Consider the following 112,529-nt stretch of genomic DNA (forward strand, 5'->3'; position numbering starts at 1 on the left):
CAGTAGCGCTTTGCAACTCTACCGATCGTTCAGATTGTTCATGAACACCGCGGGCAGGTAAATTGAGAATAAGCCCCTGATATCCACGGCAGCAAACGCCATCATAGACAACTTGACTTCATATTTTGGAAAACGTCCTGACCAATGCCACCTTGCCCAGCATTTCGATGGGCCGGCACAGCTGCTCGCTGAAATGGAAGGTGGCTCCCCAGGACGCCTATCTGCGTACATGGGAGCCTGCACGGGCGGCCTGGGCGGCAGGCTCAAAGGTCGTTCGGCTCATCGGTTACGACATCTCGCCTGCCGATAGCCGCCGTCATGCTCATGCCTCAACCATCGAGAACGCGCTGTTCGAATGCCGCTACCCTCTGCGAGAATGGGGCTGGACCCGTTCCGACTGTGCGGATCGCATCAAGGCTGCGGGCCTCCCCGTGCCCCCTAAGTCCTCCTGTTGGTCTGCGGCGCGATGAAGCCCGAAGAGGTCCGTGCGCTTCCTGCCTGGTGTCTGCGCCTGATCGTGCTGGTCGAGGCGCGGGCGGCGCCGCGACTGAAAACCGTCGAAGGGCTCTGGCGCCGCGCCACAAAAACCCGCCCGGGACGAATGACTGATTTTATCCGGCGGGAGGGGCTGCTGCCACCGGACGAGGTCGATGCGATCATCCTCGATGCGCCGCGCTCGCTCATTCTCTTCCAGGAAGCCGCCGCCATGGTTCCGCTTGAAGACCGGCCCGCCTTCGCCTCGTGGCTCGAGCGCTTTCGGGCGCGGGACGTGGGCACGGGCGTGCCGATGAGGCCCGCAACATGATCGAGATCATCCTTGGCCTGCCCCATCTGTCGGCGGGCGCGATTCTGGATCGAGCGCGGCTGCTCCAGCAACCGGTGCTGATCTCGGCCAATGCCTTATCGCGCTGGACGCGCAAAGCGGGGTGGGCCCAGTGGCGTGGCTGGAAGACAGCCCAGCTGGACAACGCATCGGGTCTGCCGAGCGTGGACCTCGACAGCGGGGGCTTCGTCTGCGCGGCCCGCTATGGCGGGATCCCCTGGAGCGTGGACCAGTATATGGCCCTGGCGGCCGCATACCCGTTCCGGCGCTTCGCAAGTCTCGACTATTGCGTCGAACCTGAGATTGCGAGGGATCGCGAGGAAATCCTCGACCGCATATCCAGAACCATTCGGGCAAACCGTGATTGCCGGGCGCGTGCCATGGACCTTGGGATCATCGATCGGTTCATGCCCGTCATTCAGGGGCGCACGCCTGAGGATTATGAACGCTGTGTCGATGCGCTTGCCTGGTCGCTTGTCCCCGGGACGATCATCGGCGTCGGCAGTATGTGTCGGCGCGACATCCATGGACCAGAGGGGCTCATGGCCGTCATCGAGCATCTGGATACCATTCTTCCGGCGGGAATTCGTCTCCATGCCTTCGGCGTCAAAGGGGCAGCGCTCCCTTTCCTCACCGCCTTCTCCGCCCGTGTCGCATCGATCGACTCCCAGGCCTATGGCATAGCCGCGCGGCGGGATGCGTACCGGCGTGGCGTCCCCAAATCCGACATCATGGTCGCCGACCATCTTGAACGCTGGCTTCGCGCGCAACAGGCGCGGCTGACCGAAAAGGGGCGAACGACCTTCGCTCCGCGGCGGCCCATCCTGCAGGCAACGCCAACAAATCCCTGGGACGCAGCGATCGCCCAGGCCCGGCGAGAGATCAGGTCGCTGATAGAGACCGGTGATCTTGAGCACGATGCGCTCACCCAAGCCTGGATTGAGCCCTGGGCTGCGGACCTGATGACGCAGGCGCTTTCCCATAGGTCGCACAGCGCAGGTGCCTTGCGATGACAAACGCGCCATCCTTCATTGTCACGCAGGCGGCCACATGGATCGCGCGGGGGCGGGCCCCCGCCGAGGCCGAGGCGCTGGCAGCCGCCTGGAGAGATTTCCCGGATCTTCCGGCGAACGCCCCGCTGGAAGAGCGAATGGCGCGCACGCGCGAGCGCGTCGCGGCCATGCGACCGATTACTGAGGCCGCGAGAGCCCGCACCGAGGCCGAACGGCAGCGCACCAATTTCTCGTTCGTCAGGCGACGGGTCGAGCATGGCGAGGCCAGCTTGTAGGAGCAGGCCATTTTGCGGGGCGCCGATCTCCATGGTCTCGACTGGGACAGCGCGGTGAACTTTGCACAAGGCTGGTATGCTGCCCATGCCGGTTGGCCTCACAGGGCCCCTCTGCCCAATAGAGCCGACAAACCGGCCCCGTCACTCGTCGAGGCCTATGACCGCGGTTTTGCGGACGGTGGCGGCGATCCTTCGGATCTGTTCGACGCCGCGCGGCGTGCCAATAGAGTGGCCGAACCGGCAACAGGGACAGCCGCTGGCGTTGCCCATCGTCAGTCAGGCCGCCTTCCAATAAGCCAGTGGGCTGCCCCGAGCGATCAGGCACCGCCAGTATCATGGCCGCGCCGCCTCCTGGTTCTGAGCACGCCCGACATGCACAGGACTCCACTGACAGAAAGGTCCAAACGTTCTGCGCCAAGCGCGTTCGAACTCGCCCGTGCCGGCGGACGTGAAGACCTCACAATTCTCCTCCTTTCGGCGCGGGCCGGCTTCACCCTGGCCGGCGTCGAGGCCGAGGCCGATAGTGCGTGCCTGACGCCTGCGCGTGCTGATGAGCTGATCTCGGACCCGTCACAGTGCGACGCGATCACCGCCCTGCTCGCGGGGCGGCAGTTCGACGACATTCTGGTGAGCGCACACGGCGACTATCTGCGTGTGATCGATGCCTTCTCCGTCATGTTCCCGCTATGCCGCACCATGGCGCGGACGCGCAACTCGCCGCTCCAGCAACGCGCCCATCTGCGCACCTGGCTCGACCGGGGTCGCGCGCCCGGAACCAACATCGGCGCCGGCCATATTCGCTGGTCAAAGGTCGCCCAAGGCCTTTCGGCCAAGCTGGGTGAGTTTGTCGTACGCTATGCAGGCCCGGCGTCGCAGCGAGGGCATTTGATCCATATGATGCTGACCGACGGATCCCTGGCGACGGGCTATGTAACGGCTGCGCGCGAACCGCTTGCCCCGGACATTTGGATCTCCAGTAAGGCGCGCCTTCGGGAAGAAATGACCCTCGCTCTGCGTAGGTTCGGCGGCGCAACGCGCTTGGCGGGCAATGCTGACCTCTTCAGCGGGACATAACAGGCAGTTTCTTCACCTGTTGTTCGGGCGGCAGGCAGCTTGGACTAGGGCTATTTCGGCCGATGTAGTATGACACGGCAAAGCTATACCGGAGGTGCGTGTGACTCGGATCGAGATCGACCATCCGGCGATGATCGCGGCGCTTAAGCGCCTTCTCGATCTCGCGCGCAGCGACACCGGGCAGTCTGCCCGCGTCGCGCGTTTCCTCATGGCATGGTGGAATGGCCCAGACCTTGGCGATTTCCCAATTGCCGATCTGTTTGGCCTCGACCGCAATGTGGCGGGCGACATCACCACGGTCATCGGCTTTCTGGGGCAGCATGATGGCGCCATCTACATCGACAGCCTGGGATACCGCGCTGAGATGGTCGTCATTGTTGAGCGCTGGGCGACGCTTTCGCGCACCAGCGCCGAGGCCGCGTAACGACGGTTCACGCCGATATAGGGAGACCGAGCCTTGCCTGAGCCTGAACTCGACCCTCACACATTGCGTGTCGCGGCGCAGCTGGTCCGCTCACGCCTCGCGCTCCTGGCGCGCAATCCCCATCTGGACGGTCTCGAACGCCTGGGCGCGAGCAAAATCCTCAAGCAGCTTGCCATAGACCTCGACGTTTCCGCCGATCATCTCGGGCCCAGACGGCGGCGATCGAGCAGGGCGTAGCCTTTTACGGCCCTACAGATATTTTGAAATGTTCCGGAACGCCTCAACCGCGGTGACAATGCCGTCGGGCTCGTCGCTATGCGTCAGGCAGTGAGAGATATGATCGTTGATCAACGTCTTCTTGGCGCTCGCGATCGCCTTTTCGACCGCATGTAACTGCTGCGCGATCTCGGCGCATGGGCGCTCGTTTTCAATCATCTCGACAATGCTGCGCAGATGCCCGCCGGCGCGGTTCAGACGCTTGACGATCGCAGGATGTGTTTCGTGACGATGCTCGGACATGGAACCTGCTGGCTTGCTGACCAGGTTTACATATCCTCCCCAGGAGGATAGCTCAACCGCCAATTATATCCCCCCGGGGGGATGATTCTTTCAAGGAAAGCTCGATGTTCTCGGTCCTCGCGAACCGTACCTATCGCCATCTCCTCCTGGCTCAGGTCATTGCCCTGCTAGGTACGGGCCTTGCGACCGTCGCGCTGGGTCTGCTCGCCTATGATATTGCCGGGGGTGAGGCCGGAGCGGTGCTTGGAACGGCCCTCGCGATCAAGATGATCGCCTATATCGGCGTTGCCCCGGTCGTCGGGGCCTATGCCAATCGGCTACCCCGGCGAAGCTTCCTCGTTGCGATGGACCTCTTGCGGGCGGGCGTTGCCCTGAGCCTGCCGTTCGTGACCGAGGTCTGGCAGATCTATATCCTCATCTTCGTTCTGCAATCGACGTCGGCTGCATTTACCCCAACCTTCCAGGCGACCATTCCCGATGTCCTGCCGGACGAACGCGATTATACGAAGGCCTTGTCGCTATCGCGACTGGCCTATGACATGGAAAGCCTGATCAGCCCGATCCTCGCTGCGGGGCTGCTGACCTTAATCAACTTCCATTGGCTCTTCTCCGGGACGATGATCGGCTTCATCGCCTCGGCGCTCCTCGTTGTGACGACGGTTCTCCCGCGCGCTCCCAAGCAGCAAACTGCAGGGCAGGGGGTCTATTCCAAGACGACCCGGGGGGTCAGGTTCTACCTGCGCACGCCCCGCCTGCGCGGTCTGCTTGCCCTGACGCTTGCTTCGGCAGCGGCCAGCTCGATGGTCATCGTCAACACCGTCGTTATCGTGCGGGACAAGCTTGGTCTAGGACAACAGGAGGTCGCCCTGACGCTCGCTGCGTTCGGCGCGGGCTCGATTCTGGCGGCCTTCACCTTGCCGCGAATCCTCGACCGGGTCTCGGACCGAGTGATCATGCTTATGTCCGGCGCCATGCTTGCCTGGCTTTTGGCGATCATGGCCGTGGTAACCTATTGGATCGGCGGGCACTCCAGCTATTGGTATGCCCTGCTCGCCGGATGGTTTGCCATGGGCATTGCTTATTCAATGAGCGTCACCCCCTCGGGCCGACTCCTCAAACGCTCGGCCAAGGCGGAAGATCGACCGGCACTGTTTGCCGCGCAGTTTGCCCTCAGCCATGGATGCTGGCTCATCTGCTACCCACTCGCCGGGCAACTCGGAGCCGGCGGCGATCAGATACTGGCTTTCGTCGTGTTATCAGTTCTGGCGCATGCGGGTGTCATCGGCGCTCGCTTCCTGTGGCCTGCCGAAGATCCCGACATTTTGGCGCATAGTCACCCTGATCTCCCACCCGAGCACCCGCATATGCGCGAAGATCATCGGACGTCCGACGGCCACGTTTTTGTCGTCGACGATCTTCACCCCAGGTGGCCGCAATAATATGGAGTTACTGACTGCGACTTGCATAACCCCCAGGGGGGATATAGAGTAGCGTTCATGGGGAGAGTGGCCTCATCCTTTCTGCTTGAGAACAGGCGTCATCGGCAGGATTGCCTTTGCGCGCTTCTGGGCGTGCTGGCCATGTTCAGCGTTACGCTGCTCACAACCTGGCACATCTCATTGCCGCATGGTTCGGTTGCCGCGCAGACAATGCTGACCGAGCAGGATCACCACGATCATGCGCCCGAGGACAGACAGGACCGTACCGATCCTGTCCACGTCGCGGCACACGCGGTCCATCAAGGTGCTGCGCTGCCTACGGGCGCGGGACTGCCGGCGGCATTCTTCGCTGCTTCGGCTAGCTGGTCGGTTCTATCCGACATTGCTTTTGCTTCGATCTCGCCCTCTTCCTTACTGAGGCCTCCGAAAGCGTGATCCCGCCTGCGCGATAGCGCGCAGCCCAATCGGATCATGATCTTTCGAGGATATCAAAATGACAGCCTTTCCTGGCTGGCTACCGCCTCGTGCCGTAGCCGCCATGGCCGCCGCCTGCCTGTTGGCTGGCGTTCCGGCTGCGCGCGCGCAGGTCGCGCCTCCCTTTGCCGAACTCTATCGGCAGACCAGCAACGCTCCGCGCCAGGTCGAACTGGACGCAGAGGTCGAACGAGCAGAGGGCCTCGCGCGCCAGGCGCGCGCTCGGCCCAACCCCACCGTCAGCGTAATGACCGAGAATGTGTTCGGACAAAGCCCCTATGATGGGTTCGGACGATCCGAAAACACGTTCCAGATCAATCAGCCTGTCGAACTGGGCGGCAAGCGTTCAGCCCGGATCGCGGCGGGCCTTGCCGGCGTCGAAGCGGCACAGCTGCGCACCCGCGAGGGCCGGCTTGCTTATGCCTATGAGCTGGCGCGCGCTTATGCCGCAGCGGAGATCGCGGATCGTAGGATACAGCTTGCGCAAGCTGCCGTCAGCGAGGCAGAGGCGGACCTCAAGGTCGCGGTCGCGCTCGTCGATGCGGGCAAGGAAGCGCGTCTACGAAGCCTTCAGGCCGAGACCGAAGCCAACGCCTTGCGGGCCCTTGTCGATACCGCAAAAGCGGAGAAAACCGGCGCTTATGCCCGATTATCCGCTTTCGCGGGCCAAGGCCAGGCCTATACCAGCCTTGCTGATCCCTTGCTCAGCCGACTTTGGTCACGGGTCGAGGCCGGGCCGATCGATGCTTCCTCGGCGCCGCCCTATCTGACGGCCAAAGCAGAAGCCGAGGCTGCCTCGCAGCGTGTGACCCTTGCGCGGCGCCAGGCTGTGCCGGATGTCACAATATCACTGGGTGTGCGGCGACTGGAAATCGACAAGGCCAATGCTCTGGTCGCTGGACTAACCGTGCCCTTTCCCCTGTTCGATCGCAATCGCGGTAATATCGATGCCGCGCAGGCTGAGCTGCGAGGCGCTCAGGCAAGGGAAGCGGCGCTACGGCTCGAGATCGATGCCGCGATCCGCGGAGCACTGGCGATGAACGAGGCGGCGAATGCGCGCTCGGCCGCCGCCGACCGAACCCTTGCTACCGCGCAGGAAGGCTACCGCCTCGCGCGCATCGCTTATGAGGCGGGCAAGTCCCCTCTCATCGAACTGATCGCTTCTCGCCGGGCTCTCGCTGTCGCGCGCGGGGTCGTGCTCGACGCTCGCGCCTCGCAGTTCGACGCCCGTGCCAATCTCGCTCGCCTTCAGGGCCAAACCATTACCGGGGACATCATCCAATGATCTCTTCAAAAAACCTCTACATTGGGGCCGCACTCGGTCTGGTCCTCGCCGCCGGAACCGGCTTCGGCATTGCGCGCCTGACAGCGCCGACCGCCGAGGCACCTGTCACTAACGCGCAGGTGGCAGCCGGTCCGGTCGACACGGTCGCAATTACGGCCGATGGCATCGCCGAGTCCAAGATCGCTGTTGCGCCCGCTTCTGCGACGAGCCTCTCAGAGATCGTCCTCGCCAGTGCAACCGTCGGATCCACACCTGACAGTGAAGCGGTCCTGACCGCTCGTGCAGCGGGCACGATTACCCGTATCTTCAAAAGGATCGGCGACGCAGTGCGCGCTGGCGAAACCGTAGCGCTGGTCGAAAGCCGCGATGCGTCATCGATCTCCGCCGACCGCCGTGTCGCAGCTGCACGGACGACGCTTGCCGCGCGTCAGCTGGCCCGCGAGAAGTCGCTTCTTGCACAAGGGGTCTCCCCCCGGGCCGATTATGAAACCGCCGAGGCGTCGCTCGCGGTTGCGCGAGCCGAGCTGCAACAGGCCGACGCGGCGGCGCGCGCGGCACGCGTTTCCGGGGACGGGCGCTCCGTCGCCGTCGTGAGTTCGGTCTCCGGGCGCATTACCAGCGCGACCGCCAGCCTTGGATCCTACGTTCAGGCTGAAACCGAGCTCTTCCGCGCCGCAGACCCTCGCGGCATGCAAATCGAAGCCAGCGTCCCTGCGTCCGACGCCCAGCGGATCAGGCCTGGTGACCGCGTGGAACTCATCACCTCCGAGGGGAAGACCATAGCCGGCCGCGTTCGCTCGAGCACAGGGACGGTGGACGGCACCACCCGGCAGGCAACGATCATCATCGCGCCTGCGGGAGCGAGTGAAGCGATCGCGCCAGGCCAGATGATTGAGGCCCGCATTTTTGCAAGCGGCCGAGGTGGCAGTGCCGGCGTCACGATCCCGCAGGAAGCGGTCCAGACGCTGGGGGGCCGGACAGTCGTCTTCGTGCGCACCTCAAAAGGCTTTGTCGCGCGCGATGTCCAGGTCTCGGGGCGCAGTGGCGGGATGGTCGCGATCGGCGCCGGCCTTGAGGCCAAAACGATGATCGCGACAACCAACGCCTTCCTTCTCAAGGCGGAACTCGAGAAGGAGACGGCGGAATGATCGCGCGGATCCTCAGCCTTTCCGTCAAAATGCGATGGCTCATCGCCTTTCTGACGCTGCTGATCATTGCCTTCGGCGCCTGGCAGATCACCAAGCTGCCCATCGACGCCGTTCCTGATGTCACCAATCGACAGGTCCAGATCAGCACATTTGCGCCGACGCTCGGACCCGTGGACATCGAGAAGCAGGTCACTTTCCCCGTCGAGACAGCGCTTGCGGGCATTCCAGGCCTGCAGATGACGCGGTCTTTCTCGCGCAACGGCTTCAGCCAGGTCACCGCGGTTTTCACGGATTCCACCGATATCTACTTCGCCCGGCAACAGGTGACGGAACGGCTTGCCCAGGCCAAAGACAGCCTGCCGGTCGGGATCCAGCCCAATCTGGCGCCGCTCAGCACCGGCCTCGGCGAAATCTTCTTCTATTCCGTCGCCTTCCGTCACCCCGACGGCAAAGGCATCAAGACCGCCGATGGAAGGCCGGGCTGGCAATCTGACGGAAGCTATCTGACCCCCGAGGGCGAGCGCCTCACGACCGAACTCGCCAAGGCCGCCTATCTGCGTACCGTACAGGACTGGATCATCCGCCCCCAGATGCGCACCGTGCAAGGCGTTGCGGGGGTCGATTCCAACGGCGGCTATGTGAAACAATATCTGGTCGAGCCGAACCTCAATGCGCTTGCCAGCTATGGTCTCTCCATCATGGAGCTCGCTGACGCGCTCGAGCGCGCCAACCTTTCCGCAGGCTCCAACTATGTGCGCAGAGCTGGCGAAAGCTTCCTGGTGCGAGCCGATGCCCGCCTGAAATCGATCGACGACATCCAGGAAGCCGTGGTCGCCACGCGCGCAGGGGTGCCAGTGCGTGTGCGCGACGTCGGCGAAGTTGTCATCGGGGGCGCGGTGCGCACCGGATCGGGCAGTCGCATGGGCTCCGAGGCCGTGATCTCGACGATCCTCATGCTCGTCGGCGAAAACAGTCGCGTGGTAGCGACCCGGGTTGCCGACAAGCTTACCGACATCAACCGAGCTCTTCCGCCCGACGTCTTTGCCGAGCCGGTCTATAATCGCTCCAAGCTCGTTAATGCGACGATCTGGACGGTGGAGAAGAACCTTACCGAGGGCGCGTTGCTCGTCATCGTTGTGCTGTTCCTCCTTCTGGGGAACATCCGTGCCGCGCTTATCACCGCGGCCGTCATACCCATCACGATGCTGATGACGGCTTCAGGCATGAATGCGCTCGGCGTTTCGGGCAATCTGATGAGCCTTGGCGCCCTCGATTTTGGGCTCATCGTCGATGGCGCCGTCATCATTGTCGAAAACGCATTGCGGCGCCTGGCCGAGCGACAGGAGCACCAAGGGCGGTTGTTGACCCTTACAGAACGCATGGAGGAAACGCGCGAGGCCGCGCAGGAGATGGTCAGGCCCACCGTGTTCGGGCAGCTGATCATCTTCCTAGTCTTCGTGCCGCTCCTCACCTTCGAAGGCGTGGAGGGCAAGACGTTTTCGCCGATGGCGACGACGCTGATGCTTGCTCTCGCTTCGGCGTTCGTGCTCTCGATCACCTTCATACCGGCCATGATCGCGATCGTCGTAAAGGGCAGGGTGAGCGAAACCGAAGTGAAGCCGATCCGCTGGTTCAAGCGGAAGTACGCACCAATGCTCGACAACGCGGTCGCAAGGCCGATCCCGTTCGTGGCGAGCGGGATCGCCATTTTCGCCGCGTCGATCTTCTGCTTCGGGCTCCTGGGCGAGGAGTTTATGCCGCAGCTCGACGAAAAGGACATCACCGTCACCAACTTCCGAGTGCCGTCGGCATCGATCGATCAATCGACGCAGATGCAGCTGCAGATTGAGAACGCGCTCAAAACCCTGCCCGAGGTCGAACTCGTCTTCTCGAAGAACGGCAATGCAGACCTTGGTACGGACCCGATGCCGCCCAATGCCTCGGACACCTATGTCATCCCCAAGCCGCAGAGCCAGTGGCCTGCCGACGTTAAATCCAAAGAAGATATCCTCAGGCGCATCGAGGCGCGCATGAAGCCGCTGATCGGTAATCGCACCGAAATCCAGCAGCCCATACAAATGCGCTTTAACGAGCTCATCGCGGGCGTGCGCGCGGACGTCGCGGTCAAGCTCTATGGCGATGATCTCGATACCATGAGTGATCAGGCCCGCAAGATCGCGGCCGTTCTGCGCACCATACCGGGCGCCGGAGACGTCAGCGCCGAACAGACCGATGGGGCGCCGACCTTTGACGTGAAAATCGACAGGCAAGCCGCAGCGCGTCATGGTCTTTCGGTTGAAGAAGTCGCCAATACCGTTGCGGCCGCGCTTGGTGGTCGCGAGGCCGGTCTGCTGTTCGAGGGGGATCGCCGGTTCTCGGTCGTCGTTCGCCTGCCTGACGCCAAGCGCGACGATCTGGAAACCCTTGGCTCCATACCGGTCATGCTGCCCCGCGAGGGCAGCGCGATCGCGCGCTCCATCCCGTTGCGGGAAGTTGCGCGGTTCAGCTATACGCAGGGTCTCAACCAGATCAGCCGCGAAGACGGCAAACGCATGGTGGTCGTGCAGGTCAATGTCCGGGGCCGCGACCTGGGCGGTTTCGTCACCGAGGCCCAACAGAAGATCGGTCAGATTGACCTTCCGCCAGGCATGTACACCGCCTGGGGCGGCACCTTCGAAAGTCTTCAGTCGGCACGGCTGCGGCTTCTGATCGTGATACCCATCTGCTTCGTTGCGATCTACGCTCTCCTCTATATGGCGCTTGGCGGTTTCGTTCCGGCCGCGATCGTTTTCAGCGCGGTGCCGATGGCGCTCGCTGGCGGGGTTTTCGCGCTGCTTGTGCGTGGCATTCCCTTTTCGATCACTGCGGCCGTTGGGTTCATAGCCCTTTCCGGCGTCGCTGTGCTCAATGGATTGGTGATGATGAGCGCCATTCGAAAGCATGGCGAGGAGGGCGTCGCGCCGATCGATGCTATAGTCATCGGCGCCATGGAACGGGTCCGTCCGGTGTTGATGACCGCTCTGGTCGCCAGCCTCGGCTTCGTGCCCATGGCCCTTGCTACCGGCACGGGCGCCGAGGTGCAGCGACCGCTAGCGACCGTCGTCATCGGCGGCCTCATCACCTCGACCGCGCTGACCCTTCTGGTCCTGCCGGCGATCGCTGCCCTGGCAGCGCGTTGGAGGCCGAGGCCGAAGCCCGTCGAGGTGGTCGCAGCGGTTCAACCGAGCTGATCGAGGCTGGGCGGGCCCACTGTCAGCGGCCCGCTGCTCCCGGCGCCGCTCGCCCCACCCTTCCAACACACCCGACGCAACCGGCTGGCAGCAGCCGGATGCGGCCGGGCGAAAGGTTACCGACCATGCGTTTGGTTAGACTTCTGACGTACTTCATCGCAGCAAGCCTGCTCGCGTCGCATGGCTCGCCAACATTTTCGGCTGATCACCGTCATAGTCAGCGCGCGGTCGGCTGCCACCACGTCCACTTAGCCACTCGCCATCAGGACGCAGCCTCAGATCAGCAGGAAGACCCCGGCATAGCCCATGTCCATCAGGTTGCGGATCAGGTGGGTAGCCTATGCTTTGACGAGGTGCGGCTGCAATCGACGGTCTGCGTCGAGCGTGCTGATCAAATCGCTCCAGCCTCCATGAGGCTGCCGCCGCTGCTTCAGCCCCCGAGAAATGCCTGATCAAGGCATTTCGCGACCCGCATCCCACAAAGACGGCGGAAACACGACATCGAGCGCTCCTGGCGGGCGCCAAAATGGACTTCATTATCATGAAACTGAAACTGGCCAGACCAGCGGCGCCCGTCGCTGCAGTCCTGCTGGCCCTTTCCTTCTGCCTCACCAGCGCAGCCATCGCGCACGGCGTTGCAGAAGGCGACAAGGGCTATATCGAGCAGACCACCGGTCCGCAGATCGGCGCATTCCTCTATCTGGGCGCCAAGCACATGGTCACGGGATATGACCATCTGCTCTTCCTCTTCGGCGTAATCTTCTTCCTCTATCGTCTCAAGGAGGTCGCCTCTTACGTCACGCTGTTCGCGATCGGGCATAGTACGACGCTGATCGCCGGGGTCGTACTTGGAACCCATGTCAGCGCCTATCTCGTCGACGCCGTTATCGGTCTGTCCGTCGTCTACAAAGCGATGGACAATATGGGCGCGTTCCAGCGATGGTTCGGCCTTCAGCCGAACACGAAAATCGCCGTTCTGGTGTTCGGGTTTTTCCACGGATTTGGTCTTGCGACAAAGCTCCAGGACTTCTCGCTCTCGTCCGACGGGCTGATCGCAAACCTTCTTGCCTTCAACGTGGGCGTGGAGATGGGACAGATCCTGGCACTCTCCGCCATCCTGATCCTCATGGGATACTGGCGGCGCACCGCCAGCTTCAACCGCAACGCCTTTGCCGCCAACACTGTCCTCATGACGGCCGGCTTCCTTCTCACCGGCTACCAGCTCGCCGGCTACTTCATCGGAGATCCCGCATGACCCGTCCCCACACCCCGCAACCCGGTGAACTGCCAAGCCTTGGCCAGCTCAATCGAGCGACACTGATCGCCCTTGGCGCTGCGGCCGCTCTTCTGGTGACCATCGTTCTTCCCGCCGAGTATGGCTACGATCCAACCGGCGTAGGCGGAATGCTTGGCCTTACCGAGATGGGAAAGGTGAAGCAGGCGGAGCACCGGGATGAAGCACCTGCGACAAAACCCGCGCTGCCTGTGCCGGCGACTCCGGAGCAGGCCCAGGCGTCGCGCCCTGTCGGCCAACCGGTCACCGTGTCGCTGACGCTCAAACCCAATGAGGGCCGCGAGGTCAAAGCCACGATGAAGGCAGGAGAAGCCCTCGTCTATCGTTGGCACACCGATGGCGCGGAGGTTCGCTTCGAGCTGCATGGCGAGGAGTTTGGTGCGCCTGCGGACCAGTATTCCAGCTATGAGAAGGGGACCGCCGCCAAGGCCGACGGCTCATTCCGCGCGCCTTTCGACGGCACGCATGGCTGGTACTGGCGCAACCGCACCGACAAGCCCGTCACCATCACGGTGACCGCTACCGGCGAATTCTCCAGCTTTGCTGCCAAGCCCTGAACGGTTGAAAGGAACAGAGATGTATAAGCTCCTCATCGCCTTTGCCGCGACCCTTATGTCGGCGACCGGCGCACTTGCGCACGGCGATCATGACGACCAGGCAGAGCGCTCCGTTGAACAGGTCGCCAGAGACAATGTCGTCAAGTTGGTGACGAAAGGGCAACTTGCCCCAAGTTGGTCAAAGGCCAAGGTACTCAGTGTTACGTCGCGCATGCGGGGTGGCGCCCGGCAGGACGTGGTGACCTTGCGCAACAACGCCGAAGTTCAGGCATCGCGCAAGACGCTCTTCATCGTCCTGGCCGCAGACCGCAGCCTGATTTCATCGAGCCATAAGCTTCAGTGATGAGTCTGGGCGCGGTTCGTCAGAATCGCGCCCAGCTTCAGGTTCTGACATGCATGGGGTTTGCATGAATTGCCGGAACCACTGCGTGGGGGAGCCGACCAGACGCTTCTGACCTGCCTATTGCGAAGAGCGGCCAAGGAGAGGGGCCGATATGCTCACACAACTCTGGCGTTCAGCTGATGTCTGTGGTTTCTATTCGCCAGCATCAAACCTTATTGGCAGTCTACCCGCGATGAAAGATAGTCCGAGCAAGCGTATAGCTGAAAGCAGCTCATACCCCGATTGCGTAAGATATCATCCCGAGAACAACTCGACGATCTTTGCAGTGACGAACGATGATGGCGACGTCGTCGCCGTTCATGAAGTCTTCTTGTCCTCCGATGCTCGGGAAATTGGTCGACGTACGACCGGCCTGCCAGAGGAGGGTTTCGTGCGCTTTCGCGGGGTTGGCCCAGCCACAATCGTAAAGGACGAGCCGGAAGAAGGCATGCGCTTATGGGCTGACACAGGCGGGGAAGTCTGGGTCGACGTGACCGGAATTCCGGACAGTGCGAGCGCCGCGAATTGAACATGGTCAATTCGTGTGTGATGGATGCTTGCCGATCAGGCAATTTGTAGCGCCATCAGTGAGATCACTCTGATTACGCCCAGTTGGCAATTGGCCATACTGAGCAGGCAGCAGCTAGTGTCCATGTCGGTACAGCTCACCTCGGCATCGCCGTACTCTCGGCTCTGATGGTTTCGCCGGCGATCACAGCAGGCATTCTGCATGTCGGCCCTATCGACTTCCAGCCTCACCCGTTCTTCAGCTGAGGCACAAGAAACGCCCCGGGATCAGGGCTGCAGACGCGATGCCGGACCTGATCATCTCATAACAGCGATAGGTCACGCGCGCCGCTATTCCATAGCGGCCTGCCCTGAAGGCTCTGTTCCACGACCGGGTCACCCATCGCCGCGGAAGGCGCGGCGATGATGGGGCGCGTGCGCGCCCGCCCGGCGAAATGCCGGGGAGAGGAGGGGGAAAGGATGAAGTGTCTCGGACAAGGGGTTCGAGAGCAACAAGTCCTGGAGAAGTCCCATGAACATCGGTTCGATCAAGCAGAACGAAGCTGGCATCTTCATTGGCCGCGTGTCGACCCTCACGGTCTCGGTCACGGTGGCCCTGCGCGAAGTGCGCAGCAACAATCCCCGCGCGCCCCGCTACGAAATCCACGCCCTCAACACGGTGTCGCGCGCCTGGGTGCAGGTCGGTGCGCTGTTCGAACTCACCGCCCGCGAGACCGGCGAGGCCTTCCTCAACGGCAAGATCGACGATCCCAGCCTGGCGCAACCGCTCTACATTTCGGCCTTCCGCCAGGAAGACGGCTCCTACAACATCGTCTGGCAACGCCCGCAGCGCCGCCGCGACGTGACGGCCGCAATGGCGCCGAAGGACAATGAGGAGGGACTGCCGCCACTGCCGGGCATGGAAGACGCCGGAACCGCGCAGGACGCGCCGTCGGGTGGTGCTCCGGCAGGTGACGGCCTGGGCGAATCCACCGCCGAAGAGTTCGGCGGCGCTCCGGCCGGGGCAGCGCGCGGGCGCGGTCGGCGCGGCGCTGCAAGCGAAGAGGTCCGCGAGCCCGACATGGCTCAGTAACGCCCAGCTTCAGGTCCGGGACGACAGGGTCCGCTTCGCATCTCCCGCGAAGCGGGCCCTGTTCGTCTTCAGCTGTCTCGCGTCGTCTGGTCGTCGTTCGGTCCCGGTGCCCAGCCGGTGCTGGAGAGCGTCTCCAGATCTGCGCGCAGTGCGGCGCGGGCTTCGCGCTCAAGATGGCGGAAGGCCCAGCCCATATCGAGCATTTCGCGCAGGATCCGCGCAATGAGCTGGCCAATCGCGGGCACGCCGCTCACCTCGAGCGACCATCCCATTGGTTCGAAATGGACGAACTGGTTGCGGACCTCATCGTGGATGCGTCGAAGCCAGGCGAGTTCGGCATCACTCAGGGTCACCCCGGTCTCATTCGAGCGATCACCCGCAGAATGGGGTTTGCGTATCGCCTTCAGCAAGTCCGGTAGCGCCATCAGATAGGTCTTGGGCTGTTTGACCGTTGGATCGTCCCGCAAGGCCGCGAAATAATCGATCCATTCACCCGCATTGCGCTCGGTCACGGCTCCGATCGGCGCGGCCGTTGTCGTGAGGTGACACACACAAGCGCCCTGAAGCGCCGAATGCAGCGCGAGCAGCACCCATTTCCAGGCTTGCGGATCCTCCTGCGCGAAAATGGCGGCCCGCAACGCATGGCGGATCGAGCCTGCCACGTCCTCGGCCTCGTCGACCGAGACCCATTGCCCCTCGTTTTCCGGCATCAGGCGAACTGCGCCGCAAAATCGCGCAGCTGCGCATTGATCGCGTCGCGATCCGGCGAGAAATGCGCCTCCCGGTGGCAGTTCGGGCAGAGCGCGACGCACGTCCACACCCGGTCGCTGACGTCGATCCCGAGAATGTGGTGGACATCGAGAAAGCCCGGATAGTCGCGCGCCTCGGTGCAACTTGCCCGTTCGCACCGCCCACCAGCGCGCCGGGCGACAGCCTCGCGAACCCGCGCGTCGCGTGGATAGCCCGATCGTATCACCTGCAATCGCGGTTCGCCGCCATCCCGGCCGAGGTCGGCCGGAGAGACCGGCAGATCGTCCAGCGTATCGGTCTCTCGCTGATCCGGTCCGACAAGCGCCAGCGCCATCACATTGATCACCCCCGGCCAGTCCCAGATCACGCGGGCGACCGCCGGCGTGTCGGGATAGCGATCATCCTGTAGCCAGAGCGATGGGCTCGAACCATTAGCGGCATGGTTGGCGCTCAGATTACCGGCGAGGCCGCGCTCGAGCAGATCCGCGCTGACCGCGCGCTGACGCTCCCAGATCATCGGTATGTCGTCGCAAGGCACCAGCACCGCGAAGACGAACCCTGCCTCGCTGTCCTGGACCATCAGACTGTGGGTATGGCCCTCGCGGCGATGGCGGGCTGCGACGCCGGCGAGCGTCTGCTCCCAGCCGTCCTTGTCGCGGCGGGCCTTGAGCTGGGCTGCCGAATAGAGCGCTTCGCGCGCATTGCGCCCATCGCGGCGCCAGCATAGCCGAACATGCATGCGCATCGGCGGGCCGTCGCCGATATGGCCCTCGATCACCTGGATGATCGCGCTGCCGCGCTTGTCCTGTCGGTGCCCTGTCACCGTGATGCCGTGGCGCTCGAGCAGCGCCTGCACCCGGCCGCGCGTGGCTTCCTCGGCGAAGATACTCCTGTCGGTTCTGAACACCCGCGTCGCCAAGAAAATTCCCCAATTACATCGGTAGGGCGGACCGGCGGGAATCGCGCGTCCATTCCGACGCAGACCATAAGCGACAGTGCGGGGGATGCCTGTGCGATTTTTTGTGTGTCCGCCCTTGAACGTCCTCGCGGTCAATCCCATCCTTGGAGTGCGGGCCGGGCCCCTCTGGCGAGACATGCTGTTGCGTGTGTCGTGATGTCGGACCGCATCGGGTATTCCGATGCATGGGTCTGGCTGTTCTCGCTTTTCTCCCATTCCATCTGTGGCTGCCCGATTGGCACATGATCGCCTCATGGAGTGGCTTATGACTGACCGTAGCTTTCGCCTCCTGTCCCGCCAGCAGCGCCTGGATGAGCAGTTGCAGCGCGAAAGGGCGCGCGCCGCGCCCGACCGTATTCGACTGTTTCGCCTTCAGCGCCTCAAACTCATCATCAAGGATCAGCTCAACCGGCTGATCCCGCAGGCGCTCACGCCCATGGCGGCGCGCTAGGGCGCGCCCGCCCCGGACCATCTGCCACGCCCCCGCAGATGGTCTGCACGTCCGGCGGACGGCGTCCCCCCGCCGTTCCGTCGGACACCTGCCTGCGCCCATCACCGACGCAGCGCCATGACCTGATCAAGAACGGAAAACCGCCATGGACTGGCTGATGACGGATTGGCTGGGCACGCCCGCCTGGTTCTGGATGACTTTTATCGCCCTGGTGACAGGCCTCACGGCCTTCGACCTTGGCATCCTCAATCGCCGCGACCGGGAAATGGGGATCCGGCAAAGCCTGATGCTCTCGCTCTTCTACATCGCCATCGCCCTCGCATTCGGCGCGTGGGTCTGGATCGAGAAGGGCGCTGATCTCGGCCTCAAATATTATACCGGCTTCGTTCTCGAGAAGGCGCTGTCGATCGACAATGTCTTCGTCATCTCGCTCATCTTCAGCGCCTTCGCCATCCCGCGGCTCTACCAGTATCGCGCGCTCCTGTGGGGCATCGTCGCGGTCCTGTTCCTGCGCGGGCTGATGATTGGTCTTGGTGCTGCAGTGGTGGAGCAGTTCCACTGGGTTCTCTATCTCTTCGGGGCCTTCCTGATCCTGAGCGGCATCAAGATGTTCGCCTCCAACGATCAGGATCCGCCCGACGTCACCGCCAACCCGCTGGTGCGCTTCCTGTCGCGCCATCTTCGGGTCGCGCCGGCCCTTGAGGGAAACATATTCCTGACCCGCATCCCGGACGCGAAGACCGGACGGCTCGTCACGGCGATCACGCCGCTCCTGCTCGCCCTCATCGTCATCAATATCGCCGATCTGGTCTTTGCCGTCGACAGCGTTCCTGCGGTCTTCGCGGTCACCACGGACACCTTCATCGTCTACACCTCCAACATCATGGCGATCCTGGGCCTGCGGGCGCTCTATTTTGCGCTTTCCGCGATGATCCACCGCTTCCATCTGCTCAGCCACGCGCTCGCCCTGGTGCTCGTCTTCATCGGCGCGAAAATCTTCATTGCCGACTTCCTGCTGGAAGACGGCACCTTCCCGGCGTCGATCAGCCTCGCCATCACCCTTGGTCTGATCGCTGGCGGCGTGCTGCTCTCCCTGTGGCGGATGCGTGGCGCTGCGCCAGAACCCGAGGCGGGCGGGGAGGGTGAGCGGGCTCTCCTCTGAGCTTGCGGGTCACGCGACACAGGCATCTTCGGACTGGCGCGCACCCAAGTCGCGCACTAGCCTGCCTTGCCATGGACACCCGGTTTCAAGAAATGCTGGGGGAGCAGCATGCGCGGTTCGTTGACGAGATAGCTGCGCTCCCCATCAGCGATATCGTCGATCGTATCGCCACGCTCGCCGATGGGCTCGCGCGTTTCTGGAACAATGCCGGGGGCTGGGCACCGGCGGATGCCGCGCAGATGCTGAGCTCCGCACGCCTCGACCGGATCGCCTCGCTCGCGCATAGCCTGCGGCGCTGGGTTCAGGAGGACACGCTTTCCGATGGCGACCTGATCCTTGCCTGGGCCAATCTCGGCGCGCTCATGGAAGGTGCCCTCAAGCTCTTCCTTTGCGTTTATCTCGCCGATTACCGGGCCGACGAGACGACCAGGGAAACACGCGCCTGGCACATCAAGCGGCAGGTGCTGCAAGATCCTGACGAGCTGATGCTCGACACGATCCTCGCCTATGCCGAGAAGGCCGAGCTCCTCGCGCCCCAGCAGATCGCACTGGGCCGGACAGTGCAGGCGCGGCGCAATGCCATCCATGCCTTCCGGGACCGCGACCTTGGCTCGCTCACCGATCTCTTCGCAGCCATTCGAGACTTTCGCGCGCTGTTATGCTCGCTGAACGGGCGCATGGAGTATCCCGAACCGCGATACATGCCCACCGAGCGTACTCATTTCGGCTGACCACCGTCCGGCGGCTAAGGGGCGCTCTGGTGGACCTGCTCTCCCAAGACGGACGCCGGCAGGCGGCCCCTGACGCCCACCCCTCGTCACAACGCACCGCGCAGCAGCCACGATCAGCGTGGTGACAATTGCGCTTCGCGCGGGTTTCGGGGGTCTTGGCAATTCCGCCAGATCCACATTGCGGGCGCTACGTCCCAAGGGTGCCGACAGCATTTCCGCCTGCTGAGATGCCACCTGGCAGCAGCGCAGGGTGCGCCGCAACCGGGAGGAAGGGGCCCGTGTTGCCGCTACGCGGCTGCCCGCGCCAAACCCCTTCCTTCCGGTTTCCCTCCGCTCACGCTCCGGTGCGGCGCACCCCACGCTGCCCCCTTGTCAGTGGCATCCGGCGGAAAAGGCCGCCGGCACCCACAAAGGAACAGCGCCATGAACAATATGAATCTCCTCGGCCGGATCGCCAAGACCCCCGAAACCCGCACCGCCGGCAACACCGCCATCACCACGCTGATCGTCGCCACCGACCGGGTGAAGCTCAATAACGAGGGCAAGAGCTACAAGGACCCGCAGACCGGCTACACCGCCAAGGAGACCGAGTTCCACAAGGTCACCCTCTTCAACGGCCTGGGCAAGGCGGTCGCCGAGAATAAGGAGAAGGGTGACATGATCGCGATCGAGGGACGCCTCCACTACACCCGCTGGCAGGACCAGGGCGGCGTCGAACGGTTCGGCTGCGAGGTGATCGGCGAGAAGGTCCACTTCTGCTGATCCCGAAGGCGCCGCCCGCAGGGCGGCGCCTTACCGGCCGGGCCCAAATAATCGGCGTAACTTCAATAAGATGTTATGATCTGTGAACATAGTCTTGAAGGATCCGTCGTCGAACTGTCTGTTCGGACGCAGGCGGCACTGCGCCACCGCCCGCCCCAATTGGGCCGGGAGGGTCACTGACGCATGCTTCCAGCCGGCAGGTGTGCAACAACTTTCAAACAACATTCTAGCTACCTGAAAACAATCCGGGAGAAATCGTAAATATGGACAGAGCCTACGACCTGGCGCACGAGCTGCTGGGCACCGCAAAGCAACTCTCGACGCCGCGCGATGACTGGGAACCCGAGGCTATCGAAGCTGCTCACTGGCGTCCTCTGCCCGAACCGGACTGGACCTGGCAGGCGTCCACGCTGGACGGGATCGTCCACGCCCTGAACGAGGCCCTGCAGGAAGCCGAATGGTTGCCGGAACGCGAGGCTCCGCCGCTCCCCCACGGCGCCACCTATTCACTGGGCGAATGGACCCAGCGGGCACCGCTGCGCCGCATCGTGCGCGGATTTGCCGAACCCGTGCGCCATGTGCCCCTCGTCTCGCGCGTTCCGGAGCCTGTCGTCCTCTACCTCGTCCATAAGCTCCCGGGCGGCGCGGACTCGCTCAAGCGCGAGCATCACAAAGGCGTGGGCTGGCACTATCATTATCTCGACAAGCGCAAGGGTCGGTCCAATGTCGTCCTGTGCTGGGATACACGCTGGGAGCCTCCCGAGGACGAGGAAGAGCGTAAAGCCCAGGGGCCGCGCCCGATCTTCTGGGAGTATCATGGCGAGGGCAATGCCGACTTCAAGGCGCAGCCCGACCTGTGGGGCGATCCCAAGCGGCAGTCCATGCGCGAGGTCTGCGCCAGCGACCTCAAACGAAACATCAGCGAGTTTCGTCCCGCTTCCGATGATGCGGAGCCCGTGTGGCCCTTGTGGTCGATCCTCACGCCCAGAGCCGTGACACCCCCGCCGGCTGCGCCGGCGGGGCCCGCCGGTGGGAAGAAGAAGGGCCGTTAGGTCCCGAGTGAGGGCAGGCCGGGGAGCGGGGGGAACGCCTGGGGAAGAGGCAAGAGGGTCTGGCGCATCCCGGCTGCGCCGGGACCGGCGCTCTAGTCGCTGCGCTCCCGGAGCCGCGCCTTACGGCGCGTCTCCGCCCTGCCGGGTGACGATCGCCTTGCGATGGAACCTGAAGCTGAGGGGAGTGTGTAATTATTCTCTCTTATGACCTCCTAGTATGACATGCGGGGATCCGGGCCGGTCAAGGATGAGCGGTCCCCCCAATTTTCAGCTGCCACGGCCTGCGGCCGCAACACCGGAAAATCGGTTCCCCCGCTCCCCGCTGGCGCGGCGGCGGCCCATGCGGGCCACCGTCCCTGACCGCCCCGACCGCCGCATGCCCTGAGGAAAGTCTCATCACGAGGATGAGATCACTTCCAAGGAGGCTTTCATGCGCAACTTCACCAACTTCGCCGATCTCGCCCGCCACATCGCCGACGGACGCGCGACCGACGCGCAGGTCCAAAGCTATGACGGTTCGTTTCTCGACTATAGCGACATGGCCAAGCTCAGCACCACCGACGCGCCCGAGCGCCTCGAAATGCCCGATCCAGACCAGGTGCGCGCTGCCGTCGAAATGATGATGGCGACGCTTTTCGACGTCTTTCGCGACACCCGGATGGAGCCGTTCGCAACCGACCTCGCCTGGGGCTTCGTGAACAGCTTCCATGTCGTCGCCAAGCGCGTGGAAGGTCGGGAGGATGACGCTGCCAAGAAGCTCGGCGAACTGGCACGGCACTATGATCCCTCCGAGATCTACGCCACCGAAGTCGAGGACGCGCAGACGCTCTGCCAGACCTTGCAGGGGTGCCGCGAAGCCCTCGAATGCATGCGGGACCACGCCGGGGAAGTCTACCGCGTCGAGGTCGGCAAGCCCTTCTCGCCGGTGAAGGGAAGCCGCGTATCGAGCGGGCTGACGGCCTCGATGATCGATGCTCGGGACTATCTGGCCTCGCGCAGCCGTACCCGCCGCGAACAGTATGAACCCCAGGGACCGGTCGTCGCCTTCTCGGGCGGCCAGCAGTGGGAGGATGCCGATCTCCTCTTCTCCGGTCTCGACAGCATCAAGGCCCGAATTCCGGAAATGATCCTCGCCACCACCGCACAGTCCAAAGGCTGCGATGCCATCGCCCATGCCTGGGCCGCCTCGCGCGGGGTCAAGGTCATTCAGTTCCGCCTCGACCGAAGCCTTGGCAACCGCGCCGCGTTCGTGCGCAATGACCGCATCCTGGCCCTCAAGCCGGTGCACGCCGTCATCTGTGAAGGCACCGGGATCCAGGCCAATCTCGCCCAGAAGCTGCGGCAGGCAGGGGTGCCCCTCAACATCGTGCGGCTCGCCCAGCAGACGATCGCCAGACGCGCCTGACCGCGCATGGGGAGGCTCCGGTTCGCCGGGGCCTCCTCTACCTTCTTCTTGTGCTTCGATGTCGGCGCTCGGGGGCATCGAACCCCCTCGCGCCGACCCTGAAACGCCAGAATAAAGGGGAGGGGGACAGGAGATGCGAACTGCCAGAAGGAGGCTGGAGATGAGCATCGTTTTCCGTATCGCAACCGACCTTGACGACCGCATCGTCCCACCGGCCGAAATCACCGCCCGCCAACTCGCCGCTTTTCGCGCGCGGCTTGCTGCCGAGGGGGACAGGACAGGCGAGACCCTGCTGCATTGCCGGGGTGGCGATGAGGAGCTTTCGGACAATTTCGAGGCCCGTGTCTGCCCGTTTGCCCTCGCGACCCTTGCCCGTCTGTTCGACTATGCGACCGACGTCATCACCGTCCTGGAGGAAGCCCAGTTCAGGGCCCGCCGGGTGAAGGTTTGGCACACGAGCCCGAACGGACCCATCCGCATGCGGGTCGCCGAGACCTCGGACCGCGCCCTCGAGCTCGACCTCCCCGCGACCCCTGCCATGGCGCTGCTCGAAAGCCTCGGCTTGCGCGCCGACAGTGTCGGTGAAATCCCGATCGAAACGCTCCGGCAGCGGCTGGCCAATCCTGCCGTGCAACGCCGCCTGAACGACGCTGAACTCGCCCACTATCTGCCCTCGTTGACGACGCTGATCGAGAGCGCCCGGCTCGATGACAGTTCCCGGTTCGAATGGGCCTGAGCCTCCCCTGTTCGAACCGGCGGGGCGCGTCGCATTTCGGTGCGGCGCGCCCCTTTTTTTGCTGGCTGTCTCCAAGCACCGCAGCCCGCTCGCTCGCGTGTCGCGCGGCCCCTGCGGGCCGCACGGCGCTACGCATCGGCCTGCTCCCAGAACGAAACCAAACATCTCTCACTGACGTCCAAGTATGTCGGCCGGGCGAGGCCGCCTCAAGGATCGGCGGTCCCCCCAATTTTGCCGGGCGCACCGCTCCGCTTCGCTCCACGGCACACCCAACAAAATCGGCACCCCCACCGCCCGCTGCGCGGTCGCCGGCGTTGCCGGCGCTCCTTGACCCGACCTCACCCGGCCGACGCCAGCCTTGCAGTCATTCAAGACAGCAGGAGGCTCTCATGCAGATCATCTCGACCAGCACTTACAACCACGCCGCTTATCTCGCCGCGATCGCCTGCGCAGAGCGCCGCGCGCTGCACAGCTACTTCGACCAGCATGTGCTTGAGGACGAGGAAGCGGGGTTCATCGCCATCGACGAGGGCGATTATGGGGCACTCCCCGCGATGCTCATCGACAAAGTAGTCCACACGATCCCGGGCGGGCTCTGGGACGAGAACTGACAGGGAGGGGAGGGGCCAGGCGCCTCTCCCCTTTTTTGCTGTCGGATGGTGCGGGCATGAGGGGCATCGAGCCCCTCATGCCCGTCCGGTGCGTCTTTGAACTTCGGGACGATATGCCTATCCCAAAGCACGAAACGCGGGCGTGCCCGTCACGCTGCGAGGCGCTTTTCGACCTCGTCCACGCCGAGCGCCTTTATGCGCTTGCCAAGGCTTTCGATCCTGCGTGGATCGAGCTTGAGCAATCCGGCTCTATCGAGCGCCTTGATCGCCTCGTCGCGCTCCCGTTCCTCCAGTTGGCGGCGCCTGTCAGTCAGCCGCCGTTCGTCCTCAGCAAGCGCCGCGCGCTCCTGTTCTATCGTTCGTGCCATGAGCACCTCTTGGTTCACGCTGATCGGGCTGCGAACTGACAGGCAGCCTATCGCACCAGAGCCGACCGGGAAACCACCATTGCAGGCGTTTTCCGCTTGATAGGCGGCCGCCCAGGATCGGACTGTTCCGCTCGGCTGAGCGGCAGGGTGCCTGGCCGGATCCGGATTCGCGCCACGATCCGATCGTCTGTCCCACTCCCCGCAGACATAGCGAACAATCCTAAGGCAGAGATGCACACCGTATGCACCTGCGGTGCAATATTGTCTTGTAACCTCAAAGCGTTATCGTGAATGCGCTGTGTGGGACGTCCGAGTACATATTTTGCGCTCGCCATTAAGCACTGAAAACCAACGGGTTGCATGTAGTCGCCGCGACTGCCGCCAATGCTGCACCACAGTCCGCGTTGCGCGGCAGGAGGTTTTCGGCTAAGAAAACAGCCACTTTCTGAGACCCCACCAGCCTCTCTGCTAGGAGGCTGGGTTGAGCAGCAAACTTCGCCATTACAACGTGCGTCTGACGCCGACCCAATGGGCTCGGTTGAGCGCGCTTGCCGACGATCGGCAACAGACCCCTGCAAAGCTCGTCCGCGACGCGGTCGATGCCTATCTGGGCGCCAACGATCTGCTGAACGCCAGCCAGCGCCGGCTGGCCCGCATCAGCGAGTTCCAGCAGATCGCGCTCGATATCATCATACGCGAACAATATCCCGAATATCGGGACCGCATCATCGCGGAAGCCGACAAGCGCCTGGAGCAATATCATGGCGCGTAAGGACATCCGCACCGATGGCAGATCGGTCCCGCTCACCCACCATTCCTCCCGCGGCAGGGTGCAGCGCAACGCTGGCAACTTCACCCGTGGCAGCCAGCTCATCACGCATGAAATGCTCATGTGGTTCGCCGGTGCGAAACTGCCGCTGCTGCTCTGGTTCTTTGCGTTCGTGGCGGCCTGGTTCGTGATCATGTCCGTGCGGCTCGACGAGCACGGCTTCCAGCTGATCTGCATGAAGCTCTACGCTATGCTCTGGGACTGGATCGGGCTCGATCCCAACAAGCGCGTGAACGTCGCCCTGCCCAGTGGCGAGGTGATGCGCACCATCATGCCCTATGTGCCCCACATCCCGGATGTCATACGGGCCTGGTCGGTGGCCATGCGCGGCGTTCTCGGTGCCCTTCTGGTCTCGATCTTTGTGGCGATTCCACTCGCCATCTGGTTCGTCGACATGTCCCGCAAGCGTGGCCTTTCGATCCTTCAGGAACGCCATGAGCGCGGCGCCATGCTGGTCAGCAGGGACCTCCTCTACTCGGAGGTGGTTCAGCACAACCGCGCCAAGTTCGAAGAGGACGCCCGCGAGGGCTTTCCCGGCCTGTCGAGTGCCCAGGTGCTTCGCCTGCCATTCTCGGCGCGCAAGGAAGGCGGCATCCACCATCCCTACACGCTCGCGGACATCCCTTATCCCCATCGGATGGAGCAGTCCCATACGATGCTCATCGGCACGACCGGTGCGGGCAAGACAACCGCGCTGCGCAGCCTCGTTGCCCAGATGCGCGCGCGACAGGACAACGCGGTCATCTTCGATCTCACCGGGGCCTATGTCGAGGCGTTCTTCGATCGCTCGCGCGACACCATCCTCAACCCCATGGATCAGCGCTGCCCCGCCTGGTCGATCTTCAACGACTGCTCGACATACAGCAATTTCACATCGGCAGCCGTCGCGCTCATCCCCTCCGATGGCGGCTCGTCAGAGCCCTTCTGGGCGCTGGCGGCGCGGACCCTCTTCATCGAAATGTGCATGCGCCTGATCGAGCGCGGGGAAACCAGCAATCTGGCCTTGGCCGAAAATCTGATGACCGCCGATCTCAAGCGGGTTCATCGCTATCTGTCCAACACGATTGCCGATCCACTGACCGCGCCGGAAGCCGCACGCATGGCCGAGTCCATCCGGGCCGTCTTCAATACCAATGCGCAGGTGTTGCGCTTCCTTCCCGACGAGGGCGAACCCTTCTCGATCCGCCAATGGATGATGGCGGATCGCAAGCCCGGGTCCATTCTCTTCGTGACGTCCGACTATGACGATCTGGACATGAACAAGCCGCTGCTGACGCTGTGGATGAACCTGGCGATCACCAGTCTGATGAAGCTGCCGCGCACCAGTGCGCTGCGCACCTGGTTCATGTTCGATGAGGTCGGGGCACTTCACCGGGTGCCGGCGATTGAAAAGGGCCTGCAGACCGCGCGCAATTTTGGCGGGGCCATGATTCTCGGGCTGCATAGTTTCGAGAAGCTGGTTGAGGTGTACGGCGAGCAGGGAGCCCGCAATCTCGCCTCTCTCGCACGCTCGAAGCTCATTCTGGCGACCGCTGATCTCGATACCGCCGAGCAGTGCGCCCGCTACATCGGCAATCGCGAAGTCCGGCAAATGGATGAGGCCTACAGCTACGGCTATAACAACACCCGAGACGCCTCGACTCTCACGCCGCGCAAGCAGGTGGAGCCGCTCGTCATAGCCGACGATATCACCAACCTGCCGTCGCTTCACGGCTTCGTGAAGTTCCCCGACGGTTTCCCCGCCGCAAGGATCAAACTCGAATGGCAACACTACCCGCAGGTCGCTGAAGGCTTCCTCCCGCGCCCCGATCCACGGCCGGTGCGTTCCAAGCGCGCCGAAGAGGCCTTTGAAGACGCGGAAGAGGGGGAAGCTGGCGGGCGGGACGGGGCAGGGCAGATCGTCGAGGAGGTGGTGGAGCCGGGCAATCTCGCCAAGGAAATGGCAGCACGCATCCTCGAGCAGAATGCCGAAGAACCCGGCCGGAACCGCAGCGACGACGAAGGGGAAAAGAGCCGCGAACCGCAAGGGATCAACGCGCAGCCGCGCGCCACGGGCGAGGGAGATCCGTCACGCAGAGGCGAACGGACCGATGCCGCAGACAGCCGGGCAGCTACAGCGTCGATGTCCTCCGTCGAGGATCAAACGCTGGTCGAACTGCGTCACGATTTCTCCGCGGGCCTGGAGCCTGACGGTGGCATGGACATGGGGATCTAGGCCATGCTCTCGGTCGCCCCGGTCCGCTCTGCCTCAGGTGCGGCGAACTACTTCGCCAAGGACGATTACTACACAGCCGATGGCAGCGCCGAAGTAAGCGGCTGGGCCGGGGAAGGGGCCGACGAGCTCGGCCTCTCCGGCCAAGTGTCCAAAGATGCCTTCGAGGGTGTTCTCAATGGCCGCCTTCCCGACGGTACGATGGTGGGTCAGGTCGAGAACCGGCAGGCGGGAATCGACCTCACCTTTTCCATGCCGAAGTCCGCCTCGGTGATGGCCTATGTCGCAGGCGACAAGCGGGTGCTCGACGCCAATATGGCAGCGGTCAAGGCGACCATGAAATGGGTCGAGGCCAACCTCGCCGAGGGTCGCAAGGATGTCGACGGCAAGAAGGTCCCGTTCCGGACCGGCAATCTCGTCTATGCCCTCTTCCAGCACGACACGAGCCGGGCCCTCGACCCCCAGGCGCATATCCATGCCGTCATCGCCAATCTCACGCGCATGGCCGATGGCAAGTGGCAGGCGCTCCATAATGGCGAGATCTGGCGCAACAATAGCGTGATCGGCTCGATCTACCACGCGTTCCTGCGCGATGGTCTGGAGAAGCTAGGCTACCAGCTCGACATGCGTGGCAAGCATGGCACGTTCGAGATTGCGGGCGTTCCCAAGGCTGTGCTCGAAGCCTTCAGCCAGCGTCGTGAGGAGATCCTCGCCAAGGCAGGGGCACTTGGGATCACCAGTCCCCAGGGTATGCGCGAAGTCACGACGCGGACCCGGGATCCCAAGCTCCATGTCGACGACAGGGACGACCTGCGCGTCGGTTGGAAGGATAAAGCGGCATCGCTCGGCTTTGACGGAAAGGCCCTGCTGGACGCCGCGGTCGCCCGAGCCCAGCGTGCTGAGCCCGGCAGCGCCCTCGAGCGTGGCTACCGCGCGGTCAGTGACGCCATCAGCGGGGCGTGGGAGAAACTGTCCCAGATCGTCCAGCCTGGGGATCCCCTGGTCGATCGCGGACTGGCTCGCCTCACGCAGTCGCCCGCCGAGGCTCGAACCCAGCTGGCCCTGGCATCAGCCGTTCGCATTCTGGGGCAGCGTGAGGCGGCTTTCAGCCTGAGGCTGCTCACAAAGACCGCTGTCGATCTCGCGCTTAAGGGCGTCACTTCAGAAACCGTCGAGCGCCGTATCGGCGCCTTGCTCGAGAAGGGCGCGCTGGTCCCCGAAACCATAAGGCGAGACGACGGGACCTTCCGCATGGTCACGACGCCGCAGGCGCTCCAGACCGAGGCGCAGATTCTGGCGCGGGTCGAAGCTGGCAAAGGCACGGTCGAGCCCATCGTGCCAGCGAGTGAAGCACCTGGCCGCCTTCAGGCCGCCGCAGCGCTCCCGCTGAACGCAGGTCAGCTCGGTGCGGCCACCATGATTATCGCCTCGTCCGATCGCACGGTGATCGTCCAGGGCATCGCCGGCGCCGGCAAATCGACCATGCTGGCAAGCGTCGCGCGGGTTGCGGAAGCAGAAGGGAGGACCATCCTTGGTCTGGCCTTCCAGAACAAGATGGTAGCCGACATGGCGACAGGAGCGGGGATCGAAGCCCGCACCATCGCGTCGTTCGTCCTGGAAAACGAGAAACATCTCGCAAACCCCCACGGGCCACGTTTTGATGAAGCACGCTCTGCGCTCGCCGGCACCATGCTGATCGTCGATGAGAGCTCAATGGTGTCGAGCGAGGACATGCTCAGACTTCAGGACATCAGCGCGTTGATGGGTGTCGACAAGCTCGTCCTGGTCGGCGACCGACAGCAGCTGTCCTCGATCGACGCGGGAAAATCCTTCGCGCTGATCCAGGCGGGGGGCGGCTCCATCGCGCGAATGGACGAGAATATTCGCCAGCGCACCGACCAGCTGCGCACCGTCGCGGCGCTCGCCAATGTCGGGCAGGCCGGCCAGGCGCTCGGCGTCCTTGGCGAAAAGGTCATCGAGCATGGCGCGCCGGCCGAGCATGCCGCAGAGCGCTGGCTTGCACTCGCGCCGGGCGATCGTGACGTGACGGCCGTATTTGCTTCGGGCCGTGAGGCGCGGGCTACGATCAACGAGGAAATCCAGAAGGGCCTCGCAGCTGAGGGAACCTTGAGAGGCGAGGCAGTGCAACTCGCTGTCTATGAGCGGGTCAACTTAACCCGCGAGGAACTGCGCTATCCTTCTTCCTACCGGGCCGGCCAGACGATCGAGGTCGGTCGCGGCGGCGCGCCCGATCTGGGCCTTCGGGCAGGGCGATTCGATATCCTCAAGGTCCAGGCCAACGGCCGGATCGAGATCAGCGATGGCCGCCGGCGGTTTCGCATCGACCCTCAGCGCATCACCCCTGGAGAAAGGCGCGACCAGATCGCCCTTACCGAGCGTAAGGACATAGCCCTTCGCGAGGGCGACCGGATCCGCTGGACAGCGAACGACAAGGAGCGGGGCCTGCACAACGCTGCCCTGGCCCGAATTCTTGGCGTCGATGCCACTGGCGTGACAGTCGAAACCGCTGGTTGCGAAAAGCTGACGCTCGCACCCGGCGATCCGATGCTCTCGCGCCTCGACCTTGCCTATGCGCTCAATATGCATATGGCGCAGGGCATCACGACCGATCGCGCGATCACGGTCATGTCGAGCTATGAGCGAAACCTTTCCAATCAGCGCCTCTTCAACGTCGGGGTCACCCGGGTGCGCGACGATCTCACCCTCGTCGTGGACGATAAGGAGAAGCTGACCCGCCAGCTCGACATGAATCCAGGCAACAAGACGTCCGCGCTCGAAACCGTCGGCCGGATCGATATCGATCGGCCCGGCGGCGGCGGTCCCGGCGGTACGAAGGGACCGTTCGATCCTGGCCCCATCCCTGCGGGGATTCTCCCACCACTTCCTGCCGACCTGCCACCGTTGCGAGACAAAACCGGAAGACCCGCAGTAGGGGTGCTGAATGTTGGCCCTGGTCAATCGATCGAAGGAAGGACCGGACCCGACCTCTTACCGCCCCTGCCTGAGCGCAGCCTCGGCCTCGACCTTTAGGTGTAGGCGCGCCGAAAGCTCTGAGGGATGACAGCCAGCTCCCAAACCTTGTGCCAGTATCCTTTATAGGGTAGGGGGGTATTGTATGGCTCACTTACTCCGAGAGAAGGATGCGCTCAAGATGCGTGTCCGCCGGCTGATTGGTCAGTTGCAGGCAATCGAACGCGGATTGGATACCGGTCAGGACTGTTCCACTACCCTTCATCTGGCCGCCGCAGTCCGGGGCGCTGTGACTGGTCTGATCGATGAGCTGATCGAATCTCACGTGAAGGAACATGTTTCCGGGCCCAATCTGACCCAGGCACAACGCGATGAGGGGGCCGAGGCGCTCGTTACCGCGATACGCCGGTACGCCAAGTAAGCGATGGGGTGCGAAGTTGCTTATTCCGCCAGTGGGACGCGCGCCGCATCAGCATCGCGGCTGAATCCGACCCTTGAACTCAAGCGCGGCGGTTGATCGGATGCGCTCGCCCTGCATCGATCTATGTTCGTTCGACGGGAAGACCGGCTGGTGCCGGGGCTGCGGCCGAACCATTCCTGAAGTGCGTGCCTGGAAGAAGGCACAGCCGCATCAGTTACGCAAGATCACAGCTGAACTTCCGCGCCGTTTGGCGAAGCTTCAGAAGGGGAAAGTGTGACGGCAGGCTGTTTCTTCGCCAAATTGCGGGCGTCCCACCGGGGCAGCGAGTGGACCGGGTAGCCCGGCCCAACTCATTTGGATCGCGCCGCCCAATTGCTCCTGTCAGTTCTGCTCCGGCGTATGTCGCACAACAATCTCACGTAGAAGTTCGCCGAGGGGTGTTCGGAAGTTCGCTTCCTCGGCTGTCGGAACGCTCTCGCGACGTCTGATGTGGCAATGAAGATGGCCATCAGCCGCTTTTCTGAGCAGTTGATTGAAATTGGCCATTTGCTGCTTGAAAGACTTTTGGCCTGGATATTGCGCAGCAAAATCAGCAAATGTGGTGAAGTTGCCCATAGCGGGCGGAATATGGTCCATGATCGCCCGTAAGAGCATCATCGTGGCCATGTGCGCCTCGCCGGCAGCGGTCACGTTCAGCTCTCGGCAGAGCACTACCAACCGGCTGAAATCATATGTCGTCCTGGGGAGTGCCTTTAATTCCCGGATCGTGTGCTCAGATACGAAGGATACAGCCGGCATCTTGACTGGCTCTGTCGTTCTCTCGGCGGCTTGCTCTTCGGCCTGGATATCTCGAACAGCGGCATCGATCAGGTGCAGGCATTGCACGATCTCGTCATTTTCAGGCTGCCGATGTGTGCCCCTGCCAGGTGTCGTAAAGGTGGGAATATTGATAAAGTAGGCGCTGCCTTCGCCCAGTGATTTTCGGATGATCTCCCTGGCTTCTGTCAAAAGTGCGACCAGTTTCGAAACCTGAGAAACCTCCCAGGGAGGATCCCTTCTGGCGAGAAATTGCCCCCGCCAGCCTTCGATCTGACGGCGGACCTGCTGTAACTTTTCGCTTTTGGTCATGCTTTCCTTGCAATTCAGGCTTACACTCCGTCGCAATATAAGGCTGTTTTTGTTAACGACTACAGTAACTAAGGACATTTCACGGCATTTTGTTTACGGGATAAACTCGTTCGCGTCGCGGTCCGACCGCAGGCAGTTTGTCCATGATGGAGCCTTGATGATTTCTCTGCCTTTGGCAGCCCCCTTGCAGCCTCCGTCATTTGCGGTCCGGAAGCGGCAATTCGTGCGAGCCCTCTGCGACAGTACCACCGGGAATGCTCCGAGCGGCCTTGCCGCACGGTATTTCTCATTGGCGCAACAAGACGCGGCCTTCGGGACGTCCGCGATGATCGCTGACCGCTATCGGTTCGTGACGCCGGAGGAGCTGCGCTCCGCCCTTGAGCAATTCTGCACCGACATCGGTGAAAATGATCCCGCGTCGGTTGCCCAAATGACACGTTACCGGGTCTTTGCGACCAGTCTCCAGGACTTCTGGAGCAAGAGAGAGGAGTTCTTCGCGCCGAATCCGGCCCGAGATGCAACGGGCGACGCGGCCGCTGCGTTCATGGCGGCGCAGAGCTTCGCCAGCCTGTTCGAGCATAACTCGAAAGCCGGCGGAACGCCGATCGCAGTCCCGTTGGTCGATCGTGTGATGCGGCGAGGTGCGCGGGGACTTTTCGATCTGGGCCGTGTGCAATTTGCGGAATTGGCGCAGATCTGCGTGGATTTGTGCGACTGGTTGACCCGTAGCGGCAAATCGGAAGTGACGTTGGTCGAGGCGCCGCTCGGCAATACGGTTCCCATCGCTGTGCTTCGCGAGGTCGCTCAGGCGCGCGGCATTCGCGTCACGGTTGTCGAGTGGGGGTGCCCTCGGAATGACCGGGCTCTAAATGGACGCACCGTTCGTGAGTCCGCTGAAGACCTGGCGTCCATGCCCGTGATGAAGGCCGCGAAATTTATCCTGTTCATCGACGACGCCATAACCGGCAGCCGTTTCAACAAAATGGCGAGGGCTCTCCGCAACGCGGTCGGTGAGAGCCGTTTCGGTGCTGTGGCGATATGGGTGCGCTTCCATCCGAAGGCCGGCCGCGGGACCGGGCAAATTCGGGACCTTCGGCGGGTTCGAGACTGGGCAAAGCACCATGGCATGCCCTTTGGCGAAATCAAACTTTCTGATCTTCCGCTGTTCAGTATAGACGGCGGAACACCAGTGTTTTTCCAGTCGGCACTAGCCTGGGGAGATGCAGCCCATACGGCCGGTAAACGCAAGGCCAACATACTGTTCCTGTTCATCGATCGGCTGAAGGCGATCACACGAGAATTGGGAGCGCCCGGCAACAGTCCCGCGAGGACGACGCTGATACGGGAGGTCTGGCGTCTGGACGTCAACGGGAACCAATCCCTCATATCCGCTGTGATCGCTGAAACGGTCAGTGTCCGGCTCATCGAGGCGCTGCCAGCGGACTTCTTTGACCAAATTCGTGATGCTGCCAAAACCGCATTCCCTCACGACTATCTGGGGCGTGCCATTGCCGGTGAGCCAGACCTGCGGAAAAGAACCGACTGGCTCGGCCGCTGCATCTACGACGCCGCCAGCCGATACATGGCCGATCATGAGGCCGTGTGGCTCAACCGTGCGGTTAATGATCTTCATAACGCAGGCTATGCGGCTGGGGTTGATAGTCCGCACCGTGACCATGATTATGGTCTCTACACGCTACCCATGGCGAAGGGGGAGGATGCCCTTCACCTTGAACTGGTCGATCTTGTTGTAAGCGCTGCTAAACAGCTGGCCCCTCGACCCTCTCCGTGACGGGTTAGGCTGCGCGATGGTTCATCTTGCACCCGCGTCTCTGCCGGTCTTCTGTACGAACTGAGCCTTTGCACGGTCTCTTCCGGCGGGTATTGCCACTCCCGCCCCAATGGGCAGGATATTGTGGAACTATTTCATTTCGCCTGACCGGCTTCGACGCTATTTTGCTGGCCCAGACAAGATGGGGTGAAGCATCTGACGCTCGACGGTTTTCTCACGGTCCTCGCACTTCTTGCGGCGCTCTATGCGGTGCTCAGCCCCGTGCAACGGATCAGGCTCTCCATGTCCTGGCGATCGCAACTGATCCTGGCGGTCCCCGCCAGTATCGCGATACTGGCGTTCGAACTGTTCGATCTCAATCCTCCGGCTTGCCCGTCCACTCTCGGCGGCATGTGCCGCTATCTTGAACTGGGGGCCGCAGATCCGGGCGTCCCGCGCAAGTTCGCCTTTCTGATCGCTTTCGCGTGGCTGATCGGCTCGGTCTACATTCATCGTGCGGCCCGCCCGACATTGCGCAGCCTTCCAGAGCTCACGCAGCTTGCGACGAGCCTTGTCGATGAGGAACAATATGACGACGCGATCAGGCTGGTCGAGCCGCATCTTGAGCTCATCGCTGTGGCAAGCCGCCGAAGAGCGAAAATCCAGCTGGCTCATGACCGACTGAAAGACTTCGGACCCGTCGACCCGCAGTCGTTCGCAGCGTTCTCAAGGCCGCGCGGCCCGGGCCCGCACCCATATCGAGGCGAGAACCTGCCGGATTGGGCGGCGCGGCCGGTCCGCGCGCTTGCGACGTTTGTTCCGGCCCATAAGCGCGCAAAGGAAGCCGCGTCGGACATGCTTCAGCTGCTCTTCCACTCAAACAGGTTGCTCGATCACATTGTCGATCGCCGACCCCACTTCGGTGTCGCACTGGCAAGACTCGATGTTTATGGTTCGACCGAATTTGTAGAGCGCTATCTCACCCGCCTTATCGCAACACCGGCAAGCGCGCTCTATCAGGAGCTTGCCGGCAACGAAATTTCCGAAAGTCCGATCGGCTACCAGCTTCCGGAGCGCAATCGGCTGTTGCACTACCTGTTCTCCAACCCTGAGAACGCAGAGCGCCTGTCTGTCTGGAAGCCCATCGGTGACTATGTAAAGCGGCTCCTCGCCGGCGATGAACGGCAGGGCTATTGGAGCCATCTGAATGGCGATCCTGGCTGGTTCGAGCGCGAACGGACCAGCGATCCTGTTTGGAGCGCCATGTTTTTCTTCGACATCATGATAACCTCGGCCGCAAGGCACGGAATCGAGTATCATATGTGGCTCTACTATCTGCCACGCTTCGCCGGCCTGCTCGAAAATGGCTATGATTCCGATGGTAGCGGCATCGACAAGGAGGCAGAGTTCCCCACCCGTGCAGCGCGGCTGCTGTATGAGCTTTTCGGCTTCCTTACATCATGGACGACTCTCTATGATCGGCTGCCCGAAGGCTCGAAGCTACGGCTCATGCCAGACCGACATGATCGGGGCAGCGCGATCCCGCATTCTGCGGCTATCGCGCTCGGCGAAACGCTTGCGATCGTTATGGCCTCCGAGCGGATCGATGACGGTGTCATTCAGACCCTTCACGACGTTGCACTTCGCGCAATTCGGGAAATCCACGATGATGGGATGCGGGGGTATGTGACAGAGGCGATCTTGCGCGGCGGCGAAAACAAGTTCTCCGCGCCGCATCTTGACCGGTTGGCCGATCGCTTCATCCGCATCGACGCTTACGATCAGCACGAGATGGCCAGTTATGCCGATGCTCTCAATGCCCGTCTCGCCGATACCCCGCGTCCGCGAAGCCAGCGCGCCCCTTTTTAGGCTGCCACGCGAACAATTGAGTATCGGATAGTCCTGCGCACGGCATGTGTTTGCGCTACAGAGCGTGGATGGGCAGGGCCGTCACGAAAGGCTCATTTCACGTCGTGCCTGGCGGATTATCTGCCATCCTCCGGATACGCCAAGGCCTGCCAGTATTACGGCGACTCCCACGTCGGGCCAAGCAGTGCCCGTTCCAAAGACGCCCCAGGCTGCGGCGACCACCGCCACATTGCCGATTGCATCGTTCCGGGAGCAGATCCAGACCGAGCGTCGATTGGCATCGCCCGTCCGGTGCCGCCACAGGATGACTGCACATATCAGGTTGGCAAGCAGCGCAAGGACGCCGACGCCCCCCATGGTCCCGGCGGCCGGAAGCGTGCCGCGGGTTGCCATCCAAAGCGTGTTTCCAATTACCCACAAGCCAAGCAGCAGAAGCGTAGTGCCCTTGGCGAGGGCAGCACGGGATCGCCAATAAAGAGCAAGGCCAGCGACGCCAAGGCTGATCGCATAATTGGCAGTATCGCCAAGAAAATCGAGGGCATCGGCCTTAAGGGAGGCAGAGCCGGCACTTACCCCCGCAACGATCTCGATGCAGAACATTCCGCCATTGATCGCAAGGGCTACCCAAAGCACGCGGCGCCAACTCGCGTCTTCGATCTTGAAAGAGTTATCCTGCGACGCGCCGCAGCAACCACCTGCCATTTGCCATCTCCAAACCGAAGAATGGCACCCCATATAAACCCTGTAGGCACTACAGGGTCAAGACTATGGCATTCACAATCGGCGAGATCGGTAAAGCGACAAGGACGAACATCGAGACCGTTCGCTACTATGAGCGCATAGGCCTGCTGGCGAGGCCAAATCGCGGCGCGAACAATTATCGCAGTTATGGCCAGGACGCGCTTGACCGCCTTTCTTTCATTCGCCGATCCCGCGATCTGGGATTTTCGCTTGAACAGGTTCGGGCGCTTCTCGGCCTATCCGACGATCGGACCCACGATTGTGCGGAGGTTGACAGGATTTCCAAGGCGCATCTGGTTGAGGTCGAACGTAAGATTGAAGATCTCACGGTGCTAGGACGGGAACTGAGGGCGGTGATCGACTCCTGCGATGGGGGCATAGTCGCTCATTGCCGGATCATCGAAGCACTCGCCCCTCCGGAACGTTGATAGGGTTCGCTCATCTGTGGCTGCTCTGCCGACTGCTAGCGCGTTGCCCCCGGGGGCGCCGACGACCAGTCGCCTGACGATGCCCTCTTTGAGCACGATGCATTGCCACTGCTGCAGGTGTGCAGCCATCTCTGATTCTTATCCTGGACATCAGTTCTTTGCAGAACCGTTGGCTGATGTGGGGGGACTGGCGGGTTCAGGATCTCTGGATGCTACTCCGCGCAACCAGGAAGTGAACGATGAGATGGCAGCATGTGACTGCGCATTAGCCTGCGAAACGAGAAAAAATCCGCTATCCGCTGCGAGACTGGTACCGAACAATTGCAGTAGTCGGCCCGATGCAATGTCATCCTCGACGTATAAAGATCCGGCCAAAGTCAGCCCCTGACCAGCGATCGCCGCTTCGACCGCGAGCGCGGTTTGATTGAATCGTATCGCTTTCTGGTTTGGAGTGGGCTTAAGGCTTGGAATATTCTCCAGAAAGCGTGGCCACAGATTGTGGGCATCATGCAGTAGCGGGTAATGTTCAAAGTTCGCTACGACTTCAGGATGCCCGAACTTTTCAATGAGAAGCGGGCTGCCTACCGCGACTATCACGTGGGGTAGCAGCAGATCGGCTGTGACATCAGGTCCGAAGGGTGGTCTTCCGAGACGAACTGCGACATCCACTCCGTCAGCCTGAAAGTCGGAAATGCGGTCTGTGGCCACGATCCTTACATCGATATCGGGATAGGCGTCTGTAAAATCGGCAAGCCTTGGAATTAGCCACTTTGATGCGAAAGTGGGCGTAACGCTAATGGTGACGTGACGGCGACCGGGACGCAGTAGTGACGTAGCTTCCTGAATGATGTCGAAGGCCCGTCGAATGTTGGGTTGATAGCCCCGCCCGGCCTCGGTCAACGCAAGCCCGCGCGGATGACGTTCGAACAGGGAGATACCCAATTCTGCTTCCAGCCCGCGTATCTGCTGTGCGACCGCTCCTTGAGTAACGCCCAGCTCCTCGGCGGCCAGCCTGAAGTTCAAATGACGTGCCGCAGCGTCAAATGCGCGCAGCGCATTGAAAGGGGGAAGGCGTCTCATTTTCTTACTGTAGAATTTCTACACTCTGAAGGGAAGCGAACTGGTTCGTGATGCTCGTTCATACCCGATAAGGAAAAGCCCTCTCGAGCGCTGGTCGCGTTTTGGCTATGGCAGGAGGTTTGAGTGACTGTAGAAAAGGTGGCGGTTGTGACCGCCGGTGGTAGCGGCATTGGCGCAGCAGCAGCCCGGCGGTTCTCGCGGGACGGGTACAAGGTCGCCATTCTCTCGTCTTCGGGAAAGGGTGAGGCACTTGCAAATGAACTCGGAGGCTTCGGTCTCACAGGCTCGAACCAGTCGCCTGCTGACATAAAGAAGCTGATCGATGGGGCCGTCGACCGCTGGGGGCGGATCGATGCTCTCGTCAATTCGGCTGGGCATGGTCCCAGGGGGCCTGTGCTCGAACTAACCGATGAGGATTGGCATCAAGGCTTGGAAACCTACTTGCTGAACGCGCTCCGACCGACCCGCCTGGTCGTGCCGATAATGCAGCGCCAGAAGGGCGGGGCAATCATCAACATCTCGTCTGCCTGGGCCTTCGAGCCGACTCCGCAGTTCCCGACATCAAATGTCTTCCGGGCCGGGCTCGCCTCACTCGTGAAGATCATTGCTGACACCTATGCGTCCGATAACATCCGGGTAAATAATGTCCTGCCCGGCTGGATCGACAGCCTGCCTGAGACAGCCGAGCGCCGCGAGAACGTGCCGCTCGGTCGCTACGGCACACCCGAGGAAATCGCCGCCACCATCGCTTTCCTGGCGTCCGAGGGCGGCGGGTATATCACTGGCCAGAACATCCGGGTCGATGGCGGCCTGATCCATTCGGTCTGAGCCATGAACATGAAAAAACTGACGCAACTGGCGGCCATCCTTCTGGCCGCCTTCTCGGGACCGACCGCCATGGCGCAAGTCGCACACACCAAACCGCAGGTGCTGGTTCTTATCTATTCGGATACCGGCGGGACCTATGCTCTTGCGCGAGAAGTCGCTGCGGGGATCACTGGAGACGGATCGGTCGATGCGACGATCAAGCAGGTCAAGGGCTCGCCAAAATCCGATCTAAAGGATGTGCCTGTGGCAACCGTGGCGGAGCTCGCCCGCTATGACGGGATTGCCTTCGGCTCTCCGGTCTATTTCGGCAATATCAGCACGCCGATGAGCGAATTTCTTTCCCAGACCGGCGATCTGTGGTCGGCGCACGCGCTCGAGGGCAAGCCTGCTACCGTGTTCATGTCGGCCGGTAGCGGAGCGGGCAAAGAGCTGGCTTTCCAGTCGTTCTGGGGAAGCCTTGCGGTTCATGGGATGCTGTTGATGCCCAATGGTATTCGCGGGGTCGAAGGGCTCGACAAGACTGTACCGCAGGGCAATTCGGTGCTGGGTGCATCCACCCTCGCGTCGCTCAAGAATGTGGAGCGACCAACTCTGGGTGAGCGTCAGATAGCGCGCGACCAGGGCCGGGCCTTCGCACGCGTTGTATCGGCCTTGAGAGGCGCCCTTCCGGCATCCTCCTCGGAGGTGGCGGCTGTGACTGAGGTTCCAAAGGCTGCCATCACAATCCGCGAGGCGCTCGCTCGAATGGGTCTGGCTTTGCCGCCGCTGCCCAAACCTGCTGGTAACTATTCCCCGTTCGTGCGCACCGGAAACCTGGTCTTCATCAACCAATATGCCCTCAAGGACGGCAAAATCCTCCATCCGGGAAAGATCGGCGTGGATGTGACCGACGCGCAGGCAAAGGAGTCCGTGCAGGCGACGATGCTGAACGTTTTATCCGTGCTCAACGAGGCGGTCGGCGGGGACCTCGGTCGCGTGAAGCAAGCGGTGCAATTGACAGGGGTGTTCAACACGATCGACACCTATGCCGATCACGCCCGCTTGATGAACACCGCTTCTGATCTCGCGGCCGATCTCCTTGGTGAACGTGGGCACCATGCTCGGATGACGCTGGGCGCAAATTCAGTACCCGGTCAATCCCCGGTCGAAATCCAGGCGATCTTCGAGGTCGAGTAAGTCAGCGGTGCGCCGCGATCAACTCCGCGGACCGCGGCGGGCGGGATGAAAGTGAGAAAGCATGAACGCGCGTAAGGCCATCGACGGCAAAGCCTTGATCTACATGATTGGCCTGTGCGCTATCTGGGGCATGCAGCAAACGGCAGTAAAACTGGCAGCGCCCGCTATGCCTGAAATCCTTCAGGTCGCTTTGCGCTCCGGAGTGGCGTTGGTGGTCATTGCCGGAATCGCTGCCGTAAGGCGTGAGACCGGCTGGTTCTTCAAGGGAACCTGGAAAGCTGGCTTGGTCATAGGTCTGCTCTTTGGCCTGGAATATTTCCTCGTCACGCAGGGACTGCGTTTTACGACCGCCTCACATATCTCAATCTTCTTATACACATCGCCCATATTTGCGGCGCTCGGTCTCCACATGCGGCTACCCGAAGAGAGGCTTGATGCTGCTCAATGGGTCGGAATTGCCGTAGCCTTCCTGGGGATCGTCTTCGCATTTGCCGGTCGTGCGGGCGGCGTCAGGATAGATACCGGGTTGATCGGTGACGCTCTGGGGATAGCCGCAGGTGCAGCATGGGGACTGACCACCATAGCTCTGCGGCTCTCAGCATTATCCAACGCCCCTACGACCATCACAGTCAGCTATCAGCTGGCGGGAGCTTTTTTCTTGTTGACGATACTCTCATTCGTGCTGGGGCAGGTCAGTTTGACAGCTACACCAATATTGATAGCCAGTATGGCGTTTCAGATAATCATGGTCGGCCTTTTGAGCTTTCTACTATGGTTCTCCCTGTTGCGCAGATATCTTGCATCGCAGCTTGGGGTATTGTCGTTCATGACGCCGATCTTCGGCATTACGTTTGGGGCGCTGATCCTGAATGACCCGTTGGATGGGGGATTTATTGCTGGCGCGGTACTTGTCTTGACAGGAATTTTCTTGGTCGGCGGACGCGATCTTTTTCGGAAGACTTCTGCAGCAACACCCTGAATATCAGGAAAGCATAAGGGGCCTCGACTTAGCCGTTCTCGAGGGAAGATCCTTTTACGCGATCTTTTGGGCCCTTATCTAACGGATGGGAGGCGGCTTTTGACGCTCGCAAGCCGCCTCCTACCTTCCCAGTGTCGAAATTCATCGTCGACGCAGAATGATCATCTTCTCATGCGTCATGTCCTGCATCGTGTAACCAATTCCGCCAGTGCCATAGCCTGAAACACGGCGCCCCGCGAATGGCATCCAGTCGGTTCTGAACGTGGTCGCATCGTTCACCATCACTGCTGATGCCTCTAAGCCGTGAGCCGCTGACAAAGCGACGTCGAGGTCTTGAGCGAAGATGCTCGCCTGAAATGCCACCGGCAGCGAATTGGCACGGGCGAGGGCGTCAGAAAGATCCTTATACCGATATAGCGCCATGACCGGCCCAAATATCTCCTCGCGTGAGACACGTACGTCAGGAGCGGGATCAAGTAAGATTGTTGGTTCGAACAGTGTCTTCGAAAGCCGCGTGCCTCCGACAGCTGGGGCAACGCTGCTGGCTACGGCTTCTGCGACCCAATCGGCAACCCGGTCGACCTCGCGAGGCGTAATCAGTGGCCCGACATCCGTCTTTTCGAACGTGGGATCGCCCGTCTGGAGGGAACTGACCTTTGCTATCAGTCTGTCGGCCATCTCCTGGAAAACTGCATCATGTACATATACGCGCTGCGTGGACACACAGACTTGTCCCGCATGATAGAAGCCGCCCCGGACGAGCGGATCCAGAACAGCCTCCAGATCAGCGCTTCGATCGATGATAGCCGGCGCGGCGCCTCCATGTTCTAGTGCTGAGCGCACCCCGGGCGCGAGCTTTGAATGCAGGTACCACCCCACCCTGGCTGATCCGATGAAACTAAGAAATGCAATTCGAGGGCTTGTCGCAAGGCTCTCTGCCAGCGCGGTATCGGCTGTGATCAGAGTTTGGCACCAAGCTTCTGGTAGTCCCGCCTCATGCACAAGCTTAACAAATTCAAGGCACGACAGAGGGGTGCGATCGGCTGGCTTCACAATGACCGGGCAGCCAGTCGCAATGGCGGGAACGACCTGATGGACGATCAAGTTCAGCGGATGATTAAATGCCGAAATTGCCGCGACCACCCCGATGGGTTCCTTGGTGGTAAAGGCCCATCGATTGGTCGATGCCGGAGAGAGTCCCATCGGGATTTCCCTTCCGGCAAATGTGCGTAGCTCATCTGCTGCGTTGCGGACCCCATCCACTGCTCGGACCACTTCAGCGGCGGCATCTCGCAGCGGCTTTCCGCCTTCACGCGCGATCATCAGCGCAAAAGCGTCTTTCTGACTGTCGAGACTGTCGGCTACTTTACGCAGGATGGCGATGCGTTCATGAGGTTCTAGCCAACTCGTCCGGTCTGCAAAAGCTTCCGACGCAGTGCTGAGCTTACGGTCCAGCGACGCTTCGTCGTCAGTTTCAATCTCTGCGATCAGTTCACGATCAAATGCCTGAAAAACCTGCAGCATGCTCTTCACTCCAGGCTCAGGCAAGATCGACGCTGGGCACTTTGTTGCGCAGCTCTTCGACAAGGACACGGGTGTTCTCCGAGTAGTCGATCGGACAATCGACAAGATGCACGCCGCCTCCTTTGAAGGCCGCCTCGAGCGCCGGGATGAGACCTTCAGCAGATGCGACCCTCGATCCTTTGGCCCCATAAGCCTCCGCATACTTCAGGAAATCAGGGTTTCCAAAGGTCATGCCATAATCCGGAAACTGGTCCACAGCCTGCTTCCAACGGATCATCCCATAGGCTCCGTCGTTCAATACGAGCACGACCAGATTGAGCTTCAGGCGCACCGCCGTCTCAAGTTCCTGCGAATTCATCATGAAGCCACCGTCCCCGCAGACGGCCATAACGCGGCGGTCTGGATAGATCATCGATGCCATCATGGCCGAAGGGAGGCCGGCCCCCATGGTCGCCAGCGCATTGTCCAGAAGAAGGGTATTGGCCTCGTGGGTGCGGTAGTTTCGTGCGAACCAGATTTTGTACATGCCGTTATCGAGGCACACGATGCCGTCATGAGGCATCACCGCTCGTACGTCGTGCACCAGGCGCTGCGGCGTCACCGGGAATCGGCTCTCCTCGGCACGTTCTGCAAGGCGTTCGAGGATTTTCTGGCGGAGGTCGAGCATTTGGCGTTGCTCTGCAAGCTTTCCGGAAAGCCGGTGGGTCAATTCCGCAACTGTAGTGCCCACGTCACCGATGACCTCGGCGTCGGGATGATACACCTGCTCAACCGTCGCCGATTGGAAGCTTATATGGACGACCTTGGGGCCACCGGCTTCGCGCATAAGGAAAGGCGGCTTTTCAATTGTGTCGTGGCCGATCGCGATGATGAGATCGGCAAGTGCTATCGCGTCGTGGACATAATCACCTTCCGAGAGCGCTGCAGTTCCCATGTAGAGATTAGAACCACCGGTCACCGCTCCCTTGCCCATTTGCGTGTTGAAGAAAGGGAGCCCTGTTTCACGGATAAAATCGGAGAGCGGCGCTACCAGTTGCGGGCGATTCCCACCGGCCCCAATCATGACCAATGGCCGCTCGGCGGCGAGGATCATATCGGCTGCCCGGTCGATGGCGGTGGCAGGAGCGATGGGCTGGTCCAGGGGGTGGGGAGGTATTATCTGCACATCTCCTACATGTGCGCCGGCGACGTCTTCTGGTAACTCCAGGTGGACGGGGCCGGGCCTCTCCTCCATCGCAACTCTAAAGGCGTCTCGAACGGTTGAAGCGATGCTCGCCGCGCTGACAATTTGACGGGTCATCTTGGTAAGGGGGCGCATCGATCCCACCACATCGACGATCTGAAACCGGGCCTGCTTGGCACTCATGATAGCCTTTTGCCCGGTTATGAGGATCATCGGCATCGCTCCGAGATGGGCGTATGCCGCTCCGGTCGAGAAGTTAAGAGCTCCAGGGCCCAAGGTGGCAAGGCAGACGCCGGGTTTACCAGTGAGTCTGCCATACGTTGCCGCCATGAAGGCCGCGGCCTGTTCGTGCCGGGTCAATACAAGCTGGATCGTCGAATTTCGCAGTGACTCCAGCACGTCCAGATTTTCTTCGCCGGGAACGCCGAAAATTCGCTCGACCCCTTCATTTTCCAGCGCACGGACTAAGATGTCGGAACCCTTCATCACGCTATTCTCCTTCGCTTTGGCCAAGCAGCTTCAGGCAAGCTTGGCAGTGTATTGAGCGGCGGGGCCAGGGGACTTCTCATGCCAATACGGCGTCGATGAATCCCAAGGCAAAATTGTCTCCTCCATCACCACTGGGTCCCGTGGACCGGGGGCATCGGCGGCGGTGCTTCCCGTTCAATCGCTTCCAACAAGTCGATTTCGATCGTTCTGCACATCGTTGAAAGTGGAACATCATGCACTGTGTTGGCAAATGGGTCGGTCAAATCGTGACCGATCCGCAGCGCCGCCAGGAAGATCATGCCGATGAGGGTCGACCCGATAGGTGTGAAAAGGTCGAGGGTTTCGACGAGCGATATCGGAAGCAGGACGCAGAACAAGCGGGTGAAAAGGTTGGGCATGAATTCAAACCCATTGGGTAACGGCGTATTCTTGATCCGCTCCATGCCGCCTTGGGCATTGGCTATGTCCATCATGACGCGTTCGAACATACCCTGTTGAACTGTATCGATTTTCCCCTCACCCCGAGCGCCGGAGACGATCCGGGATATGTCTTCGAGCAAGGCATTGGGACGATTTGACCCCCGCGAAGCCGCCTCCACTGCTGCCTTGCCTCCGAGCCGTTCGATGTCCTCGAATGGATCCTGGCCTCGTAGACGGCAACGCAGAGCGTGCGCGAGTGCGATCTGCCTCAGAATGATGGCCTCGGCCTCAGGGCCGGAAGGGATCAGATTCCGGGCCATGCGAGCGATGCTTCGCGAAGCGTTTATGAGCGCCCCCCACAGTGTGCGCGCTTCCCACCAACGCGCATAGGCGGCATTGGTGCGAAACCCCAAGAAGAGAGCTATTGCAGTACCGAAGAGAGCCACGGGAAGTTGTGGTTCTTTCACCGGCATGTAGCGGTGAAAGACGGTTACGAGCACATCCCAGACGAACAGCATGGTCAACGGCTTCCAGATCTCAACGATGATCTGCTCCAGACGAGGGCGGGCGCCTACGATCATTGTTCGAAACCTTGGACGATCGGGGAAGCGGTGGGGCGACGGAGCAGGTCGAAATTCCCCTCAACGAGGAGGCCGACGCGGATCGGCCGTTTAGAACGGTTGTTCCAACTCCATTCGTACAGGCTTCCATGCCGGGGGCGCAAATTGCCCTGTTCTGTGGCCGAAATGTCCTTTTCCGTCAGGATCGAGCCCGTATGCCCATCGTCCAGTCGCAGACGGTAGTGTATCTTTGATCCGCCGATGTCGCTGACATAGCGCATCGTATCTCCACCAACGACATAGGCGGTGACGCGGCGCACCTCGCCGGGACCCAGAGTAAAGTTCAGTCTCTCCGAACTTGGTTGATTGTCATTTTTCGCCAGCGAGCCCATCAGCGAGATTGCGCCGAAAACGACAAACGCGATACTCGTCAGAGTGCTGACGCCCAGCAACGCAATTGCGGGACGATCAAGTTTCATGGCTGTTCGGCCTGGGGTGCGCGCCATAGGCCTCTTCTTCCCAAGGCCTCACGTCGGCTCTCGATCGCGGCATCGCGAACTGCGGGCAAAATGAGGGGGATATCGACGCGTAGCTTCTCGACCATTTCCATGATCCTTCTGGGTTGGGCGCTATTCGCAATTGCTTGGATAGGCCGATATTCAGGGCGGATGGCCGCGACCCGGTTGGGCGATCGCCGTCGTTCGATGGCAGACCAGAGATTTTTCCCCCATCCGGTCTAGCTTGAGTGTGTCGGTGCCGGTCAGAACCAAGGTCAGATTGTTTCCGGCATAGGCCTTGCCGGTGTCCGGTGCGGTCAATCTGGATGGTTTCCCGCCAGGAATTATCGTCAGGTCCAGGGTCAGGCCATCGAGCATAAAGTCGCCGTCAAGTTGGGTCCCGTCCTCACATGTGTACAGGTGTTCGCCAATGAGAGCGGGCAATGAGGCGCTATCGTGACGCCGATCACTGACGGTATCTTCAGCTCGACAGCCGGCGAGAGTTATCGTTGCCAGGCCTCCTGCAACGAGTAGCGATGTTGAAAGCTCGCGGGTCACACGCATGGCGGATTTCTGTCAACTGGAGGCGAACTGTCGCCATGGGCGGCAAGGGCGGCCGCCCATGGCGCGGGCCGTTCTCGCACGCGGGGAGGGGGGCAGGGGCGTGCGGCGGCCGATCGGATCATCAGTCGAACAACTCACGTAGGAAGCCTTTACGGCGGCCATGATGGCCGCTGCGCTGGCTGTGACCCTCCTCATCGGGGTGCCCATTCTCGCGGCTCGCCACCGTTGGCGGTTGTTGTGTCCTGCTTGCGCCTGCGGTGTCCGCGAAACTGCGCTCGATAATCTTGTCGAGCTCGCCTCGATCGAGCCAAACACCCCTGCATTGAGGGCAGTAGTCGATTTCGATGCCCTGCCGCTCGCTCATGAGCAGATCAACGCGGCAGACGGGGCATTGGAGACCGATTGGTGCCGTTACATTGGTCATGTCAGTATTCCTTGGGTGGAGGAGTGTCTTTGATCCCTCGGATTTCGCTGCGAGCGTCTTTCAGGATTTCAACGCCGCCCTTGATGGCGATGAAAGCCGTCGCCAGTCCGACCAGAAGATCCGGCCAATTGGCGTTCAGCCACCAAACCAGCGCGCCAGCGATCAGAATGCCGCCGTTCGATATGAAATCATTGTAGCTGAACGTGGTGGCTGCCCGCATGGCGACATCTGGCTCGTCGAGGCGCTGAAGCAGTCTGAGGCAAACATAGTTGATGACGGCCGCAACGGCCGACATCACCATCATGGTCGCTCCGATGGGGTCGCTTCCGTAGGTGTAACGGCGCGCGACGTCGAAAAGAATTCCCACTGCGAATATCAGCAGCATCGAGCCAGAGAATAAAGCGGCGCGGCCTTTCCAGATGAGCCCGCGCCCAAGGGCCAGGAGGCTCAACATATAGACCAGCGCATCGGAGAGATTATCGACACCGTTCGCGATAAGAGCACTGGAATCGCCAGTAATCCCTGCGAAGAAGAATGCTGCGGAGATGATCACATTGAGGATCAGGACGATCCAGAGTGTCCGCTGCTCCGTCTCACTCGTTTTGTTCCGGGCTTCAATCATCATTGACGCTCCGTCCTTTGGTGGCTGCGGTGGTACGGCGCTTGTGTCGATTTCCAGCAGGTCCTGCGCGAGACAGTCGCCTGACAGCTACTAGGAAGCTTGTGTCCTGAAGCTGCATTCGCCGGCGAATGCCTGCGCGCACGAATGCGGCTGCGGGGGCTCCGAACAACCCCTTGCATTCGACGCTGTGTCGAAAATGAAGGCCCGAGGCATCCTCAGTCAGTTCATATCCTTCCTCCATTGTGAAGAATGGGAAGGTGCCTAATTTCCAGCGAATGCTGCCGGACCGTTCGTGTGCCACGATCAGGGCATCGACTTGGGTGCTTCGGCCGAAGAAGCGTGCGGTGAACTCAACCTTCTTGCCCAAGCCGACAACCCCGCCGCCAAACCGATACTCCGGATGCCAACTTTCATACTGGGCCAGATTTGCCAGCATGGCCCATGCTCGAAGGCGGGAGATCGGGGGGCTAAACCTGGTTTCCTCTCTCATGTCGCTGATCCTCTCATTCGATCAGGGAAGAAACAGGAGGGCAGCAGCTGCCCTCCTGTCACATCAATGCTGAGGTTGACTGCTGGCGGCCGAGGTCTCGAGCACTTCCTCATCTGCTTCGACCATCGTTGCGCGGCCGTACCGCGCGTAGAGTGTCGGCAGGACGAACAGGGTGAGGATTGTCGCGGAAAGAAGGCCGCCGATTACGACTGTCGCCAGCGGCTTCTGGACTTCGGCTCCAGCCCCGGTGCCCAATGCCATCGGTACAAAGCCGAGGCTGGCGACCAATGCGGTCATCACCACTGGCCTGAGGCGTTGAAGGGCGCCTGCCCTGGCCGCTTCCGCCCGGTCCATTCCCGCTCGCATGAGATCCTGGATCGAGGATACCATGACAAGGCCGTTGAGGACCGCAATGCCGGACAGAGCGATGAACCCGACTGCGGCGGAGATGGAAAAGTCCATGCCCCGCAGGAAAAGGGCCAGAACGCCGCCCACCAGAGCAAGTGGAACGCCGGTGAACACGATCGCGGCGTCCCTTACCGATCCCAGAGCCCCATACAGGAGCAGAAGGATCAGCACGAAGCAGGCAGGGATTACCAACTGAAGCCGCTCGCGGGCTGAAGCCAGGTTCTCGAATTGTCCGCCCCATTCAAGGTAACTGCCCGGTGGCAAGCGGACTTCCTTTGCGATGCCATTCTGTGCATCTTCGACCACGCTGCCGACGTCCCTGCCCCGAACGTTCGCCTGCACGACGACCCGACGCTTGCCATTCTCTCGGCTGATCTGGTTAGGCCCGTCGATGACCCGGATATCGGCCACGCTCGACAGAGGAACGAATTGTCCTCCAGGCGTCGGTACTTGGACCTGGCTCAATAGCGAGATGTCGGCCCGCTGAGCTTCCGACAATCGGATGACCACTGGAAAGCGGCGATCCCCTTCGAAGATCATGCCGGACTGCTGACCGCCCAATGTGGCATTGACGATGTCTTGCACGTCCTGGGCGGTTACACCGAGGCGGGCCATGGCGTCTCGATTGACCCGGATGTCGAGCATCGGGAGACCGGTGGTCTGTTCAACCTTTACGTCGGTTGCGCCATTTGTCCTTCTAAGGACTCCCGCAATCTTCTCAGCTGTCGCATTCATCGAGTTGAAGTCATCCCCAAAGACCTTCACTGCGATGTCGCCGCGCACCCCGGCGATTAGTTCGTTGAAGCGCATCTGGATCGGTTGGGTGATCTCGTAGGCGTTGCCCGGGAACTTGGCGAGCTTCCCTTCGATCCTCGAGATGAGCGCTTCCTTGGTCAGGCTGGGATTGGGCCATTCCTTCCGATCCTTGAGAATGACGAACATGTCGGTGGCGTTGGGCGGCATCGGGTCTGACGCGAGTTCAGCCGTACCGGTCTTGGAGAAAACGAACTTCACCTCCGGCTGCTTCGACATCATTTGCTCGATCGGTACCTGCATCGCCTGGCTCTGCTGCACCGACGTCGCCGGAATTCGCAGGGCCTGAATCAGGAGATCGCCTTCATCAAGTTGTGGCAGGAACACCTGACCCAGAGAGGTAAAAGCAAGGATTGCCACAGCGAACGCGCCTATGCCGGCACCGACGGTCAGGGTCGGCCGCTTCATCGCGCGGTCGAGGCCGGGTTCATAGCGAGCCTTGAGCCAGCCCATGATCCGACCTTCCTTCTCTTCGATTCGCTTGGACAGCCATAGGGCGATCGCAGCGGGAACGAAGGTCAGGGAAAGGACGAACGCGCAGACGAGCGCGATGATGACGGTGAGGGCCATTGGCACGAAGGTCTTGCCTTCGACACCTGTCAGTGTGAGCAACGGCACATAAACGAGGATGATGATCGCCTGGCCATAGACCGACGGCTTGATCATTTCCCTTGCCGCAGCTGCGACTGTATCCAGCCGTTCCTTGACGGTAAGCAGACGTCCTTCATGGTGCTGATGCTCCGCCATGCGTCGCAAGGCGTTCTCGACGATGATGACCGCGCCATCGACGATGAGGCCGAAGTCCAGCGCACCCAGGCTCATGAGGTTGGCCGACACACCGGCGCGCAACATGCCAAAGCCCGTCAGCATCATGGTGATCGGGATGATGACCGCCGCGATCAGTGCCGCGCGGAAGTTGCCGAGAAGCAGGAACAACACCACGATGACCAGCAGGGCGCCCTCACCCAGATTCTTGGCGACCGTCTTGATGGTGGAGTTCACCAGCGCGGTGCGGTTGAGAACCGGTTGAACGATCACGTCCGGCGGCAGCGAGGCGTTGATCTCGTCCAGACGGTTGGCGACGGCCGTTGCGACCGTACGGCTGTTTTCTCCAATACGCATGATGGCGGTGCCGACGACGACCTCAGTGCCGTTCTCGGATGCCGAGCCCATGCGGATCGCCTGGCCGGTGCGGACGGATGCGACCTGGCCCAAGGTGATGGGTACGCCGTCCCTGGTGGCAACCACGATCTTCGAAAGTTCGTCCGCATTGCGGACAAGGGCGTCGGCGCGCACCGCCAACCCCTCGCCGTTGCGATTGACGAAGCCGCCGCCGACGCTGGTGTTGTTGCGCTCGAGGGCAGTGCTGAGCTGCGTCAGGGTGATCCCCATCGATGCCAGCCGCTGCACGTCGGGCACGACGAGGAACTGCTTGGCATAGCCGCCGATTGAATCGACGCCAGCCAGGCCCTTGGTGTTCTTGAGCAGCGGTGAGACGATCCAGTCTTGCGCGGTACGCAGATAGGTTGCCTTGTCCGTGTCGTTGGTCAGTCTTTCGCCCTCGGGCGTGATGTAGCTGCCGTCCGGCTGCATGCCCGGTTCGCCGGGCTGATGCTTGTCGTCCTTGCGATGCTCCAGGCGGACGGTCCACATGTAGACTTCGCCCAGACCTGTCGCGATTGGCCCCATTTCCGGGCTGACGCCGTCGGGCAGATTTTCCGAGACACCGGTCAGGCGCTCGCCGACCTGTTGGCGGGCGAAGAAAATGTCCGTGTCTTCGGAGAAGACGGCAGTAACCTGCGCAAAGCCGTTACGGCTGAGCGAGCGGCTATAGTCGAGGCCGGGAATGCCGGCGAGCGCGGTCTCGATCGGAAAGGCGACCTGCTTCTCGACCAGTTCGGGCGAAAGCGCAGGCGCGCGGACGTTGATCTGAACCTGATTGTTGGTGATATCGGGAACCGCGTCGATGGGCAGCCGTGACAGGGCGGCGGCACCGATCACGGCGGCAATGGCGGTCAGCAGCAGGACGAGCCAGCGCTTGTGAACCGCCCAGGTTACGATTGGGGCGATCATCGGCTCAGTCCTCGTGGCTCGCTTCGCTCTTGCCGAGTTCGGCCTTGAGCGTGAAGCTGTTGACGGTAGCGATGACCTCGGTGCCCTTAAGGCCCGACTTGATGATCACACTGTCGCCGGCGCTGTCGCCAAGCTGCACAGGTGTCGCCTGGAAGCCGGTCTTGGTGCGCACGAAGACCACGGACTTGCCTTCTTCGGTCTGCACGGCGGTCAGCGGTACGCGGATTGCGCCATCGCCACCGCTTCCCGTGAGGGCAACGGAAGCCGTAACAGGCTCGCCGACGCGCCAATTGCCATCGCGATTATCGAGCGTCGCGATGACGGGGACGAGCCGGGTGTTGGGATCCAGGGCAGGCGACACGAAGGTCACCTTGGCCGTCGCTTCGCGGCCGGCTGCCTTCACCGTCACCATCGCGCCCGGACGTACGCGACCGGCGTCCTGCGGCTGGAGGTTGAGCGACAGGGAAACGCTGGAGAGGTTGGCGACCCGGAAAAGCTCGGCATCTGCCGCGACCGTCTGCCCGAGCACTACGCTGCGGCCGATGACCTGCCCGGATATCGGCGCGACGATGCCGATACGATTGAGGCCGCCACCGCCCGTGCCTGCGGCCGAGACCTGCTGCTGCGCTAGGCGAAGCGCAATTCGTGCTTCGGTCGCCGCCGTGCGGGCGGCGATGAGATCCTGCTCCGGTGATACCCGCTGGGAAAAGAGGCGCTGTTCTCGCGCGAGATTGCTGTTGGCCAGGGACAGGCGCGCGCGGGCGGCCTCCGTTTCTGCATTGAGCGATGCGGCCTCTCGGCTTTCGATGACGGCAAGCGCTTGGCCACGGCCGATTGACTGGCCGAGGTTGCGGGTCAGCGACACGACTCGGCCACCGATCGCTGCGGAAACGACCTGCGTGCCTTGCGGGTCGCCATCGATAGTTGCGGGCAGTTCGATCGTGCCCGACCCGCCTATAACAGGACGCGCCGTCTGGATTCCTGCCGATGCGATCTGGTCGGCGGTCAGCGTTATCTTGCCCTCGTCAGCGTGGGCTTCGCCACCGGCCTTGCCCACAGCGGCGGGCGCTGTTTGATCCGCTTTGTTCTGCTCGCTCTCACCCCCACATGCGGCGAGGGCCAGCATGAGGGACAAAGGAAGCGCTGCGTAGATGATGGTCTTGGATTTCATGGATCAGTTCCCCTGTTCCGGTGCGGGCGCGGCCAGGCGCTCCAGCTGCGCACGGGCATTCTGGTAGGAGGCGAGAGCGTCGATGGCGGCGAGGCGGGTTTCGCTAAGCGTGCGCTCGGCATCGAGCAGGTCGAGTTGCCCGAACTTGCCTTCACGATATCCGATGCGGGCGATGCGAGCGGCCTCCTGGGCAGCCTCGAGTGCGGGACCGGTTGCCGTCTGCGCAGTCACAGCGGCATTCGAGGCCGCGGTCTGCGCGTCGGTGATGGCCTGCTCGACATCGAGCGCCGTCATGCGCTTCTGTGCTTCGGCCTGATTGCGCTGCGCCTGCGCCTGCGCCACGGATGCCTTCCCCGAGTTGAAGATCGGGATGGGCATGGTGACAGTGAAGATCAGCGCCGTATCATTGGTGCCCGATAGTCTGCGCAGGCCGGGACCAGCCTCGAGGTTTGGAACACGCTGGGAGTTTGCAAGGCGCACATTCGCGTCGGCAATGGCGAGATCGGCGCCCGCCGCCGCAAGTGCCAGTGTGCCGGCTGCGCTCGGTGGCATTTCCGGCCCATAGCCGCGCGGAAGGCTTTCGAGCCACGCCGTGTCGAGCGGGCCACCCATGGGCTGACCCACTCGCCTCTCCAGATTGGCGCGCGAAGCCTGCGCCAATCTGATGGTTCGAACCAGTTCGGCATCGGCATTGATCTTCGCGACGTTCGCGCGCTGCTCTTCGATCGGAGAGGCTCTACCGGCCTGGACCCTGACCCTTGCGGCATTGGCCGCGTCGCCTGCGATGCGAGACTGATCGCGAGCAGTTTGCACCCGACGTTCCGCAGCCACGGCCTCTACATAGAGCTGCGTGACCTGCAGCCTGATGTCCGCCTTCGTAATTGCCGATACGAGTAGGGCCCGATCAGTCTGAGCATCAGCGACTGCGATTCGAGCAGAGCGCTTTCCTCCCAGCTCGATGGGAATGGCAACGCTGACGGTCGACTCTGCGCTTCTGAAACCGCTGTAGGCACCGCTTCCCGCGATGTTCTCGACTTGCGTCTGAATGGTGGGATTAGGTCGCAGACTGGCAACCCGGCGCCCTGCTTGGGCCGCTTCAACACCAGCCTGAGCCGCTTGGACTGCCGGTGCGCTGCCGCCGGCGGCGGCTACAGCCTGCTCGAGTGTGTACGGGGCTGCAACTGCCGTAAGCGCAGGCGCCTCCTGTGCCTGCGCCACGGCGACGCAGGACACGGCAGCCAGCAAGGCTGCAATGGATCGAAACATGAAGATTTATCCTGAACACGAGTCACGGATGACCCACCGCGAGCTTCAGGCGCGAGGGTCCGCTATGGCTCGGTCAGGAAATAGGCGGGCGCAGATCAGGCCCGATGGCCCAGCGCTTGGATGCTGCCGGAGCGGGAACGAACACAGGCGCATGTCGTGCGGAGCCTAGCAGATCGTCACTCGCTGCAGCCGGGACAAATGCGGTTCCACCATGGCAGCTACCATGGTGGTGGGGCATTGCCTTGTCGGCATCACCTTGCGTCTGATCAGCGTCGCCATCGGTGTGCACATAGCCGGAACAGTCGATGGTCGGAGCGCTGGGAATTTCCTGGGCGTGCACCATCGTGGTCGTCAGCAACGAGACCGAAAGCAGGCACAGAAGGAAGATTCCTAAACGGCGCATGGATGCCCCCTAGTCGATCTGGGTGAGCGTGTCACGTCTAAAAGTAAAAGCCCAAACCTTCCTAGATTGGTAAGGTTTTGAGAAAGTCTAAATTCGAGTGTTTATGCGGATATGTTGTATCATCGATGCACTTATTTCAATTTATTGAAGAAAAATGCGGAAAGTAACAATCAAATTAGATATGAATAATGGGTTATGGTTAGGTGAAATATCAAAATAACTATGATGTCTTAAATGCCTTGCGGTCCGATGTGTCGGGCCCGTTCGGAGCAAAGCAGTTTGCAAATTCTGAAAACAGACCCGCATCATAGCGATGCCGGCGGCCAGTTTATCTGCCACTCGGCGTCACGATGGCCAATTCAAGCCGAGTGCTGCTACTCTTCTCCAAAGGCACGTTTGCGCTGGGCCACGCCCTGGCTCGCGCGCCTCTGCTCCCATGCCATGGATTGCTCAAGCTCCCGGCTGCGGCTTACAGCATAGGCTTTGACGCGGGGGCGCGGGTCGTCCTTCCATCGGTCGATCCGCTGCTTGCGCTCGGCATAGGCCTGGACGTGCCCGAACTCGCCCGTCAGGACCCCAGTCGCCCCCAACACCCGCGAAACATTTTCCAGCAGGTTGGCGCCAGGTTCCAGACGATCGACCACCTCCATACAGACAGGATAGATACCCTCATCGCCCTCATAGGTCGTAAGCGTTTTGAGGATGAACTCCAGATCGGTGTTGCTGCCCTCGCGAGCGATCTCGATCAGCTTTTCCGATACGGCCGCTGACAGTTCGGGGAAGGCGTGCCTGAACAGGCGCCCGCCGCAGTACTCGTGCCAGTCAGAGTTTTCCGCATGCCAGTCGCGGATCGCGGGGATCAACAGGTCCACATGGGGAGAAAGGACTTCGGGCAGGTCGTGGGCGTCGAACGGAACAGCGTCGAAGCGCCGTCGGTTCGTCTGCCTCCCGTGCCGAATTCGTGTGCCGAAGAAATCGATCACCTGGTCCGGAAAGTTCGGCGCGATGGCTGCCAGAAGGCGAACGTCCCGATGACCCACGCCCTCGATTGAAACGAACGAGGCGAGAAAGCGCTCTGCCTCGCCCGCGCTCAGCGCTTGAACAATCTTGGCATTTCCCGGCGTCCAGAACTGCTTGATCCAGGACGGCTTAGTCCGCGCGGTGAAGAAATCGACGGTCGGCATCAGCCCGCGCTCGATTAGAAGCTGATCGGCCTCGCGATCATACCAGACGGCGGCCGTCGTTGCCCCGGCGATGATCGACTGTTCATCTTCATCTGCGACAGCGCGCGCAACATAGGCCGCAAGCCGCTCGGGATTGGGCGCGGCCCGCAGCCGCAGATAGTCGCCAATCCCTGGTAACTGCGCGCCTGTCTCAAGCCAGGCGTCAAAGTGCCTATCGACCGCATCATTCCGACCCGCTTCGTCAAGCCCGACAAGAAGCTGGGCAAGAAAAGCCGTTCCGGTCGCCTCGATCCCATCAAGCATCAAAATGGCAACGTCCGGCTTCTCGCGTGCGAGCTTATGCATGCAGTTACGCAAGGGCGTCAGATGCCCGCCGTCCGATCCTACCGCTTCGATAAACCGGTACAGGGTCGTCATCCAATCGGCCACAGCCGGCGGGGTAATCTCCTCGACGATCACGGCATAGCGCTCGGCGCGCCATGCATCGGTCGCCTGATAGTCGAAGTGGTCGCCATCCCAGGCTGCGGGACGCACCGTGTCATGGCCGATGAGGGTCTTATACAGAAAGAACTCAGCGTCTGCGTTCAACAGATCCCGCAGCGACAGCAATGCATCCACCGCAGCCTTCTGGGCTGCGACCAAGTCTGGCATTTCGGCCAGATCTGGTCGCAGCACGTGATAGCGATAATGGGTGTGGAGCGCATCGACCTCGCACCAGCGCCGCAGCTCCAGGCCCCATGCTGCGGCTCGGGCAGTCATGATACTGCAGACCCGCGAGGTGTCGTCCAGAAGGATTTTCGCTAGACCTGCATCGAAGTTGCCGTACGCTGGCGCCGCGCAGGCTTCTCGCAACCCACAGAGAATTTTCAATCGGTCCTTATCCTGGGTGCTCTCGTCAAGCCATTTTTCAAGCCAATCGATCACGCTGGTGCGCAGGTCGCGGACATGATCACTGGCAGGCACTACGCCCTGGTGAAAAATGACGGCGTCGGATTTCCAGCTTGTGCCCCCAAGATCGGGTGAGAGGACTTCCTTGAGCATCGCAACCAGTAACGGGCGGGATGCTTGCGTTTCGTCCGCCGTCAGGGAAGCGACGCCGTCCAGAACGACCTGTTGCGCTGCCGCGCCGAACCTCTCCCAGATCGCGAGATCATGTTTTGTCAGCTTCTCGCCGAGCTCGATCCAGAGGTGGCGCTCCTCCTCGCTCCAAGCTCCCATGTACAGGCATATCAATGCCTGGAACGTCCGCTCTGCATCGCAATGGCGGTATGCGCTGATCAGGTCCTTGACCCGGCGGGCAACCTGAATGCTCGTATTCCCGGGCAGCGCACCGAACGAAGTTTCAATGGGAACTACCGGGAAATCGCGCGAGCGTTCAACCGCTGTGATCAGTGCCTCGAACATCTCTAGGAAATGCGCTGCCGGATCGTCATAATGGGGCAGGACCAGGTCGGCATAGGTCTCGAGGGCATCTTCGAGAGCGTTGTTATCTTGAGGCGCGACGATCGTTGCGGTCACAGCGTCGACGGCGCCATCCGCCTGAACCAGGCGCCGAAAATCACTGGCGATCTTGTCGAAGTCGTGGCCGGCGGGCACGAGGTGCGCTTGCATCACGCGGTTCATCCGTTCGCCAATATCGGCCATACGCGCGGCGCCGAGATGTTTGAGGTTGGGCTCCTTGTAAATTGTGTCATGCCCCATCTCCGCCCAGGCATGGTTGAGCAGCGTCTGGATCTGGATTTCAGCGCGCAGCCCCGCGAATGCGCGATATTCGGGCAGGGCCAGGCGTTCGGGCTTAAGACAGACGAGGTAATTGGTACTGTCGAAGAGCTTGGTCTCTGTATCCGTGCCCGGCACGGGATGGTGGACGTTAACGTCGAGGACCTCGAAGTTTTCGTGCAGCGCCCCTGTATGGTTGAACGCCTCGACCTGCGAATTGGTCAGGAACACGACCCGACATCCGGCCAGATCCTTGAGCCTCTCGTCAATCGCATCGGCCGGGTCGATGCCGCGGTTCTTGAGCTTCTTGGCGAGTGACCCCACCTCTTTCGCACGACCGGTAATGGTGTGAGCCATCAAGCCGTGTTGTATAAGCATGTGTTGAAGAATATTCTGGATTGCATCGACAAGCGCCAGATAGCGGGTACGACCGTCCTGCTGATATTCCTCGAAAGTCATGAAAACCCCAAATTCATTCGATCAGGCGTGCCCTGTGCGGTCCGCTCTGGACTATTAGCGATCTGTCGTTGCGCTGCCGAGTTCTAATCGCGCTTCCGCAGCAGAGCGCTGGACCTTCTCCTGTGGATATCAGACCCCCACCCGATTCAGCGCTTGCGACTCATGTTCACACTATGTTCCATGGCGCGATGGATGCCAATGACCCCGAGGAATTTTTGCCTGACGACATCATCGTCCCGGAGGGGCGCGATCGTCTTGGCCTTGCCCACCAGATGCGTGTTGATATTTCGATTGCCATCTCCCTCGCGCCTGCCTGGCTGAGGAGAGCGCTTGCCGATCGCAACCCTATCAAGGCCCGCGGCGCGCGCGTCGAGATGGTCGAGCGCATAGCGGTCGCGCTCGAACGCCGGTTCTTGCTGACGTGGTGCGGATCGGCCGATCAGGACGGGAACGCCCGGCCACCCGAAGCTGGCGGGCCGCTTTTCGGTAACCCGGATCAAGCTGATCCGCTGGTCGCAAACCTTCCAATCGCTGGAACCGAATCAATTGACTCCCGGAAAGCAGGATGAGAACATATAGCGAACAAACGAGTCCCCGTCTTTGCTATGTCGATCGCGTCCAAATCTGAAAGGCTTCAAGCCCTCATGGCTGAAATCCAGGCAATTTCGCCTGTGCTTCGGCCTGAGGCGGAGTATCTGCCTTTTGCGGTCGCAGCCTTGGACGAGCGGCTCGCCGGGGGAGGGCTCGCATCGGCAGCCTTGCACGAGTTCGCCGGTCAGACTGCCAGTATGGGAGATGATGCGGCTGCGAGCCTGTTCGCGGCCGGCATAGCCTCGCGTGCTTCTACGGCGGATATCCTCTGGATCATGGCAAGCCCCGATCTTTTTGCGCCTGGCCTTGCCAGCGCGGGAATCGCTGCCGATCGCCTCATTCAGGTCGAGGCGGGCAAGGACGAGGATGCGCTTGCGGTAATGGAAGAGGCGCTCCGGCATGGTGCGCTTGCCGCAGTGGTATGCGAGGTTACGCGGGTTGGCATGACGGCGACGCGGCGCCTCCAGCTTGCGGCGGAGGAGGGTGGCACGACCGCTCTGCTCCTGCGGCGGTGGTGCAAGGCAAGCGATGATCCCCTGTCCACGCCGTCTTCGGCCGTCACGCGCTGGCGGATCGGCTGTGCGCCTTCTTCTCCGCTCCCGGTTGCGGGTGTCGGGCGACCGCGCTGGCAGGTTTCGCTCATGCGGCAGCGTGGCGGTGATCCTTTTACCTGGTTGCTGGAGGGGTGTGATGCGCAGGGTCGCGTCGCTGTACCTGCCGAGCCTCGCCGTCGACCGGCTCCGCCGCGAAGAGGCGAGGCGCGGCAGGCAGCCTGAACGGAATTCCGGATCGCCATTGGCAGTCCCGCCGCTGGAAAGCGACGACGGGTCGTCCTGCTCCTGTCCGCGTGGGGGCGGGTGGAGGCCAGGTGCGCGTTGGGCGCAGTCGCAAGGTGCAGGCGCAGCGATGCAGATGCGCGCTCAGCAGATTGAAAGCCTCCCGGTCCATCAGCGTCCTAGCGCTCGCGAGCTTGGTCGGCGCTCAGAAGTTGCCGACAATCCGTTTCGCGCCATGTCCTCTCCTACAAAGGCCAAGCCGGTTGCCAGCGGGGTAGAGCAGATGTTCCCGCCAATGGTGACGACCATTGCTCAGAAGCAGCGGATGATCCTTGCGGCTGTGGATGATGCTGCAGCCGCTGCCGGTCTGCACCCTGGGATGGCGCTGACGCATGCCCGGGCCTTGATGCCGGATCTGGATGTTCGGGATGCAGATCCGCAAGGCGATCGAGCGCTCCTGCACCGTTTGGCTTTGTTTGCCGTCCGACGCTGGACTCCGACGGCGCAGGTCGATGAACTGGATGGCTTGCTCATGGATATCAGCGGCGTGGCGCATCTGTTCGACGGAGAGCAGAGGATGGCGCGCCATATTCTTCGCTTTTGCCACCGAGCCGGCCTGTTTGGGCGGATCGCCATCGCCGATACGGTTGGTGCTGCCCATGCCCTTGCCCGCTTTGGAAAGGAGCGGATCTCGATCTGCCGCACGCATGAGGAACTAACTGCTCTGGGTTCGATGCCGATAGCGGCCCTCAGACTCGACGAGCGTCAGCGGGATGGCGCGCAGCGGCTGGGCATCGAACGGATCGGCGATCTGGTCGCGATGCCTCGTGCGCCTCTGAGCCGGCGCTTGGGTGGTAGCTTGCTCCGCCGGCTGGACCAGGCAACCGGACGGCTTGCAGAGCCGCTCGTTCCGGTCGTCCCTTTCGAGATGCCGGACGTTGTAAGGCGCTTTGCTGAGCCAATCGGCGCAGCCGAGACGATCGCCCGTGTCATCGCCGATCTGACGCAAGACCTTGCAAGACTCCTGCTGTCGCGAGGGCTCGGTGTCAGGATTCTGCGTCTCGTCTGTGAGCGGGTCGATCGCGCGGAACAGGCAGTGGTTGTCGGAACGGCGCGAGGTACGCGTGACATTGCCCATATGCTCCGCCTTTTGACGATGAAGATCGAGACGATCGACCCGGGCTTCGGCATCGACAGCATGCGGCTCATTGCCCTGCGATCCGAGCCGCTCGATCCGATTGCGCTGACAGCCGATTTTGGTGAGAATGCGCCTGCAGACCTCGCTTCGCTGGTCGATCAGATCGTCACGCGCCTGGGGCAAGCCGCGATTTATCGACCAACGGCACGTGAGAGCGATGTTCCTGAGCGTAGCATCGGGCGGGTCTTCCCGCTGGAGGTAGCCAATTGCTGGTCCACCTTGTGGCCGAGACCTGCCAGGATGCTGCGGAGGCCTGAACGCATCGAAAATGTGCTGGCAGGGTTGCCCGATCACCCTCCCAAGCGATTCAAATGGCGCGGCGTCACCCATACGATCATCTGCGCCGATGGGCCTGAGCGTATCCGTGGGGAATGGTGGCGTCGACCCGCCGAAAGCCACGCCGTTCGAGATTATTTCCGGGTCGAGAACGAGCATGGCGAGCGGTTCTGGGTTTTCCGTCGAGGGGATGGCGAGCATGCCTGTTCGGGCGACCTTTCATGGCACATCCACGGGATCTTCGGATGAGTGCGTCGGGCTATGTCGAGCTGCAGGTCGCCACGCATTTCTCTTTCCTGCGCGGCGTGTCGTCATGCGAGGAACTGTTTGGGCAGGCAGCTGCGCTGGGCCTGTCTGCTCTTGGCATCGTGGATCGCAACTCGGTCGCCGGACTGGTGCGTGCCTGGGAAGCATCAAAGGAAACAGGTGTCAGGCTTATTCCCGGTACGCGGGTCGATCTCGCATGCGGGACCAGCCTTCTGCTCTATCCCACTGACCGTCTGGGCTGGACCCGGCTCTGCCGTCTACTGACTCTTGGGAAAGGCCGCGCTGGCAAGGGCCGCTGCGAGCTGCATTGGGATGATCTGCCACCATGGTCGGAAGGGCTGATCGCCATCCTTTTGCCTGATCTACCTGATGAGACCAATGCGGCCGCCCTGCAACGCCTTGTCTCGATCTTCGGCCAGCAAGGCTATCTGGGCCTGTCGCTAAGGCGGCGGCCGGATGATGCGCTGAGAATATACGAACTGGACGCACAGGGGCGGGAATTCGGCGTTCGGCGTGTCGCCCTTGGCGATGTCCTCTATCATAGCGTCGAGCGAGAGCTCTTGCAGGACGTCGTCACGGCGATCCGCCATCGAACGACCATCGACGCCATGGGTTTCAAGCGTGAGCGATACGCCGATCGACACCTAAAAACCGGCAGCGAAATGGAGCGGCGCTTCAGTCTTTATCCCGACGCCATTACCGCATCCCGTGATATCGCAGGCGCCTGCGCGTTCGATCTGGGCCAGCTTCAATATCAATATCCTCAGGAGGCAGTCGCAGGGGAAACCCCGCAGATGCTGCTCGAGCGGCTGACTGCGGCTGCGGCAGCCCGCATGTTCCCCCAAGGCGTGCCGAAGGCCTATTGCGATCAGCTGGCACACGAGCTCACGCTGATCGATCAGCTGAGCTATGCGCCCTACTTCCTGACGGTAAACAGCATCGTTGCCGAGGCGCGCCGGCGGAAGATCCTTTGCCAGGGACGGGGCTCGGCAGCGAACAGCTGCGTTTGCTTCGTGCTTGGGATCACCTCGATTGATCCGATCAAGCATGAGCTGCTTTTCGAGCGGTTTGTTTCGGGCGAGCGCAAGGAGCCGCCCGATATCGATGTCGATTTTGAACATGAGCGCCGTGAAGAGATCATTCAATGGATCTATGAAACCTACGGCCGGACCCGTGCCGCCCTGACGGCCGTGGTGACCCGATATCGGGCGCGCGGCGCATTGCGCGATGTCGGCAAGGCATTGGGGCTTCCCGCCGACATGACAGGGGCGCTCTCGGGTTTGATCTGGGGCTGGTCTATCGAGGGTGTAAGCGACGAACAGGCACGTGAACTTAATCTCGATACCAGCGATCCACGCCTTTCAATGACCCTCTCCCTGGCGCGCGAGCTTATTGGTGCGCCGCGGCACCTCTCACAGCATCCCGGCGGCTTCGTCCTCACCTCCGACCGGCTGGACGAACTGGTCCCCATTGAGCCGGCCGCCATGGACGACCGCCAGGTGATAGAATGGGATAAGGACGACATCGATGCGATGAAGTTCATGAAGGTCGACATTCTTGGACTGGGCATGCTGGGCTGCATGCGCCGGGCCTTTGCCTTGCTCGAGGAACATCGCGGAGTAGCGATGACAATGGCGTCGCCGACGCTCCAGCACGATGATCCGGCTGTCTTCGCGATGATCCAGCGTGCTGACACGCTGGGCGTTTTCCAGATCGAGAGCAGGGCGCAAATGTCGATGCTGCCGCGGATCAAGCCTGTGAAATTCTATGATCTGGTGATCGAAGTGGCGATTGTCCGGCCGGGACCGATCCAGGGCGATATGGTTCATCCCTATCTGCGTCGGCGCGAGGGGACGGAAAAGGCTGAGTATCCGCGTCCCGAACTTCGGGCCGTCCTGGAAAAGACGCTGGGCGTGCCCCTTTTTCAGGAGCAAGCGATGAAAGTCGCGATAGTCGGTGCGGGTTTCACACCGGCTGAGGCCGATCAACTGCGCCGGGCCATGGCTACTTTCAAATTCACCGGCGGCGTCAGCCATTTTTACGACAAGCTCGTCGAAGGCATGGTGAGGAGGGGCTATCCGCGAGATTTCGCTGAACGCACTTTCAAGCAAATTGAGGGCTTTGGATCCTATGGCTTCCCAGAGAGCCATGCGGCAAGTTTTGCGAAGATCGCCTACGCCTCCAGTTGGATGAAATGCCATCATCCCGATGTCTTTTGCGCCGCACTCCTGAATGCGCAGCCGATGGGGTTCTATGCGCCGGCGCAGATTGTCCGTGACGCGCGCGCGCATGGCGTCGAAATCCGCCCGCCCTGCGTGAACGCCAGTCGCTGGGACTGCACTCTCGAGCAGGGCAGGGGACGGTTTCTGGCGGTGCGGCTTGGATTGCGAATGGCCCGCGGTTTGTCCAACCTTCATGGTGCGATGATCGTGTCGGCCCGTGGCGAGGAGCCTTTCAAGAGCGTCGAAGCCGTATGGCGGCGGGCAGGCGTACCGCCGGTGGCGATAGAGCGGCTAGCGGAAGCAGACGCCTTTCATAGTCTCGCGCATGATCGTCGTCAGGCACTCTGGCAGGTCAAGGGTTTGGGTGATGCTCCACTCCCGTTGTTTGCGGCAGCCGACGCACGTGAGGGTGCGATCAGCCCGGAAAGCCAGGAGCCTATGGTGACGCTCGAACCGCTCAGCGAGGGGCGCGAGGTGGTCGAGGACTACCGGACCATTCAACTTTCGCTAAGGGCGCACCCTGTCCAGTTCTTGCGCGAGGAGCTGCGCCGCCGCGGCGTCAAGGCTGCCGCCGATCTCGATCAGGTCAAGGATGGCCGGCATGTGGAAGTGGCAGGCATCATCCTGGTCCGTCAGAAGCCCGGCTCGGCAAAAGGCGTGCTTTTCATTACAATCGAGGATGAGACGGGGATCGCAAACGGGATTTTATGGCCCGATCGCTTCGAAGCACAGCGCCGCACCGTCCTGTCTTCGGCAATGGTCGGCTTGCGCGGGCGTCTGCAGCGAGAAGGTATCGTCACCCATATCATCATCGACAAAATCATCGATTACACGCCCATGCTCCGTTCGATCGGGAGTGGGTCACTGCCGCATCTGGCTGCACCCGCTGATGGCGCGACGCGTGGCGGCGGACCGGATGCGCGCGATGGGCCGAAAGCGACAATGGTCAGAATAAAGTCGCGGGACTTTCATTGACGTTGTCGCTGCAATGGGCCGAATTGTCGGCTGGAGCATCGGACGGCATCGGGGGACGACATTGAACAGAGAGGAGGCATTCGATCAGGCGATCAAGCTGATCGCGGATCTTCCCTGTCAGCGTGAGGTGATTGATTTCTGGGACATGCCCGCGGTGCGCTCTGATGGCGATCGCGCAAAGTGGCGGGCCGCCGCCGACCGGCTCATAGGCATCGGCCAGAAGGTCGCACCTGATCTTGCCGAGTATTTTGAGATTTGGGCGAGCGATGCGGCCGTAGGCGCAAAAGACCTTGATCGCGGCCTGGCGCTCATGCCGCTACCGGGTCTTGGAGGCCGTGCAAGCCTGCGCGCGAGCAATATCCTCGATCTCAAGCTCAGCCTGGGCAGGCCACCGGCGGCGCGCGACATCACCGCGCTATTCGGTCCGAAGGTGACGAAATTCGGCAGGGAGAACCTGCTGAGGGTCGAACAATTTATCCAGCTCCAGCTGGATGAGCGCGCGGCACATGGCAACCCCGTCGATATTGTTCACTGGACGCAGGACGCTCACCAGCACAAGGCAGGGTATAGCCTCTTCAACGGTCATCCCAGCTACCTCGTGGTTCAGCCGCCGGGCGGCTGGCATTTTTCCTATTCAAAGCGGGCGGAGGCCGAATGCATGGCGTTGATCCGCGACGCCGAGAACACCTGGCGTGAGGAGAGCGATCTTCCACGCGTCGGCGAAGGGTGGATTTCCGAAACCAGACTTTACTACGAGCTGAAGGCAGCGTTTCCCGCGCTCGATGTGCTTCAGCATCACCGGCCAGATTGGCTAGGGCGACAGCATCTCGACATCGCCATTCCTTCGCTGCGTACCGCGATCGAGTTCCAGGGCGCTCAGCATGATCTGCCTGTCGCATTTTTTGGCGGAGAAGACGCCTTCATCCGGACGCAGGAGCGTGATCGCCGCAAGCTGGGCAAATGCAGAAAGCAAGGTTGGCGCCTCTTCTATGCGCGCGAGGGGTATGATCTCACCGATCTGATCGCCCAGATCGTAGAGCCGCGATGACCCTGTCCAATTGACAGAAGAACACCAAGATGAAATGAAGGCGTCGGTCATCGCAGTGGCCGGCCGCCTGCTCAAGCGAAGCCTTCGTGGCACTGTATGAATTTCTGATTCCCATCCCGTTTTCGCGGCATTGGGCGACGGTAGCAGGCGACGTTTTCCGAAGCCGACGGAGAATGGCGATGGCATATAGTTTCCAGAAGATTTCGGATGTTAAGCTGCGCGCGCGCAAGATCGCGCGTGAGCAGGATATCCCTCGCTACCAGGCGCTGGACACCGCCGCACGCGGCGGTGGATTTCAGAACTTCGCTCATGCACTCAAGGAGCTGCCGGAGCTGGCACCCGCATCCCCCTGGTCAAATCGGATCGAGATCAGCCAGGGCTGGTGGAGCCGGAAGGAGCGAACCGGTGGGCAGGTAGCAGCATCGATCAGCCTGAAGCACGCGTTGTGCGAGCTGGTGAAGCCCCACCAGCTGGTCGAAACACTGGGCGGCTGCCGCATCGACGGAGAGGCACGGCTCATCAGCGATGGCAGCATGCGGGACCGCGAGGCGAGCATAATCGACGTAGCGAGGGTCGCCCGCGCACTTCAATTCATGGATGCGACAGGCCTCAAACCATCGCGATCGCGGCGCTGCTATCCCAAGGGCGACTGGGACAATCGGCCGCCCATTGCGGATCATGACAGCTGTTGGTTCGATCCGGAGGCGCGGGCCTATGTGCTGGTAACCCAGCCATATCCTGGACGCGCTGCGATGCGTAGCGAGGTTCAGGCTGCCTGGGAGGCCCGGCATGGTTGGCGTACATTCCGCAGCGACTGGGGCAGCATGTACGGCTTTGGTACGGAGCTCTATCTCCTCTGTCCGCCAGCCTACGCGGACCTCCTTGGGCGGAAACTTGCCGATCTTGGTGCTGGTCCCGATGCGATTACCAACGAGGACGTCTCCGATGTCTGAGCAGAGCTCCTGCGAGAGACCACTTCTGTCACTTTACCCGAGGCGGTAAAGTGACAGAGGCGACTCTTTGCGACCGAACCGGCGATGGGGAGCAGCTGAATGGCCGTAGGCCTCTCGCCAATTCAACAACAATCAGGAGTAATTGATCATGCGTGAGACCCGCCCGCCGCTGGTTGGCAAGCTCGCCCTTGCCGCGCGCAGCCTCGTCGAAGTGCCTCGCGCGCACGCTGCGCTCGCTGTCGCCGTCGATGAGGACGACCTCGCTGCGTTTGAAGACGGGATCAGAGAGCTCGATCCGGATGCAACACTGCGCCTGCTACATTATCTCGAAGAGTGTGGCGCTGTTTTCCTTCCGGAAGGGAAGGAGGGCGGTATCGGGGTTCGGTTGCGGTTCAATGCGCGTGACGTCCGCGCTCTCAATCGCCTCGAAGGCGAGGGAGGGCCGGTCGGCAAGGACGATGTGTAAACAAATGGGGATTGCGTCAGCGCTGCGGTGAAGTGCCACGACTGTTCAAAACGGCGTTGGCTCTCTGAGAGGGATTCACATTGGGTGTGGGATGTGCTTGAAATGTTCCCATGTTCCAGCCCGATCTTTTCGCCATGGAAGCCTCGATAACGCCGGTCATTTCTGCTGATCGCGAGGTGCTGGACATGCCTGCTATTCTCGAGCGGCTGACCGAGGTGTGTCAGCGGCCACGATATAGTTTCATGGTGCTCAACCTCATCGCTCAAGCCAGCGACCGGAACGGATCTGCTGGGCCTTATATTCGGGAGGGGGATCGCCGGATTCCCGTCCGGGACTGGCTATGCGATGCCCTGATGCCGGTGGCGCAGCGTGACCCTCGTCGCCTCGCAATCGCGGATCGGGTCCGGCGTGAGCTGGCCGAGCGCAATGCGATGCCCGCTGATGCGCGCGAAGCTGAAAGTCTCGTCGAAGCCCAGGTCGCCAAACGGATCCGTCTCTCGGGGCGTACCAATGTCAGCCGTGCCGTGTCCGAGCTTGTGCGGGCGGGGCTGGTTCGGCGACACTATCAGGGCTACCGGGTCGACCATCCCAACCGCGGTGCCCAGCGACAGGCGGTCTACATCGTCAATGAGGCGGCGCGCCGGGTGCTCCGCCGGGCCTGACACGCAGCGGAACTAAAATCCGAAGCACGCCATTTACGCAGCATCACAAAGAGACTAGCTTTCGAATATGGCGAGCATTCTGACCCTTGGACAACAGCGTAAAGCCGGCACCGCCGCGCGCAAGGTCGGCGGGTATGGCGAGCTTATTCGGCTCGAGACCGAGCGCCGGAAGGCCAAGGGCCAGGGCAAGATTGTGCTCGAAGCCTCGACCGGACGCTACATCTTCCAGCCTAAGAAGACCGCTCCCGCTTCATAATCGATGGCGTTGACGCTCGGCCTGCTGGCGAGCGTGCTCGTCCTACTGCCCGGCCTCGCCGTCCTAGCCGCGTTCAATTTTCGGACCAGGCGCGGAGGCGCCAGGCGCCCCGAACTCGCCCTAACGACTATCAGCGCGCTGGTCATGGCCGCAGCCGTCTCGATTGTCGTCCATCTGGTGGCATGGGCCGCAATCGAAGGCGCGCTCGCCTTCGTGACGGCACTTCATGATGCCTATCCGGTCCTTGATCTTGGCCCGAAAATCGAGAATCCGCTGACCAGCTTCTTTGCCGCTGTGGCAGGAAACAAACCGATGGCGTTCAGCGGCGCGGTCGCGCTTGGCATGGTCCTCATTACCGAAATGGTCGCGCTCGTGAATTTCGTGCTCGGCGAAACCTTCGAACTGGCCTTCGACGAATATGACCTGAACGGCCAAGGCTGGGTCTTCGAGCACATCACGCGCCCGGCCGAGAATGGGTACACGCCCGTGGGACATGTCTTTACCGCTACGATGAGCGGGAAGTACGGCATCGCGTACAAAGGGCCGATCATCGACATCCGTCAAGGCGACAAGGGCGAAATCCTCTCGATCGCTCTCGCGCGGCCTGAGCGGTTTCTCTACGAACTGGGGACGTTCGACGACGACCCACCCAAAAAGAGCTGGATCGAGCGCCTGCTGCCCGGGGACGCGGAGGAGGCGGAGCCTCATAGCGGCGTTCGGCATCATGAAAAGGATTATGCCGGCGGCGTGGTCGCGCTGGATGCGCGTGTGATCAATAATATCGTCGTGCGCAGCATCGCGGATGAACTGCTCGAGCAGATCGACGAGGAAGTGCCGGACGAACCGGAGGTGCCGCTCGCGTGAATGCCGGATCGTCAAACTTGCTACAAGACGCAGGAGGTCTTTACGGGCTCTTGCTGACCTTGGTCTTCCTCGCATTCATATGGGTGGCGCTGCTTAGCCTCACCCGTGACCTGTGGCGGATCGTCTTTCTGTATGAGACTCGCAGGGCGCCGACGCTTGGTATTGGCAGCGCCATCGCGATTGGTGTGTACATCCTGGCTGGACTCACCTTAGGCGCTAAGCATTATGCGGCCATGATGTTCGCCGTGGTGGCGCTCGGTCCCTGGCTGCTGGTCAAGTCGGTCAGTGTCTATGCCTGGTTTCGGGATGGCCCGGAGGTGCGTCAAGCGGCTCTGGAAATTCGATCCATCGAGGCGGCCCGGATGCGCGAGACGCTCCCCAGGGCCGATCAGAAATTGCCGTGGCGCGGATATCTGTTCGACGTAGAGCGCGCGATAAGGCGTGGTCGCTACGAACCGCCCCCGATCTGATGGTTCGCCTTGCAGATCACTTGGCGCGAGAACAGTGCGTCTATCCCTCGCCGTTAATCGGGTGCCCGGTGGTTCTAGTCCTCGATCTGCCTGAAAAGAACCGCGGCGCCGGTCTGGCGCTCGGTCGCTACTATCCGATCATCATCGAGAACGAGGATGAACGTGCAGAACTGAATGCTTTTTTTGATGCGGAGCGCCCGGCCATGGTGACCCCGGATCTCCTCGACCATCAGCCGACGGCGTTTCATTCGGACAGGTTGATCGTCACGCGCTATACCCCCTCCCGACCCGGATGGCCCTGGATCAGCCTCTTCTACTGGCCCAAGGACTACCGAGCAGCAGCAGTGGGGCAGGGCCTTTCTATGGCTCGCGGTTGCTATACCACGGAGCTGTTCGACACGAGCGAAGCCCGCGACGAGCATGATTTGCTCATCGTCCAATCCTTGCGGGAACGCCACACCCTGCAAATCCAGTTGATCTCGTCCGAGATTGAGGCGGGAACCGGCCGCGCCTGAGCAGGCCGGCCAGAAAGCCCTGACAATCACGATCTCAAGATAGCGTCTGCTTCGGCAGCGTGCCTTGGCGCGCGCCGATTGCATCTCGGTCGCGCCTTGACGACTAACATATCAACACATATTCATATAACATACATGAGTATGAAGAGGTGGGCCGTATTCCGCGACGTTGAGGATCGAAATGGGTGCAAAAAAGTGCGGTTTTCCGTGCGTTCTGCGAGCCAGCTTCGTCACGACGCAGAGGCGGAAAAATCGAGTGGTCACCGCGAATCTGCGCTTGACCTTCCAATGCTTGGAACCCGCATCCCCGGGAAAACAGGTGGGAAGCCATTGTCCGGGGGTCCGGCAGAAGTGGCTGAATTAAGGAAAGAAATTATGCGAAAATCAGTCGCGACTCTGCTGTCATCGGGGGCGCTTGGAATGGCACTGCTTCTTGCAGCTTGCGGGGGCCCCTCGGGAGGCCAGCAAGGGCAGGGCGGCCCACCGACGCCTCAGGTGCCCGTCGCACAGGTCATCGTCCGGGAACTGGCACCGTCCAGCGAATTCAACGGTTCGCTTACCGCGCCCAAGTCGGTGGAACTACGGCCACGGGTGAGCGGACAGATCATCGGGGTCGATGTGCCTGAAGGTGGCATGGTCCGTCAGGGCCAGACCCTCTTCCGGATCGATCCTCGTCCCTTCCAGGTCGCTGTCGATCAGGCCGCGGGCAATCTTGCGCAGGCGGAAGCCCAGGCGGCACAGGCTCAGGCCGACTTTGCGCGGGCCGAGCGTCTGATCGCGACGGGTGCCATCTCCCGCAAGGAGTATGACGCCGCAGTTGCCCAGCGCCGCGCCGGGCTTGCGTCGACTCAGGCGGCGAGGGCTGCTGTTGCCGCAGCGCGCCTCGATCTGTCTTTCACACGGGTCACAGCGCCCATCAGCGGCCGGGTCGATCGCATTCTTGTGACGGAAGGCAATGTGGTTGCCGGCGGCGCGCAGGCGACCCCGCTGACGACCATCAAGTCCGTCAATCCGCTGTACGCTGAGTTCGACATCGACGAAGCCACCTATCTGAGCTTCGTGGAAAAGGCGCGGCGCGCGGGCACCGCGACTAAGCTGCCGGTCGAGTTCGGCCTCATGACCGACGAAGGGTTCCCGCGCACTGCGACGCTGGACTTCCTGGGCAATGGAATCGATCGCAGCGCGGGCACCATTCGCGCTCGCGCGCTCGTCCAGAATACTGACGGTGCCCTTGCGCCTGGCCTGTTCGCCAGAATCCGGCTTGTTACCGGCGAGCGCCAGCAGTCGATCCTCATCGACGACCAGGCCGTCGGTAACGATCAAGGCAAGAGCTTCGTTCTCATTCTCGCCAAGGGCAACAAGGTCGACTTCCGCCCGGTCGAGCTCGGTCCGATCGTCGATGGCCTGCGCGTGATCAAGTCCGGCCTGCAGCCCTCGGACACCGTCATCATCAAGGGTCTCGTGCGTCCCGGCATGCAGGTCGTGCCGCGCAAGGGGCCGATGCAGCAGAGCCAGGGCAACGGTAATCCGCAGGCCGCCGCCAAGCCTGCTGCGGAGGCACGCTGATGAAGTTTCCACGCTTCTTCGTCGACCGCCCGATATTCGCGGTGGTCCTCTCGGTGCTGATGCTGATTGCAGGCGGCCTTGCGCTGCTGAAGCTTCCGCTCAGCGAATATCCCTCTGTCACGCCCCCAACGGTGCAGGTCACCGCTCAATATCCAGGGGCCAACCCCGAAGTCATCGCCGAAACGGTGGCCGCTCCGATCGAGCAGGCCATCAACGGCGTCGAGAACATGCTCTACATGAGCTCCCAGGCCTCGACCGACGGTCGGATGCAGGTGACGATCTCGTTCAAGCAAGGGACGGATCCCGACCTCGCGCAGGTGCAGGTCCAGAACCGTGTCGCGCGCGTCCTGTCGCGTCTACCGGAAGAAGTGCAGCGCATCGGCGTCACCACCCAGAAAACGTCGCCAGACGTTCTCATGGTCGTCCATCTGGTCTCGCCGAACAAGCGCTATGACCCCCTCTATCTCTCCAACTATGCGACCCTCCATGTCCGCGACGAACTCGCTCGCGTTGCTGGTGTCGGCGACGTGGTGCTGGGCGGCGAGGGCGAATATGCCATGCGGGCCTGGCTCGACCCGACCAAGGTCGCAGCGCGCGGCTTGACTGCGAGCGACGTCGTCGCCGCTATTCGGGAACAGAACATCCAGGTGGCGGCCGGTTCAGTCGGCCAGCAACCCAATGCGTCGGCCGCCTATCAGGTGACCGTGAATACGCTTGGCCGTCTGACGACGGAAGAACAGTTCGGCGACATCATCCTCAAGACGGGCGAGGATGGTCAGGTCACCCGACTGCGCGATGTCGCACGCCTTCAAATGGGTGCCGACGGCTATTCGATGCGCAGCCTTCTCGATGGTGAACCTGCCCTCGCGCTGCAGATCTTCCAGAGCCCGGGCGCCAACGCCCTCGATGTGTCGAGCGCGGTGTGTTCGACGATGGAAAGGCTGAAAGGCGAATTTCCTGACGGCATCGAATACCGCATCGCCTATGACCCGACCATCTTCGTTCGCGCGTCGCTGAAGTCGGTCGTTGTCACGCTGTTCGAGGCGACCCTGCTGGTTGTCCTCGTCGTTGTCCTCTTCCTTCAAACCTGGCGGGCATCGATCATCCCGCTCGTCGCCGTCCCGGTGTCGCTGGTCGGCACATTCGCCCTGATGCACCTGTTCGGCTTCTCGTTGAACACCCTGTCACTCTTCGGACTCGTCCTATCCATCGGTATCGTGGTCGATGACGCGATCGTCGTGGTCGAGAATGTCGAGCGGCATATCGGGCTTGGCCAATCTCCAAGGGAAGCGGCACGCCGCGCCATGGATGAGGTCACCGGTCCTATTCTGGCTATCACCTCGGTGCTGGCGGCCGTTTTCATCCCGTCGGCATTCCTGTCGGGCCTTCAGGGCGAGTTCTATCGCCAGTTTGCCCTCACGATCGCCATCTCGACGATCCTGTCGGCCATCAACTCGCTCACCCTTTCCCCGGCCCTCGCTGGCGTGCTGCTGCGGCCGCATGGCGACGACACGCCGCGCGACAAGGTTACGCGGGTCATGGACAAGGTGTTTGGTCGCTTCTTTGGCGCCTTCAACCGCTTCTTCGACCGTTCGTCGGAGCGCTATGTCTGGTCGGTGCGCCGCGCTGTACGCGGAACCGGCATCGTCCTGATCCTATATGCGGGTCTTGTCGGTCTAACCTGGCTTGGTTTCAACAAGACACCTCCCGGATTCGTGCCGATGCAGGACAAGTATTTCCTTGTCGGCATTGCTCAGCTGCCTACCGGGGCATCGCTTGATCGCACGGAATCCGTCGTGAAGCAGATGTCGAAGATCGCGTTGGCCGAGCCTGGCGTGGAAAGCGTCGTCGCCTTCCCGGGGCTTTCGGTGAACGGCGCTGCGAACCTGCCGAACTCGGCGCTGATGTTCATCATGCTCGACAAGTTCGAGAACCGGAAAACACGGGACCTCTCTTCGTTTGCGATCGCCGGCAAGCTCATGGGCAAGATGGGCCAGATCCCTGACGGCTTTATCGGCGTGTTTCCCTCGCCGCCGGTTCCTGGCCTCGGCGCCATGGGCGGCTTCAAACTGCAGATCGAGGATCGGGCCGGGCTTGGCTTCAATGCACTGGCGCAGGCGCAAGGCCAGGTGATGGGCAAAGCCATGCAGACGCCGGAACTGGCGAACATGCTGTTGAGCTTCCAGACCAACGCCCCGCAGATCCAGGTCGATGTCGATCGCACCAAGGCCAAGGCTCAAGGCGTTCCGCTCACCGCAATTTTCGATACTATGCAGGTCAATCTCGGCTCGCTCTATGTGAACGACTTCAACCGGTTTGGGCGAACCTACCGGGTGATGGTCCAGGCCGATGCACCCTTCCGTCAGCAGGCCGAGGATATCGGTCAGTTGAAGGTACGCAATGCCAGCGGGGAGATGATCCCCTTGTCCTCCCTGGTCACGATCAAGCGCAGCACAGGTCCTGACCGCGTGATGCACTATAATGGCTATCCCTCGGCCGACATCAGCGGCGGTCCCGCGCCGGGCTACTCGTCCGGCCAGGCAACTGCGGCCATTGAGAAGATCCTCAAGGAGACCTTGCCCCCGGGCATGACCTACGAATGGACCGACCTCACCTACCAGGAGAAGGCCGCCGGCAACACCGCGCTCTTCGTCTTCCCCCTGTCCGTGCTGCTCGCGTTCCTGATCCTCGCTGCCCAGTATAACAGCTGGTCACTTCCCTTCGCGGTGCTGCTGATCGCCCCGATGGCGCTCCTCTCGGCCATAGGCGGGGTCTGGGTGTCGGGCGGCGATAACAACATCTTCACGCAGATCGGGTTCGTCGTTCTAGTCGGGCTGGCCGCCAAAAACGCGATCCTCATCGTGGAGTTTGCCCGGGAAAAGGAGAAGGAAGGGCTCGATCCGCTGCCGGCGGTACTCGAGGCAGCCAAGCTGCGCCTGCGGCCGATCCTGATGACCTCGATCGCTTTCATCGCAGGTGTCGTGCCTTTGGTGATCGCAAGCGGAGCTGGCGCTGAGATGCGTCACGCCATGGGCATCGCCGTGTTCGCCGGGATGCTTGGGGTGACACTTTTCGGTCTCCTTCTGACCCCCGTCTTCTACGTCGCCGTCCGTCGCTTCGCGCTGCGTCGCGAGACGCGGAAGGCCGTTCCCCCTATCGTGGAGCAAAGCGCATGATCGCGCCCTACAAGCAACGCGGCGCAAGGTTTGCCGCACTTCTCGCCTCGGTCGCGCTCGCAGGATGCGCGACCATGGCACCCAAATATGAGCGGCCGGTCACCCCGGTGAGCGAGAGCTTCCCTGTGGGCGCTGCCTATGGTGATGTCGCCTCGACAGGCGAGGAGTCGGCGGCTGACATTGGCTGGAAGGATTTCTTCGCAGATCCGCTCCTCCATCAGCTTGTCGAGAAGTCGCTCACCAACAATCGCGACCTTCGGGTCGCAGCCTTGAACGTCGAAGCGGCGCGCGCACGGTATCGCGTGCAGCGTTCCGAGCTCCTTCCCACCCTCAGCGTTGGGGCGGAGGGCACGGCGCAAAAACTCCCGTCGGATCTATTCTACAACCGGCGGCAATATCAGGTCGGCGCTGCTGTTTCGGCTTGGGAGCTTGATTTGTGGGGTCGCATCCGCAGTCTCAGCGATCAGGCGAGGGAAGCCTATTTCGCGGTCGAGGAGAACCGGACCGCTGCTCAGCTCAGCCTCGTCGCCGAAGTGGCGAATGCCTATCTGACGCTTCGCGCCGATCAGGCCATGTTGCGCCTTTCGCAAGATACCCTGGCGACCCAGAAGACTTCCTACGACCTCACAAACCAGCTCGTCGAGGTGGGCAACATTGCCAAGCTCGATCTGCGCAGGACGGAGGTTGCTCTTCGCACAGCCGAGGCGGATGTTGCGACTTATACCCGACTTGCAGCGCAAGATCGCAATGCGCTCGCGCTCCTGCTCGGCGAACCGCTTTCCCCAGACCTTGCGACCCAGCTCGACAACGCCACGACGCTCCCGGATGGAATCGTAACATCGAAAATACCGGCAGGACTGCCCTCGGACCTGCTCACGAGAAGGCCCGACATCCGGGCTGCCGAGCACAGTCTCAAGGGTGCGAACGCCTCGATCGGCGCGGCGCGGGCCGCCTTCTTCCCGACCATTACGCTGACCGGATCGGGCGGGACAGCCAGCTCAAGCCTCGATGACCTGTTCACGAGTGGCTCGGGTGCCTGGAGCTTCATGCCCCGGATCAACCTGCCCATCTTCAACGGCGGCGCGTTGCGCGCTAATCTGGAGCAGGCGAAGGTCCAGAAAAGCATCGAGATCGCAACTTACGAGAAGGCGATCCAGACGGCGTTTCGGGAGGTGTCCGATGGTCTCGCAGGACAGCGGACTTTCGATGATCAGATCAAAGCCGAGCAGTCGCGCGAGGCAGCCAGCGGAGCGGCCTACAAACTCTCCGAGCAGCGCTTCAAGGAAGGCGAGGACAGTAATTTGGCGCTGCTGGATGCGCAGCGCGCCCATTACGGATCGCAGCAGGCGCTCGTCAGGGCGCGGCTCGCCCGCCTCTCGAACCTCATCAATCTCTACAAGGCCCTTGGCGGCGGCTGGACGGCACAGTCGATAGCAGCTGGCCTCGATCAGGCACCTTCGACCCGACAGTAAACGAGGCATCCATGCAGAATAATGATCCCATGTTGAAGCGCGCGCGCGGTTTAGCGATCGCGGGAACCCTCGTCTTGCTGGCGGCTGCGCCTGCGGTGGCCCTTCGCCTCAAGCGATCCCGTCAAGGTCGCGTCGCCAGCAAGAGCGAAGCGACGCGCGCGGCGGGTTCGGCCGCGCACGTCCACCGCAACTTTTACGATCGCGGCCAACAAAGCGAGACGCGTGCCGGAAAATGGCGTCTCATCAAGACCGGGCACGATCTTGTTGCGCTCGAAATCGTGGAAACGAATGGCGTATCCCGGCTTCGGATCTGGTCGGAACAGGGCGAGCCCTGGCCCGCGAGCGATGTCTGCGTCGTGACCGAAAGATGGGATGGCGCGAACGAGACGTTCAGCTTCACCCAGCAGGAGGGATATCTTGAATCAGATCAGACGGTGGCCCATCCGCACTCCTTCTTCGCCCGCCTGACACTGACGCACGGCGAACGGTCTCACGACTATGAGCTGGCGTTCATCGAAGATGAAGGCGTTCACGAAGGGCGACCGATTGACGATGGGCGAACACGCGCGATCGCTGCACCCGAGCAAACATGTCAGGTGCTTCGAATCCCGGGCAGGGCGTCATGAACGACCAGCTCAGCGCGATTGAATGGTCTGTTGTCGCCCTTGCGCGCGGAGATCGCCTGTCATCGCTTCAAGCACCCGGCAAGTTCAGGGCGTTCCTGAGGCGGTTCCTCGAAGGTGACCGGCCCAGTCCGGCCTTTGCGGACAAGCGTCTCGAAGCGTTGCGCAGGGTGTCGGTGCATGCCTGGCATCGGGGGTTCGCCATCCCGGAAGCTGAACTCGACCGATTTTTGAATGCAGGCTTTTCCGAACAGCAGTTCGAAGCAGTGATCAGCAGGATACAACGATCCAAAGCGCAAGCCTCCTGCTGCAAGAATGGACCGCAGCCTGGCCATGTCCATGCCCTTGCCTGAACGGCAGGCATTATCGATCCTCCGGCCTGGTCAGGGCGTCGATGCCGACGGCCCTGCGAAGTTGACGGTGATCGTGGCGGCAGAAACCCATGCGTCGGCCTGGTCGGGACTTGAGCAGGTTCAGCCGGAATATGACATGCTGTACGCGGCTTGCAGCGTCTTGTCGGTGGGGACGAGTGGGGGGCGCTGGGTCGCGCCAGCGGGGTGCGGCATCTTCGTCCCGGCCGGTGTCGCGCACAGACTTGCGCTTCCGAGCGAAGCCAGCGTCACGTGCGCGCTCATCCCTCGCCATGACATTGAAGAGGTCGATCGTCTCTGCAAGGTCATCAGGATATCGGATCTTGTGCGGGAGCTTCTCGATGCTGCGGCCAACCTGCCCCTGGATGGATCGGGAGAGCGGCGGGACCGACTGGTCCTCGACCTCCTTCCCGTGGAGATATCGCGCTCAGCGACGCTTCCGATCGGGCTGCCGATTCCGGCTGATCCTCTGCTTGTGCGACGATGCATGGACTTTGCGGCCGTTCCTCAAGCGGGCATGTCGATTGACCGGTGGGCGGCGGAGCTCTCCATGAGCCGACGAAAGTTTACATCCTTGTTTCGGCGCAAGACAGGTATCAGCTTCAAGGCCTGGGTCCGACAAGCCTGCTTCGCGTTCGCGATGATGCGCCTGGCTCGAGGCGACGGAATTGGAGCGGTCGCGGCCAGGTGCGGCTATGCCAGCCCCGCCGGGCTTTCCGCTTTGATCAAACGGCTGAGCGGAACGGCGACCTGGCGCATGGCGTCAACTTCGGCGCGGTAAATGAGGCGCAAGCACGGCCTGCGGATCGGCACGCCAAGCCTCAGCCCGCAAGAGTGGATTGTCGTGGTAAGCGCGCGCCGCGCATCGATGCGCTCTCTGCGCGAACCTGGACGCGCTCAGCGGCTGTTCAGATCTCTGTTCGGGTGGAGCGAACCGCGGCCGCACGAGAGCGAGCGTCTGGAGGCGTTGAGGCGCGCCGCAATTTACATGTGGCACGGGGCGAGCGAGCTTCCAGATAAGGAAATGGATCGCTTTCTGGCTGCCGGCTTCTCCATCAGACACTATCAGGATCTGGTCGAGGGGATTGCGGAAATGAGGGGCTAGTAAACCACTTTCCTCGGCGGGCCGACGCACCTGTCAAATGCTCAAAGGGCGCGTGGCGATGTTGCCCTCAGTGGCCGAGCCCGAGCCCCATTGGCTTCATCAGCATCCAGACGGCCATTGCGACCATCATGACGTTCTCGGTGAGGGAGACGAACCCGAGGGGGACATTGCTGTCACCGCCCACACAGGCGCATTTGAGCTCGCGCTTGTCGATATAAACCGCCTTGAAGACCGATGCTGCCCCGATCGTGCCGATGAAGGCCGCCACGGGTATCGAAAGCCACATCAGCGCGCCGGACATCATCAGGACGCCGGCGAGCCCTTCGGCGAAGGGGTATGCGTAGGCATACGGTACCCATCGTTTGGCGAGGAGGTCATAATTCAGGAACATCGTCGCGAAGCTGTCGACGTCCTTCAGTTTCTGGAGGGCCAGCAGGCACATGGCGATAGCGATAAACCACTCTGCAGCGGCAACTGTCGCCATCGCGCCATAGGCGGCCCAGCTTGCGGCAAGCGCCATCGCTGCGGCCATCGCGAACAAAGCGATGACTGGCCGATAGGTCACCGCGTTCTTGTCGCGCACCGTCAGTCCGAAAAATCGGCGCAGATCATCATACCCGCCGACGCGCTTCTCCTTGATGAAGACCTGCGGCGTGGTCTCGACATGATGCTGCGCCTTGAAGGCGTCCGTTTCCTCGCGGGTGGTGAGGTGGCGATCATCGACAGCGTAACCCTTGCGCTTCAGCAAATCGAGCGCCTTCAGACCGTAAGGGCAGGTATGAGTGGCCATGACCATACGATAAATTTCTGCGGTTTTTCGGTCCGTCATGCCTGCATCCTCTCGGTTCCCTGCACCCGTGATCGGTGCCTGACTCGCACTCCGGGGCGGTTCGGGCCGTCGGCCGCAGATCGAGCCTCTCCCTACCCCTACCCCGCAGGGGTATCTGTTAAATAACACAAGGCCGGTTTTGGTTCCTTTTGTGGGGTTGCGTCCTGTGAACCCGGCATCGATCGGCCACGGGCCGATCGCTCAAGGTTTGGACGATCTTGCGAGCCTGTCGCGGCGCGAAAACGCCGGCTTCATGCAGAAGTCGGGTCGTCCAATGGCGCTTCAACTTGCCGCGTCTGGTCGCGAAAAAGTTGGAGGGAGACTGAAGGATCGTCTTTGCGCCAGGCCAGTCCGATCTGAAGCGTCGGGACAGGATCCTCGATTTCGATCAGCTTTATCCCTTCAGTAGAAACCGGCTGCGTGGCCATAGGCGCGAACAGCACGCCCATGCCTGCTCGCACGAGACCCATGCAGGTCTGATCGTCGCAGCTCTCAAGCGTCTTGGGACGAAAACCGGCCTGCCTGCAGATCGAGACCATCTCGTCATGGTTCGCGGAATTGCCCTGGTTATGGGGCACGATGAAGCGATCATGGGCGAAAGCCGACAGCGGCAAGGGCGAGGCGAGACCGAAATCGGCGCATGGATGACCGTCGGATACGGCCAGCATCATCCGTTCGCTGTGGATTGGCTCGATCGTCAGGCCGGAGTGAGACGCAGGAAGCAGGACGAACCCGACGTCGATCTCCGCCGAGAGCAATGCTTCGATCTGGGCGGATGTGGAGAATTCCTGGACCACAAGTTCGATGTCCGGGCGAATCTGCGTGAACCGACGTATATAGGCAGGCGCTACGGTCTGCATCGCGATCTTCGTTGTACCGATAGACAGGCGCCCGCTCTCAACGGCCACGGCATGTCTGATCGTCCTCTGGAGCGCTTCGGCTTGTCCAAGGAGGGGCCTTGCCGCCTTCAAAAGGACAACCCCTGCAGGCGTTAAAGCGACACGGCGCGTGGTACGCTCGAACAGCTTGGCTCCGAGATTGTGCTCGAGTTGCGCAACGGTGCGGGTCACGACGGGCTGGGACGTGCCAAGGCGCTCCGCGGCGCGGGCAAAGCTCAGCGATTCCGCCACACTCACGAAATGTCGCAGCGCCTTGAGATCCAGTGTCGCCATCGTTTGTCCACTTTTTCGGGCACTATGATTAATGCGAAATTGTTATTAATTCTATTGCCATCTTAGAAATTATCTTCGGCGATCCCCTCCCTATATCCTCGAAATAGGAGCTGCTTCCCGGCTCTGGACAGGTAGCGCGGAACGCTCCGGTCCGGGTCCTGGACAGAGACTTTTGGGCTTGCTGCCCGGTAATGCATCGCGTCGTTCTTCAGTGACCCAAGCGGGCCCCAGCCCAGTTGTGGACGTGAAGACGCGCGTATCGGCCGCAGCGACCCCAGCCACTGCGTGCATGAGCCCTGGTTCATGCACCGAACCCGTCTGACCCGCGCGCGCCGGCGGTTCAACATCGGACCATCGCGGGGCGCGCTAGAAATGTTCAGGAAGCAAGGAAATCGTCATGTTCAAGTTGGTCGCAATTGGCTTGGTTGGGGTCGTCGCGCTGGGTGCAGTCCCCGCCTCGGCACAGGTTTTCCAGGGGCCCTACATCGGCGCGCAAGCGGGCTGGAATCGGGACAGCGTCGATGCTCCCCGGACCGATGCCGGCATCGCTACGATCAACGACGAGAAGGACAGCTTCATCGGCGGCGCGTTCGTGGGCTATAATCAGACCGTGACGCCCAATATCGTGCTGGGCCTCGAGGGAAGCTTCAACGTCGGAGCCAGCGACGATATCCGGCGTAATGGCGTATCTATCAACCCCGACTATTCCTTCGACCTTTCGGCACGAGCCGGATATCTCATCGGCGGAAAGACGTTGATCTATGCACGCGGCGGGTATGAGAACATGCGCGCCAAGGTCCGTATTCCGAGCGCGTCCGGCGTGGTGAGCAACCGAGAGACGTTCGATGGCTGGACTGTTGGCGGCGGCGTCGAACGCGCCTTGCTCGATAAGGTCTCGGCCCGGCTCGAGTATCGCTACAGCGATCTGGGAAGCAACGGTCAGAAGTTCGACCGGCACCAGGTTCTCGCTGGTGTGGGATACCATTTCTAACGAACTCCATCGCCGCAACCAAGGATGGCCGCCTCTCCGGGCGGTCATCCAGACGCAACTTTCTGGACGGCCTCAGCAGCCCGTCAGCTCGAGGACAGAATGAACACCGAAGATTTTACGATCCACGATGTGAGCGATTTTCCGATCGTCCGTTTAGCCAGACCGCTGGATACGTCCGGCCTTTCTCCCCAGTGGTGTTTCGAGATGGAGAGGCTCGTGCGAGATGGGCGGCGCTTCGTGCTCATCTACCCGTCGCCGACCGGAGACGAACCGTTTGAGGATCGCACTGCGCGGACCCTGTGGTTGAAAGCCAATCGTGAAACGATGGCGAAGCTGTGTCTCTCGTTGATTATCGTCGAGCCCGATGCGGTTCAGCGCGCCGACCTTGAGAAGGTGTTCCCGCACCTCGAACATGCCTTTGGCGCACCCCAGACGGCTGCCGAGACGCAACAAGAAGCTCAGTTTCTGGCTGCCCGACTACTCGTATCGAACTAGCCGGCAGCCTGAGGGTCAGCCCGCTCTGACCCCGGTCGCGCCGTCCGGCTCTTCGTCAAACTGAGGATCCGCCAAACCGTCGACACTGCAAATATCGCTTGCCGCTGCGGTGACGGCGGTACGGATGAACGCCTCTTCGCTGCATCCGAGCCTGCTCGAAGCGTGTCGCACCATTGTGATTTCTGCAGCCGTGAAGGCTACTCGCCGGGTAACGTCTTCAGCCATTGCTGTCGCCCCCTCTGGACTTGTCTTGCGTCTCAACGAGTTCGGTGACGACGTCGGAGCCGCGAACGAGGGTCAGATCAACGGGGCACCGGTCGGCGATCGATAGTAGCTTGTCGCGCTGCTCGGCGGTGAGGTCCCCGACGAGGCGGATATCCCGGTTGAAGCGGTCTTGCGGCGTACGATCCTTGTCCCGACTGTGAGAGACGGCCACAAAAGCCTGATCCAGTGGCAAGTTCACCCGCTTTGCATAGAGGCGCATCGTGATAACGGTACAGGCAGCCAGACCTGCCGCGACCAACTCATAGGGTGTCGGCCCGCTCGCGAGACCACCCATCTCTACGGGTTCATCTGCAAGGAACCGGTGACGCCCCGCCTGGATAGCAACCTGGAACCTTCCTGCGCCGGTCTCATGCGCGGTCACCCCAGCCATGGGCTGGACAGGTCGAATGTCCCAGTCTGTCGCCGGCAGGTAGCGCGAAGCCCAGGCAGCGATAACCGATGCTGCATATTCTGCGTCCGCGCGCTCGCGCAACAGATGGTCGGCCTGATCCAGTGACACAAAGCTCTTGGGGTGCTTAGCGGCCTGAAAGAGGCGAGATGCGTTCTTAATTCCTACGACGTCGTCGCCAGGGGCGTGTAGCAGAAGCAGTGGAAGCTGCAGCGCTCCGATCCGCTCTTCCAGCGCCTGGGCGCGGGCATCCGTGACGAACTTGCGACCGACGACAAATGGTCTGTCAGCAAAGCTGACCTGCGCGCTTCCATCGCGCTCGATGCGCGTGAGACACTCTGGATCGATTGTGCTGAGGATATGGGCTACATCTGCAGGGGCGGCAATCGTGGCCACGGCGCGGACGGTCGGGATATCCACCGCGGCCATCAGACATGCCGCTCCGCCTAAACTATGTCCTACAAGGAGCGTGATCGGCATTTCAGCATCGCTCATTGCGTTCGCTGCACAAACCAGGTCCGCCACATCGGAGGCAAAGCCCGAATCGCGGAACTCACCCGCGCTGCCGCCAAGCCCGGCGAAGTCGAAGCGCAAGACGCCTATACCGGCCAGAGCCAACGCCCGTGAGATTCTGACGGCGGCGAGGCTGTCTTTCCCGCATGTGAAGCAGTGGGCGAAGAGGGCCCAGCCTCGCGGCGTCGTCGCAGGATGCTCGATCCGGCCAGAGAGTTGCTCCCCGGTACTGCTCATGAAATTGAATGCGGTTGCGGGCATGCCATCACCGTGCGTTGATGCTGTGGGGGAACAGGGCTGAAGGCCTGAAGCCTCCAGCCCTGATTGCTGTTCAGTTTTCAGGCAAAGCGTCGATGACGTCGAAGACCCGAGCGGTGTAGGTCAGCGCAGCGCCCGAATTCATAAAAATGGTGAAAGCCATCGCCTGAGCAATCTCTTCGCGCGTGAGGCCAAGGGAGATCGCTTTCTGGGCGTGAACCGAGATGCATCCGTCGCACCGGGTCGTGACTGCCACGGCCAGAGCGATCAATTCCATGACTTTGGGGTCAAGTAACCCGGACTTGGTCACGCCCTGCTCAACCATCATCAGGCCCTTCATCGAATCCGGGCTCAGCTTGGCAAACTCGCCGACGCGCGACATCAGCACGTCGCGATATCCATTCCAGTCCTGCATGTGATCATGATTGTTCAAGTCGAATACCCTTCATTTGGCTATCGCTTCGCGGTGGAGCGCTCGAGCTAATGGGTCAGCCGGGCGAACCGCTAAGCCGTTGAGAACAGCTGATCGGGCGCAGATGTCGAACTGCAGCGCTGAGCCGCAGACGATGATCGCGGTTCCTCTCATACCGACGGCGTGCCACTTCCCATCGTTGGAAGGTCAAGACCGAAATAGCCTGAACAAAAAAATGGCGGGCCAGGGCCGCAGCGCTATTGCGAACTATTCGTGATAAAGATAGGATGTTAGGATGAATGGCGGATCTGGGGTCGTCGTTCTCCCATCATCAATCACATGAGGGCGACCCTATGCCGCGCTTCGTCACGCCTCGTTCCCCTGTCCCCACCGACAGGTGCAAATGCCAATCCAATCCACTGTGCGCTGATCCGGGCAACGTGTTGCCGTTTAACGGGCCAGCGTCATATCCGATGACATTCCCGCCGCTGCTCCTGGGCACCGTATCGGGCGCGAGAAACTCCGCATGGCCTCTCTGGGCGGCGCTTCTCAGCCTGCTGTTTCTGGCATTCTCCGCAGTCTCGGCCAAAGCGCAGACGGTGAACAATGCCGACGTCGCGGTGGTGCAGCGCTATTTCGATGCCTGGAACAGCGGGGACATAGCAGCCCTGAAGGCAACGCTGGCGCCGTCGGTCGAGTATTTCAACACAAGCAATGGGGCGGTGAAGGCCGGCGTTGATGCGGTCACCGAAGTTCCGGTGCTGCTCAGCGGAATGATGCCTGATCGCAGACTCACGCTGCTTGCGGCTCCAGTCGCATCCGGCAATCAGGTCGCCGTCCAATGGACATTCAAAGCGACGCATCCGAGCGGTGTAAAAGAGCAGGGGCCGGTCACCTTCAGGGGAGCAAGCTTCTTTCGCGTTGAGCAAGGACGCATCGTCTGGATTGGCGACTACTACAACCACGCTACCCTCGAGGGGCAACTCGCGCGCTGAGCCGAGTGACGAAAACCTAGCAAGGATTTCCCGATGCCATACTTCACCCGCCCCTCACAAAGGGGCGTGCGTCGGCGCGCGCGCCTTCTTTGCGCCGTCAGCGCATTTTCTGGCATAGCGTTTTTGCCGCAGGCCGCCGTAGCGCAGTCTCCAACTTCCGATGGGCGGGCCGCGAATGACGAGCAGCCGGGCTGGCGGGACGAGATTATCGTCGTCGGACAGGGAGAGCGACAATCGCCGTCCATCTATACTGTCCCCGTCGTGACTGCCGCTACGCGTCTACCGCTGACGCTGCGGGAAACGCCACAGGCCGTCACCGTCATGACGCGCGAGAACCTCGATGATCAGCAGCTGAATTCGGTTCAAAATGCCCTCGAAGCGACGGCCGGCCTGTCTTCGAGAACCCTCGATAGCGAGCGCGTCACATTCTACGCACGTGGGTTTGCAATCGACAGCTTCCAGTATGATGGGATTCCAACAGCGTTCGTCAGTGGCGCGAGCTTTCTCGATACAGCTTTCTTCGAGCGGTTCGAGGTCGTGCGGGGTGCAACCGGCCTGCTGACCGGCACCGGCAATCCGTCGGCTTCCATCAATCTGGTACGTAAGCGGCCTGGTCGCCAGTTCGCAGCCTCTGCGACGCTGAGCGCCGGATCGTGGGACAATTTTCGCGGCATGGCTGATATCTCGGCGCCCTTGTCTCGCGATGGCCATGTGCGTGCCCGGCTGGTCGGGATTCTGCAAGATCGCGAGGGTCATGTGGACAGATATCGCCAGGCAAAGCGGAGCGTCTACGGCATTGTCGAGGCAGACCTTGGCCCCCGGACGCTCATCAGCATCGGCTATGACCATCAGGCGATCCGTCCTGAAGGCACGACCTGGAGTGGCATGCCGCTCTGGTTCTCGGACGGAACTCCAACGCGATGGTCCCGATCCAAATCGATGACGGCCGACTGGAGCCGTTGGGACAATACACTGGACTCGGCGTTCTTGACGCTTGAGCACCAATTCGCAGGACAGTGGGTCGCACGCGCAGCTGTCATGCATCAGCGTTCCTCATCGGATGCGCGCTTGTTTTCCGGGCTTGGCTATCCGGATCGCGTGACCGGCGAAGGCCTTCAGCCATTTGCCCTGGCGAGCTACACGCGCAGCCGGCAGAACAGCATCGATGCGACGCTATCAGGGCCTGTCAGCCTCTTGGGACGAAAGCATGACCTGGTGTTCGGCGTCATGGCGAACAGGCGGGTCGCCAACGAATTCAGCAGTGGCTTCGTGCTACCGTCGACGCCGTTTGAAAGCATATTCGATTGGACCGGCGCGTATCCCGAGCCCGATTTTGACGCTCGGCCGTTCTCGCGGACCCGTACCGTTACGCGGCAGGGGGCATTTTATGGTGCCGCCAAGCTCGACATCGTTGATCGGCTCAAGGTGATCGTCGGCACGCGGTTGACGTTCTACGATCTAGAACAACAGACGGCGCTTACATCCTTCGAATTCTCCAAAAGTGGCAGGATCACACCTTACGCGGGCGCCGTGCTTGATCTCGATTCCCACCATTCGGCCTATGTCAGCTATACAGAAATCTTCAATCCGCAGACCAACAGAGACCGGGACGAGAGGATGCTGGCGCCGACAAACGGGCGCAACGTCGAGTTCGGGGTCAAGGGGAGCTATTTCGGCGGCCGCGCCAGTGCATCGATCGCGGTCTTCAAATCCTGGCTAGACAATGTCGGCCAGATCGACCCGGGCCAGCTCTTGCCGGATGGAACGCAGGCGTATTTCGCCGCAAACGGGACCACTTCGCGGGGCGTCGAAATCGATCTGCAGGGCGAAATCCTTCCCGGCTGGAACACCTATGCCGGCTTTGCCCATTTCGTGGCAGAAAACGCCGACGGCGGCCGGTTGAATGCTGAGCTTCCCCGGACATCTGGGAGAATTTTCTCGACCTACCGATTTGCCGGACCGCTGCGGGCGGTGACCGTCGGTGGAGGCGTGAACTGGCGCAGCGCCTCTTTCGAGTCCGCCGCCAGCCCCATGGGTCCGGTTCGGACGCGTCAGGTGCCCTATGCGCTCGTGTCCCTCATGGCGCGCTATGATCTGTCGGCCCGGACTGACCTGAGCCTCAAGGTCAACAACCTCACCGATCGTCGCTACACCGTCGTGAACGGCTTCTTCAATCAGGTCCTGTTTGGCGAGCCGAGAAACGCGATGCTTGCGCTCACGGTGCGTTACTGATGCCCGAAGGGTGAGAAGCGGCTCAGGGGGGAGACGGTCGGAGACTGAAATGGCCGGGCCGACGCAAAGATGTTGACGCATGACATATGAACATGTATTCATACGTCATCATTGTTCATTCGCGAGTCTCGCATGTCAGCACACGCACACGCTGACCATGGTCACGGCCATGGTCATGATCACGACCATTCCCACACCCCGACCATCACCAAGGATAATGAACGTAAGGTCCTCCTTTCGTTCGGTCTGATCGCCTCCTTCATGGTCGTCGAAGTGGTGGGCGGCCTCTGGTCCGGCTCGCTGGCCCTGCTGGCGGACGCCGGCCATATGATGACGGACGCGGCGGCGCTTGCTCTTGCATACGCCGCGTTCCGCTTCGGGCAGCGCTCGCCCGACGCCAAGCGCACCTTCGGCTACCTGCGTTTTGAGGTCGTCGCCGGCCTTATCAACGCCGTCACTTTGTTCGCGATCGTCGCCTTTATCGTCTATGAAGCCTGGGAGCGTTTCAATCAGCCGCAGCCAGTCATGGCCGCGCCGATGTTCGGGGTCGCGATCGCTGGGCTTCTGGTGAACATTCTTGTCTTCTGGATCCTCACGCGTGGCGATAGCGAGCACGTCAACATCAAGGGCGCAGCGCTCCACGTCATGGGCGATCTGCTGGGTTCCGTGGGCGCTGTAGCCGCTGCCGTGGTCATCTATTTCACTGCCTGGACGCCTATCGATCCCATCCTCTCCGTGGTGGTCTCGCTTCTGGTCCTGCGCAGTGCCTGGAAGCTCCTCGGCAAGTCGCTGCACATTCTGCTGGAAGGCGCGCCGGATGGCGTTTCGGCTGAAGAGATCGAGCACCATATCCAGGACACGGTGCCGGGCGTTGCGTCGCTCAGTCACATCCACGTATGGTCGATCACCTCGGGGCGGACCCTTGCAACCATGCACGTCCGTCTCGCCGAAGGTTCGGATCCTCGCACGGTCGTACAGGCCGTCGAGCGGCAGCTTATTGATCGCTTTGAGATCGAGCACCCCACGGTTGCCGTGGATTGGAGCGGCTCGGACAGTTGCAGCCTTTCGCCCGAACGGACTGCTGCTGCGCCGAACAAAGCCAGCCACGATCATAGTGGCCACGACCATGGTCACGGCTCCGCCAAGAAGTCCACATGTGGCGGGGGTGCCGGAAAGCACGCTCACGCCCACTAACCGATCCGAGCCCCCCGCTCGGTCCCGTCGCCCCTGCCGCCCCAGAGCGGGGGCGACGGCTTCCCTCGAACAACCCGGGGCGGACTACAGGTTGTTCCGTTCGAAGTTCTCACGCCAGACGCTGTGCCCAACCTCGTCACGTGTGAGCTAATAGGGCAAAGAACTAATGCTCTGTTTCAAGCCATGACAAAAGATATAGTCATTTTTCTGTCATATGAATTCAGTGCTCGTTTCCGTTGTCTTAAATAAGGTGCGATCTTTAAGATGCGCATTACAAGACGAAGTGATGATACGGAATAACATTAACGGCGATCATGGTTCGTTGAAGATTTAGGTTCTCGGATGACATCCTTGGGAAAGCCGATTATGTACCTCGCCATGCGCCGCTTAGGACGTTTCCTTCTCTGCCTGCTGTCGTTGTCCATGCTGACGACGACGCTTGTGCATGCTCTGGAAGTTCCCAGCGCTCCGACCATCGAATGTTCGGGCTATGTGCATAGCGATGGCGACATGGATCAGACGCAAGGCGATACCGACAAGGCGATGCCGCACCATCACGGCGGCTGCCATGGTTCGTCAGCGTTCGTGCCGACCCTTGCCAATAGCGACATGATCTCTCTGGCACTGACCGCTCCGGTGGTCATCCCTCAACCTATATCCTCCAAGCGCTGGGCCATCGGCCCTAACCTGCGCCCGCCGATAGCCTGACAGAGCCATAGCGGATTGCTGCGCCTGAATTCGGGCCAGTGGTCATCCATGCCTCGTGTTCAGGATTCCCTTTCATGTTCCGATCCATTGCAGCCTTGCTGGCTGCCGTGTCCTGCGTCGCTGTGGCGCAGGCACAGGAAACGCCTGCTGCGGTAGCAGGGGCGTTACCCTACACCCTTGACCAGGCGGTTGCCGCTGCTGGCGGCAGTGCGCCGGCGGCAGAAGCTGCACAGGCCAATGTCGAGGCGGCGCGTGCCGCTCGTACCGTCGCTGGCCTTCGACCCAACCCGACCGTGCAGACCCAAGTAGAGAACATCGCGGGGAGCGGACCGTATAGCGGCGTTGGCAGTGCCGAATCGACGGTCAGTGTCGCAATCCCGATCGAGCTGGGCGGTAAGCGCTCGGCACGCATTGCGGTCGCTAATGCTCAGACCAATCGGGCTCTGCTCGTCTCGGCCATCACACAGGCGGACATCAGGCTACAGGTCACCCAGCTCTATGTGGAGGCAGTTGCAGCCGAACGCCGTGTCGAGACCGCACGCGATCAGTCTCGCATTGCCGGCGATGCCGCTAATTGTAGCGGCTCGCAATGATGATCGCCCGGAACTGCAATAGAGGGGGCTTTCGCGCTTGAATTATGTGAGACGCTGGCGATCAGCCGGCGCACGTTCGGTGAGACGCAAATCACATTCGATGCGACGGACGCGAGATGTTCACCGAGCGGCGCGGGATCGCGGACACGGCGGTCAAAGCGGTAATCCTGCCGCGCGCATATCGTCGGTCAGCTCGCGCGCACGAGCCGGATCAAGCCCGCCCCGGAGCAGTTGCCGTATCTCCGCCGGCTTGGCGTCGAACTGGTCCGCCAGGCTCTTCGTATCGTAGCCGTGGCGGGTAAGCTGGGGTTCGAGGTCGTCAATCTGGCGTGACAGCACACCCTCTACGGTAGCGGCATCGATCGGTTTCACGCTGGCCTCGAACCCGGCTTCGAACGCGCGCACGAGATGGCGGCCGATCTGGAGCGGTGTCTTAAGCTTGGCGGCGAGCAGGATCGCGGCGTCTTCGGTCAGCACGGCATCGGGTTCTATCCCCGGCGACAGTGCGGTGCGCAGCGCCCAGTCGATATAGTCGCGCTGCCGATCGCGCAGGCCGCCAAACTCGAACACGGTCGTCCGGTCGCCGATTTCCTCCATCAGCGGGCGTTTCAGGTCGTTGCGCAGCTTCGGATGGCCGACGAGGATCACGGCCAGTTGACCGCCGCCCTCGGTGACAAGCTCAACGAGGCGCTTGAGCGCGGTCAGCGTCTTTGGGTGGAGGTCGTGGGCATCGTCGACGAACAGCGCGACCGGTCGCTTGGCCTTGCGAAACAGCTCCTGCAAATCGCGTTCGCGCCGTTCCGATTGGCTTGGGATCGAGACGGTCTTCTCAGACGAAAGATCATAGAACAGCGCTGCAACCAGCAGCGGCACCGATATCTTGGCCTTTTCCAGGCTGAGCGCGCGCGAGACGATCACACGGCCCTCGCGCTCTAGTTCTTCGCGCAGTCGCCGCGTCAGCACGGTCTTGCCCGAGCCGATGGTGGCCGTAAGCGCGATCAGGCGACCACCTGTGATCGCGGTCTTCAGATCATGGGTAAGCTGGGCATGATGCTCGGTCTCGAAGAAGCCGAGATCGACCGGGGGCCGGGCCAGCCCGTAATAGCGCATCACCTCGGTCTGCATCAGCCGCTCCGTCTGTGGCCGGGCGGGAATCGCCTGCGGATTTCATCCATCACTTCGGGCCGGGACAGCGTGCGCGCGAGCAACGCGTCGATGAAGGCGCGGTCCTCTTCGCAAAGGCCGCCAAGCGGCAGGCGCAGTTCCTCGGATATGGCGAAGCGTGCCTTGAGCGGCGTGGCGAAGGTGAGTTCGGCGAACGGATCTGGATCGGCGAATGGCCGGGCCGGCACAGGTGCGATCCCATCGGTGGGCTTGCGACCGATCACCACGATGTCGTCCTCGCCCGTCAAGACCGAGCGAGGGATTCCGATCTTCGTCGCCAGCGCATCGACGCGATCCGCGCGGACCTCGCGCCGGCTCTTGCGGTGCTTGCGATAGCGATGCAGCGGCACCGGCCCTCCGACCGGATCGAACGGGCCGTATCGGTCATCGCCATGCTCGACCCATAGCTCCTGGTCGAACAGCCCCCACCAGACGACAACCGTTTCGCCGGCCACTTCGGACGTGACCTCATAGGTAACGCCGGCGACGGTCAGCCGGCAGTCGAGGCCGACCTTGCGGCGCTCTGGCTCGCGCGCGAATGCGCAATAGCGCTCCCAACTGCACATGGCGCAAATGCCGCCATCGGGCAGGTGGCCGAGCCAGTCGTCGATCCGAGAATGCGGCTCGCGACGATGGTCGCCGCTGTTGTAGGTGGCGATGTAGCGCGCCAGCCAGCGATTGGCCTCCTCCTCGCTGGCGGGTTCGTGAAAGTGGTACAGCGTCTCGTGCGCTTCCTTGACAGTGCGGAACGGGCGCTCGACTTTCCCCTTGGCGCGCGCGGTCGTGCGGCGTCCGTCCGACCCTGCTGGCATGTGCGGAGTGACGGTAATCCCGAGACATTCCATGACCCGCTTGAACACGCTCGATTTGCCGACCGGGCCGCCATCGAGCTGGATGTTCTCCGGAATACCTCCAAACGGATTGTCCTCCTTTGGTGCCATCGCACGGAACAGGAAGCGCAGCGCCGCCTCGGCATCCTCCCCATAGACGAGCGCATATTCCTGGTAGACGACGCCCGACCGGTCATCGACCACCGAGAACAGCATCAACGTAGGCGCGCCATTACGATCGGGATCGATCCAGGTCGGGGCCTTCAACTGCTTGAGATCCGACGGGCTCATGTCGAAATGCCAGAGCATGTTGGCGCGTTCGGCCTGATAGCGCACCGCAGCCGGCTCGCGCGTCATCCGCTCGGTGTCGTATCCCCGTTGCCGCATGTGCCGGTTGAGTGTCGAGGCAGCCAACCGACCTGCCGGCAGCTTCACCAGACCGCGATCGGGGGTCTCGACACCGTGTTCGGTGACGATTTCGAGGATACGCTTCGTCGAGAGACGACGGCCTTGACGGTTGGTCGTGCGGCTCTTCATCGCCGCAACGACCTCACACCACCATTCGATCTCGCCGGCAGGCATGGTGCGCGACAGGCCACGATCGGCACGGTGTGCGTCCTTCGGCCTTCGCTCGCCGCGCAACAGCCGGTAGAGCGTAGCGCGGCTGATGTCGTAGAGTTCGGCGGTCGATGTCATCAGCGGCTGCCGCTCGGGATGCCTTGCTGGCAATGCCGCCAAACGACGTCGGAGCGTCACGATCGCCTCGATGGGGACCGTGACGCCCGCGCTCATTATGCAGCCTGGCTTTGCGGTTGCCGAGTGGGACCCGCATCGAGCAACGCCTGCCCCGGCGCCTTGGGGGTGCCGTCGCCGTTGACATAGACATACAGGGTCGTGGTCGTGATCCCGAGCCGCTTAGCGACATCAGCCGCGACGACACCTCGATCGGACATCGCCGCCATCGCCATCGTCAGCGTCGCCCGGTTCATCTTGCGCGGCCGACCGCCCATGCGACCGCGCGCGCGCGCCGCAGCAAGGCCGGCATGGGTACGCTCGGCGATCAACTCGCGCTCGAACTCGGCGAACGCCGCGAAGATGCCGAAAGCGAGACGGCCATTGGCAGACGTCGTGTCGATCTGCGCGCCGGCACCTGCCAGCACCTTCAACCCGATCCCGCGCGACCGGAGATCCTCCGCCGTCGTCACCAGATGGCGCAGATCGCGGCCGAGGCGGTCCAGCTTCCAGATGACGAGCGTGTTGCCCGGCTGAAGCGCCTTCAGGCAGGCGGTCAGGCCAGGCCGCGCATCGTGGCGACCCGATGCCATATCCTCATAGATGCGCGACGGATCAATGCCGGCCGCGAACAGCGCGTCGCGCTGCGGCTCCAGCGTTTGCGTGCCGTCCGACTTGGACACTCGGATATAGCCAATGAGCAATGCGTACCCCGCCAGAAAAGACTACCGGCATGGTGCAAGATGGCGCTGGTTTTCACAACGGGTTTTCTTGCTCTTTTCGGATTGCCGGGACCGGCATTGTCAGACCGCGAGAAAACCGCTCGTTTTCCTTGCGGAGCCAACGTCGGCACGGTCGGCAGAATTCGCCAACTATCGGCTTAGCCGATGCATTCAGAGCTTCTGGAAGCGGACGCTTTCTGATGCGGGATTGTGGCACCGTAAACTTGCCGAAAGCTATGGTAGTCTGCTGGTGTCACAACCGACCGGTTATGACACCAGCAGCGTTACGGACTGGAATGATGAAACAGGAAAGGTGTCGGCGATCAGTCTGGGATCAGCACCCAACCACGCAGCTGCAACGTCGCCATTGTTGTCAGCGCAGACACGTCGGTTTCGACACTTTTCCCTACCGTAGCGGGGTCAATCCCGTTTCCAATAAGAGCCTGGCTGCATACCCGAACGGATACACCCGCCTTTTTCAACGCCTCAATTAAGGCAAGGTTGGGGTTCGCAGCTACTCCCGTCTTTGTCGCATAGGCGCGATCTTCGGTAACGATGGGCGTCGCCGGACCGTGGACGATCACGACGACATCGCCTTGTTCTGGACGAACGCCATCGTTGCCCAGCAGGTTCAAAAAGCGGGCGACCTTCTCCAGCGATGGATTGATTTTATCCGGCGTTGCCGCGGCCTTGGTCACATTGAACAGCACGCGATAGCGCAACTTGCGATCGGGCCGTTCCGCAGCACCTTCGACGGGTGTGATCGCGCCATATCCCGGTATCACCGCCTGCCTAGGCACGCCGGCTGAAGCACTGACGCTGCTCATGAGTGACAAGCATCCTGCAAGAGCAATGATTGGCATACGCATCCGCTTTTTCCTTCTTCAGCCGAAATGATCAGCCAACTCTCGCAAAAACGGCCGCACCGATGTTTTGCGGTCGAACCACGGACGGCGTCTCGCGCGGTCGCACTGGGCGGGGGGCCGGGGCCGTTTGGGGAGCCGACAGATCGTCGGCTCCGAACATCGCCTCCAGGGTTCGCACACACAGTGCGGCTGCATCGTCGGCAAGACGGTAGTGAACCTGCTTCGCCTCACGCCTGGTCTTCACCAGATCGGCGCGCCGCAGCTCGGCAAGCTGCTGACTGAGCGCTGGTTGGGTCACGCCCGTGGCCGCCTCGATGTCCGCCACCTGCCGTTCGCCACCCAGCAGATAGGACAGGATCATAAGGCGCTGCGGCTGCGCGAACACGCGCAGCTTCTCGACTGCAACGTCGGCAAGCGCGCGGGACTGGTAGATCGCCATCACCGGTCAGCCTTCGTCTGGTGAAACCAGTCGGCGCCTGCGTTCCCCGGCAAAGCGGGAGGCAGGAGCACGTCGTCGCCCGGCTGCCAGTCAGCGGGCGTATAGGCCTCGCCATCGGCCGAACGCTGCAACGCCCTGACCGTGCGAAGCATCTCGTCGACCGAGCGCCCGACATTCATCGGATACCAGCTGAGTGCGCGGATAATGCCTCCGGGATCAATGAAGTAGGTTGCACGTACCGTTGAGGCATCGCCAGCCTGCTCGTCGAGCATGCCGTAGGCATACCCAACCGCCATCGACGGATCCTCGATCACCGGAAACGGCACCTCGACATCAAAAACGTCGTGGATCGCGCGAAGCCAGGCGACATGAGAGTAGAGGCTGTCGACCGACAGCCCCAACAATACGCAATCCAGCTCCTCGAATTGAGGAGCCGCTTTAGCCAAGGCCACAAACTCGCTCGTGCAAACCGGCGTGAAGTCGGCAGGGTGCGAGAAAAACACAATCCAGCGCCCACGATACTGATCGAGCGCAATCTCGCCCTGAGTGGTGCGGGCGGTGAAGTTCGGGGCTGCATCCCCGATGCGCAGCGAGCGCGGCATGTTCGCATCCATCATTTCCATTCCTCCCAAATGGCACGAACACCCCGTTGACGCAATACGTTTACACAACTACATAAACCGTGAGGTTGTCTAAATGGAGATGGTCATGGACCCGGTTTTGAGCGAAGCCAATGCCCAGATCAGACGCGCAAAAGCGGCCGGATCGCCGGTCGTTCAGTCCTTCTTTGATGAGCCTACCAACACAGCGACCTACGTCGTTTGGGACGTGGCGACGAAAAAGGCTGCGATCGTCGACAGCGTCCTCGATTTTGACGCCGCGGCTGGCCGGACCAAAACCGCGTCGGCGGACGCAGTGATCGCTTACGTGCGGGATCAGGGACTGACGGTCGATTGGCTGCTGGAAACCCATGCTCATGCCGATCACCTGTCTGCGGCACCTTATCTTCAGCAGGCGCTTGGCGGGCAGCTCGCGATCGGTCGTGAGATCATCCGGGTCCAGAACGTATTTGGCAAAATCTTCAACGCTGGCACCGACTTCGAGCGCGATGGCTCGGAGTTCGACCGGCTGTTTGAGGACGGCGACCGCTTTGCCATCGGCAACATCGACGCCATTGCGCTGCACGTGCCCGGCCATACGCCGGCGGACATGGCCTATGCCATCGGTGACGCGGTCTTCACCGGCGATACGCTCTTCATGCCCGATTACGGCACCGCGCGGGCAGACTTCCCTGGTGGCGACGCACGCCAGCTATTCCGCTCGATCCGCCGGCTCATGCAGCTGCCGGACGAGACGCGCCTGTTCCTCTGCCACGACTACAAGGCGGTGGGCCGCGACGAATATGTCTGGGAAACGACTGTAGGCGCGCAGCGTGTCGGCAACGTCCATGTCCACGAAGGGGTCAGCGAAGACGACTTCGTCGCGATGCGGACCAGTCGCGACGCCACCTTGTCGATGCCGAAGCTCATCCTGCCCTCGATCCAGGTGAACATGCGCGGTGGTCATCTGCCGGAGCCGGAAGCCAACGGCACCCGCTACCTCAAAATTCCGCTGGATGCGCTGTGATGCCAGGCTTTCCCCATGCCATGCCGCTCGAAGGCTTCATCGGCGGGCTGATGATCGGTGTCGCCGCGGCGATCATGCTGCTCGGCAACGGCCGCATCGCCGGAGTCAGTGGCATGTTCGCGAGGGTTTTTGGTCTTTCCGCTGGAGGCCCACCATGGGCCCTCGCGCTGCTCTTTACCGCGGGTCTGCCCTTGGGCGCGGGTATTGCTGCGGCCAGTTTGGGCGTGAAAGCCAGCTTTCCGGCATCGCTTTCGCTGATCGCCGTCGCCGGTCTAGTCGTCGGTATCGGAACGCGGCTTGGGTCCGGGTGCACCAGTGGTCACGGCGTATGCGGCCTGTCCCGCCTGTCGCCCCGGTCCATCGCCGCGACCGTCACGTTCATGGCGACCGGCGTCGTCACGGTCACGATCATGCGTCTGTCCGGGGTGATACTGTGATGCGCCAGAACCTCATTTCACTCGCTAGCGGGACGCTGTTCGGCGCCGGCCTTGCCATCTCCGGAATGATCGATCCGGCGCGGGTGCGCGCGTTCCTCGATGTCACCGGCGCGTGGGACCCGACCTTGGCGTTCGTCATGGCAGGCGCGATCCTGCCGATGGCGATAGCCTGGTTCGTCGTGCGGCGTCGCTCGACCCCGATCGCGGCCGAACAATTCCACACGCCCGCCACCTCGCCGATCGACCGGCGCCTCATCGGCGGTGCGGCCTTGTTCGGCATAGGCTGGGGCATCGTCGGATTGTGCCCAGGTCCCGCCATTGCCGCACTGGCGATCCAGCCTCTGCCGGCACTGGTCTTCATCGCTGCAATGGCCCTCGGCGTTGCCGTCCACCGCTTTGCATTCACTTCCCGCCGTTCGGCCTGATCAGACAGGAGACATCACATGGCTTTCAAGCAGATCACCTCGTCCTTCTCTGCCGCCCCCCAGCTGACGCAAGACGACCTCGCCGCTGCCGCGAAGGCAGGATATCGCTCGATCATCTCAAGCCGCCCGGACGGCGAGGAGGCGGGCCAGCCAAGCGCGGAAGAAATGGCCCGAATGGCAGGCGACCACGGTCTCGCGTTTGCCCATGTCCCTATCGTACCGGGCAAGGCGACTGACGCCGATGCGGATCGCATGAAGGAGGCGCTAGCCACGCTGCCACAGCCGACGCTCGGCTTCTGCCGTAGCGGGACGCGCGCGGCGACCTTGTGGGCGTTGGCCGAGGCCGATCGCGCCGACCCGGCGACGATCGTCGACCAAGCAAAGGCAGCCGGGTACGACCTTGCCGATCTCACGCCTGCGCTGAAGCGCCGTTCCGAAAGGGCTGATCAATGACCTACGACATCGTCATCATCGGGGGCGGTGCCGCCGGCATCGCGACCGCTTCCAGCATTCTGAAGCGCAACGCCAAAGTGACGATCGCGGTCGTCGATCCGGCGACCGACCATTATTACCAGCCCGGCTGGACGATGGTGGGGGCCGGCGTCTTCACTCCCGAACAGACGCGCAAGGCCGAATCCGACATAATGCCAAAGGGCGTTAAGTGGGTACGGTTGCCCGCCGTTGCCATCGACCCCGACCGTAACACGGTCGAGCTCGAATACGGTGACACATTGACCTATCGCGTTCTGGTCGTCGCGCCCGGGCTGCGCCTGGCGTGGGAGAAGATCGAAGGGCTGCCTGAGGCTCTCGGCCGCAACGGCGTCACCTCCAACTATCGCTACGATCTGGCACCCTACACCTACCAGCTCGTCAAGGAATTGCGGCAGGGGCGGGCGCTGTTCTCGCAGCCACCCATGCCGATCAAGTGCGCCGGCGCACCGCAGAAAGCAATGTATCTCTCCTGCGACATCTGGCGCGATAGCGGCGTTCTCCCGGCTATCGACGTCGAGTTCCATAATGCCGGCGCAGCCCTGTTCGGGGTCCCGACCTACGTCCCGGCGCTGATGGAATATGTCGAGAAGTACGGCATCGATCTCAGGCTTGAGTCCAACCTGGTCGCAGTCGACGCCGATCGTCGTGTCGCCACGTTCGAGCGCAAGCAGGACGGCGTCTCCGAGCGGATCGAACGCCCGTTTGACATGCTCCACGTCGTTCCGCCCCAAGTGTCGCATGCCGTCGTTGCCAATAGCCCGCTCGCGGCTGCGAGCGGCTTCGTCGAGGTCGACGAGACTACGCTGCGGCACAAGCGATTTGAAAACATCTTTGGCCTTGGCGATGCCGCTGGCACCAGCAATGCCAAGACCGCCGCTGCTGCTCGCGTCCAGGCGCCCGTGGTCGCGGTCAACGCGCTGGCCGCGCTCGACGGCAGACCCCCCGTTGCCGACTATAATGGTTACGGCTCATGCCCGCTCACGGTCGAACGCGGTAAGATCGTCCTCGCCGAGTTCGGCTATGGCGGAAAGCTGCTGCCCAGCTTCCCATCCTGGCTGCTGGACGGAACGCGTCCGACGCGCGCCGCCTGGTTCCTGAAGGAGCGCATGCTGCCCCCGATCTACTGGCAGGGCATGCTGAAAGGCCGCGAGTGGATGGCCGCTCCACACGAGATCGGCAAGGCGGCATGATCCTCGAACCAATCCAGTATCTGCTTGGCGCCTTGTCCGGCAGCCTGATCGGTTTCACCCTCGGGCTCGTTGGTGGCGGTGGCTCGATCCTCGCCGTGCCGCTCATGGTGTATCTGGTGCGCGTTCCCGACGCGCACCTCGCCATCGGTACGAGCGCGTTTGCCGTGGCGGCCAATGCCGCGACCGGTCTGATCGGTCATGCCAAGGCACATACCGTCAAATGGCGGTGCGGCGGCATGTATGCGACTGCCGGCGTCATCGGTGCGCTGCTCGGATCCACCGCGGGCAAGGCCGTCGATGGCGGCAAGCTCCTCTTTCTGTTCGCGCTCGTCATGATCGTCGTCGGCGTTGTAATGCTGCGCGGGCGGGGTGACGTTGGTAATCCCGGTGCAGAATGCAACCGGGAGAAGGCGCCCAAGGTGCTGGGTTATGGCCTCGGCACCGGACTGTTTTCGGGCTTCTTCGGCATCGGTGGTGGCTTCCTGATCGTTCCCGGACTGATCGGATCGACGGGCATGCCGATCCTCAACGCCGTCGGCACGTCGCTGATCGCCGTCACCGCGTTCGGGCTGACGACCGCTGCCAACTACGCGTTCTCCGGGCTTGTGGATTGGCCGCTCGCCTTCGCCTTCATCGGCGGTGGGGTTATCGGCGGGTTGATCGGCACGCGGATCGCTAAGCGTCTGGGCACGGGCAGTACACTCACCACGGTCTTCGCAACGCTGATCTTCGTGGTCGCAGCCTATATGCTCTGGAAGAGCGCAGGCGCGTTTCTGTGATGGGCAGCGCAATTGCCATCGGGCCGCTGATGATGGCGGTCGATCGCGGATTGGCGGTTCTGTGCGTCGCCGTGTTCCTCGGTTTGACGGCGCTGGCGGGACGGTTCCGCTTCCCGCGAGTGTCGATGGTCGCGACCAGTGCTATTGTCGTCGGGCTGGTGACGGCCCGGATCGGCTATGTCGCGACGCATTGGGCGAGCTACGCCGATGCTCCACTCTCCATCCTAGCTATATGGCAGGGAGGCTTCTCGGCCGTCGCCGGCCTCGCCGGCGCTGCGGTAACGCTGGCGTTCCGGCTCGGCCGAACGCGCGCTCTGGCGATAGGCTGGGCAGCGCTTGCCGTAGCTGGCGGCCTCTGGTTCACGCTTCAGGCGCTGATCCCGCCCGTGACCTACGGCCCCTTTCCCTATCATCTCGCCTTAACGACGCCATCCGGCGCTCCGCTCCCGCTTGATCGATTCCGGGGTCGTCCCTTCGTGGTCAATCTGTGGGCGACATGGTGCGGCCCATGCCGGCGCGAGCTGCCAATGCTCGATGCTGCTGCGTCGCGCCGTGGAGAGGTGCCGATTCTGCTCGCCGATCAGGGTGAGGCGCCGGCGACCGTTACCCGGTTCCTTACCCGCGAAGGCATCGGTGCTGGCAACGTCGCGCTTGATCCCGACCGTAGGCTTTCCCGAGCCTTCGAGGTCGCCGGCTATCCCGCAACCGCCTTCGTCGCCGCGGATGGCACGATCGTGCAGCTCCAGCTCGGAGAGTTGTCGCGCGCCGCGCTCGCCGATGGAATTGATAAGGCAAGGAAACATCGATGAACCGCCGCAACCTTCTCTTTCCCGGCATTCTAGCCGCGCTTGCTTTTGCCGTGCCGATGACACCTGCGGTCGGGCAGCAGCAGCCTGATTTGTCGCGCAAGGCAGTCATCGACGATCCCGTAGCCCCCAAGCGGGCCGGCACAGCCTATGACGTCACCGTTGTCGAGTTCTTCGACTACAACTGCCCCTATTGCCGTCGCATGGAGCCGGTGCTGAACGCGCTGCTTCGCTCCGACCCGAAGGTGCGGATCGTGTATCGGGACTGGCCGATATTCGGACCCGCCTCCCGCGAGGCGTCCCGGGCGGCCGTCGCGAGCCAGTGGCAAGGCAGGCATGCCGCCTTCCATGGAGCGCTGCTTGCCTCACCGGCGCGGCTCGACAGCGCCGCTATCAGGGCAGCTGCTGTGAAAGCCAAGGTGGATTGGCCGCGTCTGCAACGTGACCTGAAGACGCGTGGCGCGGAGATCGATGCGCTGCTGACGCGCACCAATGGCATTGCCGAGGCGATCGGATTTAACGGGACCCCGGCGCTGATCGTCGGCTCGCAGGTCGTGGCCGGCGCGGTCGATCTACCAACACTGCGCCGCCTCGTCGCAACGGCGCGCAGCAAGCCCGCAGGGCGTTGAGCGTGCCGGGGCCACTCAATCGGAGGCAGGCAGTCGGGCTCGGCGCTGTAGTCGTGGGGGGCTGGGCGGTCGGACAGGTACTGCGACGCACCGCCCCGATTGGGCGTGACGTTGGTCCAACCGCCGACCTGATCCTGGCAGGCGGCAGTTCGCCTGAACACGGTCCTGCCGATGCGACGCTGCGGCTTGCCGTCTTCACCGATTATCGTTGCCCGGCCTGCCGTCACGCCTTCCCCGCGTTGGAAGAGGCCGTGCGACGCGATGGCAAAGTTAGGGTCATCTACAAGGATTGGCCGATCTTCGGTCCACCGTCTGAACGTGCCGCGAGCGTTGCGCTCAGCTGTGCCGAACAGGGCATCTACCCGGTCGTCCATCGCCAGCTGATGGCCGACAACCGTACGATTGACGACGACATGCTGCGGGACGTCGTAATCGGCGCTGGCGGTGACTGGCTGAGCGCAACGACGTGGCTTGCTTCGCATGCACAGGCTGTCGCGGCGCGCCTGCGTGCGAACGGCCAAGAGGCCTATTCGATCGGCTTGGCCGGCACCCCGGGCTTTCTTGCCGGACGCATGCTGGTGATGGGCGCGATCGATCCGGGTGATTTCGAGCGGTTGTTCGCGCGGGCGCGGGCAGAAAGCTAACAGAGCGAAAGGATGAAAACATGATTGAGTATAAGCACGATGGTATGACCGTTGCGTCGCTCCATGACGAACGCACTGGTAGCTTCCAATATGTTGTCGTCGACGACACTACGAAGACGGCCGCGATCATCGATCCAGTCCTGGATTTTGACCCGCGCGCTGGCGCGACCGCGACCCGCAACGCCGATCTTATCCTCGACTATGTGCGCGAGAAGGGGCTGACCGTCGAATGGGTGCTCGACACCCACCCACACGCCGATCATTTTTCGGCCGTTCCGTACCTCGCCGGCAAGACCAGTGGCAAAACCGCGATCGGCAACAAGGTCGTGGAAGTGCAAAAGCTGTGGCGGGACATCTACTGCCTGCCCGATCTCGCCGTCGACGGCAGCCAGTGGGACCGGTTGTTTGCGGATGGCGAGCGTTTCCGGATCGGCACGCTCGATGCTCATGTCATGCTGTCGCCGGGCCATACGCTTGCCTCGATCACTTATGTCGTCGGTGACGCCGCGTTCGTTCACGATACGCTGATGGTTCCCGATAGTGGCACAAGCCGAGCGGACTTCCCGGGTGGTGATGCTCATTCGCTGTGGTGCTCGATCCGCGCCATCCTCGATCTGCCACCCGAAACCGCAACCTATGTTGGGCATGACTATGGCAAGGATGGCAGGGACGTACTTGGTCGCTCGACCGTCGCCGATCAGCGTCGCGACAACATCCATGTTCACGATGGCATCGACGAAGCCGAGTTCGTCGCGACCCGCGAGAAACGCGACGCATCGCTCCCACTACCCGACCTGATGCTCGCCGCGCTTCAGGTGAACATACGTGGCGGCCGGCTGCCGGATGCGGACAAGTGTGGGACGGCGTTTCTCAAGGTGCCTCTGAACCGGTTTGGACCTGGTGCTTCATAGCTCAGTCCGCGCTAGGGCAGCTGCTGTTTCAAGTGTCAGAACCGAACGGTTATGACCCTCGGAGGGCGGCGGTATTCGACCATGCCGGCTCGGAAAGCTGCCCGGGCGCTAACCACCGCTTTTTGCCGTCCGTAAGCCAACGGATCAGCATTGCGCGTCGGTCGCACCGAATGTGGTTTCTGTCTCACGGAGCGTGCGTTCCCCGCATCGATCCGTCTCACGCAATGCGAGCCGAAAACCGCCCTATATTGCAGTTCCGGGCGATCATCATTGCGAGCCGCTACACTTAGCGGGCTGCGCGATCCTCGGCGTGCTCGGCGTGCTCGGCGTGGGATTGGCGGCCGGCCTGCTCAGCGGCGCGTCCAAGGACCTCTCGAAGCTAGAAAGATTCGAGTTCTCGATCGAGCCAGGCGAAACGCATCGGATCGGATCGTGGCTTACATGGTTGCGGGCGGGAGGATGAGGTTCGATAGCGACAGCGGAGCTGGCAGGGTTCGCTACCGCCTTCGTCTGGAAGACGGTCATAGCAGTTCTCTCATCGCCAATGGCGTTACATCGGCGAAGCAGCGAGGTGAACTAAGCCCTCAACATGGCAGCCTCTACGAATGGACCTGGGACAACCTCTCGCCGGGGCCGGTCCATGTCATCTTTTGTGCAGAAGGCGATTTCGATATTCTGGACAGGGTGGATGTTCGCTGATGTTGCCACTCTGAGCTCTGCGGCATTCACCCTCCACTGTTCACCAGCGGCGTGTTGATCAGGTTGTCCCGCCATTCTGCGATCGATGGCAAGAGGTTCGAGAGTTCCAGCGCTCGGCCGTCAAGAAGCACCGCCAACAAATTTGCGCATGTATAGTCTTCCCATGGGGTGACAGCTTCGATCTGCTGAAGCGTCCTTAGCGCATTGCCTTTCAACGTACCGCCATCGAGCCCGTTAAGAGCCTCGATCCACTCTTCCATGTGCTTCCAGTAATTGGCCGCCGCGTTGAGCGCTGCGGCCAATGACAGGCCGCCCCGCAGGATCGGCGGCACCTTCAACGCATCGATCAGACTGATCCCCAGACCGGTTCGGGTAGCGGTAAGATAGCGCTGAATGGCAATGAAGCCATGACCTATAAAATACTCGCCGGCGTCACAGAGCCCGTCAGATTCGGGGTCACGGGATGACACGATCGCTGCATTGATCCGACAAATTTCAATGTCCAGCAGCTTCAAGTGCCTGCCGAGCAAGGCAAAATCCGCATCAGCGTAATCCCCACCGACCCTAATAATCGCCATGGTGCTCATAGCCAACTTCGGACCAGTAGGCAGCTTCACGATCGGCATTCAGCTGATCCAGCGAGGCTGGTATCATCGTGAAATCGAGATTGTACATCGGCATCTGCCAGAACTGGTGAAACCAGCGCACATGTTCCTGGGTCGCGCTTTCGGATACCAACTCTTCGTCTTCGAGGCGCTTGGCCAACTGCCGCGTCAGGTCTCTGACATGGCCAGAATGCTCCTTGGCCCGAAAATCGACGGTGCCCCAGATATCGCTGGCCGCCTCTAACCCTGCCCTCGAAAATACGCCTACAGCATCGAGCGCCTCGATCAGCGTCAGTGCGAAGGGGCGTGTATGTATGCCCAAGCTCGAGAAGAGCGTCGGGTCACTCCACTGCGGTACACCATCTTCGTGCTGTTCGATGTCAGCGTAGAGGGTGCTCTCGCGGCTGTAGATTGCCCAGTTCGGCAGGATATATTCGCTCATTCCGCCTTCGAGATAATGGCCCTGGCGTTCGCTATCGACATAGTCCTGTAACTGCTCGACGTTGACGGGCCGCCAGCTCTGCGCCTTGGCGTATATGAGCCTGGCAAGATGGCTGTAGAAGTTCTTCACAATGCGCCCGATGCGCCCATCGACCTTGGAAGGCGGGCATCGAACCAGATCGAGCAAGATCAGCGCTTTCGCAGATTCTTCCTCGGCGAAGCCTTCGAGAACAGACGCTTCCCGGGGATTGTCGGTCAGCTTCTCAGCGGCGTTCCAAAACCCACGCGCGCTTGTCAGAATGATCGTCAGGCCCTCGGCAATGAAGTCTAGCCGCTCCGACTGCGCCATCTCACGCATCGCGCCGGCCTTCTTGGCGCCATAGGGAACAGAATTACGCTGTGTCGTCATGTGTAGCTCAAGACAGTGGCGGAAGGGGCGTGTTGGAACTGAACGATATTAGCATCGGCAAGTCTACGGTTCATGGAGACACGCGATGCTTTGTCCATTGATTACGGCTGCTGCATTCGCGAGGAAATCAAGATTTCTATGTCGAAACCTTGTTTTTCCGCCGCAGGGGCGTGCCAGTGGCTTACCGCGGCCTGCATCATCAGGTGACCCGCCTTTTGGTAATCGACTGGTGCCTTAGCCGCGCCACGCCATCGGGTTTGTAGACGCTCCCGCGGTCTTCAGCCGGCTCTTCCAGGTCCGCGATGATCGGGCAGTCTGGTCGGGCATCGCCGACACAGCCAGTAACGAGTGTCTGAAGCGTCCCGCGCATCTGCTCGAGAGCGGTGATCCGGGCACTCAACTCGTCTATATGGGATTGGGCAATCTTCTTTACATCCGCACTCTGTCGCGAACGGTCCCGCCACAGGCTCAACAAGTCGTTGATCTCGGCGACCGCAAATCCCATGTCCCGCGCCCGACGAATGAAGCGCAGATTGTGAACATCGGCATCCGAATAATCGCGATACCCGGAGTCGCGCCGGTCAGCCTTTGGGATGAGGCCAGTTTGTTCATAGTAGCGGATCATCTTGGCGGATACGCCTGACGCCTTTGCGGCTTGCCCTATGTTCATTCCTCTTCTCCTGCGCTCAGGGTCCCTGGATAGTATCTCGCTTTTCAGCTCCTGTCGGCCAGCGCCTTGATGAGCGGACCGACGACTTCACGGACCGCGAGCGCCGCGCCTTCCGCATCCTTTCGCTCGATGGCGTCTACGATGGCCTCATGCGCTTCAAGGGCCGGTTCGGGCAGGTCCACCTCGTCAAGGACCGACCAGACCCCGGAGCGGATCGCCTGCGAGAAGTAGCGATAGAGCTCGATCAGCGCTGTGTTGCCTGAAACGGACGCAAGAGCACTGTGAAAGGCGATATCCGCATCGACGAACTTCTCCAGACGGCTGTGGTCTTCCTGATTTCCGCGAACCTTGAGGAGTTTCCGCAACTTGATGACGTCTGCATCGGAGCGCTGGGTCGCCGCGCGACGGGCCGCTTCGGCCTCGAGCATGGCGCGCAACTCGAAATGATCGTGGAGGCTAGAGCGGCTCACCCGTCGCATAACCTCCGTCGGATCGACGTTCAGCCGGACGTAAGTTCCATCACCTTGGCGAACTTCCAGGACTTCAGCATGAGACAGGACCCTGATCGCCTCGCGGGTCGTATTGCGGCTGACGCCCAACAGGTCCGCAAGCTCCTGTTCCTTGGGGATGCGCTCGCCCACACGCCAGGCCCCGCTCTCAATCTGGGTGCGGATCTGTTCGATTGCCGAGTCGACAAGCGACCGGCGAGGCGCCTGCGTTAGGGTTGCGTTTCGAGTCATCGACTTCTCCTAGCGGATTTCATCCGGTCATCCCATCAATTTGGCGTTCAATATATGACCGAAATCCGCGCTTTTCCGGGGCCTTGGCGCCCAGCATCGCCGCGGTCGGCGAATGCCATCATCGTTGACCAGCTTACCACAGCTTGAAACTTTGGAAAGAGAAAGGTAGGATGATTGGATGTTAAAGGGTGAGCAGGCTTGGAGTCTCCGGCCCTGACACCCGCTAACCCAGGACAATCCTGCCCATGTCAGTCACAATCAAAATGGATGTGCGCGAAGCCACCGCCTGCGCTTTGGGCGTCAGGGGATGAGGCTGCAGACGATTGAAAGTCGGCTCGGCGGCAGGACCGCGAACGCCCTTGGCCTCGCAACCCGGCAGCTGAAAGTCTTTGACCTGCTCACGCCGCGCTGGGCCTATGTCTTTCGCTCGGTAACCGCCGCCGCGCTCGCCTATTGGGTCGCCTATACCCTTCAGATGGACAAGCCTTATTCGGCCGCTTCGACCGTGATGCTTGTCGCGAACATGAATCAGGGCGCCGTGCTGGCGAAGGGAAGCTGGCGACTGGCAGGTACGGTGGTTGGCGGCATTGCCGCTATCATCGTCATGGGCCTCTTCATTCAGGCCCCTGCGTTGTTCCTCATTTTCTTCGGGCTTTGGCTAGGCATATGTAGCGGCGCCGCGACGCTCATTCGCGGGTTCCGATCAACCGGACCTGCGGTTGCGGGCTATACACTGGGCTTTGCAACCTATGGTGCGCTCGAAGTTCCCGAAAACGCACTGAGCATCGTGCTGGGACGGGTGGCAAGCGTGGCGGTCGGTGTCGTCTGCCTTGGGCTTGTGACGGCGATTTTCTCCAGGCGCGCCGCTCGCGGCAAACTTGAAGGTGCGATCACAAGGCAATTGACCATGATTGGGCGCCTCGTGCTTGATCGTGTGGAAAACAATCCGGAGCGAGTCCAGGATGTGGGCGCCACCCACATAGCCGACATGTTCGCAATCGAAGACCTGCTCGAACTGAGCAGGGCTGAATCAACGGATGTCGCGGTGCGCGTCGGAGCGGTCCGCGAGGGGCTGGCGGGGATGTTCGCCGCCTTGCTTGGTGCGCGCGAACTCGCCTTTGCCTCCGTCGCCCGGGACCCGTCGTTTCTCAAGGCTCGCGAACTAGTAGGCGCTCATCTGCCGGCGGCTATCGGTCGCATCGAGACCGGCGACCGGGCCGGTCTCCAAGCCGCACTTGCAGAAATTCGGGGGCTTCACCTCAGCCTCCATCAGATCATCGCCGAGCTTGAGGTCGCCCATGACCGCGCCGACGTGATCATCGCGCTCGATCAGCTGCTCGAGGTCATCGAGGACTGGGAAAGTGGCATCGCTGGCTTACTGGGGCTTAACGGCGTGCATGCGCACCCCACACGCGGCTTCCATTTCCATCGCGACTGGACTGCGGCCGTGGAGAACGGCGTGCGCGCCCTTTTGTCGATCGTCATCGCTGGCGGTATCGGTATCGGTGTGGGTCTGCAGCAATGGCCACTCATGCTGCTTCTGCTGGCGCCCTACAGCATCCTCATGGCAATGACCGGCGATCCGGTGGGAGGCGCGTGGTCTTTTGTGAGGGGGACGCTGGTTGCCCTGCCAGCCGCGTTCATATGCGTTTTTCTCCTGCTTCCGTCGGTCAATGGCTTTCCGCTGTTGATCGCATCGATGCTGCCTTTCTGGCTTGCCGGGTTCTACGCAACGACGGTGCCACGCTACGTGTTCGATGGCATGGGTTTCCTCGTGGCTTTCAACACGCTGGTCTATGCGCAGAACCAGATGCTGTTCGACGGCGCCTTCTTCCTGAACGAGGCGCTGGGTTGGATGGTCGCCGTGATCGCCACTCTGTTGGTCCTCAAGCTTATCCTCCCCTTCAACCCTGTCGCGAGGGCCCATCGCTACGAGACAGCATTCCGGAGAGCTGTCACGATGGCGATCCGCAAAGGATGGACCGGGCGTCGGCACGCTTGGGAGCATCTTCAGCACCACCGCCTCGTAAACATCGCCGTCAGTCTGAAGGCGAGGCCATCAGTGGCCGCTGCGGTTCTGACCGAAGCGCTCGGGGCACTGCACTATGGGCGGACCGCGCTCCGGCTCAGGGCCGCGTTACAGGATGACAGGATTTCCGAGCGCGCGCTCCACTTCGGGAACGCTGCCCTAGACGCGGCGGCGCTCGATGATCCGGCGACAAGCCTGACGCTTGATTCCTTGTTCGAGGCAACACAACAATCGGATCACCAAGGCGGCGAGGATCAGGCGATCACGCACAGGGTCGCTGCATGCATCCGTAATCTCAGCATCCTCAAGCAAGCGCACGGCGCGTGGATCGCCGGGACGAGGAAAATCGCATGACCGAAGTCAATTTCGCCGGCGTCTACCTGCCGCCGCTGCTTCTCTACCTCATCGCGGCGCTGCCTGTCTTCGTTGGGACACGGGCGCTGCTGACACGAACAGGCGTGCTGCGGTTCGTCTGGCACCCGGGCCTGATGGAATGCGCGGTCTATCTCGCGATCCTCGCTGCTCTGTTTTTCCTTTTGTGAGATTTGCCGATGCCAACCTTTATCAAGCCCATCCTGCGCGTCGGGATCACCCTGCTGATCGTCCTGGCTGCCGGCATTTTGATCTCCACACTCTGGCAGACCTATGTGCGCTCGCCCTGGACCCGGGATGGCCGGGTCAGCGCGGACGTCGTTCAGATCGCGCCGGAGGTGTCAGGGACGATCGCCGAGGTCGCCGTGAAGGACAATCAATTCGTCCGGCGCGGTGATGTTCTATATCGCCTCGATCCCAAGCGCTTCGCGCTCGCGGTGCAAAGCGCGAACGCCGACCTGGAGGGGCGCCGCGCCGAGGCTTCGGTGAAATCAGCGATCGCTCGTCGTCGTACGGCTCTGGGCGGCGATATTATCGCGACCGAGACCATCGACCAGGCAAATGGCGAGGCTCGCATCGCCCATGCCGCCTACTCCGGATCGGTAGCGGCGCTTGATGTCGCGCGCCTCAATCTCGAGCGCTCCGTCGTTCGAGCGCCGATCGATGGCTATGTGACGAACCTGCGCCTGCGCCCGGGCGACTATGCCGAGGCTGGCAATACGAAGGTGGCTGTCGTCGATTCCAGCAGTTTCTGGGTCACAGGCTATTTCGAAGAAACGAAGCTAGCTGGCATTGCGCCCGGCATGAAGGCTCGGATCCGGCTGATGGGGTTCGAGCAACCCATAGAAGGCCATGTCGTGAGCATCGGGCGAGGCGTCACCGACACCAACGAAAAGGCTGACCAGCGCGGGCTACCGGCAGTCAACCCGGTCTTCACCTGGATCCGCCTTGCTCAACGTATCCCTGTGCGTGTCCAGATCGACAAGGTTCCCCGTGGAATCAGCCTATCGGCCGGCATGAGCTGCAGCATCGCAATCGGCAAAGCCAATAACGATGGCCGTCTCCTCGCCTGGACCCGTCAATTCCTGTGAGGCAGACCATGCGTCCCCAATTCGCGCTGATACCCGTGCTGCTGCTTTCAGCTTGCGCCACCCCAAGGATGGTACGGTATGACGAGCCAGTGCCAACGCTTCCATCTAACTGGAGCGAGCCCTTGCCCGCTGCGGCGGGCGTGGCAGACGTTACCGACCTCAAGACCTGGTGGCGAGGGTTCAAAGACCCGCTTCTTGACCGGCTTGTTGATCAGGCCTTGGTAAACAACCTCGATCTAAAGGTGGCGGCTCAACGGCTCATCGTCGCGCGCGCGGAACGCGATGCGCTCTCGGGCACGCTGAAGCCCAGGATCGGCATTAGCGCCAACAGCCTGCAGCAGCAGACGAGCCGAAGGGTCGAATGGCCGCGCGGCATCGGATTTACCGACACGCAATCTGTGCAACTTGAGGCGAGCTGGTAGATCGACCTGTTCGGCAGACTTCGGCAAAGCGTCGAGGCCGCCGATGCAGAACTTGGTGTAGCCGAGGAAGACCGGCGGTCAGTCCTGCTCAGCCTGCTTGCAGAAATCGCGACAAATTATGTGGAACTGCGCTCTGCCCAGGAGCGCCTCGACATCGCAGAAAGGAATGTCGACCGTCTTAAGGCTACGTTCGATACCCTGACTCGCCTTCAGAGGGCCGGGCTCGCGAGCGGTTCGAGCGTTGCGCAGGCGAGGGCCGAATGGCAGTCGGCTCTCGCTCAACTGCCCTTGTGGCGCGGCCGCATCGCCCGGCATTCGCATGCCATCGGTGTTCTGACAGGAGGGTTTCCTGGCGATCTGGGCCAGGAATTTGAACGCACGCCGCATATCCTGCCATCTGCGCCAGCGCTTCCCGTGTCCGTGCCATCGCAGGTGTTGCGGGACCGGCCCGATGTGCGCGGGGCTGAGCGACGAATAGCTGCGGCTACCGCGCGACAAAACGTCGCTGTGGCGGATCTTTTTCCGCGCTTTCGTATCCCGCTCACCTTGGGTACCGCAGCAAGCGGCTTCGGCTCGCTCTTCTCCGCAGCCAGCACCATCTGGAGTGTTGCGGCAACCGGTAGCCAGACGTTGTTCGACGATGGTCAGCGCAAGGCTCGTATCCGCGCTGCCGAGGCAATCACGGCGACCCAGCGGCTGCAATATGAACAGACCGTCCGCGTCGCCTTCAGGGATGTTGAGGATGCGCTGACCGGGATTGAGACAGAGGCGACGCGCCGCGAAGCTCTCGGCGCCGCGAAGCTCTCGGCGCCGCGACGGCCGATAGCCAGACAGCCCTTGATCGGGCATTGCGCGAGCGCCGCGCCGGCACGCTGGATTATCTCGATCTGCTGATAGCCCAGCGCGCACTCTTTGCCGCACAAGATTCCCTTGCACAAAGCAAGGCGGCTCAGGCCGTCAACCTTATCGCTCTCGCAAAGGCCCTGGGCGGAGGGTGGCAGACTGTCTTCGAGCAAGAGCGATCAGATACGGTGCCCGAAGCGCAGCTTCCTATAGCTTCGCCTTCGCAAAGATCTCCACCAGTTCGTTGAACTTGGCACGCTGCTGTTCGGCGTCACCCGAGGCGATCGCCTGTTCGACGCAGCAGGCCGCATGGGACTTCAGGATTTGCGTCTCGACCTTGGATAGCGCGGCTTTGACGGCATGCACCTGATGGAGAATGTCGATGCAGTACCTTTGATCTTCGACCATCTGGCCGACACCTTTGACCTGGCCGGCGATCCGGTTGAGGGCCGCGCTTATGTCATTGATGTCGCCTGGATCCACTGCAATACCCCTACCCTGGACGGGTATATAACGCGTCGGCAGGCACTGAGCATGTGGAGCGGCCGCCGACCAACCGATTTCCGCCCGATGAGAGGTTCCCATGAATAGCAAGCAGACGGCTGGGCGCAACATCGCTGTTCTGGCAGCGGCGCAAGCCCTTGGCGGCGCCAGTCCGCCGATTGTGATGTCACTTGGCGGACTGGTGGGGCTGCAGCTTGCCTCCAATCCGGCCTGGGCGACGTTTCCAGTCAGCCTTTTCGGCCTCGGTCTTGCATTTGGCACGCTGCCGGCGGCAGCCATGATGCGACGGTGGGGCAGACGAGCGGGCTATGTCCTGGGAGCCCTGAAGGGAATTCTTGGTGGCGCCGTGGCAGCCCTTGGCATTTTCTCCGGCTCCTTCAAAGTCTTCTGCCTGGGAACCTTCATCGCGGGGCTCTACAGCTCTTACGTACAGAGCTATCGGTTCGCGGCGGCCGATGCAGCGGAGGGCGAAATGAAGACCCGCGCGATCTCGCGGGTGATGGTCGGCGGTCTCATCGGTGCGATCGTGGGCCCGCAGCTTGTGATCTGGACGCGTGACGCCCTGCCACCTCCCTTTGTGGGCAGCTTTCTCAGCCAGGCGATCTTGCCGATGATCGCTATCCCCGTCCTGCTCATGCTTCGAACACCGCGGGCCGAGCAGGCCGCGCAAGGGATCGATACCGGGCGACCCTTGCTCGAGATACTGAGAATGCCACGCTACATTCTTGCGGTCGCGACCGGCGTTGTATCCTATGGCGTTATGGCGTTTGTGATGACGGCCGCGCCCGTCGCGATGGTCAAGCAAGGCTACGGGGTCGATAACGCGGCGCTGGGAATCCAGTGGCATCTTCTTGCCATGTTCGGCCCGAGCTTCTTCACCGGTCGCCTGATGGCCAGGTTCGGGAAGGAGCGGGTGACCGCGTTCGGCCTTGTGCTGCTCGCGGGTTCGGGTGCCGTTGCCTTGAGCGGCGCCGCATTGTCGAACTTTTGGGGATCGCTTGCGCTCCTTGGTGTCGGCTGGAACTTCAGCTTCATTGGAGCGACCGCGATGGTCACCGACTGTCACACCCCTGCAGAACGAGGCAAGGCCCAGGGTGCGAATGACTTTCTCGTCTTCGGGGTGACAGCCATTGTGTCCTTCCTTGCAGGATCGGTGATGCACAGCGCAGGCTGGGTCGTGATCAATTGGGCCATCCTGCCCGCGCTGGCGCTCATGCTGGTGCCATTGGTCTGGCAGGCGTCACGAGCGAAAGTCGCCCCCTGACCTTGTCGTCCTTGGAGAGGAGCCTCATCTCGTGCATATGAACATGTCCACATATGTCGAATGCATGCTGCCAAGAGTGAGATCGAAATGTCTGACGTCCATGAACATACAGGCCCGGACGTGGGGGATGCGCATCTCCGCCTATCGAGCCATGAGATGACTATTCTGGCCGAGACCTTTCGTTTGCTCGGCGATCCGACCCGTCTGCGGATATTGCTGTTTTGCCTGAATGTGCCCAAGGCGGTTGGCGACATTGCAGAAAGCCTCGGTCTTTCCCAGACGCTCGTAAGCCACCATCTGCGGCTACTGCGTGGTGCCCGACTGGTGCGGGGCGAGCGACAGTCTCGCCAGGTTTTCTATCAGGTAGCCGATGCGCATGTCAGTGACATGCTGATCGATATGGCATCCCATATCGGTGAGGATCACAGCGAGGACTGAATCGGCCGTTTGGATGGCCCAGACGCGCGTCAACTCGAGCTTTCTAGCTGGCGCGCGTCTGGGCCGCACTTGAAGCCTTCCCGAACACAGTCCTGAAAGTCCGGGGCAGCCTCAAGAGCATCGCGGCGAGGATCGTTGAAAATCCGCGCGTGCGATCTCTGTCAGAACCAGACCCGAACACCGGCGACGAGATTGAAACCTCCGGTGTCCTCGCCGGCAGCGCGAGCAATTCTGGCCGTCTCGCCGAATTTTCGTTCCCACGCCACACCCACATAGGGCGCAAACTCGCGGACAATCTCGTATCGAACCCGCAGCCCGAGCTCGGCATTGACCAGACCCGACCCGATCCCTTCCGCGCGCATATCCTGCGCGGAAAGGTTCACCTCGGCGCGTGGCTGCGCGACCAGGCGCTGCGTGATACGCTGATCATAATAGCCCTCGATCCTGCCCAGGAGATCGCCTTTGTCCGAGACGAAGGCCGCGCCCTCGATCTCAAACCAGTAGGGGGCCAAGCCTTCAAAGCCGATGACGGCGTATGTGCGCGAAGGCTCTGGTCGGATGTCCTGCCGTACGCCTGCTTGCAGATTGAAGTAGGGGCCAATCGCGCGGCTGTAGAGAGCCTGGACCTCGGCGCCCTCCAGACCGCCACCGAAATCACCTTCGCCTTCAGATTTGACCGTCAGCCGGTTGATGTCCCCGCCGAACCAGGCCTCTCCATCCCAATGATAGCCTTCCTTGCCATCGCGGATCTGGATCTCGGCGAGATTGAGCATGACCTGTGAATAGGACATCCCGCCATGCTCTTTCATCATGGCGTTCCGAACAGGCTTCATCGCATCGCGACCCCAGACCCGATCTGCATAATCTGCGTCGGGCGCTGCTGGCGCCGGTGCATTGCCGGCTGGAAGCGCAGTCCCCGACTGCTCCACCGATGGCATAACGGGAGCGGCCGCCTTCGGGGTGCAATGACCCATTGCCGCATGTTCGGGCGGGCAGGAGGGGTCTGAAGATGTCGCTGACGGGGGTGGTCCAGCTGACGAATCTTCGTCACCTTCCTGCGTGTCGGGCGCCGGTGTACAATGGCCCATCGCCGCATGCTCCGGGGCGCAGACAGGCTGCTTGCGGACTTTGACCTCGGGCGCCGAAGC

At 61.7% G+C, this 112,529-nt stretch carries 113 protein-coding genes and 2 pseudogenes (1 of these 115 running past the window's edge); 77 read left to right on the plus strand and 38 right to left on the minus strand.

Annotated features, from left to right (window positions below):
- Positions 1-122: 122 nt before the first annotated feature.
- The 5 genes and pseudogenes from GR702_RS14925 to GR702_RS14945 all read left to right on the plus strand — a co-directional run.
- Positions 123-805, plus strand: a pseudogene (locus GR702_RS14925) (hypothetical protein); the annotation flags it as partial.
- Positions 802-1,836, plus strand: a complete 1,035-nt coding sequence (locus GR702_RS14930; RefSeq protein ID WP_017501049.1) for a deazapurine DNA modification protein DpdA family protein — start codon at positions 802-804, stop codon at positions 1,834-1,836. The pseudogene GR702_RS14925 and the gene GR702_RS14930, both read left to right, overlap by 4 nt.
- Positions 1,833-2,111, plus strand: a complete 279-nt coding sequence (locus tag GR702_RS14935) for a hypothetical protein (protein WP_017501050.1) — start codon at positions 1,833-1,835, stop codon at positions 2,109-2,111. The genes GR702_RS14930 and GR702_RS14935 overlap by 4 nt, the downstream gene beginning before the upstream one ends.
- A 12-nt stretch (positions 2,112-2,123) precedes the next feature.
- The gene (locus GR702_RS14940; RefSeq protein WP_143840434.1) at positions 2,124-3,185 is read left to right on the plus strand and encodes a hypothetical protein; all 1,062 of its coding nucleotides are present in this window, start codon (positions 2,124-2,126) and stop codon (positions 3,183-3,185) included.
- Between the two features lie 100 nt (positions 3,186-3,285).
- Positions 3,286-3,609 carry a DUF7673 family protein gene (locus GR702_RS14945; RefSeq protein WP_017501052.1) on the plus strand — a complete coding sequence of 108 codons (324 nt, stop codon included), beginning with the start codon at positions 3,286-3,288 and terminating at the stop codon, positions 3,607-3,609.
- A gap of 249 nt (positions 3,610-3,858) precedes the next feature.
- Here GR702_RS14945 and GR702_RS14950 read toward each other — a convergent pair whose 3' ends face one another.
- A complete protein-coding gene (locus tag GR702_RS14950) occupies positions 3,859-4,128 on the minus strand; it encodes a metal-sensing transcriptional repressor (RefSeq protein ID WP_017501054.1) in 270 nt (89 codons plus the stop codon).
- Between the two features lie 104 nt (positions 4,129-4,232).
- Here GR702_RS14950 and GR702_RS14955 point away from each other — a divergent pair, with 104 nt between their 5' ends.
- From GR702_RS14955 to GR702_RS14995, 9 genes are all read left to right on the plus strand, one after another.
- A complete protein-coding gene (locus GR702_RS14955; RefSeq protein ID WP_017501055.1) occupies positions 4,233-5,567 on the plus strand; it encodes an MFS transporter in 1,335 nt (444 codons plus the stop codon).
- A 493-nt stretch (positions 5,568-6,060) separates the two neighbouring features.
- Entirely contained in the window at positions 6,061-7,326 is a 1,266-nt protein-coding gene (locus tag GR702_RS14960) for a TolC family protein (protein ID WP_026109157.1), read from the plus strand.
- A complete protein-coding gene (locus tag GR702_RS14965) occupies positions 7,323-8,474 on the plus strand; it encodes an efflux RND transporter periplasmic adaptor subunit (protein WP_017501058.1) in 1,152 nt (383 codons plus the stop codon). Before GR702_RS14960 ends, GR702_RS14965 begins: the two co-directional genes overlap by 4 nt.
- On the plus strand, positions 8,471-11,704 hold the full coding sequence (locus tag GR702_RS14970) for an efflux RND transporter permease subunit (RefSeq protein ID WP_017501059.1): 3,234 nt from the start codon (positions 8,471-8,473) through the stop codon (positions 11,702-11,704). The genes GR702_RS14965 and GR702_RS14970 overlap by 4 nt, the downstream gene beginning before the upstream one ends.
- A 541-nt stretch (positions 11,705-12,245) precedes the next feature.
- The gene (locus GR702_RS14975; protein ID WP_037522694.1) at positions 12,246-12,959 is read left to right on the plus strand and encodes a HupE/UreJ family protein; all 714 of its coding nucleotides are present in this window, start codon (positions 12,246-12,248) and stop codon (positions 12,957-12,959) included.
- Positions 12,956-13,555 (plus strand): hypothetical protein, encoded by a 600-nt coding sequence (locus tag GR702_RS14980; protein ID WP_037522680.1) that lies wholly within the window; start codon positions 12,956-12,958, stop codon positions 13,553-13,555. The genes GR702_RS14975 and GR702_RS14980 overlap by 4 nt, the downstream gene beginning before the upstream one ends.
- A 19-nt stretch (positions 13,556-13,574) precedes the next feature.
- Positions 13,575-13,898 carry a DUF6488 family protein gene (locus GR702_RS14985; protein ID WP_017501062.1) on the plus strand — a complete coding sequence of 108 codons (324 nt, stop codon included), beginning with the start codon at positions 13,575-13,577 and terminating at the stop codon, positions 13,896-13,898.
- Between the two features lie 151 nt (positions 13,899-14,049).
- Entirely contained in the window at positions 14,050-14,466 is a 417-nt protein-coding gene (locus GR702_RS14990) for a hypothetical protein (RefSeq protein WP_139150065.1), read from the plus strand.
- Positions 14,467-14,976: 510 nt separating this feature from the next.
- A complete protein-coding gene (locus tag GR702_RS14995; RefSeq protein WP_017501064.1) occupies positions 14,977-15,537 on the plus strand; it encodes a DUF736 domain-containing protein in 561 nt (186 codons plus the stop codon).
- 68 nt (positions 15,538-15,605) lie between these two features.
- Here the strand turns inward: GR702_RS14995 and GR702_RS15000 are convergent, their stop codons facing one another.
- Together GR702_RS15000 and GR702_RS15005 are read right to left on the minus strand one after the other, a co-directional pair.
- Entirely contained in the window at positions 15,606-16,247 is a 642-nt protein-coding gene (locus GR702_RS15000) for a hypothetical protein (protein ID WP_017501065.1), read from the minus strand.
- Positions 16,247-17,194, minus strand: a complete 948-nt coding sequence (locus GR702_RS15005) for an HNH endonuclease signature motif containing protein (RefSeq protein WP_201039030.1) — start codon at positions 17,192-17,194, stop codon at positions 16,247-16,249. Before GR702_RS15005 ends, GR702_RS15000 begins: the two co-directional genes overlap by 1 nt.
- A 316-nt stretch (positions 17,195-17,510) precedes the next feature.
- On the opposite strand from GR702_RS15005, the gene GR702_RS15010 reads away from it, so the two are divergent.
- The 8 genes from GR702_RS15010 (at position 17,511) to GR702_RS15045 (ending at position 24,155) form a co-directional block, all read left to right on the plus strand.
- Positions 17,511-17,696 (plus strand): hypothetical protein, encoded by a 186-nt coding sequence (locus tag GR702_RS15010; protein ID WP_026109161.1) that lies wholly within the window; start codon positions 17,511-17,513, stop codon positions 17,694-17,696.
- Positions 17,697-17,841: 145 nt separating this feature from the next.
- Positions 17,842-18,858, plus strand: coding sequence for a TerC family protein (locus GR702_RS15015; protein WP_017501068.1), 1,017 nt, complete (start codon positions 17,842-17,844; stop codon positions 18,856-18,858).
- A gap of 71 nt (positions 18,859-18,929) precedes the next feature.
- Entirely contained in the window at positions 18,930-19,589 is a 660-nt protein-coding gene (locus tag GR702_RS15020) for a hypothetical protein (protein ID WP_017501069.1), read from the plus strand.
- Positions 19,590-20,012: 423 nt separating this feature from the next.
- Positions 20,013-20,351, plus strand: a complete 339-nt coding sequence (locus GR702_RS15025) for a single-stranded DNA-binding protein (protein ID WP_026109163.1) — start codon at positions 20,013-20,015, stop codon at positions 20,349-20,351.
- A 263-nt stretch (positions 20,352-20,614) separates the two neighbouring features.
- Positions 20,615-21,403, plus strand: coding sequence for a hypothetical protein (locus GR702_RS15030; RefSeq protein ID WP_017501071.1), 789 nt, complete (start codon positions 20,615-20,617; stop codon positions 21,401-21,403).
- A gap of 430 nt (positions 21,404-21,833) precedes the next feature.
- Positions 21,834-22,808, plus strand: coding sequence for a DUF2493 domain-containing protein (locus tag GR702_RS15035; RefSeq protein ID WP_017501072.1), 975 nt, complete (start codon positions 21,834-21,836; stop codon positions 22,806-22,808).
- Between the two features lie 160 nt (positions 22,809-22,968).
- Entirely contained in the window at positions 22,969-23,544 is a 576-nt protein-coding gene (locus GR702_RS15040) for a hypothetical protein (protein WP_017501073.1), read from the plus strand.
- 389 nt (positions 23,545-23,933) lie between these two features.
- Positions 23,934-24,155 (plus strand): hypothetical protein, encoded by a 222-nt coding sequence (locus tag GR702_RS15045; RefSeq protein WP_017501074.1) that lies wholly within the window; start codon positions 23,934-23,936, stop codon positions 24,153-24,155.
- A 149-nt stretch (positions 24,156-24,304) separates the two neighbouring features.
- On the opposite strand, the gene GR702_RS15050 is transcribed toward GR702_RS15045, so the two are convergent.
- Positions 24,305-24,523: a hypothetical protein gene (locus tag GR702_RS15050; RefSeq protein WP_080727366.1), complete on the minus strand. Its 219-nt coding sequence runs from the start codon at positions 24,521-24,523 to the stop codon at positions 24,305-24,307.
- A gap of 481 nt (positions 24,524-25,004) precedes the next feature.
- On the opposite strand from GR702_RS15050, the gene GR702_RS15055 reads away from it, so the two are divergent.
- From GR702_RS15055 to GR702_RS15075, 5 genes are all read left to right on the plus strand, one after another.
- Positions 25,005-25,295, plus strand: coding sequence for an ATP synthase subunit B family protein (locus GR702_RS15055; RefSeq protein WP_026109164.1), 291 nt, complete (start codon positions 25,005-25,007; stop codon positions 25,293-25,295).
- A complete protein-coding gene (locus GR702_RS15060) occupies positions 25,285-27,567 on the plus strand; it encodes a type IV secretion system DNA-binding domain-containing protein (protein ID WP_086491673.1) in 2,283 nt (760 codons plus the stop codon). The genes GR702_RS15055 and GR702_RS15060 overlap by 11 nt, the downstream gene beginning before the upstream one ends.
- Positions 27,568-27,570: 3 nt before the next feature.
- Positions 27,571-30,615, plus strand: a complete 3,045-nt coding sequence (gene mobF, locus GR702_RS15065) for a MobF family relaxase (RefSeq protein WP_086491674.1) — start codon at positions 27,571-27,573, stop codon at positions 30,613-30,615.
- Positions 30,616-30,700: 85 nt separating this feature from the next.
- The gene (locus GR702_RS15070; protein WP_017501079.1) at positions 30,701-30,976 is read left to right on the plus strand and encodes a metal/formaldehyde-sensitive transcriptional repressor; all 276 of its coding nucleotides are present in this window, start codon (positions 30,701-30,703) and stop codon (positions 30,974-30,976) included.
- Between the two features lie 100 nt (positions 30,977-31,076).
- Positions 31,077-31,253: a DUF1289 domain-containing protein gene (locus GR702_RS15075; RefSeq protein WP_037522677.1), complete on the plus strand. Its 177-nt coding sequence runs from the start codon at positions 31,077-31,079 to the stop codon at positions 31,251-31,253.
- Positions 31,254-31,357: 104 nt separating this feature from the next.
- Here the strand turns inward: GR702_RS15075 and GR702_RS15080 are convergent, their stop codons facing one another.
- On the minus strand, positions 31,358-32,104 hold the full coding sequence (locus tag GR702_RS15080) for a hypothetical protein (RefSeq protein WP_017501080.1): 747 nt from the start codon (positions 32,102-32,104) through the stop codon (positions 31,358-31,360).
- A gap of 325 nt (positions 32,105-32,429) precedes the next feature.
- On the opposite strand from GR702_RS15080, the gene GR702_RS15085 reads away from it, so the two are divergent.
- Complete coding sequence (locus GR702_RS15085) at positions 32,430-33,896, plus strand: hypothetical protein (RefSeq protein ID WP_139150116.1); 1,467 nt, start codon at positions 32,430-32,432, stop codon at positions 33,894-33,896.
- Between the two features lie 159 nt (positions 33,897-34,055).
- On the opposite strand, the gene GR702_RS22350 is transcribed toward GR702_RS15085, so the two are convergent.
- Entirely contained in the window at positions 34,056-34,550 is a 495-nt protein-coding gene (locus GR702_RS22350) for a hypothetical protein (RefSeq protein WP_237449733.1), read from the minus strand.
- A 180-nt stretch (positions 34,551-34,730) separates the two neighbouring features.
- Between GR702_RS22350 and GR702_RS22355 the strand changes: the two genes are divergently transcribed.
- A complete protein-coding gene (locus GR702_RS22355; RefSeq protein WP_237449734.1) occupies positions 34,731-35,744 on the plus strand; it encodes a hypothetical protein in 1,014 nt (337 codons plus the stop codon).
- 81 nt (positions 35,745-35,825) lie between these two features.
- On the opposite strand, the gene GR702_RS15095 is transcribed toward GR702_RS22355, so the two are convergent.
- Complete coding sequence (locus GR702_RS15095) at positions 35,826-36,446, minus strand: cation efflux transmembrane domain-containing protein (protein ID WP_069338597.1); 621 nt, start codon at positions 36,444-36,446, stop codon at positions 35,826-35,828.
- 65 nt (positions 36,447-36,511) lie between these two features.
- On the opposite strand from GR702_RS15095, the gene GR702_RS15100 reads away from it, so the two are divergent.
- The gene (locus GR702_RS15100) at positions 36,512-36,913 is read left to right on the plus strand and encodes a MerR family transcriptional regulator (RefSeq protein ID WP_160986703.1); all 402 of its coding nucleotides are present in this window, start codon (positions 36,512-36,514) and stop codon (positions 36,911-36,913) included.
- A 150-nt stretch (positions 36,914-37,063) separates the two neighbouring features.
- Here the strand turns inward: GR702_RS15100 and gcvA are convergent, their stop codons facing one another.
- The gene (gcvA, locus tag GR702_RS15105) at positions 37,064-37,993 is read right to left on the minus strand and encodes a transcriptional regulator GcvA (protein ID WP_080727365.1); all 930 of its coding nucleotides are present in this window, start codon (positions 37,991-37,993) and stop codon (positions 37,064-37,066) included.
- 123 nt (positions 37,994-38,116) lie between these two features.
- Here gcvA and GR702_RS15110 point away from each other — a divergent pair, with 123 nt between their 5' ends.
- The 3 genes from GR702_RS15110 (at position 38,117) to GR702_RS15120 (ending at position 40,976) form a co-directional block, all read left to right on the plus strand.
- Complete coding sequence (locus tag GR702_RS15110) at positions 38,117-38,821, plus strand: SDR family oxidoreductase (RefSeq protein WP_026109339.1); 705 nt, start codon at positions 38,117-38,119, stop codon at positions 38,819-38,821.
- 9 nt (positions 38,822-38,830) lie between these two features.
- Positions 38,831-39,997, plus strand: a complete 1,167-nt coding sequence (locus tag GR702_RS15115; protein WP_026109338.1) for an NAD(P)H:quinone oxidoreductase — start codon at positions 38,831-38,833, stop codon at positions 39,995-39,997.
- Positions 39,998-40,058: 61 nt separating this feature from the next.
- Positions 40,059-40,976 (plus strand): DMT family transporter, encoded by a 918-nt coding sequence (locus GR702_RS15120; RefSeq protein ID WP_037521826.1) that lies wholly within the window; start codon positions 40,059-40,061, stop codon positions 40,974-40,976.
- Between the two features lie 141 nt (positions 40,977-41,117).
- Here the strand turns inward: GR702_RS15120 and GR702_RS15125 are convergent, their stop codons facing one another.
- From GR702_RS15125 to GR702_RS15185, 13 genes are all read right to left on the minus strand, one after another.
- Positions 41,118-42,500, minus strand: a complete 1,383-nt coding sequence (locus tag GR702_RS15125; protein ID WP_037521828.1) for an aldehyde dehydrogenase family protein — start codon at positions 42,498-42,500, stop codon at positions 41,118-41,120.
- Between the two features lie 16 nt (positions 42,501-42,516).
- The gene (locus tag GR702_RS15130; protein ID WP_202408295.1) at positions 42,517-44,169 is read right to left on the minus strand and encodes an acetolactate synthase large subunit; all 1,653 of its coding nucleotides are present in this window, start codon (positions 44,167-44,169) and stop codon (positions 42,517-42,519) included.
- 128 nt (positions 44,170-44,297) lie between these two features.
- Complete coding sequence (locus tag GR702_RS15135; protein WP_017501920.1) at positions 44,298-45,173, minus strand: bestrophin family protein; 876 nt, start codon at positions 45,171-45,173, stop codon at positions 44,298-44,300.
- The gene (locus GR702_RS15140; RefSeq protein ID WP_017501919.1) at positions 45,170-45,631 is read right to left on the minus strand and encodes a hypothetical protein; all 462 of its coding nucleotides are present in this window, start codon (positions 45,629-45,631) and stop codon (positions 45,170-45,172) included. Before GR702_RS15140 ends, GR702_RS15135 begins: the two co-directional genes overlap by 4 nt.
- A 180-nt stretch (positions 45,632-45,811) precedes the next feature.
- Entirely contained in the window at positions 45,812-46,213 is a 402-nt protein-coding gene (locus GR702_RS15145) for a hypothetical protein (RefSeq protein ID WP_051035770.1), read from the minus strand.
- Positions 46,214-46,334: 121 nt separating this feature from the next.
- Positions 46,335-46,637 carry a TFIIB-type zinc ribbon-containing protein gene (locus GR702_RS15150; RefSeq protein ID WP_026109335.1) on the minus strand — a complete coding sequence of 101 codons (303 nt, stop codon included), beginning with the start codon at positions 46,635-46,637 and terminating at the stop codon, positions 46,335-46,337.
- Between the two features lies 1 nt (position 46,638).
- Complete coding sequence (locus GR702_RS15155; RefSeq protein ID WP_026109334.1) at positions 46,639-47,259, minus strand: cation efflux transmembrane domain-containing protein; 621 nt, start codon at positions 47,257-47,259, stop codon at positions 46,639-46,641.
- Positions 47,252-47,695, minus strand: coding sequence for an SRPBCC family protein (locus tag GR702_RS15160; RefSeq protein WP_237449735.1), 444 nt, complete (start codon positions 47,693-47,695; stop codon positions 47,252-47,254). The genes GR702_RS15155 and GR702_RS15160 overlap by 8 nt, the downstream gene beginning before the upstream one ends.
- A 117-nt stretch (positions 47,696-47,812) precedes the next feature.
- Positions 47,813-51,043, minus strand: a complete 3,231-nt coding sequence (locus GR702_RS15165) for an efflux RND transporter permease subunit (protein WP_017501915.1) — start codon at positions 51,041-51,043, stop codon at positions 47,813-47,815.
- Positions 51,044-51,047: 4 nt separating this feature from the next.
- Complete coding sequence (locus GR702_RS15170; protein ID WP_017501914.1) at positions 51,048-52,214, minus strand: efflux RND transporter periplasmic adaptor subunit; 1,167 nt, start codon at positions 52,212-52,214, stop codon at positions 51,048-51,050.
- A gap of 3 nt (positions 52,215-52,217) precedes the next feature.
- Positions 52,218-53,480, minus strand: coding sequence for a TolC family protein (locus GR702_RS15175; RefSeq protein ID WP_026109333.1), 1,263 nt, complete (start codon positions 53,478-53,480; stop codon positions 52,218-52,220).
- Positions 53,481-53,553: 73 nt separating this feature from the next.
- Positions 53,554-53,883 carry a hypothetical protein gene (locus tag GR702_RS15180; RefSeq protein ID WP_080727305.1) on the minus strand — a complete coding sequence of 110 codons (330 nt, stop codon included), beginning with the start codon at positions 53,881-53,883 and terminating at the stop codon, positions 53,554-53,556.
- 374 nt (positions 53,884-54,257) lie between these two features.
- Positions 54,258-57,245 (minus strand): RelA/SpoT domain-containing protein, encoded by a 2,988-nt coding sequence (locus GR702_RS15185; RefSeq protein WP_160986705.1) that lies wholly within the window; start codon positions 57,243-57,245, stop codon positions 54,258-54,260.
- A 188-nt stretch (positions 57,246-57,433) separates the two neighbouring features.
- Between GR702_RS15185 and GR702_RS15190 the strand changes: the two genes are divergently transcribed.
- From GR702_RS15190 to GR702_RS15280, 19 genes are all read left to right on the plus strand, one after another.
- Positions 57,434-57,814: a hypothetical protein gene (locus tag GR702_RS15190; protein WP_143840429.1), complete on the plus strand. Its 381-nt coding sequence runs from the start codon at positions 57,434-57,436 to the stop codon at positions 57,812-57,814.
- A gap of 75 nt (positions 57,815-57,889) precedes the next feature.
- On the plus strand, positions 57,890-58,612 hold the full coding sequence (locus tag GR702_RS15195; protein WP_202408296.1) for an ImuA family protein: 723 nt from the start codon (positions 57,890-57,892) through the stop codon (positions 58,610-58,612).
- Between the two features lie 130 nt (positions 58,613-58,742).
- Positions 58,743-60,335, plus strand: coding sequence for a Y-family DNA polymerase (locus GR702_RS15200; protein ID WP_228167506.1), 1,593 nt, complete (start codon positions 58,743-58,745; stop codon positions 60,333-60,335).
- The gene (locus GR702_RS15205; protein ID WP_017501906.1) at positions 60,332-63,550 is read left to right on the plus strand and encodes an error-prone DNA polymerase; all 3,219 of its coding nucleotides are present in this window, start codon (positions 60,332-60,334) and stop codon (positions 63,548-63,550) included. The genes GR702_RS15200 and GR702_RS15205 overlap by 4 nt, the downstream gene beginning before the upstream one ends.
- 61 nt (positions 63,551-63,611) lie before the next feature.
- Positions 63,612-64,598, plus strand: a complete 987-nt coding sequence (locus tag GR702_RS15210) for a hypothetical protein (protein ID WP_017501905.1) — start codon at positions 63,612-63,614, stop codon at positions 64,596-64,598.
- Between the two features lie 179 nt (positions 64,599-64,777).
- Positions 64,778-65,551: a hypothetical protein gene (locus tag GR702_RS15215; protein ID WP_143840430.1), complete on the plus strand. Its 774-nt coding sequence runs from the start codon at positions 64,778-64,780 to the stop codon at positions 65,549-65,551.
- 148 nt (positions 65,552-65,699) lie between these two features.
- Entirely contained in the window at positions 65,700-66,017 is a 318-nt protein-coding gene (locus GR702_RS15220; protein ID WP_017501903.1) for a hypothetical protein, read from the plus strand.
- A 110-nt stretch (positions 66,018-66,127) separates the two neighbouring features.
- A complete protein-coding gene (locus tag GR702_RS15225) occupies positions 66,128-66,679 on the plus strand; it encodes a hypothetical protein (RefSeq protein ID WP_017501902.1) in 552 nt (183 codons plus the stop codon).
- Between the two features lie 67 nt (positions 66,680-66,746).
- Complete coding sequence (locus GR702_RS15230; protein WP_017501901.1) at positions 66,747-66,935, plus strand: hypothetical protein; 189 nt, start codon at positions 66,747-66,749, stop codon at positions 66,933-66,935.
- 3 nt (positions 66,936-66,938) lie between these two features.
- A complete protein-coding gene (locus GR702_RS15235; RefSeq protein WP_017501900.1) occupies positions 66,939-67,799 on the plus strand; it encodes a hypothetical protein in 861 nt (286 codons plus the stop codon).
- Positions 67,800-67,849: 50 nt separating this feature from the next.
- Positions 67,850-68,269, plus strand: coding sequence for a hypothetical protein (locus GR702_RS15240; RefSeq protein ID WP_051886928.1), 420 nt, complete (start codon positions 67,850-67,852; stop codon positions 68,267-68,269).
- 68 nt (positions 68,270-68,337) lie between these two features.
- The gene (locus GR702_RS15245; protein ID WP_120253626.1) at positions 68,338-68,784 is read left to right on the plus strand and encodes a hypothetical protein; all 447 of its coding nucleotides are present in this window, start codon (positions 68,338-68,340) and stop codon (positions 68,782-68,784) included.
- Positions 68,785-69,204: 420 nt separating this feature from the next.
- The gene (locus GR702_RS15250) at positions 69,205-70,350 is read left to right on the plus strand and encodes an efflux RND transporter periplasmic adaptor subunit (protein WP_228167505.1); all 1,146 of its coding nucleotides are present in this window, start codon (positions 69,205-69,207) and stop codon (positions 70,348-70,350) included.
- A complete protein-coding gene (locus GR702_RS15255) occupies positions 70,350-73,526 on the plus strand; it encodes an efflux RND transporter permease subunit (RefSeq protein WP_160986706.1) in 3,177 nt (1,058 codons plus the stop codon). Before GR702_RS15250 ends, GR702_RS15255 begins: the two co-directional genes overlap by 1 nt.
- Positions 73,523-74,998 (plus strand): efflux transporter outer membrane subunit, encoded by a 1,476-nt coding sequence (locus tag GR702_RS15260; RefSeq protein WP_125961511.1) that lies wholly within the window; start codon positions 73,523-73,525, stop codon positions 74,996-74,998. The genes GR702_RS15255 and GR702_RS15260 overlap by 4 nt, the downstream gene beginning before the upstream one ends.
- Before the next feature lie 32 nt (positions 74,999-75,030).
- Entirely contained in the window at positions 75,031-75,624 is a 594-nt protein-coding gene (locus GR702_RS15265) for a hypothetical protein (protein WP_160986707.1), read from the plus strand.
- The gene (locus tag GR702_RS15270; protein WP_125961509.1) at positions 75,621-75,974 is read left to right on the plus strand and encodes a hypothetical protein; all 354 of its coding nucleotides are present in this window, start codon (positions 75,621-75,623) and stop codon (positions 75,972-75,974) included. The genes GR702_RS15265 and GR702_RS15270 overlap by 4 nt, the downstream gene beginning before the upstream one ends.
- The gene (locus GR702_RS15275; protein WP_125961508.1) at positions 75,937-76,773 is read left to right on the plus strand and encodes a helix-turn-helix domain-containing protein; all 837 of its coding nucleotides are present in this window, start codon (positions 75,937-75,939) and stop codon (positions 76,771-76,773) included. Before GR702_RS15270 ends, GR702_RS15275 begins: the two co-directional genes overlap by 38 nt.
- Positions 76,774-77,097, plus strand: a complete 324-nt coding sequence (locus GR702_RS15280) for a hypothetical protein (protein WP_125961507.1) — start codon at positions 76,774-76,776, stop codon at positions 77,095-77,097. It abuts the gene before it with no gap.
- Positions 77,098-77,164: 67 nt separating this feature from the next.
- Here GR702_RS15280 and GR702_RS15285 read toward each other — a convergent pair whose 3' ends face one another.
- Together GR702_RS15285 and GR702_RS15290 are read right to left on the minus strand one after the other, a co-directional pair.
- Positions 77,165-77,926 (minus strand): glutaredoxin family protein, encoded by a 762-nt coding sequence (locus GR702_RS15285; RefSeq protein WP_125961506.1) that lies wholly within the window; start codon positions 77,924-77,926, stop codon positions 77,165-77,167.
- 251 nt (positions 77,927-78,177) lie between these two features.
- The gene (locus GR702_RS15290; RefSeq protein ID WP_037445060.1) at positions 78,178-79,098 is read right to left on the minus strand and encodes a LysR family transcriptional regulator; all 921 of its coding nucleotides are present in this window, start codon (positions 79,096-79,098) and stop codon (positions 78,178-78,180) included.
- 397 nt (positions 79,099-79,495) lie between these two features.
- On the opposite strand from GR702_RS15290, the gene GR702_RS15295 reads away from it, so the two are divergent.
- Entirely contained in the window at positions 79,496-80,089 is a 594-nt protein-coding gene (locus GR702_RS15295; protein ID WP_052648637.1) for an outer membrane protein, read from the plus strand.
- A 99-nt stretch (positions 80,090-80,188) separates the two neighbouring features.
- Positions 80,189-80,584: a hypothetical protein gene (locus GR702_RS15300; protein ID WP_037445062.1), complete on the plus strand. Its 396-nt coding sequence runs from the start codon at positions 80,189-80,191 to the stop codon at positions 80,582-80,584.
- A gap of 15 nt (positions 80,585-80,599) precedes the next feature.
- On the opposite strand, the gene GR702_RS15305 is transcribed toward GR702_RS15300, so the two are convergent.
- The 3 genes from GR702_RS15305 to GR702_RS15315 form a co-directional block, all read right to left on the minus strand.
- The gene (locus GR702_RS15305; protein WP_037445063.1) at positions 80,600-80,809 is read right to left on the minus strand and encodes a hypothetical protein; all 210 of its coding nucleotides are present in this window, start codon (positions 80,807-80,809) and stop codon (positions 80,600-80,602) included.
- Positions 80,802-82,031 (minus strand): bifunctional alpha/beta hydrolase/OsmC family protein, encoded by a 1,230-nt coding sequence (locus tag GR702_RS15310; protein ID WP_037445064.1) that lies wholly within the window; start codon positions 82,029-82,031, stop codon positions 80,802-80,804. The genes GR702_RS15305 and GR702_RS15310 overlap by 8 nt, the downstream gene beginning before the upstream one ends.
- A gap of 70 nt (positions 82,032-82,101) precedes the next feature.
- Positions 82,102-82,461: a carboxymuconolactone decarboxylase family protein gene (locus tag GR702_RS15315; RefSeq protein WP_235181762.1), complete on the minus strand. Its 360-nt coding sequence runs from the start codon at positions 82,459-82,461 to the stop codon at positions 82,102-82,104.
- Between the two features lie 278 nt (positions 82,462-82,739).
- Between GR702_RS15315 and GR702_RS15320 the strand changes: the two genes are divergently transcribed.
- The 5 genes and pseudogenes from GR702_RS15320 to GR702_RS15340 form a co-directional block, all read left to right on the plus strand.
- On the plus strand, positions 82,740-83,435 hold the full coding sequence (locus GR702_RS15320) for a nuclear transport factor 2 family protein (RefSeq protein ID WP_080993746.1): 696 nt from the start codon (positions 82,740-82,742) through the stop codon (positions 83,433-83,435).
- A 33-nt stretch (positions 83,436-83,468) separates the two neighbouring features.
- Positions 83,469-85,667 (plus strand): TonB-dependent siderophore receptor, encoded by a 2,199-nt coding sequence (locus GR702_RS15325; protein WP_234415798.1) that lies wholly within the window; start codon positions 83,469-83,471, stop codon positions 85,665-85,667.
- Between the two features lie 132 nt (positions 85,668-85,799).
- The gene (locus GR702_RS15330) at positions 85,800-86,861 is read left to right on the plus strand and encodes a cation diffusion facilitator family transporter (RefSeq protein WP_037445065.1); all 1,062 of its coding nucleotides are present in this window, start codon (positions 85,800-85,802) and stop codon (positions 86,859-86,861) included.
- Positions 86,862-87,227: 366 nt separating this feature from the next.
- Complete coding sequence (locus tag GR702_RS15335; RefSeq protein ID WP_234415797.1) at positions 87,228-87,569, plus strand: hypothetical protein; 342 nt, start codon at positions 87,228-87,230, stop codon at positions 87,567-87,569.
- A 74-nt stretch (positions 87,570-87,643) separates the two neighbouring features.
- Positions 87,644-88,138: pseudogene (locus GR702_RS15340) on the plus strand (TolC family protein); the annotation flags it as partial.
- 177 nt (positions 88,139-88,315) lie between these two features.
- Here the strand turns inward: GR702_RS15340 and GR702_RS15345 are convergent.
- The 6 genes from GR702_RS15345 to GR702_RS15370 all read right to left on the minus strand — a co-directional run bounded on the left by GR702_RS15345 (position 88,316) and on the right by GR702_RS15370 (position 93,538).
- Entirely contained in the window at positions 88,316-89,287 is a 972-nt protein-coding gene (locus tag GR702_RS15345; protein ID WP_008830441.1) for an ExeA family protein, read from the minus strand.
- Positions 89,287-90,948, minus strand: coding sequence for an integrase (locus tag GR702_RS15350; RefSeq protein WP_048939568.1), 1,662 nt, complete (start codon positions 90,946-90,948; stop codon positions 89,287-89,289). The genes GR702_RS15345 and GR702_RS15350 overlap by 1 nt, the downstream gene beginning before the upstream one ends.
- Positions 90,948-91,592: a recombinase family protein gene (locus tag GR702_RS15355; protein ID WP_037519505.1), complete on the minus strand. Its 645-nt coding sequence runs from the start codon at positions 91,590-91,592 to the stop codon at positions 90,948-90,950. The genes GR702_RS15350 and GR702_RS15355 overlap by 1 nt, the downstream gene beginning before the upstream one ends.
- Positions 91,593-91,933: 341 nt before the next feature.
- Positions 91,934-92,479 (minus strand): DsrE family protein, encoded by a 546-nt coding sequence (locus tag GR702_RS15360; protein ID WP_435593923.1) that lies wholly within the window; start codon positions 92,477-92,479, stop codon positions 91,934-91,936.
- Between the two features lie 28 nt (positions 92,480-92,507).
- Entirely contained in the window at positions 92,508-92,915 is a 408-nt protein-coding gene (locus tag GR702_RS15365; RefSeq protein ID WP_008830445.1) for an ArsR/SmtB family transcription factor, read from the minus strand.
- Positions 92,915-93,538, minus strand: coding sequence for a peroxiredoxin (locus GR702_RS15370; RefSeq protein WP_048939566.1), 624 nt, complete (start codon positions 93,536-93,538; stop codon positions 92,915-92,917). Before GR702_RS15370 ends, GR702_RS15365 begins: the two co-directional genes overlap by 1 nt.
- A gap of 85 nt (positions 93,539-93,623) precedes the next feature.
- Here GR702_RS15370 and GR702_RS15375 point away from each other — a divergent pair, with 85 nt between their 5' ends.
- The 11 genes from GR702_RS15375 (at position 93,624) to GR702_RS15425 (ending at position 101,553) form a co-directional block, all read left to right on the plus strand.
- The gene (locus tag GR702_RS15375) at positions 93,624-94,541 is read left to right on the plus strand and encodes an MBL fold metallo-hydrolase (RefSeq protein ID WP_048939570.1); all 918 of its coding nucleotides are present in this window, start codon (positions 93,624-93,626) and stop codon (positions 94,539-94,541) included.
- Entirely contained in the window at positions 94,541-94,978 is a 438-nt protein-coding gene (locus tag GR702_RS15380) for a YeeE/YedE family protein (RefSeq protein ID WP_199909733.1), read from the plus strand. Before GR702_RS15375 ends, GR702_RS15380 begins: the two co-directional genes overlap by 1 nt.
- Positions 94,978-95,403: a DUF6691 family protein gene (locus tag GR702_RS15385; RefSeq protein ID WP_008830449.1), complete on the plus strand. Its 426-nt coding sequence runs from the start codon at positions 94,978-94,980 to the stop codon at positions 95,401-95,403. Before GR702_RS15380 ends, GR702_RS15385 begins: the two co-directional genes overlap by 1 nt.
- An 18-nt stretch (positions 95,404-95,421) precedes the next feature.
- The gene (locus GR702_RS15390; RefSeq protein ID WP_046406874.1) at positions 95,422-95,856 is read left to right on the plus strand and encodes a protein tyrosine phosphatase family protein; all 435 of its coding nucleotides are present in this window, start codon (positions 95,422-95,424) and stop codon (positions 95,854-95,856) included.
- Positions 95,853-97,085, plus strand: coding sequence for an NAD(P)/FAD-dependent oxidoreductase (locus tag GR702_RS15395; RefSeq protein WP_070156781.1), 1,233 nt, complete (start codon positions 95,853-95,855; stop codon positions 97,083-97,085). The genes GR702_RS15390 and GR702_RS15395 overlap by 4 nt, the downstream gene beginning before the upstream one ends.
- A complete protein-coding gene (locus tag GR702_RS15400; protein WP_171905871.1) occupies positions 97,082-97,864 on the plus strand; it encodes a sulfite exporter TauE/SafE family protein in 783 nt (260 codons plus the stop codon). Before GR702_RS15395 ends, GR702_RS15400 begins: the two co-directional genes overlap by 4 nt.
- Complete coding sequence (locus tag GR702_RS15405; protein WP_048939563.1) at positions 97,864-98,673, plus strand: TlpA disulfide reductase family protein; 810 nt, start codon at positions 97,864-97,866, stop codon at positions 98,671-98,673. The genes GR702_RS15400 and GR702_RS15405 overlap by 1 nt, the downstream gene beginning before the upstream one ends.
- Complete coding sequence (locus tag GR702_RS15410) at positions 98,670-99,299, plus strand: DsbA family protein (RefSeq protein WP_048939562.1); 630 nt, start codon at positions 98,670-98,672, stop codon at positions 99,297-99,299. Before GR702_RS15405 ends, GR702_RS15410 begins: the two co-directional genes overlap by 4 nt.
- 2 nt (positions 99,300-99,301) lie before the next feature.
- Positions 99,302-99,943, plus strand: a complete 642-nt coding sequence (locus tag GR702_RS15415) for a DsbA family protein (RefSeq protein WP_048939561.1) — start codon at positions 99,302-99,304, stop codon at positions 99,941-99,943.
- Between the two features lie 20 nt (positions 99,944-99,963).
- Positions 99,964-100,854 (plus strand): MBL fold metallo-hydrolase, encoded by an 891-nt coding sequence (locus GR702_RS15420; protein WP_048939560.1) that lies wholly within the window; start codon positions 99,964-99,966, stop codon positions 100,852-100,854.
- Positions 100,855-101,286: 432 nt separating this feature from the next.
- Positions 101,287-101,553, plus strand: a complete 267-nt coding sequence (locus tag GR702_RS15425) for a hypothetical protein (RefSeq protein WP_125445807.1) — start codon at positions 101,287-101,289, stop codon at positions 101,551-101,553.
- A 26-nt stretch (positions 101,554-101,579) separates the two neighbouring features.
- Here GR702_RS15425 and GR702_RS15430 read toward each other — a convergent pair whose 3' ends face one another.
- The 4 genes from GR702_RS15430 to GR702_RS15445 all read right to left on the minus strand — a co-directional run bounded on the left by GR702_RS15430 (position 101,580) and on the right by GR702_RS15445 (position 104,418).
- On the minus strand, positions 101,580-102,140 hold the full coding sequence (locus GR702_RS15430) for a hypothetical protein (RefSeq protein ID WP_037445072.1): 561 nt from the start codon (positions 102,138-102,140) through the stop codon (positions 101,580-101,582).
- A complete protein-coding gene (locus tag GR702_RS15435) occupies positions 102,118-103,008 on the minus strand; it encodes a hypothetical protein (protein WP_200875329.1) in 891 nt (296 codons plus the stop codon). Before GR702_RS15435 ends, GR702_RS15430 begins: the two co-directional genes overlap by 23 nt.
- 199 nt (positions 103,009-103,207) lie before the next feature.
- Positions 103,208-103,678: a Cu(I)-responsive transcriptional regulator gene (gene cueR, locus GR702_RS15440; protein ID WP_037445076.1), complete on the minus strand. Its 471-nt coding sequence runs from the start codon at positions 103,676-103,678 to the stop codon at positions 103,208-103,210.
- 44 nt (positions 103,679-103,722) lie between these two features.
- Positions 103,723-104,418: a FadR/GntR family transcriptional regulator gene (locus tag GR702_RS15445; protein WP_048938670.1), complete on the minus strand. Its 696-nt coding sequence runs from the start codon at positions 104,416-104,418 to the stop codon at positions 103,723-103,725.
- 307 nt (positions 104,419-104,725) lie between these two features.
- On the opposite strand from GR702_RS15445, the gene GR702_RS15450 reads away from it, so the two are divergent.
- The 5 genes from GR702_RS15450 to GR702_RS22840 all read left to right on the plus strand — a co-directional run bounded on the left by GR702_RS15450 (position 104,726) and on the right by GR702_RS22840 (position 109,226).
- Positions 104,726-106,801 carry an FUSC family protein gene (locus GR702_RS15450; RefSeq protein ID WP_048938671.1) on the plus strand — a complete coding sequence of 692 codons (2,076 nt, stop codon included), beginning with the start codon at positions 104,726-104,728 and terminating at the stop codon, positions 106,799-106,801.
- The gene (locus GR702_RS15455) at positions 106,798-106,989 is read left to right on the plus strand and encodes a DUF1656 domain-containing protein (RefSeq protein WP_037445084.1); all 192 of its coding nucleotides are present in this window, start codon (positions 106,798-106,800) and stop codon (positions 106,987-106,989) included. Before GR702_RS15450 ends, GR702_RS15455 begins: the two co-directional genes overlap by 4 nt.
- A 9-nt stretch (positions 106,990-106,998) precedes the next feature.
- Positions 106,999-107,910, plus strand: coding sequence for an efflux RND transporter periplasmic adaptor subunit (locus GR702_RS15460; protein WP_037445086.1), 912 nt, complete (start codon positions 106,999-107,001; stop codon positions 107,908-107,910).
- A gap of 122 nt (positions 107,911-108,032) precedes the next feature.
- On the plus strand, positions 108,033-108,332 hold the full coding sequence (locus GR702_RS22835; protein WP_160986708.1) for an outer membrane factor lipoprotein domain-containing protein: 300 nt from the start codon (positions 108,033-108,035) through the stop codon (positions 108,330-108,332).
- Between the two features lie 6 nt (positions 108,333-108,338).
- The gene (locus GR702_RS22840; protein WP_474100220.1) at positions 108,339-109,226 is read left to right on the plus strand and encodes a TolC family protein; all 888 of its coding nucleotides are present in this window, start codon (positions 108,339-108,341) and stop codon (positions 109,224-109,226) included.
- 156 nt (positions 109,227-109,382) lie between these two features.
- Here the strand turns inward: GR702_RS22840 and GR702_RS15475 are convergent, their stop codons facing one another.
- The gene (locus GR702_RS15475) at positions 109,383-109,658 is read right to left on the minus strand and encodes a metal-sensitive transcriptional regulator (RefSeq protein WP_017502085.1); all 276 of its coding nucleotides are present in this window, start codon (positions 109,656-109,658) and stop codon (positions 109,383-109,385) included.
- Between the two features lie 202 nt (positions 109,659-109,860).
- Here GR702_RS15475 and GR702_RS15480 point away from each other — a divergent pair, with 202 nt between their 5' ends.
- Positions 109,861-110,943 (plus strand): MFS transporter, encoded by a 1,083-nt coding sequence (locus tag GR702_RS15480; protein WP_337192616.1) that lies wholly within the window; start codon positions 109,861-109,863, stop codon positions 110,941-110,943.
- Positions 110,944-111,030: 87 nt separating this feature from the next.
- The gene (locus GR702_RS15485; protein ID WP_048938679.1) at positions 111,031-111,381 is read left to right on the plus strand and encodes an ArsR/SmtB family transcription factor; all 351 of its coding nucleotides are present in this window, start codon (positions 111,031-111,033) and stop codon (positions 111,379-111,381) included.
- 161 nt (positions 111,382-111,542) lie between these two features.
- Here GR702_RS15485 and GR702_RS15490 read toward each other — a convergent pair whose 3' ends face one another.
- A protein-coding gene (locus tag GR702_RS15490; RefSeq protein ID WP_037445092.1) for a copper resistance protein B crosses the window boundary here: on the minus strand, positions 111,543-112,529 show its 3' portion. It continues 225 nt past the right edge of the window; only the last 987 of its 1,212 coding nucleotides appear in the window; its start codon lies beyond the right edge, outside the window; the stop codon is at positions 111,543-111,545.

The organism is Novosphingobium silvae, assembly GCF_009856825.1.
In the GTDB taxonomy this organism is placed as follows: domain Bacteria; phylum Pseudomonadota; class Alphaproteobacteria; order Sphingomonadales; family Sphingomonadaceae; genus Novosphingobium; species Novosphingobium silvae.

Excerpts from the sequence above, each read along its gene's own strand:
- GR702_RS14965 (WP_017501058.1), top strand. The coding sequence starts at position 7,323 with ATGATCTCTTCAAAAAACCTCTACATTGGGGCCGCACTCGGTCTGGTC.
- GR702_RS14960 (WP_026109157.1), top strand. The coding sequence starts at position 6,061 with ATGACAGCCTTTCCTGGCTGGCTACCGCCTCGTGCCGTAGCCGCCATG.
- GR702_RS15410 (WP_048939562.1), top strand. The coding sequence starts at position 98,670 with ATGAACCGCCGCAACCTTCTCTTTCCCGGCATTCTAGCCGCGCTTGCT.
- cueR (WP_037445076.1), bottom strand. The coding sequence starts at position 103,678 with ATGAACATAGGGCAAGCCGCAAAGGCGTCAGGCGTATCCGCCAAGATG.
- mobF (WP_086491674.1), top strand. The coding sequence starts at position 27,571 with ATGCTCTCGGTCGCCCCGGTCCGCTCTGCCTCAGGTGCGGCGAACTAC.
- GR702_RS15160 (WP_237449735.1), bottom strand. The coding sequence starts at position 47,695 with ATGCTGGCAAATCTGGCCCAGTATGAAAGTTGGCATCCGGAGTATCGG.
- GR702_RS14955 (WP_017501055.1), top strand. The coding sequence starts at position 4,233 with ATGTTCTCGGTCCTCGCGAACCGTACCTATCGCCATCTCCTCCTGGCT.
- GR702_RS15220 (WP_017501903.1), top strand. The coding sequence starts at position 65,700 with ATGCGTGAGACCCGCCCGCCGCTGGTTGGCAAGCTCGCCCTTGCCGCG.
- GR702_RS15085 (WP_139150116.1), top strand. The coding sequence starts at position 32,430 with ATGATCGCTGACCGCTATCGGTTCGTGACGCCGGAGGAGCTGCGCTCC.
- GR702_RS15300 (WP_037445062.1), top strand. The coding sequence starts at position 80,189 with ATGAACACCGAAGATTTTACGATCCACGATGTGAGCGATTTTCCGATC.
- GR702_RS15420 (WP_048939560.1), top strand. The coding sequence starts at position 99,964 with ATGATTGAGTATAAGCACGATGGTATGACCGTTGCGTCGCTCCATGAC.
- GR702_RS15095 (WP_069338597.1), bottom strand. The coding sequence starts at position 36,446 with ATGGCAGGTGGTTGCTGCGGCGCGTCGCAGGATAACTCTTTCAAGATC.
- GR702_RS14935 (WP_017501050.1), top strand. The coding sequence starts at position 1,833 with ATGACAAACGCGCCATCCTTCATTGTCACGCAGGCGGCCACATGGATC.
- GR702_RS14990 (WP_139150065.1), top strand. The coding sequence starts at position 14,050 with ATGCTCACACAACTCTGGCGTTCAGCTGATGTCTGTGGTTTCTATTCG.
- GR702_RS15345 (WP_008830441.1), bottom strand. The coding sequence starts at position 89,287 with ATGCAGACCGAGGTGATGCGCTATTACGGGCTGGCCCGGCCCCCGGTC.
- GR702_RS15375 (WP_048939570.1), top strand. The coding sequence starts at position 93,624 with ATGGACCCGGTTTTGAGCGAAGCCAATGCCCAGATCAGACGCGCAAAA.
- GR702_RS15330 (WP_037445065.1), top strand. The coding sequence starts at position 85,800 with ATGTCAGCACACGCACACGCTGACCATGGTCACGGCCATGGTCATGAT.
- GR702_RS15215 (WP_143840430.1), top strand. The coding sequence starts at position 64,778 with ATGGCATATAGTTTCCAGAAGATTTCGGATGTTAAGCTGCGCGCGCGC.
- GR702_RS15040 (WP_017501073.1), top strand. The coding sequence starts at position 22,969 with ATGAGCATCGTTTTCCGTATCGCAACCGACCTTGACGACCGCATCGTC.
- GR702_RS15435 (WP_200875329.1), bottom strand. The coding sequence starts at position 103,008 with ATGACGACACAGCGTAATTCTGTTCCCTATGGCGCCAAGAAGGCCGGC.
- GR702_RS15260 (WP_125961511.1), top strand. The coding sequence starts at position 73,523 with ATGATCGCGCCCTACAAGCAACGCGGCGCAAGGTTTGCCGCACTTCTC.
- GR702_RS15170 (WP_017501914.1), bottom strand. The coding sequence starts at position 52,214 with ATGAAATCCAAGACCATCATCTACGCAGCGCTTCCTTTGTCCCTCATG.
- GR702_RS15030 (WP_017501071.1), top strand. The coding sequence starts at position 20,615 with ATGGACAGAGCCTACGACCTGGCGCACGAGCTGCTGGGCACCGCAAAG.
- GR702_RS15405 (WP_048939563.1), top strand. The coding sequence starts at position 97,864 with ATGGGCAGCGCAATTGCCATCGGGCCGCTGATGATGGCGGTCGATCGC.
- GR702_RS15445 (WP_048938670.1), bottom strand. The coding sequence starts at position 104,418 with ATGACTCGAAACGCAACCCTAACGCAGGCGCCTCGCCGGTCGCTTGTC.
- GR702_RS15455 (WP_037445084.1), top strand. The coding sequence starts at position 106,798 with ATGACCGAAGTCAATTTCGCCGGCGTCTACCTGCCGCCGCTGCTTCTC.
- GR702_RS15250 (WP_228167505.1), top strand. The coding sequence starts at position 69,205 with ATGGCACTGCTTCTTGCAGCTTGCGGGGGCCCCTCGGGAGGCCAGCAA.
- GR702_RS15200 (WP_228167506.1), top strand. The coding sequence starts at position 58,743 with ATGCAGATGCGCGCTCAGCAGATTGAAAGCCTCCCGGTCCATCAGCGT.
- gcvA (WP_080727365.1), bottom strand. The coding sequence starts at position 37,993 with ATGAGACGCCTTCCCCCTTTCAATGCGCTGCGCGCATTTGACGCTGCG.
- GR702_RS15010 (WP_026109161.1), top strand. The coding sequence starts at position 17,511 with ATGACTGACCGTAGCTTTCGCCTCCTGTCCCGCCAGCAGCGCCTGGAT.
- GR702_RS22355 (WP_237449734.1), top strand. The coding sequence starts at position 34,731 with ATGCTTCAGCTGCTCTTCCACTCAAACAGGTTGCTCGATCACATTGTC.
- GR702_RS15270 (WP_125961509.1), top strand. The coding sequence starts at position 75,621 with ATGAACGACCAGCTCAGCGCGATTGAATGGTCTGTTGTCGCCCTTGCG.
- GR702_RS15150 (WP_026109335.1), bottom strand. The coding sequence starts at position 46,637 with ATGACCAATGTAACGGCACCAATCGGTCTCCAATGCCCCGTCTGCCGC.
- GR702_RS15125 (WP_037521828.1), bottom strand. The coding sequence starts at position 42,500 with ATGCTGCAGGTTTTTCAGGCATTTGATCGTGAACTGATCGCAGAGATT.
- GR702_RS15295 (WP_052648637.1), top strand. The coding sequence starts at position 79,496 with ATGTTCAAGTTGGTCGCAATTGGCTTGGTTGGGGTCGTCGCGCTGGGT.
- GR702_RS15070 (WP_017501079.1), top strand. The coding sequence starts at position 30,701 with ATGGCTCACTTACTCCGAGAGAAGGATGCGCTCAAGATGCGTGTCCGC.
- GR702_RS15060 (WP_086491673.1), top strand. The coding sequence starts at position 25,285 with ATGGCGCGTAAGGACATCCGCACCGATGGCAGATCGGTCCCGCTCACC.
- GR702_RS15305 (WP_037445063.1), bottom strand. The coding sequence starts at position 80,809 with ATGGCTGAAGACGTTACCCGGCGAGTAGCCTTCACGGCTGCAGAAATC.
- GR702_RS15080 (WP_017501080.1), bottom strand. The coding sequence starts at position 32,104 with ATGACCAAAAGCGAAAAGTTACAGCAGGTCCGCCGTCAGATCGAAGGC.
- GR702_RS15195 (WP_202408296.1), top strand. The coding sequence starts at position 57,890 with ATGGCTGAAATCCAGGCAATTTCGCCTGTGCTTCGGCCTGAGGCGGAG.
- GR702_RS15145 (WP_051035770.1), bottom strand. The coding sequence starts at position 46,213 with ATGCGTGTGACCCGCGAGCTTTCAACATCGCTACTCGTTGCAGGAGGC.
- GR702_RS15380 (WP_199909733.1), top strand. The coding sequence starts at position 94,541 with ATGCCAGGCTTTCCCCATGCCATGCCGCTCGAAGGCTTCATCGGCGGG.
- GR702_RS15390 (WP_046406874.1), top strand. The coding sequence starts at position 95,422 with ATGGCTTTCAAGCAGATCACCTCGTCCTTCTCTGCCGCCCCCCAGCTG.
- GR702_RS15280 (WP_125961507.1), top strand. The coding sequence starts at position 76,774 with ATGAGGCGCAAGCACGGCCTGCGGATCGGCACGCCAAGCCTCAGCCCG.
- GR702_RS15225 (WP_017501902.1), top strand. The coding sequence starts at position 66,128 with ATGTTCCAGCCCGATCTTTTCGCCATGGAAGCCTCGATAACGCCGGTC.
- GR702_RS15385 (WP_008830449.1), top strand. The coding sequence starts at position 94,978 with ATGCGCCAGAACCTCATTTCACTCGCTAGCGGGACGCTGTTCGGCGCC.
- GR702_RS22350 (WP_237449733.1), bottom strand. The coding sequence starts at position 34,550 with ATGAGCCAGCTGGATTTTCGCTCTTCGGCGGCTTGCCACAGCGATGAG.
- GR702_RS15175 (WP_026109333.1), bottom strand. The coding sequence starts at position 53,480 with ATGTTTCGATCCATTGCAGCCTTGCTGGCTGCCGTGTCCTGCGTCGCC.
- GR702_RS15325 (WP_234415798.1), top strand. The coding sequence starts at position 83,469 with ATGCCATACTTCACCCGCCCCTCACAAAGGGGCGTGCGTCGGCGCGCG.
- GR702_RS15460 (WP_037445086.1), top strand. The coding sequence starts at position 106,999 with ATGCCAACCTTTATCAAGCCCATCCTGCGCGTCGGGATCACCCTGCTG.
- GR702_RS15180 (WP_080727305.1), bottom strand. The coding sequence starts at position 53,883 with ATGCGCCGTTTAGGAATCTTCCTTCTGTGCCTGCTTTCGGTCTCGTTG.
- GR702_RS15025 (WP_026109163.1), top strand. The coding sequence starts at position 20,013 with ATGAACAATATGAATCTCCTCGGCCGGATCGCCAAGACCCCCGAAACC.
- GR702_RS15310 (WP_037445064.1), bottom strand. The coding sequence starts at position 82,031 with ATGCCCGCAACCGCATTCAATTTCATGAGCAGTACCGGGGAGCAACTC.
- GR702_RS14980 (WP_037522680.1), top strand. The coding sequence starts at position 12,956 with ATGACCCGTCCCCACACCCCGCAACCCGGTGAACTGCCAAGCCTTGGC.
- GR702_RS15320 (WP_080993746.1), top strand. The coding sequence starts at position 82,740 with ATGGCGGATCTGGGGTCGTCGTTCTCCCATCATCAATCACATGAGGGC.
- GR702_RS14930 (WP_017501049.1), top strand. The coding sequence starts at position 802 with ATGATCGAGATCATCCTTGGCCTGCCCCATCTGTCGGCGGGCGCGATT.
- GR702_RS15485 (WP_048938679.1), top strand. The coding sequence starts at position 111,031 with ATGTCTGACGTCCATGAACATACAGGCCCGGACGTGGGGGATGCGCAT.
- GR702_RS15190 (WP_143840429.1), top strand. The coding sequence starts at position 57,434 with ATGGATGCCAATGACCCCGAGGAATTTTTGCCTGACGACATCATCGTC.
- GR702_RS15400 (WP_171905871.1), top strand. The coding sequence starts at position 97,082 with ATGATCCTCGAACCAATCCAGTATCTGCTTGGCGCCTTGTCCGGCAGC.
- GR702_RS15015 (WP_017501068.1), top strand. The coding sequence starts at position 17,842 with ATGGACTGGCTGATGACGGATTGGCTGGGCACGCCCGCCTGGTTCTGG.
- GR702_RS15155 (WP_026109334.1), bottom strand. The coding sequence starts at position 47,259 with ATGATTGAAGCCCGGAACAAAACGAGTGAGACGGAGCAGCGGACACTC.
- GR702_RS15335 (WP_234415797.1), top strand. The coding sequence starts at position 87,228 with ATGTACCTCGCCATGCGCCGCTTAGGACGTTTCCTTCTCTGCCTGCTG.
- GR702_RS14995 (WP_017501064.1), top strand. The coding sequence starts at position 14,977 with ATGAACATCGGTTCGATCAAGCAGAACGAAGCTGGCATCTTCATTGGC.
- GR702_RS15135 (WP_017501920.1), bottom strand. The coding sequence starts at position 45,173 with ATGATCGTAGGCGCCCGCCCTCGTCTGGAGCAGATCATCGTTGAGATC.
- GR702_RS15140 (WP_017501919.1), bottom strand. The coding sequence starts at position 45,631 with ATGAAACTTGATCGTCCCGCAATTGCGTTGCTGGGCGTCAGCACTCTG.
- GR702_RS15275 (WP_125961508.1), top strand. The coding sequence starts at position 75,937 with ATGGACCGCAGCCTGGCCATGTCCATGCCCTTGCCTGAACGGCAGGCA.
- GR702_RS15045 (WP_017501074.1), top strand. The coding sequence starts at position 23,934 with ATGCAGATCATCTCGACCAGCACTTACAACCACGCCGCTTATCTCGCC.
- GR702_RS15230 (WP_017501901.1), top strand. The coding sequence starts at position 66,747 with ATGGCGAGCATTCTGACCCTTGGACAACAGCGTAAAGCCGGCACCGCC.
- GR702_RS14950 (WP_017501054.1), bottom strand. The coding sequence starts at position 4,128 with ATGTCCGAGCATCGTCACGAAACACATCCTGCGATCGTCAAGCGTCTG.
- GR702_RS15165 (WP_017501915.1), bottom strand. The coding sequence starts at position 51,043 with ATGATCGCCCCAATCGTAACCTGGGCGGTTCACAAGCGCTGGCTCGTC.
- GR702_RS15185 (WP_160986705.1), bottom strand. The coding sequence starts at position 57,245 with ATGACTTTCGAGGAATATCAGCAGGACGGTCGTACCCGCTATCTGGCG.
- GR702_RS15130 (WP_202408295.1), bottom strand. The coding sequence starts at position 44,169 with ATGAAGGGTTCCGACATCTTAGTCCGTGCGCTGGAAAATGAAGGGGTC.
- GR702_RS15430 (WP_037445072.1), bottom strand. The coding sequence starts at position 102,140 with ATGAGCACCATGGCGATTATTAGGGTCGGTGGGGATTACGCTGATGCG.
- GR702_RS15100 (WP_160986703.1), top strand. The coding sequence starts at position 36,512 with ATGGCATTCACAATCGGCGAGATCGGTAAAGCGACAAGGACGAACATC.
- GR702_RS15290 (WP_037445060.1), bottom strand. The coding sequence starts at position 79,098 with ATGGCGACACTGGATCTCAAGGCGCTGCGACATTTCGTGAGTGTGGCG.
- GR702_RS15350 (WP_048939568.1), bottom strand. The coding sequence starts at position 90,948 with ATGAGCGCGGGCGTCACGGTCCCCATCGAGGCGATCGTGACGCTCCGA.
- GR702_RS15360 (WP_435593923.1), bottom strand. The coding sequence starts at position 92,479 with ATGCGTATGCCAATCATTGCTCTTGCAGGATGCTTGTCACTCATGAGC.
- GR702_RS15370 (WP_048939566.1), bottom strand. The coding sequence starts at position 93,538 with ATGGAAATGATGGATGCGAACATGCCGCGCTCGCTGCGCATCGGGGAT.
- GR702_RS15235 (WP_017501900.1), top strand. The coding sequence starts at position 66,939 with ATGGCGTTGACGCTCGGCCTGCTGGCGAGCGTGCTCGTCCTACTGCCC.
- GR702_RS15020 (WP_017501069.1), top strand. The coding sequence starts at position 18,930 with ATGGACACCCGGTTTCAAGAAATGCTGGGGGAGCAGCATGCGCGGTTC.
- GR702_RS15000 (WP_017501065.1), bottom strand. The coding sequence starts at position 16,247 with ATGCCGGAAAACGAGGGGCAATGGGTCTCGGTCGACGAGGCCGAGGAC.
- GR702_RS14985 (WP_017501062.1), top strand. The coding sequence starts at position 13,575 with ATGTATAAGCTCCTCATCGCCTTTGCCGCGACCCTTATGTCGGCGACC.
- GR702_RS15285 (WP_125961506.1), bottom strand. The coding sequence starts at position 77,926 with ATGACGGACCGAAAAACCGCAGAAATTTATCGTATGGTCATGGCCACT.
- GR702_RS15050 (WP_080727366.1), bottom strand. The coding sequence starts at position 24,523 with ATGGCACGAACGATAGAACAGGAGCGCGCGGCGCTTGCTGAGGACGAA.
- GR702_RS15395 (WP_070156781.1), top strand. The coding sequence starts at position 95,853 with ATGACCTACGACATCGTCATCATCGGGGGCGGTGCCGCCGGCATCGCG.
- GR702_RS15120 (WP_037521826.1), top strand. The coding sequence starts at position 40,059 with ATGAACGCGCGTAAGGCCATCGACGGCAAAGCCTTGATCTACATGATT.
- GR702_RS15075 (WP_037522677.1), top strand. The coding sequence starts at position 31,077 with ATGCGCTCGCCCTGCATCGATCTATGTTCGTTCGACGGGAAGACCGGC.
- GR702_RS14975 (WP_037522694.1), top strand. The coding sequence starts at position 12,246 with ATGAAACTGAAACTGGCCAGACCAGCGGCGCCCGTCGCTGCAGTCCTG.
- GR702_RS14970 (WP_017501059.1), top strand. The coding sequence starts at position 8,471 with ATGATCGCGCGGATCCTCAGCCTTTCCGTCAAAATGCGATGGCTCATC.
- GR702_RS15450 (WP_048938671.1), top strand. The coding sequence starts at position 104,726 with ATGAGGCTGCAGACGATTGAAAGTCGGCTCGGCGGCAGGACCGCGAAC.
- GR702_RS15035 (WP_017501072.1), top strand. The coding sequence starts at position 21,834 with ATGCGCAACTTCACCAACTTCGCCGATCTCGCCCGCCACATCGCCGAC.
- GR702_RS15365 (WP_008830445.1), bottom strand. The coding sequence starts at position 92,915 with ATGGCGATCTACCAGTCCCGCGCGCTTGCCGACGTTGCAGTCGAGAAG.
- GR702_RS15115 (WP_026109338.1), top strand. The coding sequence starts at position 38,831 with ATGAAAAAACTGACGCAACTGGCGGCCATCCTTCTGGCCGCCTTCTCG.
- GR702_RS15205 (WP_017501906.1), top strand. The coding sequence starts at position 60,332 with ATGAGTGCGTCGGGCTATGTCGAGCTGCAGGTCGCCACGCATTTCTCT.
- GR702_RS15255 (WP_160986706.1), top strand. The coding sequence starts at position 70,350 with ATGAAGTTTCCACGCTTCTTCGTCGACCGCCCGATATTCGCGGTGGTC.